The sequence below is a fragment of the Pedobacter jeongneungensis genome, from assembly GCF_000633455.1.
GTDB lineage: Bacteria > Bacteroidota > Bacteroidia > Sphingobacteriales > Sphingobacteriaceae > Pedobacter > Pedobacter jeongneungensis_A.
The window spans coordinates 1-115,343 of sequence record NZ_AYMG01000038.1; the positions used below are offsets into that span (position 1 = coordinate 1).

The following is a 115,343-nucleotide window of genomic DNA, read 5'->3' on the forward strand; positions in this document are numbered from 1 at the left end:
CAATGAAGAATCTGTAACCAATGAAACACAAACCGTTAAATTGCACCACTTCCCCTTCGCTGTCATTCTGAATGCAATGAAGAATCTGTAACCAATGAAACACAAACCGTTAAATTGCACCAATTCCCTTCGCTGTCATTCTGAATGCAATGAAGAATCTGTAACCAATGAAACACAAACCGTTAAATTGCACCACGTCACCTTCGCTGTCATTCTGAATGCAATGAAGAATCTGCAATTAATGAAACACAAACCGTTAAATTGCACCACGTCACCTTCGCTGTCATTCTGAATGCAATGAAGAATCTGTAACCAATGAAACACAATCCGTCAAATTGCACCACTTCCCTAATTGTGTTTATTAAGAAAACAGTGCTACCAGGTAACGGATTCTTCGTTACTATTGACAGATTCAAAGGAATTTCGTCATTGCGGGGCACGAAGCAATCTTAATGCACACGCTAATAGCGATCGTTGTAAGATTGCTTCGTCGGCTGAAAAAGCCTTCTCGCAATGACGATTCTTCGCAGCCTCTCAATTCGATAAATCTCGCTGTCATTCATATTGATTTTTATGATAATTTCCACTCAGAATGACAAACTTAAGTTATTAATCTATAACAATTTATTGACCTTTCACCGTAAACACATACTCACCAGAACCGACCTCAACTAACACCTTACCTTCTTTTAATTGTTTAGAAGGAATCGTTTTTCCATTTTGAGTAATTCGCGAGCCCGAAGTTACTGGCAGATAAATGGTTGCGCTTGCATTGGCAGGTATTTCAGTTTTTAACTCAAATATGCCATTAACCAGTTTCCACTCACTTTTAATAAGTCCATAAAGAGATACATACTCCGCTTTTGCTGCATTTACATCGCCTACCACTTCCGGCCGGATATCGATCTGGCGAAAGCCTACAGAATGCGCCGCCGGACGAATTCCGGCTAATCCGCTATAAAACCACTCCATTAAATGCCCAAGCATAAAATGATTGTTGGATGCATTTTCTGCTCCCTGCCACGATTCGGTAAGTGCAGTAGCGCCTTTGGCCAGCTGATAACCATAACCCGGAACATCGGAGCGGTTGTTCATATTATAAATCACATCCGAACGACCAGCATCATCAAGCACACGGAGCAGGTAACGGTAACCGATATCGCCCGCTGTTAAGGTATTGTTTCTACCTTTAAGCTCTTTTACCATATTTTCGATCACCGCAGCTTTATTTTCAGGTTCTACCAGTCCCATGTAAACCGACACCGCATTTGCGGTCTGACTCCCGCCTGCATATTGTTTGGTTTTATCATTAAAAAATGTAGCATTATAGGCTTTTTTCACTTTAATAGCCAGTTCCTGATAAGCGTCGGCTTCGAGGGGTTTGCCTAACAATATGGCTATTTTTGCCATCAGTGTCAGGTCGTAATAATAAGTGGCCGTTGCGGTTATACCATTTGGGGTAAGCTGCGAAGGACCAGGTTCTTTAGGCCCAATGTCGTACCAGTCGCCTAATCCGTGAGAAAGGATGTGATTCTTTGCTTTGGTTTCCAGATAAGCTAAATACCGTTTCATCATCGGGTAAGCTTCTTCCAGTACATCCTGATCTCCATACCACTCGTACATGTACCATGGCATAATGATAGCATTGCTTCCCCATTCTGGTGAATCACGAAAAGGGCCACCAAATCTTGCATATTCCGGAGCAATACTTGTTACGAGTCCTTCAGGGGTTTGTGCATTGATCATATCCCTCACCACTTTTCTGCAGAGGCTGGCAATATCATAATTGTACCGGATAGATGGACCTACCAGGTGTGCTTCTTCCAACCAGCCCAGCTTTTCGCGGTGCGGGCAATCGGTAAATACACTCGAAATATTGCTCCGGATGGCCCAATCGATCAGTTTGTAGGTTTTGTTAAAAAGTTCGTTAGAGCAGGAAAATGTGCCGATGGTGGCGGCTGAATTGCGCGTATGCAAGCCAAAAATTCCGGTTACTACCGGGAGATGATCTGGATTGGGTTGTCCTTCGGGTACTGCGCCTTCTACCTGTATGTAGCGGAAACCATAGTACATAAACTGTGGTTGCCAGCTTTCTGATCCATTACCTTTTAGGGTATATTTAAAGAAAACTGGGGTACCAATGGGTTGTGTAGTTATAGTTCCATCATTCGCCAATAGTTCTGCAGGTTTCATAATCACGCTATCACCTGCTTTCCCCTTTACAACCAGTTTTGGAATACCTGATGCATTTTGGCCTAAATCATATACCCATATGCCTTTTTGGGGTTGACTGATCTTTTTTGGCGAAAAGGTATCAAAAATCTTAAGTGGCGTTGCGGTTTGTGAAGTGAGTTGTTCAGGCCCATCAACCACTAGTGCATTTTTCCAGGTTGTATCATTAAAGCCGGGCATTTTCCAACCTGTATGTTCAAGCAAAGCATTGTAATCTTCTCCTCCATAAATACTGGAATAGGTTACCGGGCCAGGTGTGGTTTTCCATGAACTATCGCTGATGATGTTCTGTGTTGAGCCATCAGAATATTCCAGAACAGTACGTAAAATCATTTTTGGATAGCCGTAGGCTATTGTGAGTTTATGATAACGTTCACTAGGGATATAATAAAAACCATTTCCGAGCATCATCCCGAATACATTATTACCTTGTTTTAATGCTTTTGTGATATCAAAAGTGACATAAAGTGCGTGTTTTTCGTATTCTACCCATCCAGCATCCAGAAAGTGATCTCCAACCTTTTGCCCATTTAAACTCAGCTCAAAATGACCCAGGCCAGCCACATAAACTGTAGCCCTTTTTATTGTTTTTTTAACCGCAAATTCCTTTCTAAATATCGGAAGTACCTTATTCTTAACGGGATTGTTATCTCCCTGAGCGGGAAGAAAACGCTCCTTTTCAGCGAGGCGTTCATAAGCAATCCAGCTGGCACCGTTCCAGTTGCCTAAGACGCCCATTTGCCATTTAGCCGGTACAGACCAGGATGAGGTGTTTTTGTGGTTATCCCACACCATTACTTTCCAAAAATAAACCTTTGCAGGCTGAAGTTTAGCGCCAGTGTATTGGATCTGAATGGAAGCATCCGAAACCTTTTTTTTACTGTCCCACACGTTACCAATATTTTTTGCAAGCGATTCTGCATTATCAGCAACCAAAATACGGTAAGCTGACTGCATCACGTTTTGTTGTTGCGAACATAATTGCCAGCTCAGTCGTGGATTTAGCGTTTCAATTCCGGGCGGATTTTCACGGTACTCGCACTTTAATGCGGTTACCTTTACCTGCGAGTAAAGCTGGGTAAACATACAGGTTAATCCAAATGCGATCAGTAGTTTTTTAGTGGCAGCAGTTATACAGGTTTTGGTTTGTCTCATAGTACAAAATGCGGATAATGATTTCAACCACCTCTTAATAAGAAGGGTTCAATAATTTCCATCCGGCTAAGTTTCAGTTTGGTTAGCAAACGACCATTTGGCTGATCGCTGACGCTAAAATTAACCATAAAATATCATCAGAAAATATATGATCTGATAATTCAAATACACAATTTGATTTATGGTCATTCATCAAGAATGCGCAACATGTACCACGGCAATTTTCTGCTTCTCATCTCAGCATTTAAGGGTAGCTGAATAATTATGAATTAAGCCGATGCCAGCTTAATTACTGACCCCTTATTAGATAGCTGACTCTTTTTCTAATAACTTTTATGGTTTTCTGTACGTATCTTAGTAAAGGCCTATGACTTTATTTTAATCATATCATGCGCAATCACTATTTTTCTGTAATTCATCACAAAACTATAATCTACTTCGCTAGTACAATTATGCTGATGTTCGCCGTAACGATTTCTGCCTGTAAAAAGGAAAATAGTGGAGAGTCTAAAACAGATCTCGAGACAGCACTTTTGACCAGATTAAACCAGCTGAGGGAAAAAGGCTGTACCTGCGGAACAGACATTATGCCCCCTGCACGAAAAGTAACCTGGAATACTGTACTCGAAAAAACTGCAACCTTACATGCTGAAGATATGCTGAACCGGAATTATTTTAGCCACATTACACCCGAAGGCATCCCGGCGATACAGCGTTCCAGACAACAGGGATACACCGGAATTGAGGTTGGAGAGGTTATCGCGAAAAATTACACCAGTGCAGATGCGGTAATGGCGGGATGGTTAGCCAGCGAAAGCCACTGCAAAGCGATGATGGATACCACATATAACGAAGTAGGTGCCGGCAAAGCGGGCACCTACTGGGTAATGGATTTAGGTAGAAAAAATTAGTTCGCCTGTTTTAAATTGGTTAATTAAAAGATACGGTATAATTATTTACCTGGTGGTTTCTTCCACCTGCAGTGCTGGTTACCTCAAAACCGAACTGAACACGGTCTATTGTCTCATTACCGATCCAGGTCAGGTCGTTTTTGAGGTAATTCATGATATCTTTGATATTCACATCGCCCGAGGTTGAATTACTGGTGCGTAAAAAAGAAAAAACCTGTTTACCACTCGAACTTACAGGGCCTTTATATACATTCCAGGTATGCCCGCCAACGGTTTTATTAGAAACATTTACCTGGGCCACGCCGCCCGGGTATGAACTGGCTATAGGACCAACGTTGCCTCTATAGTTCATCCAAAGCATAATCTCGTATTTATCATTGCTTGTCCATACATCATAGTCAGCACCCCACGATCCGTCGGCAGGTACTGTAACATCATAATGAGAGGTAAGACTGTTCAAACTGCTCAGCACACGTTGTACTTTACGTTCAGAATTGGGATAAGATTTTATGCCTGAAGTATTTGGGTGGTTAGACCAAATCCCCCAGTTGTTACCGTTATTGGCCCAAATACTCTGGTAACCAGGGTTCGAACCCCACACATTATTAAATACGGTGTAAGGTGCATAAGCTTTACTGGTGTAATTGGATGTGCTGTTATCGGAGGTCCAATCGGCTTTTACCTGTCCAGGTTCAGTTGTTGCAACAGGCTGGTCTTTTTTGCAGGCAGTAAACAAAAGCATGGTTACTGCAACGCTTGTTAAAATTTTTCTCATAAAATGGGTTAGAATTTGGCTAGTAATTTTTCCTACCCAAATGTATTTACAAAACGACAGCAACATAGGTATGCTTTGTTTACATTTAGGGGTTTAATTGTTAAGTTAAACCCCATTAATTCTAATCTATAGTGGATAAATTGTTGTTTGTAAAAACGGCATCGTTTTGTCAACATTAATTTGCCGTAATGCTACCCCAATAAAAAAGCGGTCAGTCGAAAGAAATAAGTGACTTTATTAGTGATTGATTTCCTTCCTAAAGAAAAATTGCAGGTGACATCACAGATAAAAAAAACAGATCCCGATTACTGAATATATGGTTGCCATGCCTTGCCCATGATTGCTATGAGATTAATGTTTTTGAACCTATTTTTTAAATTCTATTTTGAAACCTGTTACTGCCCATGCAGGATAATCAGCTGGTTTCTTAATCACCAGGGCATCGTTTTCCTGCGTCCAGTTTATTTTCTCTTTACTACCAAGAAGTGTAACCGAGGCTATTCCTTTATCCAGATATTTCGATTTTGCCCCAAGCAGTGTCATTTTTATATCGCCCTTTGGAACATTTAAACAGAAAGCAAAAAGATTTTTATCCTTTTTTGTATACCTGATATCTGTTGATTGGTATTCACGGGTATCTGTTAAGCCCCCGAAATGACCCTTTTTCTGATTTGATTTAATGGTAGACGGCCCTTCTCCATATACTTTCCACGGCCTGGTGGCATAAATACCTTCTCCGTTCAGTTTGGTCCATTCCCCGATTTCAGTAACAATTTTAATTACATCAGGCTCAAGGTCACCCTCTGGAGTTTGCACCACATTGATGAGCAGATTGCCGTTTTTACTGACGATATCTATCAAAAGCTGGGCAATTTCATTCGCACTTTTGTACCGCTGCCCTGTTCTATAGTACCAGTCTCCTATCGAAGTATCAGTTTGCCAGGGAAAAGGGCTTATCGAATCAAGCACGCCGCGTTCCACATCCTGCGCCCATTTTCCTTCAGATGCTTCCTTGGGTGTATATACGGCTTCAAGTCTGCCTTTATTTTTTGCAATATCCTGGTTATAATAATGGGCCACCATTTCTCTTCCAATATTTCCAAAAGGTAGCATGCTGTCCGAATAAAGCAGATCTGGATGATAGTTATCGATCAGTTCATTCACATTCTTTAACCATTGATTGTGCCATACCGGATTATTGGTCAGCCAATTTTTAATATTAGCCGAATCAGCCGGTAAATGGTAAAGATCCGAATATTGAGGATCACGGCCATCGTAAGGAACACCAGCAAATTGCCCGGTTTTATCCGCACCATGACTAGTTTGAAACCAGTTAAAACTGGCTGCCAGATGCTCAGAAACACCAAAACGAAGGCCTTCTTTCTTTGCAGCTTTCTGCCATAAACCAACAACATCTTTATGTGGACCCATATTTACCGAATTCCACTTATGGATTTTGGAGTTCCACAGGAAGAAATTATCATGGTGCGAACCCATGGTTACAAAATACCTGGCACCGGCTTTCTTATATAATGCCATCAATTGTTCCGGATTCCATTTCTCTGCTTTCCAGAGCGGAATAAGATCCTTATAACCAAATTTAGAAGGCGTTCCATATTTTGCAACATGGTATTTATTCTGTTCGCTGCCCTGGATATACATATTTTTCGCATACCAATCGCCTTGCCTTGGAACAGCCTGAGGGCCCCAATGCGACCAGATACCAAATTTAGCATCACGGAACCATTCAGGATACTTATATTGTTTCAACGACTCATCTGTAGGCTTAAAAAATGCATTTTCAGCCTTTTTATTATGCTGTTGTGCCTTTACGTTAAGCATCAGGAAGGAAGTTATAAGACTTAATAATAATGTTTTTCTCATTTTATGATGCTTTAAATAATCTTAAAATACAAGATATCTCCAGGTACGGCCGACAGCATATGGGAGGTCGGAATTATTACCCGGCTATATATTTGGTTATTATGACCAAAAATAGAGATCTTAACCGATGTATTTTTGAATAAATTAGACTATTTGTTGTAAAAATCCGACATTTAAAAAATGATTAAAAGAGTATTACAGAACACTTTTTCTCTGCTGAATGTAGACTATGTAAAACTAACGTACAAATGGGATTACCGAAATGTAATCAGTCCTTATTACCGTATATACTATATAGATGATGGAGCAGGTGAAGTATCTGACCAGGTTAATTCTTTAAAGCTCGAGCCAGGTTACCTTTATATTATACCTAGTTTCACACTTTGCAGTTTACGCTGCAGTGGCCATTTAAGCCAATATTTTATTCAGTTTTTCGAAGAATCTGCAGATGGGGTTTCGCTTTTTGCCAGAAGCCGGATGGTTTCGAAAATCAAGGCAACACAGATGGACATTGATCTTTTCAAACGTCTGCTCGAAATCAATCCTGGCAGGGGTATCAATAGGTCTGATGACCCCAAAATATATGAAAAGAATATTTTTTATAAGGAATACCAGGAATTAAACAACAGGCAGAACTTAGCCACTTACATCGAAACCCAGGGTATATTGCTTCAGCTAATGGGTCGTTTCCTAAATTCTCAGCAGCATCTTGAACAGGGAATCCAGCATGCACCACTAAAAATCGCTGAAACGATAGGGCATATTTTGGTCAACCTGCATCAGGAATTATCTGTGAGCGCACTTGCTGCCCGTATCAATCAGCATCCCGATTATTTCTCACGTCAGTTTAAAATTTTTACCGGAGAGCGCCCGGTAAATTATATACTTGGCAAACGGATAGAGCGTGCCCAATATTTATTGGCCACAAGCCAGTTGGCTTATTCAGAAATTGCAGTCCAGACAGGATTTGATTCCCTTTCTTATTTTTCAAAATCTTTTAAGAAAATTACAGGCATGTCTCCACGTGTATATAAAAAACAGGTATATTTAGTTGGATTCGCGATGTAACGAAACGCTTACCCATTATGAATAGCTGACTGGCTATGTTTAAGGAAAAATTCAATTTTCATGATGTACAACATCGAACCGCTGAAATGACAGCGTATGATGAACCAGGAAGATGATGGCCAGCATATTACTACCCTCACCTAAATGGTAATCAAGCGCCAATATTTGATCAGCAGAGTCCCGACCAGCCCTATAACTTTCAGAATTTTGCGCCATACTGGTCTGTATAATTAATTTTCACCTTTTCACGTTCGATCTGAAAATCTGCATCAATCTCCTCAACCATAGTTTTGATATCCGAAAAACTTGCCCCATGCGATATCACCACGGTGATCTCATTCTCGCCTACTTCTAAAACTTCGGCAATGCGGTGTGCGAACACCTGACGCTTTAAGATCTCCTTTAGTTTTTTCATATCTAATACTTTAAGAATTACACAACCGCTTTTTTTACAGTTTGTTTTGGATTTACAAGAACCTGCCTGCGCGATTGCCAGGTTTATCGCCAGATTATTCAGCATTTGACGGGACTGGTGGTAGGTCGTAATGGATTGTTAAATATTAAAGCATCTCTAAAGATGCCAAGGGAGCAATAAATAGATTTTTCACCTATTAAGTTTATGAAGTTCACTATTAAGCGGTCATCATAGCAAACAGGAGTAAGATTTTATGCCATCTTCCTATGTCTGCTATATAAAAAGCGAAGCAATAACGAGGAGTAAGGGAACTGTCATTACGATGGCCCCTAGCTTTAAAAACGCCCAGGCACTTACCTTCAGGTTCTCCCGACGGAGGGCAACCAGCCAGAGTATGGAGGCGAGGGAGCCTGTGAGCGAAAGATTTGGTCCCAGGTCAATACCAATAAGGATGGCGCGCCTGATGATTTCAGGAGGAAGCGCGCTATGGATGATGTTGGCTGCGGTAAGTCCTGCGGGCAGGTTGTTCATCAGGTTACAGACCAGGGCGGTCAGGATGCCGCTTCCCCATGCCGTACCAGTAACATTACCCTTTGCATAATGTGTAAGTGATTCAGCAATAGACTGGGTAAGGCCTGTTTTTCCTAAGGCTTCCACAATGATGAACAGGCCTGCTACCAATGGCAATACGCTCCAGGATACCCCTTTTGCAATATGCAGCGGATTTCTACGCGCACCTAAACACACCAGCAGAACGGTAACCATACCTGCGATAAAAGTGGGCAGTCCTAATGAAATGCCCTGCGCAGAAGAAACCGTCAGAATTACCGCTGATAATAATATTCCTCCTATAGCGGCCTTTCCACCGCCCGATAAAACAGGGATGCGGATATCGGTGCTGACAGATTCCTTCAATTCCCTACGCTGAAGAACATAGAGCACAATAAAGGTTGCAATGATGGAAACAATGGACGGGATTAGAAAGCTTGACAGCCATCCTCCAAGATCAGGAAGATGGGTACCATAAATCACCAGATTCGCAGGGTTTGAGATTGGCAGCACAAAAGAGGCCGCGTTAGCAATAAAAGCACAGATAAAAAGATAAGGCAAGGGATTTTTAACTTTGCCCGCCCTCATTGCCGCAATTACCGCGGGGGTGAGCACAACGGCGGTTGCATCGTTGGATAGAAAAACCGTTACGAGGGTACCCACCAGGTAGATCAGAAAAAAAAGCCTGATGGAAGATCCCTTTGCCTGCTTTGCCGCGTGGGCCGCAAGCCAGTCGAACATCCCCTCCACCCTTGCCGTTTCTGCCAGCATCATCATTCCTGTCAGAAAAAGATATACATCTATCCCTTTGGTAAAACCAGAAATCCCTTCTGAAAACCCCAGTAGCCCCGAGATAATCAGTATCGCCGCACCGGCACAGGCAGAGATGTATTCCGGAATTCCGAATGGCCTGGCGATCACCCCTGCTATAGCGAGCAGCGAAATGAGCAGGATAAGGGCTGAAGTCATGATATGATAATATTTAAAGTAAGATAGATGATATTTTGATATGGTCAAATGTTTTAAAAACAGAAGTAAAGCAGTATATACCTTGAGCTTTATTTATCCTGCCGGCGCCAGACTGCGGGCAGTAACATTGACGGTTTCAGGCATCTTCCAGTAGAAAATAACAAAGGCCACAAATGCAATGGCCGCAAGGATAAACATCCCATAATCAAATCCTGCATGCGATACAATATACCCGCTGATTACATTGCTCAGCGAAGCACCGATCCCAACTGAGGTCGCCAGGATACCCTGTGCAAAATTTTCCTTGCCCGAACCCTTAAAAAGATCGGAAACCATCAATATGGATACCACGCTGAAAATCCCGCCCGCAATCCCATCGAGCACCTGGATGCTCACCAGGTATGGCGCACCTTTGTACAGGGTATAAAGTATTCCCCTTATGGGCAGCATCATAAAAGCAAAAATCATTAATTTCCTTCTTCCCCCTTTGGCCCATTTGCCACTCATAAAAGCTATGGGAACCATAACAGCTTGTGCAAGTACAATACAGGCCGACATGTAAAGCGAGGCATTACTTCCCTCATCTCTTCCCAGTTCCTGGCCAACCAGGGGGAGCATCGCCGCATTGGCAAAGTGAAATAATATAGCAGAAAATAACAGGATCAGATAGCCTTTGTTTTTCAGCATCGTAATGATTCCTATCTTTGCGCTTTTCTCTTCGTCAACTGGCGCGCCAGTCTGGTGGGAGATATCCTTTTCCCTTATCCCAAGGGTGAAGATAATGCTCATCACGCAAAATATGGCAAGTCCGTAAAATATACCCTCATTATTGGTAAACTTTCCGAGCAGTCCGATAATGACCGCCGAGGCTACATTGCCTGCATGGTTAAAAGTCTGGTTACGGCTGATGGTGTGGTCAAACCTGTCTACCCCGCCTATTCCCATGGCCAGAGAGATGAGTACAGGGCCAAAAAATGTTGCCGCCACTCCTATTGCTATCTGGCAACCGATTACCGCATAGAACGAAGGAAAAAAAAGCATACAGAACCCGGCTATGCAAATGGTAAGGGTAACGACCACTATGCCCAGCCTCTTTTTATCACTCACATCGCACAGCCAGCCAGCCGGAGACTGTGCCACCACGGTAGCAAGGCTCATCGCGCCGATGGCAATGCCTATTTTTGAGGGATCCCACTTTAAGTTTGAGGCAAGATAAACGGCCAGAAAAGGGCCAAGACCAGTGGCCACATCAGCTGCAGAAAAGTTAAGCCAGTTCAGACAGTTCAGGCTCCTGGCCTTGTTAGGTGTCGGGTTTATCATATAAAAGGCAGTTATTGCCCTGCCAGGGATTAAAACCATATAAGGGGAAAAATGTTTACCTGCAGGATCCGGTTTCCTGAACAACATATATTTTAATAAAACATCAGTTTCTCTGAACACCCAGATAAATGACAAAAAACAGTGTATTGCGTTTTAATTAAAACAAAATAAAAACTTTTTTCTTTTAAGATAGTTATCGCGCAATTAACAGATTTTGAAGAAGGCTTCGAACGAATAAAGTTTACACTAGGCTTTTAAGTTTTAATCTAACTGGATCAGAAAATTGCTGACAACAAAGAGTAAGTTTATTGCTTATTGATATCATATACTGAATTAATCCCTAATGATCAACCCGCGCCAATCTGAAAGTTTTACTGGAATCATCAGAAGACTTTTTATTATTTTCTTACTGTTTACTTTCATCGTAACAGCAGGATCATTCATACTGCGCCATACCATAACCGCTAAACTGGATCAGCTCAGCAGCCACCTGCGCCAACCCGGACAGCAACCGGCAATCAGCAGGTTGCTCGTTGATTTAAATCTGGCAGAAAACAGTTTCCAGCAGGCAAGTTCTAACGGTAAGGTGCGTGATCTGAATGCTTACAAGCAGCACCTTAAAACTATTTTTGCACAAATGACGGAAATCATTCAGCAATACCGGGCTGATGAGAAGAGTAATTTACCAAAAAGCAAACAGCAAATTGCACTTGCACTGCAACAAAAACTTGCTGTTTCGCAACAGCTCTTTGATCTTCAAAAAAGATTTACTTTCCTGCTGAACAGAACAACATTGGCCACCATTAGTGACGATCAATCTAAAAAACGCATTGTGAGTTCGAAAACTGATACCGCCATTTCTATCTATAAGGAACCAACCAAAAGAAGCCTGATCAAAAGGTTAAAGGATGCGGTTTATAATACTTCCAAGGTAAAAGTAGTCACCATCAGGCCAGGTAAAGGTCAGGTGGAAGCCATTACCAGAAAAACACAACAGGAATTATTAAAGCAATTAGGGCAACAGTACGACCGTCTGTCAGAATCTAACCAGGAATTGATTTTGGCCAATCTAAATTTGCTCACCGAACTTCGGCAGGTACTATTGGAATTGCAGAATATTGAGCAGCACGCTTACGAAAAAAGCCGCGAAGAGATCCTCGCACAATATCAGTCTACCTCGGGAGATTTAAATATGTATACTGCGATAGCATCTGCACTTGTATTGTTATTTACGGTATTGTTGATCATCTATATTCGCAAGGCTTCGTTCGCTGAACGGCGGTATATACGAGAGAACGCGAGGGCTGTAAGACTGGCAGGTCAGAAATCTGAAATACTCGCCATTATGAGCCACGAGATCCGCAATAAACTCATGGCCATCAATGGTGCTGTGTTTATGTTAAGAAGAACGCAGCTACAACCAGAACAGGAGAAAAAAGTATCATCGATCAACCTATCGTCTTCATTATTGCTCGAAACAGTAAATAACGTGCTCGATGTGAGCAAATTAGAGCAACAGCCGGCAGAATTAAATATACATCCTTTCTCTCCTGAGGAAGCCATTAGCGATTCGGTAGAAGCGATGCGCTTTATGGCTGAAAGGAAGGGAATCGGTTTAAATCTTAAATCTGAGGGCATGACTAACCAAAAGGTAAATGGAGATGCTTTGAGGCTAAAACAAGTGCTTATTAATTTATTGAGTAACGCGATTAAATATACCGATGAGGGTCATGTGGATTTATCCGCTGAACTCCGTCATGAAAAGGACAACACAATCTGGCTTAGCGTAACCGTTAAGGACACCGGTTCTGGTATACCCAAAAATAAGCAGGCGGATCTGTTTTCTCCCTATTATCAGGCCGGTGGCCGTAAACCGGGTACCGGATTGGGATTATATCTTTGCCGCCAGCTAATCACACTCCAAAATGGCAGCATTAACCTTGAAAGTGAAGAAAAGCAAGGCTGTATCGTCCGCTTTTCAATCCCTTACCAGGCAGTGAGTTTGGATAATGAAGCCACCGTCACTCATTAACAGTCTGCACAGCGCACAATAGTTTAAAAATACTTTATTTAACAGTAAATCCATCAATGCTGTTATTTGATTTACTACGGCCAATGTAAAATATTGGAGCGTTCATCTTTTCTATTCCGTCAGATAAAGTTACCTTTGGATTTAAATAAACCAGTGAATACCCCAGGGCAAATGTTCAAAACCCAAAAGACTATATCTAACCAATTGATTTCATGAGAACTAAGCTCAACTGCATTGTTATTGACGATGATCCGGAGGTAAGTGGTTATGTTTGTGATTTTATTCAGGAAACCTCTTTTCTTCATCTTGTGTCAGCACACAGCAGTCCTGCTGAAGCCATTGATGTATTGGGGCACTCAGCTATCGACCTGATTATACTAGATATTAATCTACCTGGGATCGACGGAATGAGCTTCGCAAAAACCCTTTTTGACCAATACGGAAAGGATATGCCCAGGATAATTTTTATCAGTGGCTCAGGCGATCATGCCTCAGAGGGTTATAAAGTTGATGCGATCGATTACCTGCTAAAGCCATTTACTTACGAAGATTTTTTCAGGGCCGCTTTTAAAGCCAAAAATCATATTGTACAAACCGTTCAAAAAAGTGATGAAGAAGATTTCGTTTTTCTTAAAGTAGAGCACGAATTAATCCGCGTGCCTTTTAACGAAATCCTATATGGTGAGAGTCAGAAAGACTACATCAAAGTTTTTACCAGGGATGGAAAAATGATCACCGCGCTGTCTACCATGAAAGCCATGGAAGCTCTCCTGCCCCAGGATCGTTTTATGCGGATACACCGGTCGTTTATCGTGGCCCTGAATAAGATCGAGTCTATCCAGCATTTCACCGTCAAAATCGGAAAAACAGTCATCCCTGTCACCGATCAATATCGCCAGCAGTTCAGGTCACACTTTAAAACCTGGCTTTAATTTCAACTTCCCCTATTAAATTTCGACGATCAGCTGCAACCTTCTATCGGATGGTTAAGGCATTATAGCGAACGTACTTTCTGGTAAAAATGCGAATACCTTTATTTGAACTGTTTTTAACTGAGCGGCTAACAAGCAGGCTCCAGATTTTAATACTACCATGAAAAGAATATTATTTTACCATTTTTTGCTTGCGCCTATCCCTTCGCATATACAGCAGTTCCAATTGACATTGGAAAATGGATATGGCAAAAATGAATATACTTATCCCTATACAGAAGGCAAAATCCATTGACCTTAAAATAAAACGCCATAAATTAAACGATCAGGGAGCTTCAACTTCAAGGTAAAGGCTATCGGCAGATCAGTTTTTAAGAAGGCATAGAGGTTGATCAATCCGGCACCTATACACCACTCATCAGTGGGTTTAAAAACCTAAATCAGCGATCATCACCTGGATTCAGGCCGCACGTAAATTTTTCATAACGCATTCCAATTGAATTGGAACCATTACCCAAAAACAAAAAAATAAAAACAGAAATGAACATCAAATTTACAAAATCAGCAATGTTATTCGCTTTGATAAGCTTATCAACTCAATTATTTGCGCAAGAAACGCCAACCACAACAAGCAGGTTTGGCAAACAATCATTAAGAACATGGAGCATTGGTGCACATGGAGGTATTTTAAGTCAGAACACCTTTTTAGGCGGTGGCAGCGTAAAAGCCGACGAATTTAAAAGTATTGGTTATGGCGCTTTTATCAAAAAGCAGATTTTACCCGCTTTAGGTTTACAGGCTGATTTCTTACGCGGAGAAATTAAAACGTTGAACAGCACCAGCACGATCGAACAAAAAAACAGCATTAAATGGTCTGGATCATTAACGGCGGTATTAAACATTGCAAATTTCAGCTTAAACACTGAAAATGCCGTGTTGATCCCTTATGTTAAAGCTGGTGCAGGTTACATGTCATCAGACTCTCAACTTGGAAATATAGATGCATTTACAAAAAGAGAAGGCTGGTTTATCCCAACGGGAGTTGGATTTAAATTCGGTGTGGCCAAAGGGATCAACATCGATTTAGGTTACGACATCAACTTTATCAAATCATCTCCAACTGTTAAAAATGCATACCATGAAAGCAGATTCTCTTACGCGCATGCAGGTTTAGAGTTTGCATTGGGAAATAAAGAAAATTCTCAGTTACAAAACTACAGTGCCGTTGCTGATCTGCGCAAACAAAGCGCTGAAGAAAGTGCCGAATTAAGAAAAGCGTTATCTACCGCCGAGCAAAATGCGGCAAGAGACAGAGAACAATATGCCAAAGATTTAGCTGATGATGACAATGATGGTGTAGCCAACAAATTTGACAAATGCCCGGGTACCGCAGCAGCAACGGTTGTTGATGGTTCAGGTTGTCCGCTGGCCGCTCCTAAAACTATTATCAGAGAAACTACCGTCATTACAGAGGCCGACCGTAAAGTGGTTAAAGATGCCATTTCGAACCTGGAATTTGATTTAGGAAAATCGACTATCCGTTCAAAATCATATACCACATTAAACAGAGTTGCCGCCCTTTTAATAGAGAAAAACTTTAGCTTAAAACTAGCCGGCCATACCGACAATACCGGAAGTAGAGAATTAAACCTGCGTTTATCGAAAGAAAGAGCAGAATCGGTAAAAACTTACCTGGTTTCTCAGGGCGTAAATGCATCAAGGGTTGAGGCAACCGGTTACGGGCCTGATCAACCCATTTCGACCAACAAAACTGCGGCAGGCCGTCAGGAAAACCGTCGCGTAGAATTTTCTTTATACTAATCTATTTAAATAAAAAATCATGAAAAACTTTTTAGCAACCGTAATTTTATCAGCAACTACAATACTAGCTGCAAATGCTCAAATCCAAAAAGGCAATGTTTTAGTAGGTGGAAACTTAACCAACATTAACCTTGGTTTAGATAATCCAAAAATATTCAGTGTAGATATTACACCTAAAGCCGCCTGGTTTATACAGGATAATGTAGCCTTGGGCGGTTATGTGAATTTTGGATTGGAAACAGCAAAAAATTCAAATACTACTACCAGTTATGGTGTAGGTGCACTGGGCCGTTATTATGGTGGTAAAGATACAGAAGTGCTTCGCCACGGACGTTTCTTTGCAGAAGCAACAGCGGGTATTGGTGGTGTTAATGTGAGTAAAGGCGGTGGTAACACCAATGGCTTAAACCTAAGTGTAGGTCCTGGTTTTGCTTATTTTATCACTCCAAACATCGGATTAGAGACTTTATTAAAATATAACGGCCTGGTGGGTTTTGGAAGTGCGACCACGCAAAACAACCTTAATCTTTCTTTCGGTTTTCAGATCTACTTACCCGGACAGAAAACAGCCAATAAAGTAAAAAGAGATATTACCAATTAGTAATCAAATTTAACATGCTGCTTTCTTTTGAAAGCAGCATTAATCTTAACCTGGCATTTTAAATTTTACAGATTTCTAATTGAATCTGTTGTTAAAATGCGCCTACAAATCATTTTCATTTTACCTATTAATCAGAAAAACATGGATCACAAAGTTCATACATTAAGAGATAAATCTGCTATTGGATTTATCAGTCGCTTATCCTGGAGCGCTATAATTGCGGGGGTATTTATCGCTATCGCAGTTCAACTTTTATTGAGTTTCCTTGGCCTTGGAATAGGTTTTGGAAGTATAAACCCGCTTGACGAAGCTAAACCTTTTAGCGGGCTTGGTACCGGTGCGCTAATCTGGTGGATTGTTACGATGTTAATCTCTGTATTTACAGGCGGATGGGTTGCCGGTTGGTTTTCTAACCATGTACAAAAAACAGATCTGATATTACATGGTTTATTAACCTGGTGTTTGCTTACTTTCCTGAACATGTACCTCATTACCTCATCAGTTGGGAAAATTGTTGGTGGAGTTGGCACCGTGATCACAAAAGGATTCTCGCTTGCAGGCGAAGGGATTAAAGCTGCTGCCCCGGAGGCGGGTGACCTGATTAAGGACCAATTGGGTGTTGATGGAAACACATTTGGAAAGATGAAAAAAGAGGCAGAATTATTGCTGAAACAGACCGAGAAAAAAGAATTACAGCCCAAGGTTTTAAATAAGAAACTTGATCAGGCATCTAATCAGGGTGAATCAACCGGGAAAGCTGTTCTGGAAAACCCACAGGAAGCACAACAAAAGATAGATGACCTGTTCTCAAAACTATTCTCTCAAAATGATTCTACTTTTAGTGCGGTAGATCAGGAGGCATTAGTGAATATTGTAAAAAACAGAACCGGAAAAAGTCAGGCAGAGTCTCAGCAAATCGTAGAAAACTGGTTAAGTACTTTAAAAACGGCCAAAGCAAAAATTAAAGAGGTTAAGGCAGAAGCAGAACAAAAAGCTCGGAAAATTGGTGATGAAATGGCTTCTGCACTTTCAAAATTCGCCATCTTATCGTTTATCGGTATGGTTTTAGGCGCTGTGATTGCCAGTTTTGGAGCTATTCTGGCCTCAAAAAAACGTGTGATGGTAGCGGAACATGTTATCAGAACTGAAGAAACCATATAACAAACTGGAGGTTCAATCATAAATATAGAATCGTTATTCCCGATCAATCCGATAGCTATTGGGTTGATTGGGAATCTTAACGCATAAGCTTTAAGATTTCCGCCTGCGCGGGAATGACGATCTTTATTTCTAGATGCCAGAAAAACGTTTCGCCTATTTGTCCCGATTTGGAAAATTGTTTAGGATGCAATTCCCTTAAGGAACAACCGTATAAAAAAGATACGAGGCAAAAATCACCAGCAGCACTATGCCCTGCTGAATATTGGTTTTACCGGTAGCGAGTGAAAACATCACCGTAACCATAGCGAGCAGCAACATAACCGTAGAGCCGGTATCTATACCGAGCACGAGCGGCATCTGCGTAATGATGGATACAATAGCTACCGCTGGGATGGTGAGCCCGATACTGGCCAGCGCAGAACCAAGGGCCAGGTTCAAACTTGTTTGCAAGCGGTCGGCTTTTACCGCATTATAAGCAGCCAAACCTTCTGGAAGCAACACAATTGCGGCAATAATTACACCGACAACTGATTTTGGCGCACCGAGATCAATCACAATTTTTTCAATATCCTTAGATAAATATTTCGCAAGCAATACAACAATAATTAGGCTCAGTATTAAAAAAACAAGGCTGGATATGGCCGTAGCATTATTGGGTGCTTCGGCATGGTCATCTTCTGAAACAGAGTTTTTTGGCAGAAAGAAATCCCTGTGCCTAACGGTCTGCATAAATATAAATCCACCGTATAAAACCACTGAAACCACCGATACGAAAATGAGCTGGCTTGTACTATATTCGCCCTTTGGTCCGCTTGTGGTATAATTTGGCAGAATAAGTGTCAACACAACAATTGCCATCAGTGTAACCAGCGCTGCATTTACGCCCTGTAATTTATAAAGCTGCTCCTTAAACTTGATCCCACCCTTTAAAAGGCAGATGCCGACAATAGCGGTTATAATAATCATCACGGCTGCGAACACGGTATCCCGTGCCAGCTCCTTTACCCCGTCACCACCGGCCAGCATCAGCGACACAATCAGACCTACTTCAATGGTCGTAATCGCAATAGCCAATATAATTGTTCCAAATGGCTCTCCAACCCGGTGGGCAATCACCTCTGCATGGTGTACGGATGCAATTACGCTTCCGATTAATAACATGGCAAGGATCAGTTTCAGGTAAATACTGGTATCAGCTCCTGTAAAAAAGTATAGTCCTATCCCGGCTACCGGAACAATCATTGTCCATATAGGTAAATTGATTTTTTTCATTTTTGCTTTAGCTATCCTCCGAATGCTAACAAAATAATACATGTGTAGTTTTGATTGTTCTAAAAAACATCAAAATCCTCACTTTGGTCCACTTCAGAAACCGCGCTATTAGCGGCCTTTGTGATTTCCTGTATTCCTTAAATAGTTGAGATAACAATGAACCAGCAGGTTTCAATGAAACTGGTTGTACAAACTGCAATTTAAATATCTTTGTAAGATGATATTTGAGGTTTTTAAAAATTATCTGCAGGAACGCATTTCACTCACCGGGGAAGAACTCAGGTTTATAAATTCTTTGACAAGTGAGAAAAGGATAAAAAAATCACATTTCTTACTTCAAGAAGGTGAATATTCAAAAGATCTTATTTTCGTAGCAAAAGGCATATTGATACTGGACAGGACCGATCAGGATGGAAAAAGGCGCATCCTTAAGTTTGCAACTGAAAATAACTGGCTCCGGGAAAAGGAAAGTTATTCAAAAGGCACGCCCTCAAGCTGCAACATCCAGGCAATAGAGGACAGTGAAATATTGATCTGGAAGAAAGAAGATTTCAGGCTTTTGTTAGATGGTCTTCCTCCGCTGAAACAATTGATGAAAGGACTGATCGAAAGCAGCCAGATCGCAAATCAAGACCGGATCTTCTCCTCCATTAGCAGTTCAGCTGAAGAAAAATACCTTCACTTTATTGCAAAACACCAAAATATTTTAAATCGTATTCCCCTATTTATGGTGGCCTCCTATCTGGGCCTTGCCAGGGAAACACTGAGCCGGATCCGTAAAAACCAATCAATCAAAAAAAATTAACAAGAATCAATTTAGTGACAAATATCCTTCTTATATGAGCAGATTTCCATGTTATTTGCACTAAAATAGTAAGCCATAAATCATGCAAATAAAATTAGATTCCATAATCCTTTTTGTTGGAGATGTAGAGCGGGAGAAAACCTTTTATAGAGAAATTTTCAAACTGGTGCTGCTGGAAGAGGTAAAAGATGAATGGGCAGTATTGAGTGCCGGAGGATGTAACATTAGCCTGCACAGGATCGGCAAACAGTATCTCCATAGCGAAAGAGTAAACCATGAAAGCAACACAAAACTTGTTTTTGAGACTAAGAATATCTTCAACCTTAGGGAAGAGCTGGTTCTAAAAAAGGTAGAAGTTGGAGAAATAAAAACTTTTGAAAACTATGGCTATTGGGTATGTGATGGAAAAGATCCTGAAGGCAATATATTCCAATTAAAACAAAACAAACAGCCCGCAAGTTAGCTGTTAGGGGATTGATTTCAGTGAAAACAGTTTCGGTAATTTAAGATTAATCCCGAAATTTTAAATATTTCTACAGAAATTATCTTGATTTGCAGAGATTTATCCAAAAAACCAACGCTTTTAACGGCTCAAGGTGAAAGTTTTTCTATCAGGTTAACGGCTCTCCCCCATTTCTTGTATATTTCAATCGGTTTGGGATAAGCGGGGATATCGAATTGCCAGGGGATAAGTGCCTCAATGTTGTTTGTGTCCGAAAGTTCAGGGATCCACTGGCGGATAAAATCCTGCGCCCGGTATTTATTCGATTGGTGAACGGGGTTGGTATACCAGATCTCAAATGCCTGCATGTGCCAGTTCATCCAGTTTGAGCTTACATCGTAATCAATTAATTTTGACTCAAAATAAGCCGCACCCCAGGTCCAGTCTATTTTTAGGTCGTGCACAAAGTAGCTGGCACAATTTACCCGGCCACGATTGCTCATAAATCCTGTTTCGTTCAGTTGCCTCATGTGCGCATCCACAAAGGGGATTCCCGTTTTTCCCTGACACCACTTTTCAAATTTAAGGGGATCATTCTCCCACTCCATCTCCTTGTTTTTATATCCTTTTGTCCTAAACACTGAACTTCCGAAACGCATTGCCTTGAAAGTAAAATAATCACGCCATACCAGTTCAAAAATTAGCCACCAGGTACTCTGGTTTTTTTTGACCTTTTCCTCGTAGTCTTTTACTTTTTCATAAATCACTCTTGCCGAAATACAGCCCAATGCCAGATAAGGCGAAAATTTAGAGCTGTAATCCAGTCCATCAGATTTATTCCGGCTCCATCTGTAGCCCGTCAATAACCTGGATTCAAAGGTATAATAGTCCAGTCTCTGCAACGCTGCATCCTCCCCACCCTCCACAAGCGGCGCGGAATTTTCATATTCGCTTTTTTTGAACCCGTAAAGTTTGTAGGAAGGGAAACCCTCATCTTTGATACCCGCAACGGCATTTAACTTGCCAGGTGCACTGAGAGCTTTACGGACTTCGGTTTTTTTTCCTACAGGTATTCTGTAAGCTTTGCTGGTGAGGGGAATTTTGGAAATCTCAAAAGGGATATCATCTTTATGGTATAATGTTTTACCCCAGAAAAAGTGAAATTTGGTTTTCGGCAGAAGATCCTGAACCTCTTTGGCCAAAGCCATTTCATAAGCAGCATATTCTTCTTCCGCATAGATATCGGTTATGCCATATTCCTCAACCAGTTTAGGCAAAGTTACCAGTGCCGAATCGTCTCCCACAATGAGATGGCCGCCCAGAGATTTCAGGTTCTTTTTTAAATTCAGCACGGATTGCTCCATAAACCTGAAGCGGATTACATCAGTTCTTCTAAAACCAAGTTCCAACTCACTGAAATCATTCTTTTCGATACAATAGCAAAAAAGCAGCTCACTGCATTCCTCATGCGCGGTAACCAAGGCCTGGTTATCATGGAGCCTCAGATCATTTTTAAACCAAACCAAGCCCCGCTTTTTCTTCATATATTCTTTAGATCAATTATCAGACAGACTTAGGCCTTCGATATTTCTTTACGGTAGGGAACCGTTATTTTTTGCTGGAATAACATCCCGTTCTCCAAAAAAGTTTTTAGATCTGATCAGTATTCTGTTGCAGGAATTTTAGTTTTATCTTAAAAACTGCGTTATTTTTTTGAAATATCATCAGCAGAAAGTTTAACTTTTACCATTAATATCCGCTGATGATCTGTAATCATTTGAACTTTTAGAAACTAATTATGAAGATTTTCAACCTTTAAATATTCGATAAGTTCCATGCCAAAAAGCTGCACATTCAGTCCTGTTGTTTCGCTCAAAGCATTTCTTTTCTCCCACAGGCGGATAAAACAGAGCTGAACAACTTCTGTAGCGATATAATCAGACTGCGTTTTTTTGAAGATAAATTGGTAGATCTGCTGATGATAGCGAAAATAAGCATCATTAAAAAATGAGGAATCCCCCACCTTTATCCCAGAAATAATATCCTCATACATTTAATGGGCAAAATTATTACCTTTTTACAGCTGTGGCTTAAACTTAATGTTATCAAAATATGAACTTATGCACCGAAGAACGGGATAGATCCGTTCTCATTACCGCTTGCGGACCTTGAAAATGCCGGAAGTAATTTAGCAGGAGTTTCAAAGAAAATAAGCGCATTTGGTAATCCTGAGCCCTATATTAAAAAGGTATCGGAATTATGACCTCTGGATCTGTAATGAGATTGTCCGGGTACACTTGGGCCAGATGAAACTTCAAAGCGAAAAACATCGTTTCTTTGTTACCATATCCATTCCCATATAGGTAGACATTTATCAAAGCGACCTAGTCATTCAGGAAGATATTTTTTAACTGGCCTTACAACGGCAATTAACTGCGAGTGGAAGATCGTAGACCAACACCACACACTGAAATGATCAAAAAAATAAACGTGGATTTTGACGCAAAGCACAAAAATGAATCTGAACCTTTAAACAGCCAGGTAAAGCATTAATTTTTAATCCCTTTCAATGCATCCGTATTCAGGATAATAATATTATGTCCGTCCTTCTCAATCAATTTTTCTTTGGCAAAATCGCTCAAAACCCTGCTGAGTGTTTCGCTGGCAACACCTACTATCCGGGCGAAATCATTCCTCGGAAGTAAAAGCTTCCCATTTGCCCCAACATTACAATCAACTTCAGCAAGATGCGTCAATGCCTTAGCCACCCTCTTTCTCACCGAATAGTAGGTAGTTTCCAGAAGACGTTGATCACGTTGATTTAAATTTCTCGCCATATCCTTTACAAACACGCGCAATAGTTGCGGATACGCCGAAAGCAGGCTATCTACATCAGTTGAAGGTATTGTAGTTATACATGAATCCTCAATTGCTTCCGCCGCTTCCATATTCTCATCTCTGAGCAATATACCCTGCAGACCAAAATAATCGCCCGTTCCGCAAATGCCTGTAATCATAATATTCCCGAAAGCATCTGTGATATAGGTTTTTATTTTGCCGGAGACCACATAATGGAGTCCGAATGATTGGCGCTCTCCCGGATAATAGAGTATTTGGCTCTTTGGATAGGGCCGTGATGGTCTTTCCTCAAAGTGTGTTCTAACCCAATGTTTCTCAAAAGTGCTGTGAGGAATACTTTCCGGTTGATTATGATGTTTTACAAAATTCTCATATTGAAATCTTTTCTTTCTCAGTCTCAGCTCAACTTGATGAAGTAACGCTGCGTCATCGAACGGACTGGCCAGGTAACCATCAGCTCCCATTTCCATGGCCCTGCAGGCAAGTCGATGATTTTGCTCCTTCAGGAGCATGATAAAGCTGACAGACGAAATTTCGGAGAATTTATTTACCACTGCCAATATCCCAAAACCGTCTATTTCAAGCACATTTATGCCACAGATAACAACATCAAAGCGATCACACCTCATCATGGCAATAGCCTGCCTCCCACTGTCTGTCGATTTCACATTATATTTTACGATTTTAAGGATCTCGCTTATTTTAGTCCGAAGATCAAAATCCTCCATTATAATCAGGATTTTAGATCCTTCCATTTATTTTTTGTTTTTGATCCTTAGGTTGTCAACGTTTAATATCAAATAAATAAACTGCCCGGTTCAGGTCAATGCAGCACAAGATCAAGCTGCTACAGCATAAAAAAAAATGCAGGCGACATCCATCAACCTGCATTGTCATCATTAACTATTAAGATTTTTCTATTTTGACTGCTTTTCTAAGATCTCTTTTATTTTGGCTTCCAGTACAGTGCCACGAAGATCTTTGGCTATAATTTTTCCGCTTGGATCAATCAGAAAATTCATTGGAATAGCCTTCACATCATACAGAGCTGCAGCTGCATTTTCCCAGCCTTTTAAATCCCCAACTTGTTTCCAGGTCAATTTATCATCAGCAATGGCTTTAAGCCATTTCGCTTTATCGGCAGCCTTATCAAGTGATACCCCTAAAACTTCAAATCCTTTTGATTTATATTGTTCGTAAACCTTCAACACGTTTGGATTTTCTCTTCTACATGGAGCACACCACGATGCCCAGAAGTCGATCAGCACATATTTTCCTCTGTAATCAGAAAGTTTAACGATTTTACCGTCTACATCAGGTTGGGTAAAATCCTGCGCCTCTACGCCTTCCTGCGTTTTTTTAAATGTAGCGATACGCTCAGCAACTTGCTTTCCGAAAAAAGAATTCTTTAATTCCGGAGAAATGCCTGCAAAAATTTTCTCCATTTCTATGGCATCGAAACCCGGCCCTAAGGTTGAATTAAGTGCCATTAAGGCCATGTATTTCGAGGGATTTTGCTTCACATAACTAATTTTCGCATCAAAAATTTCTTTCTCTATCACTTTCGCTCTATTTTCCAGTTCCAAAACATAAGTTTTGTCCTGCTTTTTTGCTTCAGGCTGCTCAGCATACTCCTTGTTCAGCGCCTGCAGTTTTCCATAAATAGGACCTAATAATGCATCAACCCTTTTACTTTCATCAGTTAAAGTAGAACCTTTAATTGTAGCTGTTTTAATGGAATCCTTTCCGGTAATGGTGATATTTTCGTTTCCTAAAATAATTGCCATGCCATCAATTTTAATCCTTCTTCCTGGCGTATCAATGGAATTGTCGTGTTTTAAACGAAGTGTAGCTTCCATTGGTGAAGGAACTGAACCTTTAAATGTGAAAGCCCCGTTGACCAGAACCGCTGAATCTAATTTTTCGGCACCTTCCAATTTGATCAGGAGAAAGGCTTTTGCTGGTTTGCCCAGCTTTCCGATCTGGCCTTTTATCACATATCCTGTTTGTGCAGAGGCGACAAGAGCACTAATTACTAATGTTGCTGCTAATAATATTTTTTTCATGATTTATCGATTATTTTTTGGTGATTTTAGAAGTAGATGAGTTATTCGCTGAAGATTTACCTTCCAGAAACTGGTTATAAACCTTTTGATTATTTAAAATATTAAGTGCTGTACCAAATGCGGTACTGGCTTCGTTTCGAACGCGAAGCGCATAGCCTTTACCCAGATAGAGCATATCGGCCATCTCGGCCTTTAATTCTACAGCAATGGTTTTTCTGGCTACCTGATCGGTTACTGGTGGGAGTTTAAGCCCCTGCTTTGTGGCGCTGGTTATGATCTGATCAGTCATTTGATCATCTACTTTAAAGGAATGATCAAAAGCATCAAAGTCAGTATATTTATCTGTTAAGCTTTTTCGATTTTGTTGTACATAACTGAAAGCTGCCTGAGTTACCCGTCCGCTGTTCATTAATTTATTTAACCATCCGCTGTACAGTGCTGTATCAATTGCTATGAATTTATCCGGCATAATCCCGCCCCCACCATAAACGGTTCTTTTATTGATAAGGGTAGTATGTTTTAAAGAATCCGGAAAGTTGACATGTCCCCCTTCTGTAAGTTCACCAGAGGCCATACGTCTGTTAAAATCTTCAAAATAATCGGTTTTACCCTTAGTATAGGGTTTTTGAATCGATCTGCCCGATGGCGTATAGTAGCGCGCTGCTGTCAATCTGATTACCGAACCATCGCTCAATCCGAGGCCTTTTTGCATTAAACCTTTACCAAAACTTCTTCTGCCGATTACCACTGCCCTGTCCCAATCTTGTAAAGCACCTGTTAATATTTCGCTTGATGATGCGGTTGATTCATCGATCAAAACCACCAGATCGCCTGTCATAAACTGGCCAAAACCACCAGTCAGGTAATTATCTTTTACGCCGGAGTTGGTTACTGAATAGAAAACCAGTTTATCCTTGGCCAGAAATTCATCTGCTACACCGATAGCAGCTTCAACAAGTCCGCCACCATTAGATTGTAAATCCAGGATTAATTTGGTCATGCCCAAAGCCTTTAACTTCTTTAATGCGGCATCCATTTCCCTTCTGGTCGACTGGCTAAAAATAGCCAGCGAAATATAACCTACATTTTTGCTTACCATATAACTGGTATTGATAGATAACTCGGCGATCTGTTCCCGCATCACATTAAATTCGAGCTGATCGGGTTGCGATTTGCGGATAACGCCTAACTTAACGGCTTTACCTTTTTCGCCCCGCAGCATCCGCATCACGTCCTGGTTTTTTAAACCTTTTCCAAAAATGGAGGCACCATCAACTATATTAATTTGGTCGCCAACCTGCAAACCTGCCCGTGCTGCCGGCCCGTCAGGATTGATACCCGTTATAAAGGTACTATCGGCTACCATTGCAAATGAAATACCGATACCGGCAAAACTGCCGGTCATCTGCTCATTCATGGCTTCGATTTCTTCGCGGCTAATGTAACTTGAATGCGGATCGAGGCTGCTTAACATGGCTTTGATGGCCGCATCTACAACCTGCTCATCATTTACCGGATCTACATAATTATCCTGAATGAGTTTAAGTGCATCCTGCAATTTTATTTTCGGATTCATTTGTGCATGGGCATTATAGCTAATCAATAGCACCAGTATGCTCCATAATATTTTCGCTCTCTTCATTTTATTATTTTTCTGCTCTTAATATTTCTATTGCCATGGATAATTCATCACGTAGCTGGCTTGGACTACCCGAGTAACCCTCCGAACTGTATCGGACCAGGCCATTTTTAATAATGATTTTGCGTGGAATTGCGGATGACTTGAACAATGGTGCCAGGCTTCTAAAAACCAGATCCTGCTCGCCCTTAGGCCCCACCGCATCATGTAAAAGATTGAAACGATAATTATTGTCTCGTACATACTTAACTGACTTTGTTTTATAATCTCCAAACTGCATGGTACCAATCATGTATACGGCAACCTTCGGGTCTTTTGCATACTGGTCTATCAGAAGCTGCATCCCCGGGAAAGCTTCAATGCATGGTCTGCACCATGTTGCCCAAAAATCGATCACTACAATCTGGTTTGCCCAGTCCTTAGAATTAACCATTTTGCCATCGGCATTTTCTAGACTAAATGGAATAAGCGGATAGTTGACCATGTTCGACATTACATGAGTCCTCATCTCATTTTTCTTGTCTGATGGCATTAAGCCAGCAAGATATTGTTCATAGCCTTCTTCCTTACCTCCATGCTCGCTTTTGTATAGCTCCTTAAGTTTGGTAAACATCGCCGGCGTTACTGCATTAGCGGCTACACTGGATTCCAACAATGGCTTAACTGCTTTGGTATCGTTCAATTTTTCCAAAACATTAACATGCATTGCGTTTAAGTCAGCATTTCCGAAAGTTCCTTTTACCGATAAATATTTGAAATACTGGTTTGCCCCAGCATAATCACCCCGGGCATTTGCAAGAGAGATGTGCGTAAAGAGGCGATCATCCATTTGATTATTTGCATTTTCCTGTGCTTTTTCCGCATCATTATCAAAATCGGCTAAATAGGATTGATCCTTTTGTCTTTCCAGCAAATAGGGAATCATTATGCGACTATCGTTATAAAGTAATTTCTGATCGCCTCTGCCCGACATTTGCCCCCGGGTGATATTCCAGCGGTAGATTTCGTTGGCAGTTTTAAAATCAATATCCTTAAATAGCCCTAAAAATTTTTCATTTTGCCCACTCTCAAAGTATTGTGTTGCCAAATTTCTGTATATAGTATAGTAAATAAATGCCTGGTTGTCTGGTGATTTCTTCCATTCCATATAAGGAAAAGCCTTAAGAAAATCTTCAGCACCTGTTTCGAAATCCTTTCCATATTTTCCCTCCGTATTTTTTCTGTAGGATAAAAACCTGGCTGTGCTGCTTTTAGGGTAATCTTTAAAAATAAGTGATTCCACTGCCGCTGAACCGCTTTCATTTTTCAACTTATCGTAATAGCGCTGTGCCTGTGCAAAAAACTGCTCGGTAAGATTTCCGTTTTTTAGCTCGCTCTTTAACAGGTTATCAGCCAGCATGCTGAACTCAGAAGCGGGCATGGTGAGTTGCTTCAGATCCAGATAATTGAACAAATGTGATCTTGGTATCCGCTTAGAAAGCTTTTCTTCCTTTTGCAGCAAAGAGTCAATCATCTTTTTATCCTTTGAAGGATTAACGAAGCCGTTCAGCGTCCAATCGCCGGTTGCGCCTGCTTTAAAACTGGCTTCTGCCAGGTAGGTACCCGGGACTATTTTCCCTTTAGTATCCACAACCTGATGGTAATAACCTCTGCCGTTTTGATTATCAAGTGCTTCAGGATGCTGAAGATCACCCTGATAAAATTTCAAAGCGGTTAATACGGCATGATCCGGAAGTTGATAACTTCCAGTCCAAATTTCGTTTTTTTTCTCTAACTGAACCGGAACAGTGCTCCATTTGCTACCATTGTATACTGCCGCGAGTGCTTTAGGCCCGTCACTAAATTCAAGATCGCCACCTTTCGGCTGGTAATTAAAGCTGATTTTCTGGTTCTGGTTTAGTGTTTCTGGCTGCCAGGTTATGGTTTGTGCAGCTAACTGCTGCCCAAAAAATGGGCAAAGCAGTAGCATACATTTTCTAAAAAAATGTTTTTTCATGGATTGATTTTCTATCTGGGGTTTTGTTGCAATTCGGGGTTCAAAAGAATGTATTTATCCCCGATAGGATATAAATAAAGGTTATTATTGGGTTGTAAAGTGTAGTTGGCACCTTTGAAACTGCGATTTTTGGTCAGTGCGAAATCGTTGTCCAGATTCAGACGTTTCTGGTCAAACCAGCGCATACCCGTTCCAAAAAACTCCCTCCTTTTTTCTTCAACAACTATACGAAGAGCATCGGTGGCATTTGTTGCAGTTAAGGGAACATAATTGGCAGTTGTAAAACGTTTGATCCTTAGATTGTTTACAATTTTCATGGCATCATCAGTTTTTCCGGCCCTGGATAAACATTCTGCTTTTATCAGCATCATCTCAGGCACCGTCGGACCGTTGTTAATTACAAATTCATTAATCAGGTATTTTGTCGATGCCCTTCCGGTAAAGGAGGTGCTAAACTGGTTACCGAACTTGCTTCTAACATCCGAAAATAACTTATAGCGCAAGTCTGTTGTTCCTAATGAAGTGAGTAAATCACTACTTAGGGAAGTAGCAGTATAAACCACGCCTGAAACTTTGGAAAACATGACCTCAGGATTTAACAATCTTACCGGAATGGTTCCAGGTGCATTTTCGTACGTTTTCAGGTCGAGTAAGCCACTTTGCAATGCCAGGGCGCTATCCGCATATAAGGCTGCATTGTCAAAATCGCGCATATTTAAATACGTTTTGGCAAATATGGCATAACCTGATACTTTCGCCGGGCGTACATTATACTCTGCAACCGCAGGCAAACGACTTATCGATGTTCTCAAATCATTTAATACCTGTTTATAAACATCGGCAACCGTGGCTCTGTTAAGTTTCGTATATAAATTTGGTGTGGTAAGCAGCGGAACCCCTAAATCAGTGGATGCAGTGGCTACGTTATATTGCTTGCCATACATATTCACTAATATCAAATAGGCATAAGCACGATGTACCAGGGCCTCTGCATAAATCCGCTGCTTCTCCGCTTCCGTTCCGTCCTGAGAGGTCAAAACGCCGTCTAAAACCTGGTTGCATACATAAATAGTTTTATACAGCTTATCCCAATCGGCATCGCTTTGGCTTTCAGAGGTATATTTTGGCGCCCAGGTGTATACATTGCCCAAAATGTCTCCGAGAGAATTTTGCCTTGTTGCATCCGTGATCTCTATATCGTCACCTGACAGAATCGGGTAAGAATAAGTCCCTTCCAGAACACCATTATTATTCATGGTATTTCTAAAATCGGAAGTATATTTTAGTGTCCTGATTGAAAGCTGATCAATCTCCACATATTTTCTGCAGCTTGCCAGCGTAATCGCTAAGGCAAACAATATAATTGAATATCTATTTTTCATGTTGATTACAGCGTTGCATTAATTCCAAAAACATAACCTGGCGTAGGTGTTACGCTACCAAAATTTCCTGTATTGATAAATTCAGGATCTATGCCATCCTTATTTGCGCGCCAAACAATTCCCACGTTTCGCACATTTGCAGATAGTGACAGAGATTTCACAAAGTTGCGGGGCAGGAAGCGTTGCGGAACGATGTAAGAAAGAGAAATTTGTTGTAAACGGATGTTATCCGCCTTGCGAACCAATGCATCTGAAAAACGGTAGCGGTTAATGCTGTTAAAGTTCACGCCTGTTATTCCCGGAACATCGGTAAAAGCTTCATCACCTGGTTTCCGCCAGCGATCAGCCAGTTCGCCCTGTCGACCCAAAACGCCGTTATAGGCAAAATCTGTAGTTGTCGGATAATTGGTTACGGCATTTTTTAAGAAAACGTGGCCGAAATAACCTACAAATCTTAACCCTAGCTCTAACTGACCATATTTGAAATTATGGTTAAAACCGGTGGTGTAAGGCGCGTACCTATTTCCAACGTAAACCAAATCTTCTTTTGTAAAGGCAGTGGTGAGGTTAGTAGTGTTATTGATGATGTTATTGTTGCGATCGTAAATTTGTGCCTGGCCTTTGTTATCTAATCCAGCCCAGCGGTAAACATAAAGCGAGCCTAATGGCATACCTTCTATGTTGGTCAATGTTCCGGCGATATTACTGGCATTGTTTACATAACGCTGATCTGTAACCGTATTGGTGGTATAACCAAAATTTAATACTGATTTCCAGCTGAATTTTCCTGCTCTTATCAATTCGCCATTTATGGAGAATTCGTAACCATGGCCACTCAAAGTTCCGCTGTTGAACGATAAGTTAGACCAGCCGTAGGTGGCATTATAAGGGAAGGATGCCAGAATGCCAACGGTTCTTTTCGTATACACATCAACACTTCCATTTAGCCGTCCTTTTAAAATGCCGAAGTCGATACCTAAGTTTGCCATTTTGGTGGTTTCCCAACCCAAATCCGAATTGGCCGGAGTTTCGATATTAGCCACAGGTTGGCCGGTTCTAATATCGGTACCAGAAACATTAATGATGGGCACATTTGTACCTGCCTGAGGTACCACTCCACTGGTTCCTAAAGTTGCACGGACACTAAATGCATCTAACCAATTTAAATCCTGGAAAAATTCTTCTTTATTAGCATTCCATCTTAAGCCAACTGACCAAAATGGCCTGGCTCTCTTACTCCTCTCTAAGCCCAATAAAGTATAATCATCAAAACGTACACTACCCGTAACAAAGTATTTATCCTGGTAACTGTATGATGCATTACTATAATACGATAAATATCTCTTACGGTAAGCAATCAAATTGCTTAAATTGGCACCCAACGATTGCGTATAGCCATACATGGTTGGGTACTGTTGTGTAGGGTTAACAGTTGCAATTGTACGCGTATCTGCATTGTAACCATATCTGGTTTCGGATGTACCATCAGAATTGGTTTCTCTAATTTCGGCACCAGCGATGGCATTGAACTGGTGTTTACCAGCGATCGTGAAATCTGAATTTAACTGTCCGCGCAATGACAGTTCTGATGAAGTAGTGCCATAAGTGATGTAACGCCCGCCATAGTTAAATGTATTTATGGCTTTACCATTAGGGGTATATGTATTGATCAGTATCCTTGCTGCATAGCTATTCAGGTCATCAAGCGTGTAAGAGTTACTGAACTGACGTTGATTAGATATCGAAACATCAGCATTTAGCCATTTAGCAATTTTACCATTTAAACCAGCACTCATTCTGAGTACATTGTTCTTGGCGATAGAATTTGAATAATTTAACTCATCTAATGTATTGTAGGTAAAGGGTAAATAACCTTGCCCCACCATTTTATTTGCTAAAACATCGGTAATGATAATATTTCTACCGATGCTGTTGCCATTTGCATCCTGCAATAAATCATAAGGGCGTAATGCCGTAGTGCTTACTGATAGTGCATTTACTGCGGCAGCATTGTATTGTGATTTAGAATATTGATAATTAAACAGCGCCCTTAAAGTTATTTTTTTGTTAAAAAAATCAGTGGAAGTATTGGCATTTACAAAGGCGTTGTCTCCATAATTGCTTTTAAATATGGGGTTATCTTTGGTATAATTTCCAGAAATATAATAGGTACTGCTTTCAGAACCGCCTGAATAAGAAAGGTTATATTGATGATTAGTAGCATTTTGAAGTAAATATTTTTCGATTTGTGCCATGCCATCTCTCGATGCAATTTCTGCTAATGCAGCATCACGCTGTGCTACAGTAGCTGTACCGCGTTTAACCCTAAACATCCATTCTGTAGCCTCACTATTATTTGGAGTATAAATTTCATTCCCCGGCAATGCTGCCAAAGGATCAACCAGCAGCCCTTTATCAACCATTTCCTGTTCCAGATCAATGTATTGCGCACTATTCATCCAGTGCAAATCGGCAATAGAAGGATTTTTTGATATACCAAAAAGATAGCTTACGTTTAATGAAGGCGCAATTTTTTTCCCTTTTTTAGTCTCAATAACGATTACCCCATTTGCTGCTCTCGAACCCCAGATAGAGGTAGCAGAGGCATCTTTTAAGAAAGTAATCTGCTCAATATCAGCCATATTTATACTACTGATCACAGAATTACCAAAAGTATTACCACTTACAGGTCTGGTAAGGGTAGCTAAATCGCTTGGATTCATCAGCGGAAATCCATCAAGAACAATTAAAGGAATTCCACTGCCTGCTCCATAATTATTTACACCGCGAATCTGAACGCTATTGCCTTTGATATCGAACTTTACGCCCGCTACCTGCCCTTCCAGGCGTTCCATGATGTTTACAGCGGGGTTAGCTGCCAGTTCCTTACCTGAGATAACTGAATAAGCTCCTGCGGCACGCTCCCTGCTTATTTTTTGATATCCGTTTGAGACCACCGATACTTCTTCCAGCGCAGCTGAAGACTGTCGGAGTGTGATATAATAAGTAATCGTCTTCCGGTCAACGAAAATTTCCTCGCCTTTAAAGCCCAGGTAATTAATTTGCAGAACATAACCATTGGCAGGCACATCATTAATCACCAAGTCTCCGTTTTTGTCGGTGGTGTACATCTTATTGATTGTTTTGTTGTAAACATTTGCGCCCGGGAGTGGCCTGCCTGAGGAATCCCGTACCGTAACCTTTACATCAACGGCCTTAATAATATCAACCAGTTTATCTGTCACACTTTTTTCTGTAATTACAATGGTTTTGCCATCCAGCGAAAAAGTAAGGGCCTGATTATTTAATGATTTTTGAATAGCCTCGAATACACTAACCTGATTTACATTGATGGAAACAGGTTTAGCATCCAGAATAATATTGAGGTCGTATATAATATCGTAACCGCTCTGTTTACGTATCTCTTTCAGTACGCGTTCTAATGGCACATTTTTCTCAACAATGGAAACTTTTTGTGCCTTTGTTGATGCACTTAATTGCATGAGCGCCAACAGAAGAATCGCAGCAGTTAGTCGCATAACGAGTAGCAGTTTACGGAGCTGCGTATTGCGCAGCCCTGGTGAAGTAAAATTTTTATACATTTGTTTGTTTGGTTATTGCATTTGGCCCGGGCTTCGAAATCAGGACCTTATGCGGTTATTAGTTGATTGATTATAGTCAGCTACCAAATTATCCAGGGGTGCCGCCAAGCACTTCTGGTTTTTTTTGGCATCCTTTTTCTTTATTTAGAAACGATTACCCTCCTTCCTTCAAGTTTAAAATGTACTTTTCCCGTAAGCTGGATGTGATTGAGTACCTCTGAAATGTTAGTAGCTCTCGACATCCATCCGCCAAGTATTAGATTCCCTGGTGCTGTGTCATCATAAACCACTTCTACATTATACCAACGGGCCACTTTGCGCATGGCGCTGCGTAAATCTTCCCTGAACACAAATTCACCTTTTTTCCAGGCAACTTCCATATCAGTATCTGCTGATTGTACCTGGATGTTCTGATTGTTTAGTTTTGCCTGCTGCCCTGGTTTCAACAGGCTGGTTTTGCCATTGTTGAGTACGATTTTCACGCTTCCTTCCAATAATGTACTTTTAACATAAGGTTCATCTGCATAAGCATTGATATTAAAATGCGTTCCCAGAACCTCCAATTTCTGCATTTGAGAATTGCCTTTAACCACTGAGACAGAGAAGGGCAACCTTCCTTTAATCCCATCTACATGTGCAACCTCAAAGTATCCTTCGCCCGTGAGAATTACGTTTCGTCCGTTTTTAGCGAAGGTTGTCGGATATTTTAAGGATGATCCTGCGTTTAGCCATACCTTTGATCCGTCAGGTAAAACAACAGCGTACTGTCCTCCCGCGGGTGTACTGATTGTATTGAAGCCTGCGCTTTTAGGTTTAGCGTCAATTGTCGTGTAAACCAATGTCCCATCTTTTGCTTTAGTAATTTCCAGTCCGGCTTCGGTAGCAACTTTTCCTACAATGTCTTTGTTTAGGTCAATTACGCTACCGTCCGACAAGGTAAGGATAGCCTTATTTGTACCAGCAGGCAGGTCATACTGTTTGGCGACTACAAACTGATTGTTAGTTTTACTTTTGAAAAGCAAATATCCAACTCCGGAGATCAATAAAATGCTGGCAGCAATGCCAATCGTTATTAGTTTTCTATAGGGATTGTTTAGTTTTTTAACGTTAAGTACGTCAGGTAATGGTTCAGAAACTTCATCAATAATTTTAGACCAGATTTTAGCTTCCAGACCGACATAGTCTATCTGTGGTTCGGGCGTGCTGCTTTCCTCAGTTTTTAACAAATACCAGGTTTCCAACCGGGCACTTTGTTTAGCAGTAAGTTTATCATCCAGGTAGTCTCGTATAAATTGTCTCACGTTTAGTTTGCTCATGCTTATTACAGGTAGTATAATAGTAAGACAGGTAGCTCAGGGCAATGTTGTATTCCACATTAAAAATAAATTAACTTTTTATTAATTTATCGCAAAATGAGTTATAATGATATGAGAAACAATGGTAAATGGTTGCCAAACTTATTGCGTAAAGTGGTTATTGCCTTATTCATCTGTGTTTTAACAGTAAGTTCAGAAATATTCATCACGCCAGCGATTTCCTTATAGGATAAGTTTTTGTTGCGCTTCAACTCAAACACTTCCCGCATTCGCGGTGGTAATTTTTCAATTTCGGCTTCAATCAGTTTGGAGAGTATGCGCTCCCGGATACGGTGATCGGTAATTTCCTGCGCCTGTTCAAGAAAGTGACCAAGATCTTCCAGATAAGCATGATGAACCTTATTTTTGCTAAAAAAATTTAGGATGGCATTTCTTGTAGAAATATAAAGATAAGCGCCGATTGAAATATCAGCCTGAAGAGACGGAGCTTTATGCCAAAGTTTTGTGAATACTTCCTGCACAACATCCTCACTTTCATGTTCTTCTTTGAGCATCCTGAAAGCATGTTTATACAATATAGGCCAGTACCTACTGTAGATCTCAGAAAAAGCTCTGTTATCCCGTTCTATCAATAGCGAAGTTAATTTACTATCATCATATATGGAATAATCTGAAATCATCAATGAGTAAAAATAGAACATATTACCCACATTTAAAAATATACGATTCAGGCTTTCGTAACAATAGAATCAGATTTCATTGCCATAAATCGCCTCCATATCTTGAAGAGTGCCTTTTTCAGCTTCCAATAGAGAGTGGCACAAGACTGGGGCAGCTTTTTTCTGATCATATCTGCTGAATAAATAAGGATGTCTGAAGCCATGCTTTTTCAGATGTTAACACCGGGCCACCCTTAAAAATCCTGAATATTAGTTCAAAACAGTTCTTTAACCTAAGGCCAGAACTGTTTTTAGAAAAATTGTCACAGCCTAAATAGCTTATGAGGAGTTCACAATAAAATCGCTGGTTAGTTTTCGGACAACGAATTTTATCGAGAATTTCGTCAGAATCCATATCAAAAAACCAGGCAGTTTTTGCTTTTTTAATGGCAATAGGTTATAAATCCCGCAGAAGTATTAACGAGAACATATATGGTTTGCTGATTTTAAACTAAATTAGGTCACCTTTAAATTTGCCTGAACAATAATATTGTAAATGCTAAATAAGGCCAGGGCGAAATTTGCCTTTGAGTATAAAAATACGGAAACAACGAATCATTACCATGAAAATATTTAAGATAACACTTGCCATACTACTGATCAGCATACGATTATCCGCCCAGGTACAGACCAACCATTACCAGTACAATATTGACCTGTTGAATATCAAACACGATCAGGTTAGCGTATCGTTTACGCCCCCCAAGAATAAAGTTAAAACAGGCACATTCGTTATGCCCAAGCTCGTTCCAGGATATTATGATGCTATGAATTTCGGCCAGTATGTATCAGATCTTAAAGCCTTTGACAAAAATGGAAAGGCCATTAACGTGACTAAAGTTGATACTAATACCTGGAAGGTGTCTGACCTGGAACATGCAGTAAAGATCAGTTACCAGGTTGCCGATGGCTGGGAACATATCCTTCAGAACACTGGCGGCGCTAAGTCTCCGGCAAGCATGTTCCGAAAAGACAGCGTAGCCATCATCAATTATAATTCGTTATCAGGATACTTTAAGGAGCTCACAAATGCCGGTTTCAAAGTAACGGTTAAAAAGAATGCCAAATTTTATGCATCCTCAGCCTTAAAATATCAGGTTATCAATGATACGACCGATGTGGTTTCAGCCTCAGATTACCGCCATCTTGTTGACGCACCGGTATTATATTGCGCACCGGATACGACCTGGTTAAAAGTTGGCAACACGAGGGTACTTATCTCATTTTATTCTGCCGAACATCAAAACCATTCAAAAATACTGGCAGAAAAGTTAAAGTCTATATTGGAAAACCAAATGGCATATCTCGGGGGGAAACTTCCAGTAAAGGAATATGCCTTTTTAATTTATCATGAATCCATCCCAAAAAATGGATTGCTGGGTGATGGTTTGGAACATAGCCATTCCACAGTATGTCTTTATGGCTCAAAAACGCTGGATAGGTTACCCAAAGCACTGATGGGTGTTGCATCACATGAGTTTTTTCATATTCTGACACCATTGAACATCCATTCTGAACAGATACAGAACTTCGACTTCTTAAATCCTAAACTATCCAGACACCTCTGGCTATATGAAGGAATGACGGAATATGCCACTATACACATGCCTGTCAAACAGCATATGATAAGCCTGGATGAGTTTGTTAAAACCATTAATGACAAAATTAAAGGTATGGCAGGATTTGACAACAATCTCTCCATGACCGAGATGAGCACCCAGGCTATCCAAAGGCAAGACCAGTACATGAACTTTTATCAAAAGGGAGCTTTAGTTGGCCTTTGCCTCGACATCCGTTTACGTGAACTTTCAAACGGAAAATCTGGCACGCAGGAGCTGATGCAGGCGTTAATGAAAAAATACGGACCCGAAAAACCATTTAAAGATGAGGAACTGTTCGATGTCATCTCCACTTTGTCATTTCCACACATCCGCCAGTTTTTTCAGGATTACGTTGAAAACGGGCACCCCCTCCCCTTAGGAGCATACCTGCAAAAGGTCGGAATTAGTTATGATGAAAAAACGGGAACGGTTGGAATAATGAGTTCAGCATCCCCTGGCCAGCTATCTCTCAGGAAAGCATGGATTGGTATATAGCCTTTACGGAAAGCAGTAGGCTTCCTATAAATACCCATATGAAAAAGGCATCCAGCTGATGTGGTTCGCAAAAGATATTTCACGGACGGATCACAGTAGTGCTTCCATTTTCATTTTAAATAATTTAGCTAGTTTTAGGGAGGGATTATCATATCATAATTAGGTGCCTGCATTATGAATATAATCTGGCAGAAAGCAGATTTAAATTTCAGCTTATCTAAAATCCCTCTTTAATAAAGGTAGAATACAACATGAAATCGAAACCAGCAATACCGGTCTATAAAATATCTGACAGATCTTCCAAAGGAATACTGATTCGGCACTTTGGTGCAGATAGTTTAGATCGTGCTTATCTGGAAACCGCCCATCGGGACGATCACTACGTCCTGGTTTTTCAACGGGGTGGAGAATCTTCCCTAATAGTAGATTTCAAAAGAATCAACCTGATTGGTACAACGATTTTTATCATCCTGCCCGGACAGGTACACTACGGTTTGGCAGCAGGTAATGCAAGCGTATATTTGCTGGCAATTGATCAGTATTTTGTAGATCAGGTTTTTCATCCTGTTTTTCACGACATCCATGGTAACCCGGAACCCATTTCTATCACTGAAGATAAGGGAAAGCTAATGGAAAATACCATTTTGTTACTGGATAATATATTAAGAAATGCCGACAGGGATCAGTTTTATGAGGGCAACTTACAAGGTATTGCAAAAAGCTACCTAAGTTTTTTTGCTTCCAGTTATCATAATCATAAAAAATCAGTTTTTACTGATGACTCCCGGCCTACGATAATAACCAGAGCATTTTTTGATCAGCTGCACGCAAATTTCAAGACTGTTAAAAGTCCATCTCAATATGCATCATTGTTGAGTATCACACCAGCATACCTTAATGAGGCAGTAAAAAATACGACGGGCAAAACAGTTTCCTTATGGATAAAAGAACGTGTCATCACAGAAGCCAAAAGGATACTTTCACACACCCGGTTATCCGTAAAAGAAGTATCTCTGGAACTGGGATATTCAGACTGGACCTATTTTATCAGGATCTTCGGTAAATCTACAGGCAAAACACCAGGCCAGTTCCGCAAGGAAAATACCTTTCCTACCTCCCCTTAAGATAATTACCAAATAAATCCCCATAAAAGTCCATCTATTGCCGCATATCGTCTATCGGATTGCCTTCCTGTTAGCCTTTACTTTGTAGAAAAATAAACAATATGAAAGATTACAAAGAATTGGTTAAACAGGCATTTGCAGAAGTATTAGCCAACCCAACTTTTGACCGTAAAAAAATCGCTCAATATTTCTCTACAGATTATAAACAGTATGTTGACGGCCATGTACTGAATTACGAACAGTTTGTTGCCCATGTAGAATTGGTTAAAAAAAGAACCTCTAATTTGATTTTTGATTATGCAACTATAGTTCAGGAAGGAAACATTGTTTTTACCAACCATAAGGTAAGTGCAACAATGGAGAATGGTGAGGTTTCGATAACCCACTTAATCGCGGAATTTCACATTGAAGAGGATAGAATTGTATATTGTAGCGAAATGTCGAGATTGGTTACTGGCAGAAAAGAAGATGGCGACCTGGGCTCTGCGCATTAAGCCTATCTTGAATGATGCGATTTTTACATTAACTCAATTATTCCCAATTTTCACTAAATCTGCGATTAATGATAAGAGAAGGCTGATTGTTCGATGCTCCCCGAAAAATTCGATTTTGAAAGCTTACAACATCGAACCGCTTTAGTGAGCGAAACGTTTGAGCGTATCTACCTGATAAACAAGAAATCTAATTAAAGGATTGTCTGAATTCCAAAGGTGAGACATTTGTCTTGGTTTTGAAAAGTTTGCTAAACGATTGTGAGTGCTCAAAGCCCAATTCATAAGCAATTTCCGAAACTGAAAGATTTGTGGTTGATAATCTTTCTTTAGCTTTTTCTATGATTGCGTGCTGAATGTGCTGTTGCGTGTTTAGGCCAGTCAATGAGCTCAACATGTCACTCAAATAGCGCTGCGATAATTTTAATTCCGTACTGATATATTTTACGGTAGGTAAGCCGTTTTTCAGACTGTTTTCTTCTTCGAAATAGTTGTCTAAAAGTTTGTCCAAGGAAGTGATGATGTCGTGATTAACTGCTTTTCTTGTAATAAATTGCCTGTTGTAAAAACGATTACTGTAATTCAATAATAATTCTATCTGCGATACCAACACATCCTGACTGAAATGGTCAATATTGTTGCCTAATTCATTGGCTATTGTAGCAAATAAATTGGCTATAATTTCTTTTTCCTTTGCTGATAAAAACAAGGCTTCTGAAACATCGTAAGAAAAAAAGCCATACTGATTTATTGTTTTTCCCAATGGGTAATTTCGGATGAAGTCCGGATGAAAATACAAAGCGATTCCTTCGTAGCTTTCTGTTTCTTCGGGCGAAAATACGATTTGTTTTGGCTTTAAAAACGCTAATCCACCTTCTTCAAAATCGTAATGGCCCTGTCCGTATTTTATTTGCCCTGTGAATGTTAGTTTAAAGGAAATTTTGTAAAAATCAAGACTTATTTTTTCTCCTTTTGGAAACATTTCAATCGAAACATTATGATAATCAACTAGTGTAATCAACGGGTGCAACGGCGCCGGAAGTCCCAGCACACGCACCAATTGCGATATACTATTGATGTTATTGATTTTGGATTGTTGCTGCATTTTTCTTTTACGAATTTAATCAATTTTGTTTTGACGGGCGAATAACAATATCCCCAATTTCAACATCCTTTGGTTGACTTATCGCATAAATTACAGCATTAGCAATTGCTATGGGATTTATGGCAATCTGTTCCATTCCTTGTTGAACAGCTGTTTTCATTTCTTGGTTTTTGATATTATTCGCAAAATCTGTTTTCACAAATCCGGGCGAGATACCTGTAATGCGTATGTTTCCGTCTGACTCCTGACGGAATGCTTCTGCAATGGTACGGATGGCATTTTTAGTTCCCGCATAAACGCCCTGCATTGGAACAATCTTTATTCCTGAAGTTGAAATGATATTAACAATATGTCCCGCCTGTTGTTGTTTGAAAACAGGAATCGCAGCCGCCATCCCGTACAGAACGCCTTTGAGGTTAACATCGATCATTTCTTCCCAACCTTTAATATCCAACTCGTCAATGCGGGCTAATTGGCTGACACCTGCATTGTTTACAATGACATCCAATTTTCCATACTGCTCAAATGCTGTATTGACCAATCTAACCAAATCAGCGCTATTCTTTACATCAATTTGAGCACAGGTGGCTTCACCACCTGTGCTTTTAATTTCGTCAACGATTTGTTGTAACTTATCTATCCGCCTTGCACCCAAGATAACCTTTGCACCATTTTTTGCTAATTCTATTGCAATGGCTTTACCCATTCCGCTGCTAGCCCCTGTAACAGCGACTACTTTTCCTTTAATATTTTGCATTGCTATTAGTTTTTATTTGTCTATCTGTTTTTCTAAAAATTCGGGATAGCGTTCGCCCACAATTGTAATCCCATCCACTGTGGTGTCAATTTTCGCAAGTTCATCAGCAGTCAATACAACATTTGTACTGCCAATGTTTTCCACTAAGCGATGCAATTTCGTAGTCCCGGGGATTGGCGCTATCCAGGGCTTTTGAGCTAAAAGCCAGGCCAATGCCAATTGTCCGGTCGTCACATTTTTTTGTTGGGCAATCTCAGAGAGTGCGTCAACCAAAACCATATTAGCCTTTATATTTTCTTCAGTGAAGCGGGGAATAATATTTCTGCGGTCGATATCTTCCAATTTTTTGTTTATGATGCCTGTGAGAAAGCCTTTGCCTAAAGGACTGAAGGGAACGAAACCTATTCCTAATTCTTCTAATGTTGGTATAATTTCATCTTCTGGTTCTCGCCAAAACAAAGAATATTCACTTTGTAATGCTGATACAGGCTGAATCGAATGTGCTTTTCGGATCGTTTTGGCACTTGCTTCCGATAAACCGAAATATTTTACCTTGCCCTCCTGGATTAGGTCTTTAACTGTTCCGGCAACATCTTCTATCGGAACATTAGGGTCAACTCTGTGCTGATAAAGCAGATCAATGTAATCTGTTTTTAATCTTTTTAAAGATGCTTCGGTTACTGCTCTAATCGTTTCCGGTCTGCTGTCCAGACCTACTGCCGGCCTGGCATCTTTACAACCAAATTTCGTAGCAATCACTACATCTTTTCTGTAAGGCTGTAATGCCTCACCAACAAGTTCTTCGTTGGTATAAGGTCCGTATGCCTCGGCGGTATCAAAAAATGTAATGCCTCTTTCAACTGCATTGTGTAGTAACTTAATGGCCTCTTTGTTATCAAGCCCCTTGCCATCCAAAAAGTTTAAACCCATACAACCAAAGCCTAATGCGGAGACTTCCAATCCACTATTTCCTAATTTTCTTTTTTGCATAATTCCTTTTTTTGATTGTCTCTAAGACTGAATAAATTTCAAGAACAAAATTCCTGATTGTCGTTCTGTAAAAAGTAGCCCAATTGGTATTTGTTGTAGTCAGATTTCCAAATGTCGTATAGAGGATAAAATCTACGGAAAATAATTTTTGGCATAATACCCCTCTAATATAGTCGATTTCACACATCACTTAACGTTATACTAATTTCGACCTTTGTGTATAGATGAACTTAATTGAGCGGATCTTTAAATAAAAAAAAATAACTAGAAACATCATTATCAACTTATCATCCAATGAAAAACAATATCAATCCGGCATTACAAGAGTTAAAGCAATTTATTGGCACATGGGAAATGGAAATATCAAATGCGTCTTTCTTACCGGATGCCAGTGCAGTTATTAAAGCAAGCGCATCCTTTGAATGGTTTGAAGAAGGTGAATTTTTAATTTTTCGGCAGGGCACAAAAAATAAGGAAACACCGTGGGCGATATGGTTTATTGGTCATGATAAAGATCTTTTGTTTGATCCTCGTCGCCAACAAGGTATATCACTACCGAGTAAAGCCGTTTCCAATACGAATCGAAAACATATTTAAATGCCCCCTCATCCCCAGACCGGATTGCCTGTAAAAGTTCAATATCAGGTTTGTTACTTCTTACCAAGCAGGTAATCCCCTGATTAACTAAGGAAAACTTTATACATTATGTGTTTTATAAAAATTCTTTCCTAAAAATAATGAAATGTCCAAACTATTAGAAAATATTAGCCAAGTTATAAACCTCGGTGCTGAGGAGAAAAAAAAGATAGAAAGTGTGTTTGTTCCTACATCTCTGGGAAAAGGGGACAAGTGGATTATAGAGGGCAAAGTATGTTAGCACGTTGCGTTTTTAAACTAGCGGAAAACTTCGACTTTATTGCAATAATATTCCTGTGATACAACAACCTGCCATTTTTTTATGCCCGATATCGTTGTATCCTCGTTTACCAGCTTTTTAACCAACACCCCTTCAGCCAAGAATATTATTGCAATAGAAGATAATGAGCTACTTATCATTGCTAAAGAAGAACTAGAGGCACATTCAATTGAGATCCCGAAACTTCAAATTTGGCGGATTCTTTACCCCCACACGAATGCGGTTTTTACGAATTGCCCTTGCTGACGCTATTGGGATCGCAAAAATTTTAAAGCCCTAAACACAAACTGAACGGGCTGCTGAAATTTAGCTCAACAAGATGATACAAAAATCAAAAAGGGCATGTGAAAGGCGCAAGCATCGACTTTCAGGTGAGCATTTATTGCTGATATTTCAAAGAAGGAGGTTAAAAATCCCTCCTCCTTCAGATACCATAGGCTTCCGACAGCTTGGTAAGCACTAAAAAGTTGAAATGACGAATTTAAAATTAAACCATTATTTCAATCGTAAAATCTTGAATTATTAAAATTCATGCAACATTTTTATGTGAACGACCATTTTTTTATGTGAACTACCTGTACCGCTATGCGAAAGACTTCTAAAACAGCTAAGAATTGCTAATTAAAAATACAATTATTATTTTAGCCATGTACTCAGCCGAAACTATTTCACTATGGAACTAAAATGCGTAATCATCGATAATGAAAACTACATACTAAGACAAATAGAGGAACTTATCTTATGACGCCAGGAGTCATCCACGAAAAAAGTTTTGATAATGCTTATGATGCCTTAACCTATTTATATGATCAGAAGCATGTTGATATCGTTTTTTTAAATATTGAAATGCCGCAGATCAGTGGCATTGAAGCCGCAAAACTACTTAGGCCTTACTGCGATTTTTTGGTATTCGTTACAGGAAAAGTGGAATACGGAGCGGAAAGTTTTGAAATCGGAGTAGATGGTTATTTACTTAAACCGGTAAGCGACGTCAAATTTATTCAGCAGGTTCAGCGCCTCCTGGAAACAAAGTCAAATGAAGCATCCACTAAAAATCCAGATAACTTCTTACTGGTGAAGGGAGGTTCAAAGCATAAATATGTCAGCATACCACTCGACAAGATCCTATACATCAAATCAATGTCTAATTATATACAGGTTTTCTTAACTGATGAAGAACACATAAGCTACCATACCCTAAAGCATATAGAGGAAGCTATCGGGGATCGGACTGAATTCCTGAGAATCAACAGGTCTGAAATTATATCCTTTAACCATGTCAAGCAGGTTGATGGATACCAAATCTTAATGAATAACGGAAAAAAATTTACGGTAAGCAGAAGTTATAAAGATAAATTTGATGAATTTTTGCGCGGCCGCTTACCGGGGCCAGGAATCAGATAAACGGCAATCCAGCCTCTGGGTGGGTTGACTACAGGGCCCCAGGTAGATCCATACGATCTAGAGTATCATTTAACCCAATGACAATTATCTATCAGACAAACCACTATTCGGAAAAAAATTTATCCTAATTGCAACCATATGAGAAATAATTTCGTCTAACCTGGATACAATACTCTTAATGGTATGAATAATCTAAACAAACCTGCTTTTAAAGATTTTGAAATCAATCCGAAAATTAAGCTTTCAGCACTTTGGACTGCCGTAACACTCTGTTATCTATATGGTGACTATTTCGAACTATATGTGCCACACAAAGCCGAAGGACTTATTAATGGTGACAATCTACTAAACAGTCCTGTTAAACTTTTTTCTGCTGCGGTATTGCTGGCCATTCCGGCATTAATGGTTTTAATTTCTATTTTATTAAAACCACAGCTCAACAGGTTACTGAACATTTTTTTCGGAGTAGTTTACAGCACCATCATGATCCTGATTGCTTTCACTTCATTAACTGAGTGGCGGACATTTTATGTTTTTCTAGCGGTAGTAGAGAGTTTCATCACTACCCTTATTATCTATTACGCCTGGACCTGGCCAAAGAAAGACGCATCAATTCAAACAGATTTACACTAAAAAAAGAATGATAATGGGTGCAAATAAAAAAACCGCCAGAATAGCTGGTGCGATCTATCTTATTGTAGTATTAACAGGTATGTTCAGTCTGGCTTATGTTCCATCTAAACTCATTGCCTGGAATAACCCGGCTCAAACCTATCATAATATCAAAACTTCCGATTTGCTTTTCCGGTTGAGCATTTTAAGCAACTTTATCTGTTATACAGCTTTTTTGGCCTTACCGCTTGTTTTATATAAATTACTAAACGAGGTGAATAACAACCATGCGAAATTGATGGTCATACTGGTTATGGTGAGTGTATCCATATCCTTTATCAACATACAAAATAAATTGGCGGTACTAAGCCTCATTGGAGAAGCCGAATACCTGAAAGTATTTAGCCTTAGTCAACTTCAATCGCAGGTTATGTTTTATATCGATAACTATTATAATGGCATGATCATTAACCAAATATTCTGGGGGCTTTGGCTTTTTCCTTTTGGATATTTGGTTTACCGTTCGGGCTTTTTGCCCAAAATCCTGGGTATTTTCCTTATTCTTGGTTGCTTCGGTTATTTGTTAAATGTTATTGGCGAAACCGCGATTCCTAATTATGATAAATCAGTAATTTCAAATTATATCACTTTACCCGCAAGCATTGGTGAAATAGGCACCTGCCTTTGGCTTTTGATAATCGGCATAAAGGAGAAACCGGATTCAAATAAATCATAGCATGAGCAATCCTTACACCAAAGCCATAGCACTATGATTTGTGGCAGGGAGCAATTATGGGAAGTTTGTATAAGCTAATAGAGATGGGCAAAATGCAGTAGTACGCCAGAGGGATCATGAACGAAACATACTTCTCCCCAAATCTCTTTTTTAACGGGTGAGACCTTTACATTTTTATATTTGGACTCCAGTCCAGCCGATTGCAAATTGCTGAAAACCCTGTTCGCATCATCAATGGTGAGAAAAAGCATCGTATTCTCCAACCACTCTTTATTGTAGTAGTCCTGAAGATAAAAGCCAAGATCTTCTTTTTGAAATAGCGATAGCCATTTCTCTATCAACGTTTCTTTGAAACCGAGATCGGTGTAAAACGATCTTGAAATATTGTAGTCACTTGCGCCTATAAAAGTTCTCAGGGATTTAATTGATATATCCATATGCTTGTTGTTGTATTGCTATAAATCTAAAATATCGAACAGAAATATTTATTCAAAAAAAATAAATATTTATTGTTTATCAATAAATATTTATCTTTATTTGCATAATATTTAGATTAATCCAAAAATGATATGAAAAATAAAGCAAGTATAAATAACATCATTTCAATCATGAAATTGTTAACCTGGATTGTATTTATTGGTCTTTGTATCAAGACCGGATCGCTTATCGTTTCTTTTATTGTCAGTCTTACTGAAAGCCGGATCGCTGCCAAAGATCTTTATATGGGATTGGATCTTAGCCAGCTCCTGGAGCATAGCCCATCGCAGTATGTAACATTGATGCTATTGCTGATCTTCTGCTGGGCGGCAAAAGCTTTCTTATTTTTTATCGCCATAAAGATCTTCCTGAAAATCAATCTCGATCATCCCTTTAGCGATAGGATGGCGACTTTGATAATCAATATCAGTTTCGTCTCCCTGGTTATCGGAATATTGGCGATAGTGGCCAGCGCTTACAGCGACGAGTTAATCAGGGAGGGGTTAATGCTTCCAACTTTACAGCCATATCTTGCCGGCGGAGCAGAATTTCTTTTTCTTGCGGGAATTTTATTTATTATTTCATTAGTCTTTAAAAAAGGAATCCAAATCCAGACTGAAAACGATTTAACTGTATAACCTCATGCCGATTATTATAAACCTCGATGTGATGATGGCCAAACGAAAAATGTCGCTTAATGAGCTTGCGCAAAAGGTGGATTTAACACTTGCCAACCTTTCCATATTTAAAACAGGCAAAGCGAAGGCTGTACGCTTTAGCACCCTGGAATCTATCTGTGAGGCCCTGGACTGCCAGCCGGGGGACTTGCTGGAGTTTAGGAAAGGGCACTAATTATTTGCTGAATATATTCCCCTGAAAATTCATATATATAAAATATTTTTACTGGTTCATTCATAAGCGACTACGATTGGCTTCATTATATTTTATGATTCGTCGCGAATTTACTTATCGTTATTCAGTTTTAATGACTAGTTATTTCAGAACAAAACAGCTGAGAGTATCATATTTGTCCAAACGAATTCCGGCTTGATTCAAGTCTATCTACAGTGATCAGCTATTTTTGAACAGCCATCAAATCCCTAGTCTGCTCTACCAATAAATCACCGATTGCCAGAGATGATTTTATTTAAACCTATGATGTGGGTAGCTATCCCATCCGCATCATACATTGGCTTACCATATGCCCGGATCCTGTGAGCTGATCCATCACGCCATTTCACTTCATACTCTGCCTGATATATCCCATTGCACATAATTGCGTCACTTACAGCGTTTTTAATAATCTGTCTGTAATCAGATAACATGGCTTTAAACAGATCCGGATAACTAAAGGGTTCCCCGGAGGAGTAGCCATAGTTTGCCTTGAATTGGTTATTAGACGTCATTTTTCCGGTAGCCAATTCTACGATAGTGTATCCCATTCCAGTATCCTCGATCGCATTCATCAATACGGTATTGGCTTCCAGAGTGATCTGGTTGAGCACAACCTGATTCGTAACATCTGCAAGGATAAACATAATATTCTGGGACTCATCACCCATCCTGCCAACAAATTGAAGGGAAAGATCAACATATATATTTTTTGTCCCACCTGAGTGTTGAATTTTAATCTTCGCTCCTTTTTTATGATAGGAATCTGAATCTGCATGCAGGAAGCCAATTACATCCGATGCCGCCTGGCCATCAATATGGCTGATCAGTTTATCAAGTGGTATACCAATGGGTGTACTAACCTCTACAAACACATTTGTTAATGCATCATTTGCCTGCCAAATAACCCTATCATGATAAGAGCATATGCCTATAGCGACCGGGGCATGCTTAAAAAGCAATTCGTAACTATCTAATACCCCCTCCAAGGTACTGTTGGCCTGCGCGATGTGATCATTATAATTGCCGAGTAATTTATAATCGTCGTTAAGGATTTTGTATGCGGCATTGATTTGCCTAGTATCGTTTGTTAAAGACTCAAATTCATAGTTGATCAGCCGTGATTCAAGCAGTCCAATAACAGTTTCAGCAAGTCGTTTCAGCATCAAACGTTCCCTTTCCTTAAATCTGATGGCTCGGTTCCCCATTACAGCAATATTACCAAAATTTGAACCGTCCGCCACAATTAAGGGTGCCAATGCGATAAAGTTTATATCGTGTAAATTATAAAAGAAATCAGCATGCTCACCTAAATTATCAATGACCTTCACCTCACCTTTCGGTATAAACTGACCAATTATGCTGCTACTACGGGGCTCCGAATTTCTTCCAGGAAGTCCCACGGTAGCTTTATAAAATACTTCGTCTTTACCCGTAAAAGAAATTACAGATATTGGCAGTTCAAAAATTTCAGCGGCCAAGGCTGCCAGATTATTAAAAGCTATCTCCGCGGGTGTATCCAGAATTTTGTAGCGATTTATCGTCGAGAGTCTGTTATGCTCATTATGTGTAGACAAGTTTTCAATCATTTTTGTCATTGGTTTGATTAAATGTTTGGCTTGTCTAAGCTACCAATAAGTTAGAAATTTAGTAACAGAAAAATCATTTTCCCTAAAAAAATCTTGGTATTCAAATGTCATGATCAACCAATCTAAACTTAAAATTCCTATCATAATAAAGAAATGTTTAGCGGAATGCTAAATTCAAATATTTTTTGGTAATCCAAATTATATTTAAGCTTAAAAAATCTGATAAATGCTGGGGCAACTAAAAAATAAACGGTGATGAAATGGATAAACTGTAGCCATTTGACCCTATATCACCAGAGATTAGCTTTGTTTTAAATTTTTAATTATCTACCTATTAAGAAGTTCGCGGAACATGGACAACGAGTTGCTTTTTAACAATATCGCCCAGCACAAATTTTAATTTATTTAATTATTCATTACAGGCCGGTCTGCAACGGAATTTTGAACCAGAAAATAGATCCTGGGCCAAACTCACTTTTCACTCCTATTTGCCCGCCATGTTTTTTTATGATATCTGCGCAAATATATAAGCCAAGGCCAAGGCCTTTGGTATCGTCTTCTTTTTTTTCCTCCTGCCAATACCGGTCAAACACCTTGTGGAGATTTCCATCTGCAATTCCCTTTCCAAAATCACAGACAGATACTTTAACCTGATTATCTATAATTTCGGTATTGACAATGATCTCTTTACTTTCCGGAGCGTATTTTACCGCATTATTGATCAGATTGATAACGACCTGCTCAATCCTTAGTTTGTCTGCCTGGACCTGTATCGGTTCAGAATTGATCCTGATAGAATCTTTTTTTTCCGGAGACAGGTGCTGGATTGAATTATATAGTATTTCCCTGATATCAAACTTTGTAATATTTAAGGTAATCTTGCCATCTGAATATCTTCCGATATCCAAAAGATCATTCAGCATCACGTTTATTTTTTCCATGGTCCTATTACACGAATCCAGAAGCTTAACTATTCTGCTATCACCAATCTTTGATTTCAACTTATCAATTAGTTGCAGGTTTGCTTTTAACACCGTTATCGGCGTTTTAAGCTCATGGCTAGCAACTGAGAGAAACTCATCCTTTCTAGCCTGGTATTTTTTTTTATCTGTGATAAGCTGCGTGACCCCAATGATTCTCATTGGCGTTCCCTCCTGGTCATAATAAGGCGTTCCGTTCGCCTGTATCCATTGGATGGATTCATCAGGCCATTTGACCTGGTACTCTGCATTATAATTAATGTTCAGTATTGTTGAACAACTGTATACGCTACAAAGTGTTCGTCGATAGCAAGCATTTGCCACACAAAGTTAGATAGAAAAGTTCTTTTTAGCAATCAGAGGTTTTCTCATACAACTTGAGGTTTTAAGCAATTCATTTTAACTAATGATGCACCGGGTACATCCATGCAATCTAGAATATTATTTACCCATTGACACTTATCTATCAGACAAACCGCTATGAAAGGACAAAATTTATTTTATAAAATTTAATATATTTTTACAGGCCTATCTTGAAAACCACTTGATTCGTTTTGTAAATCATTTAGCGACAAAAGAAGTTAATTAAATAAATGAGTGTGTTAAAAAGAAATAATGTGAGTGTGCAGGGAAGTGGCACATCGCCCATGATGTTTGCCCACGGTTTCGGTTGTGACCAAAACATGTGGCGCCTGGTTGCACCTTCATTTGAAGAAACCCACAAGGTAATTTTGTTTGACCATGTAGGCGCTGGGCGATCGGATTTGAACGCATATGATACAGAAAAATATAAGGAACTTGATGGATATGCAATTGATATTCTGGAAATTATCGGGACCTTAGATTTGAAGGATGTCGTTTTTATAGGGCATTCAGTAAGTGCTATCATGGGCATTCTTGCAGCAACTAAATCACCAGAATTATTTAAGGCATTGATATTAGTAGCTCCGTCGCCATCATATATTAACGATGATGACTACATTGGAGGTTTCAGCAGCATAGAAATTGATGAGCTACTGACCTCCCTGGACATGAACCACATGGGCTGGTCAATGACAATGGCACCGCTCATTATGGCCAACCCGGACCGCGCGGAATTAAGTGAGGAGCTGGCTGATAGTTTTTGCCGGACCGACCCCGCGATTGCAAGACAATTCGCTAGGGCAACATTTCTAACAGATAGCCGGAGCAATCTGGAAACCTGTCCAACGCAATCACTTATTCTCCAATGCTCCAATGATATTATCGCTCCCATTGAAGTTGGTCAGTTTATGCATAAAAAAATGATTGACAGCCAACTGGTAATCCTTGAGGCAGACGGCCACTGTCCTCATTTAAGTGCCCCAATCGCAACAACTGCTGCGATAAAAGATTTTTTAGAATTCTTATAGCTTACCCAAATGAAAGATTTCACTAGCGCGCATGATCTGGAGGATTTTTTAGCGTCTTCAATTTCCGGTTATATTTCAACTAACCCTCGTGGAAAAATTACCAGTGCAAACAATAAAATAAAAGAATGGCTTAACAAGAGCAATGAAGCACTTATTGGTGAGCATATCACTTCAATACTAACTGTAGGAAGCAGGATATTTTATGAAACACACCTTTCGCCAATGCTTACGCTAAAGGGTTCATTCGAGGAAGTAGCGGTAGAACTAATGCAGGATGGTGGTGGTAAGATGCAAGCTTTAATGAATGGTTACGCCAAACAAGATGAAAATGGCCTTCCCTATGTAATATGGTTAACTTTTTATCGAGCAAAAGAGCGTATAGTTTACGAAGATAATTTGCGGAATGCCATCTTAAGCACGGAAAACACATTGAAAACTGAAAGGGAAATGGCGATACTAAGAGAACAGTTTATCGCCGTTTTAGGTCACGACCTACGAAATCCTTTGGGAGCAATAAAGACCGGCGCAGCTTTATTAGGACGGTCAGTACTTTCTGATCGGGATAAATCCATTGTGGGTACAATCGCTAAAAGTACCCAGAGAATGGAGGAACTAATAGCCAACGTGATGGACTTTGCAAGGGTGAGAATGGGGAGCGGGATCGCCTTATCTAAAGAAAAAGTTTCACTTGACCCCATCATGGAACATATCGTAAATGAGTTGACCATTTCCTTTCCAGATCGGGGGGTGATTACAGATTTTAATGTTAATGAACCGGTAAATTGTGATCCTAACCGGATGGCACAGATGCTATCTAATCTCCTGGCAAACGCAATTACCCATGGGGCAGCAAACCAGCCCATACTGATTAGCTCAAAAATCAATAAAGAAATTTTAGAAGTTAGGTTCAGCAATGGAGGCTCCCCCATTTCAAATGAAACACTTAGCACTTTATTTGAACCTTTTACAAGGGAAGCAAAAACACCTAGCCAGCAAGGTTTAGGTTTAGGGTTATATATTGCATCTCAAATTGCCAAAGCACATGGAGGCGAATTAACGGCAACTTCCGACCTGGAGCAGACTTCCTTTACTTTCCGTATGCCTGTAATGTTTCCTTCTAATGGATAAAGCGGAGTGTCAATGTTCCAACCATTACGAATGCTCTTTGAAAATGACTAAGTCAGATTGGACTGGAATGGATTTATTTGGGTCAGTCTTTGAGATACCATCAAGATCAGATGTTAAAAAACGTGTGTAGAGTTTGGAATGAGAATCAGTGCACACTTTTCTCAAATTCCCACTTTGGCCGATTAATGATTATAATGATGACGTAGCCTGAAAAGGTTATTGATGTGTAAAATTCATTTTTCACTTACTTTTCCAGACAAATTTTGTCTTGGATAAAAATTGAAGGATTAGTATTATCAGTACTTTTCTTTAAGATAATTAAGAACATGCTAGCAACCACAGGTTTAATCCCACATTTTCAGGATGATTGATGAAATAGTGAGATGATCAGGCACAAGAGTTTACAGGAAAATATGAATCTCGCTTTAATAGAAAAACTCCTGTGCCTGCAGATCATTAAATACCGTAAATAGTTTTCACCCAACTGGCATCTTTTGTGGACGGTGATTTTGTTCCACTCCAGGAATTATCGATCCAGGTGGAACCATCCAGGCGTGTCGTGGTTGGAAGACTACTATTTATCGCGCCATATCCATTGTATGATCCATAAAGCATAATAGAACTGATGTCAAAAGTCGTCCCGCCATAATTCATTCCTGTGAGTTCATTATATCCTGATTGCGCTGATGTAGTTATATTATCCCATTTTACAGCGATGTAAGAATCGCGATCTGCACGAAGCTGCTCATGGTGTAAGCCGATGGCATGCCCCAGTTCATGAACGACAATGCCTTTTGCTTCTGGATTTGAAAGATTCATAGTGGCCCCGCTTACGTAGCCTACAGTGCAATTGTTCGCGCTTCCCGGCTGTATAGTCAGATAATAGCCCGAAGTTACAGCCTCAAAGATAATTCCGGATTTTGCGGTCCAATCTGCCATGGCGGTTAAGATGGTGTTTGTCTGAGCAGTGGTGAATCCAGAGGCAAATCTATATGAGACTTTGTGGTTTGGCCACTTGTATGCTCCTGCCGGGCCGTGTCCCTCGGTTGTAACTTCCGGGAGTTTTGTGGTAATCTGTTCATCCGGAATAACCATATCGCCATTAAAAATATTTCTACCGTCAATCCGCTCGTAACTGATTAACGAACCCATGTAATAGCCCTGTCTCAATTCCACATTTTTTCCAGCAGGGTTTTGTTGCGCTGAAACTGATTGCGCATCGTTGTCTGTTTTCTTGCAACCCTGTGAGAACAATAGCAATCCCATAAAAGTTAGCATAATTAAATTTGTCTTTTTCATAATAATTATTTTGTAGTTTAAATACTAATTTAATGTATTTTTTAATAATTAAAAATGGATTTTTTTTATCTTCAGCTAACTACTGTTTGCAACTGCTGTTTGATTGAAAAAATTTAGCACAGATGCTAATCTGAAAGAAGATTTGTAATTGTGCTGGTATGATACTTTAGCACATCGGTGAATTAGCCACCTCCCATTTTCTTGCTCTATGAGCAGTCGTATTTATTTTGAGAGTATTGAATAAACTTTGCGAGGAAACCTTTCAGTATTAAACTCAGCAGATTAGTAAAATTTTATAGAACGAAGCTTTGATCCTAAGTTAATATGTAATATCGCGAGGGAGAGCACCCCGAGAGAGAGCATGTACAGCCCTACTATTTTAAAAGAAACTGAAAAAATTTCAGTCCGTGAACTGAAAAAAATTCAGAAAAAATGAAAAATTTTCAGAAAAATATATTCGGTAAGCCCATAAAACTGGATGGCACAGCACTTGATATATATTAGGCGGGACAGGTAAATAAAAAAGTCCCAGAGAAAAAATTAATTGATTTATAGTCCATTTTATTTAAACATTAAAAGGAGAACACACTATGACATTGGTTAAATTCAATCCAGAAAAGAAAAACAGCGCATTATTGCCAGGCTTTAATGACATTTTCGAATCCGTGCTAGGCGACACTTTTTTCTCGGAACGCCGCATCGCCAGCGTTCCCGCGGTGAACATTTCAGAGTCAGCAGAAGCCTACCAGATTGAGCTGGCCGCTCCGGGCCTTAAAAAAGACGACTTCAAAGTTTCTGTAGAAAGAGATATGCTGAGCATCTCAACCCAGAGTGCAGATGAGAGTAGCTCGGAAGGAAAGATATACAACAGGCGCGAATACAGCTTTTCAGCTTTCTCCAGATCCTTCGCTTTGCCCGAAAGCGCAGATATCGAGCGGATCCAGGCCAGCTATACCGACGGGGTGCTAAAACTAACCCTTCCAAAAAAGGAAGAAGCCAAAGCAGTATCCAGACAAATCGAGATCAGCTAAACGCTCAAAGATAAAAAATGCCGCGAGAGCGGCATTTTTTACATCAGGCCCAAATGAAAACATATGGCCATAATGCAAAAAATAAGTCACATGGAAACCAAATTTGCTATCACGACCACGCTGAATCTGAAGAAAAAAAGCTTGCCTACGGAAAGTTCAGTCTCGGCAGGGACAAAACTTCCTCAATGGAAATATTTGGCCTGCTAAAAGGAAAAAGTGAGCCAGTACATCCCTGCTTTATCCAGATGGAGCTCTCCCAAGATATTGCTGGTCTTCCTGTTCCTATTGGGATGATCTATTGTAGCCTGGAAGAGCTAAAAGAAAATATTGCGGTCATCTCCAGAGAGATCTTCCGCATAGCCCAGCTGGAAGATGGCGACATCATCCCCTTGCAATGATAACAGAGAAAAATAAATTGGCTGCCCTCAAATGGGGATAATTTACCCTCGCAAAGGAAATGCTATCTGGTCTAGCTGGCCGTCAGCACTATCTGAAAAACGAAATGATCAACATTCATTATGGCTCCATTTAAAAAACCAGGTATTGGGTATAAAGCAGTATATGCATATAAAAGTTCGCATTCCGAGCTGACCTTAGTCAACAGGAAATTTAATACAAGTTTATAAATAAACCAATATTAAATAATTCTTCCATTTGAAACAGCTGCTGGACATTACATAATTAGAGCTAAATAACTTGATCACATGCATTTGGATGATCGATGAGTTATAGATATAATCGAGATATTCAATTGCTCCAAATGATATTGGTTAAAGTAATATACCAAGGTGGAGTTCATATTTATTTATAGCCGTAGTCTGATGAAATTTAGAATAAGGGGTAAAAGTAGTACAGATAAAATGTACCACTGAATTTTATTCACACTTTTTGATCCGAATTTCCGCATACATATCCGATCGACAACTAATATCAACACTAGTAATGGCAACCAAAGCAGGTTTACAAAGCCCTGTAACCGCTGATTCATTCCATTCTGATTGATCATCACGATAGAAGAAATTATGAGGGCAGATACAGCAGCCAGGCTCAGTATATAAAATACCGTAATTTTTGATTGTCCAGATGTTGACATAAATGTTCTTAACCGGCTAGGGCCTTTTCAGTTAATAACTTCCAAACTCCTGCGCTTTAGATGCAACAGCATCCTGAAACTGTTGCTGTTGTTCATGTGTAGTGGTAATGCCATACAGTTTAAAGCGGTAACTTATCTTTTGATCAGCGCTGGACCATCTACCTAAAATCTGGTTCCCGGATAATGACCCAAAAAAAACACCAGAAAAGTTTGGTGTCGCCTGTTCCACCAGAATAATATCGCCCTTTTCGTTCCGATAGCCGTTCAATAACAGATATCCCTTTTGATCATTGTATTTGTAGGCGCCAACTACCCGATCGGCATTTGTGCCTTCCTCCAAACCCTGTAGATAAAGGGTTATTTTTACGGAATTGTTAAGGGTTCCCTTAAAAAGTTTTCCTGTTTGTGCAAATGTCGGGACTGAAAGTCCCAGAAAGAACATGATAATTAAAGTGCGCATTTTAAATTTGGAATGATGTTGTTTTTAAATATTAGACCTACTTGTTTTATAAAAAAAACAGTATATGGGCTCGCAATAGTAACAATGTTCCGGCTTTTTAGTTTCACCATCAATAAGGTAAATGACAGATATAAAAGCGGACAGCTTTCCCATCAGGAACCAGTAGTAGTTATGATCTTTCCGTTTCAATGTCGACGTTTCGGCAAACTGACCGTTCTGATCTTTCGATCAGCTATTTTTTGAGGCTTGCTTTCGGGAATGATTTTTCAATTCTGCATAAGATAAAGGCTCCCGGGAGCATATTTGCGGTTCGGGATGGACACAGCCGCTTCACTATTTTGGAGGGATTATGGCATTATTTTAGGTGCTGATACCTGCAAATGGATTTTGATCTTTAGAAAGGTCCGAATTGAAGAGAAATCCGGCAGTAGGATTGACTAAACTGAGAAATCCTGATGAAAATGGATTTGGATCCGAAGTGTATATTTGTTCAGAGGGAAAGGAGCTTAGATGTGCATCATCCGGTAATCAAATTGGTGGCCAGTTCGGCCCGAACAAAGGGGTCACTTTCAACTAAATACAATCAATGCTCTACTTACCTATACGTTCTAACATTCTTTCCATCTTTTATGAATTAAAAAACGGAACCTTTGGCATTCCTTTGAAATATCCACTGTATTTATTTAATTATATATTTATGTGGTGACAATTTTACGATATACCTAACAGATAAAAAATGCAAGAAGAATATATCAAACGGATAAATAAGATCTTAACATTCATAGATGAAAATTTAGACGCTGATCTCTCATTACAGACTATTTCAAATATGGCCTTTTATTCTCCCTTTCACCTACATAGAATTTTTAAGGCAATTACAAATGAAACGCTGAGCTCATATGTTACCCGAAAACGTATTGAGCGGACAGCAATGATGCTAATGCATGATAAAGAATGTAGCATAGCTGAAATTTCCGTTAAATATGGCTTTAAAAATGATTCTACATTTTCCAGGACATTTAAAAAAATATATGGGCAAAGTCCAACGGAATTTCGTAGGTCAAACCTGGACAGTTTTAGCAAGATCAGTAAAGTGAATAGCAATAACGGTAAAGCTAATTACATAACCGAAGAATACCTTTGTAATATTGATAGTCTTAAAAATTGGCTGAAAATAAATGCGAAAGTTAAAATTACAGAAATGCCAAAAATGAATTTTGCGTATGTTACCCAAATTGGGACAAATGGAATTGAGGGTTCTTTTCAGCGGATTATAAAATGGGCGACACCTAGGGAGTTACTTACAAAAAGTAATAGTAATATATGCAGGGTATTTCATGACAGTTTTAAAATAACGGATGGAGACAAAGTAAGAATGAGTATAGGCATCCTTACAGGTCATGAAATAAAGGCAGATGGACATGTTGAACTAACAACGATCGAAAAGGGGAAAAGTATTGTCGGACATTTCGTTATTGAACCAAAAGAATTCGAAAAATCTTGGAACAGCTTATTTATTTGGATGAACGAAAATGGTTACAAAAAAGCAGAGCGATATCCATATGAAATTTTTCACAACAATTTTAACGAACATCCTGAGAATAAATGCATCGTAGATTTTCATATTCCAATTGCATAATATAATATCACATGTAGCCACTAGCGTTAGTTTTGAGCAAGAGGCCGAATGTACAAACCCAACATCACTAATTTATATTGTGTTTGGTGACTAAGCTAATTTAATGCGTTCTAATGTTCGAACATCATCACCATATTTCGAACTTTCTCTCAGTAGTATGGCCACCTACAAGAAAGACAATAAAACCAATGTTTAAAATATGAAAGATTTTTTTGTAGGTAGCAGGCAATTGACTGTTAGAGATGAAATGAAAAACATTTCATTTCCGGTTTTAGTACAATACCCGACTGATGAGGTATCACGACCCATCGCGTTTGGGCCTTATGCAATAAATGTGAGCCCTGATGCGGAACTTATAGGGGAGCAATTTCCACTTGTAATTATTTCACACGGTAACGGGGGTTCACATCTCTTATACAGGACAATCAGCACACATTTAGCAAAGAATGGTTACATCGTAGCAATGCCCGAACATTACGGCAATAACCGTAATAATAACACATTAGAGCACACAACCGAAAACCTTTTAAGCCGGCCCAGACACGTGAGTTTGACAATTGACTTTTTACTATCCGACAATTCGTTTAGCAGAAACATTGCAAGGAGAAGAATTGCGGTTATCGGACATTCAATGGGTGGATATACTGCTCTGGCGTTGGCAGGCGGAGTTCCACGAACAAAGGACGGGCTGGTGCTTAAAGTTGCATCAGATTCCAGGGTCAAGGCCATAGTATTGCTTGCACCGGGAACGGGATGGTTTATGAACTCATTAAGCGGAGTAGCAATTCCAATTCTTATGCTCACCGCTGAACACGATCCCGTTACGCCGAAATGGAACGGCGAGATTGTGCTAAACTATATAACAGAAAAATCAAAATTGACATTCAAAGAGATTGAAAATGCAGGGCACTATTCATTTTTGAGTCCCTTTCCAGCTACAATGAAAAATCCAAATTTTCTTCCTTCAACTGATCCAACAGGATTTGACAGAGAAAAATTCCATGAACAACTTCCAGTAGATATACTTGACTTCTTAAACGAGAATCTTAATGAAAAATTCCAAGGTTTTTCAAATGTGGAAGTTAAGTAAACAAGTAGTGAGACTGATCAAAACTTAATTTCAGATTTGCCCGTCAAAATCCCTTATAATGCAGGTGCATATCTGCCAAAATTTGACCAGCATTCAGCCGATGACTCTTTTAAAATAGTAAAATCCTATTTTTCCGAAGAAGAATAAATACATCTTTCTGCATTAATTTCTGATGATGCTGCACCTACAAATCAATTGATCTTTAAGGGGTACGGAGACCAGCTTGCAGATGTCTTGCCATTAATTGAATAATTACAAGTTGTCTGAAAATTGATCTTAAAAAATGGGTTGCAAAGAATTTTCTTTGTGGCATGAGATATTCCAAAGCAATATACGGAGGGGTGGGTCCGTGCCATTATTTCTGAAAATATCAAACCTATGCAAAATCAAAGTTTAGCAAGAGGAAAAAAGTCTTTTCCGGGAACTGAAATGATAAAACCTGTTTATTAAAAAGAAACAGTGTTGCCTGCACTTTCCTTATTTTTAGGACCTTTTCTCGTCGGTTTTTTATCTTTTAAAATTTTCTTGTGAGTATTGTAAGATGCATTTTCATTCTGTTTAGCCTCAGTTCCACCCAATTCTGCTTTGAGCAAATCCGCAACCTGGGCCTTAATACTTTCATAATTCTCCTTAATCTCTTCAGGAGAAACCGTTTTCACTATCGGTATCGGCTTATATGACATTTCCTCCTTTGCGATTGCATCGTGATCATTCTGGATTTCGCAGTGAAACATTTTTAATGCAATCTTCTCCTCAGGATTATCTGCCACCATGCCCACAAATTCACCGGATGAAAGGGATGCTATTTTGGAAGCAGGGATAGCATAATCCAGTTGCATACTTTTTGAAATCGAGATATCGCTGCTATTGATGCTCTTACTCTGTCGGTCCTGCATAATTTTCCCAAAAGTCTCGCTTAAAGTTTTTGCGGTATTTCCCGTCACCTGGCCGGAAATAATGTTGCCCACAATCCCGGTAATCACCTCAGACTGTTCTGCGCCATAATCTTTTTTTAGCTGGCTAAAATCCTGTACGGCAAGAGCTGTGGCAACTTTGTTACTCCTTGCAGTGGCTATAAGACTATCCATATTATTAAAAAATATGGTAGGAAATTCATCAAAGATCAATGCACTTTTCAACTTCCCCTTCTGATTGACCAGCTTGATCATTCTGGAAATATACAGGGAAAGAACCGCTCCATAAACCTGGAGTTTTTGGGGATTGTTACCTACGCAGATAATTTTTGGCTCATCCGGGTTATTGACATCCAGCGTGAAATCATTTCCGCTTAAAACATAATATAACTGCGGCGAGGATAGCCTCGCCAAGCCGATTTTTGCCGAGGCTATCTGGCCCTCCAGCTGCGCCATTGCTTCATTTTGATATGCGCTGATGAAAGGATTAATCAGCACCTTAATTTCTTCTTCCTTCCCGAGCACATTAAAAAGCTGCTCGTAGTCCGCCTGCATAAGTTCAATTACATGCGGAAGAGTACAGTATTTACCGTCTTTATATTTCTTTAAGTACCATATGATAGCCGTGAGGAAATTGATAGGGCTTTTGACGAAGAAGTCCCCCTGCTTTTTGATCCAGTCACGGTTTAGTCCCATCATGATGGTTCTGCTTGCTTTAAAACAGCCAGAAGCATCGCTGGTTAAGTGGGTATTCGACCAGTTGGCCGAGGGTACTTATTCCGGTGAGCAGATATTATCTTCTGCCAGAGAAAAAGGGTTAAATTGCAGCAAAAACAACTTCTACACACTTATTAGAAATCCAATATATTGTGGAAAGGTGATTGTTCCGAAATACAAAAATGAGGAGGCTTTCCTAGCTCAGGGCTTACATGAACCATTAATAAGCGAAACGATGTTCTTTAACATTCAAGATATTCTCAATGGGAGAAAAAGAGAGCTTGGTCAGCCCATCTCTACGCCAGAAGCCCTGGTTCTTCGGGGATTCTTAAAATGCCCTAAATGTCACAGATCACTAAGCGGCAGTTCATCGAAAGGAAAACAAAGACACTTCACCTATTACCATTGCACATCAGCATGTGGTATCCGTTTTCGTTCAGAAAAGGTAAACGAAGCCTTTGCCCTTGAGTTATTGAGTTATTTACCTAGAAAAGGATACGAGGAGATATTTGTCGAGACTATTGCGGATGCTTACCAAAATCAAGTTGGGTCCATCCTGGATGAACGAAAATCCTATTCTAAGCAAATACAAGACCTGAATAAAAAAATTGAGAAAGCAAGGGATTTGCTATTAGATAATGACATAGATGCTGTAGATTTTAGAGCAATCAAAAACGAGTGCAGTGAGAAAATCACTATAGTAGAATCTAAATTATCAGAGCTCACCACAAAAAACAAAGCAGCATTGAACATCAGACCAATTGCAGAGCGAGCTATTAAAAATTTAACGGATCTTGATCTGTTTTATGAAAATTCCAGCGTTGAAGGTAAAAGATACCTAGTTAGCTGCCTTTTTCCTGAAAAAATGGAATACGATGGAGAGCGATATCGAACACTTTTAGTCAACGAAATCGCCGAGCATATCTACCTGAAAAACAAAGAGTTAGGAGCAAAAAAAATGGAGCAAAAATCTTCGAAAAAATCTTTGCCCCACTGGGGGTCACCAACGGTTCTGATAAGCAATAAATTTATTGCTGATTTAAAGCGAATGGCAGAACTAGACACTAAAATGACAGAGTATGATGAACTCGGTCGGTTGATGAAATTACGAAAAGAAAGAGAAAAGTTAATTCCAAAAGTCATTGACAAAAAGAAAAAAATTAAAGTTAAACGGAAAGCGAGGAAAGTGACACTGAAGAAATGGGTAATCAATATTTCTGATGATTAAATGGTATGATGGATAAACCAATATGGTTGATTGGATATTTCAGTGATAGTGGGTCTTCGTCACTTTTGGTGAAGAATTGCCTAAATGGGTATTTACGTTTAGCTATTATGGCCCAAGACTAGAATATATAAATGGTTTTCCCATTATGCATTTTCTTTTTTTAAAGCTTTTACCTAAAAGTAACAAAGAATCTTTCGATCTGCTGCTTGAAGGGCTTGCTGAGGGAGAATTAGAGTAATAAACTGAGAACATATTAATTTTCCAAAAAAGCCTTGACAAGGTTTTTCCATTATGGATAATATAATCCTAATTTTGCGGCTAAACCAACCGCAAAATACCTTCTTTTGTTGAATTATTTCGTTGGTTCTGTAGTAGCTAGGTCATTACGTCCATGCTCTTCAGCATATAATTCTAAACCATTTTTTTTTGCAGAAAATAAGGATAGAGTTAGAGTGAGCTGATTATGTAAAAAACAGTTCATTCTTTAAACTCTTTTTCGATAATCTTATTTATTGAAGAGACAACATTAAGCCAGAGTTTATCACTACCACCATTCCTTACTTTAATTTCTGTGTTGTAAGTTCTAATTACTACCTCAGTGTCGATCCCGTCAAATGGCTGCCTGCTTTTACCACTTATTATTTTAGAGAAACCAGTTAACTGATTTGTGGAAATCAATTCTTCTAATTGATATTGGGTATTTATTTTTTTTATAGATTTACGATGAGATGTGTCAACACGCAAGCCCTGTTCGAAGTAAAGTGTGTCAGGCATAATTAAAAGCCTTCGATAGTAACCAAGTTGCCCCCCATTTGTCGAAATTGAAATTGATTTTATTCTATCCACTGTATGAGATGAATTAGCGTTCGTACAAGACATGATGAAAGCATGACATAGCAATAGATATTTTAAGCTGGCAACCAAATTCACACTTTTTTTCTTCATAACTTTTGTTTAATCTGCGATCTTTAGTACAAAAAATTCTTAAGAAACATTATGAATAACTCAATTCCTATCCTTGGTTCTCTAGCGGTGTGTTATCAAATATGTTTTGTTTATTCTTCCTTTATCCGTACCAAGTTATTCCTTTTTTTATAAACTGACTTTTTATATGCTCTTAGCCACGTTTTATCATATTACTAGCCTTTTGTAATATCAGTTTTACCTTTGTTTCTGTTTTGTAGCAACACGCTACTTTAGATAAACGGCGTTCATCTATAAATACCTACCGTTGCCTCCCCTCAAATGTAAAAGTTTTTTTTCTAAATATCTTCGCGGGCTTGAGGTGATAACCGTATCAGGGCAGTTTGGCCCCTTAAAAGAAACTTTTTTGGGGCAATGGTTTTTCTTATTTGCTTTACCTTTACCATAATATTATTGCTTTCCGTGAGCTGGGCAACACTCGCCAAATTTTTACAAGTTTCTTTTGAGCAAAAGTTCCAAAAGAGATCGAAATATCAATTAATAAATCTGGAAATCATAAGATTTGGAATTTAATCGATTTTCATCCTGAATTGTTTGATAAGGGCATTGGCATGATTTGAAGAAACAAATGTTCAGACTAACCGCTTTTTATTTAGCCAACTATAGTAACCCATCAAAGCGTATCTAAAAAAGGCAACCTGAACACTATGTTCGCTAAAGAATTATGATTTATCTTCATAATGAAATAATTGTTACAAAACATTTATCTTTACAATTGAGGCAAAAATACCTGTCCAGAAATGTTAATTGAAGAAAAAAGGTAAACAGACATAGCCAATAGAATTTTTTTTATCCGGAGCTATTAAAGTTATTGAATAAAATATTAAAAGAATAATTAAACAAAACACAGATAACGATGAGCTAAGGTTTTTCGATGCGTTTGATTTATGTAAAAAACCGCGAAGGAATTTGATTTGATCATTACACTATTCTCTTTCTTGAATTGAAAGGATAATTGACAGAAAGCAACTAAAAAATGTATAATCTGGAAAACTTCCGGAAAGAAGCATTTAATGATTGAAAGTTTAAAGTAATCCATAAAATGAAAATGAATCTACTTGTACATATTATTGTAAGAGCTGTTTTGGGTGTCATTCCAGTTCTTCTATTTGCACTTATTATAGCAAGTGATAAACAGAGTGGAAACTCTTTTCTGGGATCAAATTTTTTAAAAATGATTTTAGGCTTTGGAAGTTCGATACTTTGGTGTGGTTGGATAACAACTGAGATAGTTATATTTTATTTAGACAAACAAAAAAACTTTGCAAGTGCGAATCTATATCTACTTTTATCTTTAGCTGCAATATATATATTAGAACTGTACATAAATCACAGGTTGAATTAGATTGTTAAAACCGTCGGTAAGAAAGATTTTTTGAAGATGAAGGTCATGCTTATTGACAAAAAAAATATGTTTAGATGTTTATTTGGGTAGGGAGAAACTTGTAAAAAACTATTATAAAAGATGAGCTGGAAAGAGGCTTTAGGCATTACTAAAAGTATTTAGAATACGCTGATGAATGGAGCTGGGAAGGTGACTTATTTTTGTAAAAAAGAGGAATTTGTAAAGATTACCTGCTGGCTAGATAACACATTTAACGATCTGCCTGGCGAGAAAGGATGTTTCTTCCGGTAACTTACGGAATTACTTGTGAGCCATTCAAACCACCCTAAATTAGAAACATGTATCCATATTCATCAGCCTTGCTTTCTAATTCTTTTATTGTAGGTGGCATCATCCGCACTGCCCCTACCGTAAACATTTTTGACATGTTATTTCTTGTCGACAATTTCAATAAAAGGTAAAAAACAATGAGTGAACATTTATGTTATTATCAACAACTGAATAGATAACTTTTAATACGTACGGATGAAATTTAATCGAATCAATCAAAATAAAATGAAACACTTATTGGTTATTTTAGCGTGCTTTATCGCATTGGGTTGCAGTACCAATCCACAAAATGACAAACAGCTTATAGGAAAATGGGTTGGCACGCTTAAGGATCAGCAAACAGGAGGTTCAATAGAAAAAATTGTTCTGGAATTTACAAAAGATGGCAATTTTATGCAACACCTGGGTGAAGGCGACATGCAAAATACAATTGAATCAATCTATGAGATACAAAACGACAAATTAATTTGCATAGATAAACAATCAAAGGAAAAAACGGAAGCTAAATATGAAGTTAAAAACGATACATTAACGATCGTACTTGAGGGAGTGGAAAATAGCTACACAAAAGTGAAGTGATTACTGTAGGAATTTTTATAGTTATCCAGTTGCCAGTGTATTTGCATACCATCTCCTCTCTATGGATGAGGTAATCGGAGAAGATTAAAGGCTAATATCTATTTTAAATGGCGCTTACCTGGATTACCATTATCATCAGAATATAATGTTGAACTTCCTGGCTTAGATACGCTATTTGAAAAAGTAAAGAACCTGCATACAGGCGCAGAAGAAATTTTCCTCGACTGGCTGGCAAAATAGGAACTATTAATCAATGCTGCTTAAAGATGGTTATTCACGCTGAGTTCCAAAATAATTGCTACACGAATTTCGAAGTTACTTATTGCAAAGACAAAACACAGGAAATCATTTTATTTAGCTGTGCTTAGCCTTTTCTAAATTAAATCACGAACATATTCTTCTAATGTAATAAGGTTGCCGTAAGCATCGCCCATGGTATTATTAAAATATACAAAAACCTGTTTATTATCTGATAACCATTCTGCAATGTAACTAGCATATTCAGCAAGTACATCATCGGTATAACTGCCACGATAATTGCCACCCGGACCATGAAACCTCAAGTAGATAAAATTGTTATCAACAACATCAAATGGACTCACAACCGAACTTTTATCGTGTATAACCATACCTAGACGATGCTCTTGTAAAAGTTCATAAACTTCTTCTACATATAATGATGAATGCCTGAATTCCAAAGCAATCTTCCATCCATTTTCTAAGTTACCTTCTTGTAAACTTTGCATAAACTTAGCCAGCTGAGGAAAGTTTGCAATTCTAATACTCGGTGGAAATTGACCTAAAAGACATCCCTTTTTATCTCCTGCCTGATTGATAACCTCAAAAAACTTTGTTACATCATCAACATCAAACCCTAATTTGGGAGCGTGAGAAATACCTTTAAATAGCTTAAAGCTAAAGCGAAAATCATTTGGCACATCTTCACTCCATTTTTTCACAGTTGAAGCCAGCGGAATTTTATAAAATGAGCTATTTATTTCAATGCTATCCATTAAAGAACTAAAGTAACATAACCTTGATTTTTCTTTATACGCCTCAGGATAATGCAGCTTATTAGGAACCGGCAAAATTAATCCGCTGGTACCCGAAAAATAATTTTTGACAATGTGTTTCATTATTGTGGCAACAATGTAAAGTTAAAAATTGTTGTAAAATGATTAATTTAGTTATCGCTCTATAGGCAGAGAAAAACAGCTTGAATAATTCGATAGGTAAAAATACGGTTGCTGGAAATTCGAGCGTAGGAAAAATAGCCCATATGCTGGTTAATTCGACGGTATAGGTGAAAAAACAATCCACTTGACTCCTGTTAACCAAAACATTAACACAATACCATTCAACAATTTACAATAAATCTATTTCTGGTGGAGCGGGAGTCGATTTATTCTGGTTTATCCCAGTAAGGTCTAATACTGAAATTCCGATGTTTTGGCGACTCAAGCTTGTTTAAAGCTAAAAGCTGTCTTTCAAGATCCTTATTCTTTTTAATGAGATTTATGATCTCGGCTATAATCGCAGGAAAGCCTGAAAGAGTTCCGACCACCACTATCCAATCGGTAATGCTAGGTTAATTTATAGTCTTTATTGTTGACTTAATATTTTTAATTAATCTGATTCCGCTGCTGCATCAACATCTCATACAAACGTACTTTTGCTTTTGGTTTGACTGTGGACTCACAAATCTATCTGTCCCCCGAGATGGAACTGATGAATGGCAAACTTTCTTCTTATTTCTCCGATTGCAGCAGCTCCCTGATCTGATGAACAATCAAATCGGGTTCTGACGCCTGTACAATGTGACCGCTTTGTTTTGCCACTACCAATTTACTTCTTGAGGATAAATTCAAAAAATCTCGATGAAGTACTTTAACCAGGCTCATATACTCGCCTTTCAACTGATCATTTTTTAGCGTTTTGGTTCTGATTTCAGAAGAGCCTGATATTATGGTAAGCGGGATATTTTCAAAATCACCGTACCTGGTTGCCTCATCAAAATTAACTTCGTCACTTTTGATTTCTGAAAAAAGTGTCTCAACAGACCGGTAAAAGAAGTCTCTTTCGTTTTGATGAATCGGATGAGTCACTGGAATCTCAGGATTTAGCTGCTTAAAGAAAAATAGTGTTCTGTAAATTCCTGTAGCTGTTAACAGCCTCACAAACCAAAGTGGAGGAGGTTTAAGCGCTTCGAGAAAAGCTTTCGATGATTTTTTCAGTTGCAAAGGGTGAGCAGATTCCATAAAAATTATTCCAGCAATATCCTTTTTATGACGAGCAATAAATAGCCTTACATAAATTCCAGCCATCGAATGTACCACCAGCAGATAAGGTTTTGGGCATTTTGTTTTTTCCAGCAGTTCTTCAAGTTCACTGGAAACTGATTCATTTGTAATTACCTCTTTTCTTCGCCCACTTAAAAATAAGCCACTTCTGTCGTAGGAAATGGTAACCGCCTGAGCAGAAATTTTATCCTGGACTTCTGCCCAGATGGTACTGTTGCTACCCATTCCTGAAACCAATACGACCGTTTTGTTCCCATTTCCCTTTTTCTGATAATGAATACTGGCTCCGTTAATTTCAGCAAAGGTTTTGTTTTTAAATACTTTTGCTTCCAGATTCCAACGGCAGTATTGTTCATAAACTATTCCAATTAATATTAAAACCACCAAAAAGAACCCTAGATATTTCAGCGTCCTTAAAGCCAGGAATACAAATTCTTTCATAATTTTAATTAACTTTTAAAGATTTTCTACAACTTCTTTAATTGGTTGAGTGGATGGTTTCAACTTGTCGTGCTGCTTCATTTTGATCAGCACGACAATGGAGAGCATTGCTAGAATCAAAAACAGCAAATCGATAAACAGAATATCATATCTACCTTCAGCAAATGTGGTCCACAACCAATTGTTTCGCTTAAATCCATCAGCGAGCGGTAGTAAAAAGCAGAGTACAGCAGAAAGGATCAGGGTTTGATGGTTGGTGATGGTTAAGTTTTTCCGGGCAATAAAATAGACAGACAGTATTAACCAGGAGTAAAAATACACGTGGTAAATATCTGATTGATTGGGTTTCTCAATAAAGAGTAAGCTTATCATGGTTAGAGCAGTTACAGGCAACATACTTAAAGATGAGGCCATAAAAATATTTGCCGTCCAGAAATTAAACACACGTTTATGCTTGGGTACATTCTTCTTATCTCTTGCAACAAGCCAGATCAGTATACCGGAAATGATTACCAGACACCCCATTATACCGAGTATAAAGAATATAATCCTTAAAGGCCGGCCTCCAAAATCGCCAAAGTGCAGGTGGTAAATCAAACTTTTGACTTTATCGACGTAGGAAGAGCTTCCGCTTGGAGCGAGCTCACTCAAGACCTTATGGTCCCGAACACGGTAAACCATTTTACCGGTTCCCGAAAAGCTTTCGTTGGAAAGCGGTTTGGCGGTCAGGATCACATGCATATTGGAATCACCGTAATTCTTGATCGCAACAGCGGTAATTTTGCTTTGCGGCCACTTACGTCCTTCCTTGTCCATAAAATCATTTACGCTAAACGAGCTTTTTAAAGGCTGATAAGTGTAGGCATATTTTGTGGTATCGCTATATTCCAAATCCTGATACAGGGCCACACTATCTCCCCTGTATAAATATTTAGAAAAGGGTGCTATTAAAATTATGTTGGCAATAAGCACTACACCTGTAACAGCGAAAATAAGCTGAAAGGGAAAACCAATTACCCCTATAGCGGTATGCAAGTCTGTCCATAGCGTTTTCCACTTAGCCCAGGGCCTGAATGTAAAAAAGTTGGAAACAATTTTATCCCAGTGGAGCATGAGACCGGTAAGGAGTGCAAAAAGAAAAATAAACGACACCACCCCAGCCAACAAATAACCAAATGGTGCCCCCAACCTTATGGGAACAACATTTAATTGGGCAAGAAAATGTAACCTGTAGAGAAATTCGCCCATGTCGTATCCCTGCTGATAATCAGCTGTTTTGTGTTGGGCAAAATCATAGTTAAAATACATGGAGTCATCATCACCACCTCTTCCTCTTCCACCCCGTTTTTTTGAGCCTTCCTTGGTTTTTGGCTTAATTTTCTTTTTCAAGGTAGTATCATTCGAGGCCGTTACCGACACATAAGCTCCAATTTCATTACGTTGGATAAAGAAGTCAAAGTCACGTCCCTTGAGATTATTCTTTTTTGAGAGCGAATCAATCACATGATCAAAATCTCTGGTTACTGTTTTTCGGCTTTTAACATAGGAAGTATTTTTTTGCCAGGCAGTGATTTCCTCTTTAAAAAAAGAAAAAGACCCTGCAAAAAATATGACGTACAAAAGCGCACATATTATAATTCCACTAATGGTGTGTGTGTGAAAGTATATATTGTATTTTCTATTATCCATTTCTTAAAAAAAAGTATATATAGCGGAGAAAATTAATGTCAGCAGAAGATATAATGTAAATACCTTCCAGACATTTTTAGCCAGAAAAGCCATCAGTAATAGTATGGCCCATAGGATATATCCTGTAATAAAAGTGGTTACAATTACATCTTTCTGCGGAAAAATCTTGCACATCAGCAGATGAAAAGTGAACATAACGGTATATCCACCAATTGTTCCGACAAGAATTTTTACAAGCCTTAACCAGGGAGATTTAGTGAGGTGTTTTTTATTTGCTGGCATAAAAATTATATAAAAAATTCCAGGAGGAGAATAGTGAAGTAAAGCATGGCGACTGTTGTAATCCGCAAATACTGAAAGGGTTGAATAACCACAACCAGACTACCCGCTGCCATTGTTGCGAAAACAATTGCGGTAAGTCCGCTGGTTACGCCCAAAAAAAATATAAACAGGTAGCAGGCTACAATAAATAATATTGCAGCAACTATGCGATACAGTTTAGCATTTGCGATAATTTTCACCAGATAATCAGGTAGCTTATGCTCTTTGAACTGCTTTGATGTTAGATACCAGAGCTCAAAAGATATAAGCAGCAGCAAAAAAGTTGTAGTAATCATAGCGTTTATAAGGAGTCGTACATGCACCAATTACAAATTCACTTTAAACAAAAAGAGCAAATGGCTTATGGCTATAAGAAATGATCTGATTTGAGATAAAGGGATTTTTGCAGGTACTTTAATTTGCGAGCTGAAACAAACAGAGCAATGGTTTATACCCCATTGCCCGGTTTGATTGGTTTCAATAAAATTATTTAACGTTCTGGATCGCCGTTATTAAGCCGCCTTCTACTTTAAGGCCTTTTATAGCTGTGCTGGTTGCAGCGTCAATCTTATAAACCCAGGTATTACCATCAGTTAAGTTAACCCCGACATAGCCTACTCCATTTTTTGCGGAATAATTCGTAGTGGTTATGCTGGAGATAGTTGCCACCTCAGGAAAACCAGTTACCGGAGTTACCGTTTTGTTCAACACGTCTACGATTGCTAATTTGCGGCCTGTTGTGTATGCTCCTCTGGTTGCTTTTGGCTCTATATTGGCAACAAATTTGTTCGAGCCAACATATAACCAATTGGTTATTACATACCCGTTTGATGCTGCTTCAAAATCCATTAAGTAAGATTGATCAAACTCTTCAGTTCCTGATTTAATTCTGGTAATTGATGAGGGTTTGCTTGAAGTTAAAACGCCACCTTTCATAGCTACTGAAGAAGAAAAAGCATAAGTATCGCCATTTTCAACTACTTCGAGTGCATCGGTAAAATATCTACCTATAAAACTTGTTCTGGTATCTTTAATCGTCTTTTCATATTGCATAGATGGATAAGAATAAACAGCAATACCTGCATAATTTGGATAATCTGTTTCGAAAGTACGACCTGTGATGGAGAAGAATGGCGCGTAAACTTTATTTCCAACCTGTTTTAGCCAGCTGAAATGCGCAATTTCACCATTACCGCTTGGAGCAACAGCATCTAAAGTTCCCTCAGTGGTTTGAAGATTCGTAGTGGAACTGACAATATACCAGTTTGCTAAAGTTGCACCTGTTGCAGCATAGGTTCTGGGCACTTTAACCATTAGAATGTCCTTATTCACTGGTGCAAAAGCCTGGACCGTAGCAGCAGTGAAATCAGTCAACTTATTCAGTTTACCTTCTTTGATATTATAAACCGTTACTGCACCAGGATTACCCTGTCCGTATAGCATACTGAAGAATTTATCTCCTAGGGTTACATAGTAACGATAAGTACCGTCTTGCTCGGTACCATTACCTTTAATTGATACTGTCCCGGATTCCAAACTACCGGCGGTAACCAGGTAGTCCGCCACTCCGGTAGATGCAACCGGGGTTACTGCTAATACGAAATTGCCTGGGTTTTCAGCAACAGGTTCCGAATTGTTTTTTTTACAAGAGCTAAATACTGCGGTGAATGCCAGCGCAACAAGCGCTTTAGTAATTGTTGATTTCATATTGATTTTTATTTATGATTAAGATTTGTTAAGAAAATATCTAAGGTTTAGATAGAAGCCACGACCGGGTTTCTGTAAGCTGAAGTTATCATACAAAGGCTTGTCTGTAATGTTTTTGGCTTCCAGGGAAACATTATATCTGCCATTTTTCATACTGTAAACAAAATTTAAATCATGTGCCAGTTGGGTCGGAATGCCTTTTTTATCAGAAGCCTGGTCCCGCCCTCCTAAACTCGGCCAGTATAGATAGAAAGAATTAACGTATAGTAAGTTGTAGCCTAAGGTTAAATTGTTACCCTTTTTGCCAATATCTCTAAATGAAGCGCTGATATCCATGTTACCGAACAAATAGGGAATATTTGGCATCTGATCTAAGTAAACGGGACTTACCCCATTGTAATTAGGTTCATATTGTTGAAGATTCTGCAAATACTGATAAGTAACCGTTGCGCCGGCAGTTAACCAGTTTTTATAGGAATATCTGACCTCTGCATCGGTACCCAAAGTTCTGACGCCTGCTCGGTTATCAGCTGTTGTTTTAGTTTGATTGTTATTTAACCGGTTGTAAATAAAGTCTGCCGAGTACCGATAAACACCATTTGCGGTGACAGAGAAACGGTTAATTTCATTGATTTTGAAATTGTAAATCACACCGACATTAATGTTATCGCTCTTTTCGGGCTTAAGTGCCGGGTTCGCTTCCTGATTTTCCAGGTCACCGAATATTTCTGTTGCCTCGGGCATTCTATTGGTTAACTCGTAAGAGGTTCTCAGTTGCAGGTTTCTGCTTAAAAAGTAAGCAAGCGCCAGTCCATATCCCATTTTATCAGTTGAAGAAGAAACATTTCTGGATCCGATTATATTCTTCTGATTAATATATTTACCGAAAAAATTGGTGCTCCATTTGTTATCTACATCATAACTATATCCGAAACCAAGAACATTTTTATTCATTTTTTTGGCTGGGTCGAGCGCATTGTTGGCAGGAAATAAAATGTTGTCTGTTTTTCTGTTGAAGGTGGAAAATACATTGTTAACCGCGAGGGAATGATGTTCCGCAATTTTGTAGCTAACCATAGTGGTTAGCAAACCATTATTATTTTCGAATTTAGAGAGCTGCCCGCCATCTCTTTCGCCCATTGTTGCCTTTGGATCACGAATGCCATCCCAATCGTATTTCGCATAAGCGGTGTCGATGGTTTTTTCGTATCCTAGATTATAATTCGCATTTAATGTTACATCCAAGCCCTTAACCAAATTTGTTTTCTGGTATTTAAGGGTCGGCATTATGATGGTACCACGCCTGTGCAATTGACCAAAAACCGCATCAGGTCTCGCGCCAGTCTGTATTTCTTTATAGTTTTTGCCCAGGGTAATTCCCAGCAATAAATTATCGGCAAAAGACTTGCCCACAAAGCCTACATTGGCAATTAGGGTTTCGTTATGATAGGTGTCGTTAAATCTCCTCTGCGAACTTTCGGTGGTACCTTGAAGAACCCTTACCAGCCGTTCAGGTAAATCTGTTTTATAATTATTATCTGAATAGTTCTGAAAAGCATTAAGCTGAACTGTGAAACCACTTTTTGATGTAAGTGCAGCATTTACAACAGAGCGATGGGTGTTAAAACTTCCGAAAGAATAAGATGCATCTATGTAATTTCGATGCTTGTTTCCTGTAACAATATTAACCGCACCGCCGAGGGCATCAGAACCCAACCATAGCGGCACAACACCTTTGTAAACCTCAACACGCTCGGCTAGATTTATAGGTATGTTGTTAATCTGAAAAGAAGAACCGAAGTTGTCCATAGGTATACCGTCTATAAAATAGCGAATGTGATTACCCGAAAAACCATTAAGCGATACATTAAAACTGGAGCCGACACCACCGGTTTCCCGTACGCGCACACCTGCTACTCTATCCAAAGCACCTGAAATATCCAGCGTGGTATTGTAGAGTTTGGTTGCATCGATCGCCGTCACATTAAATGCCTGCCTGTTAACTTCCTGAGCTTTTGTTCTGCCCAGAACATTCACAGTTTCCATCTGCTCGGCGTTTTCAGTAACAGAAAAATTAATTTTCATTTCCTGGCCGGCAGATAGGCTAATGTCTTTTTTTTGTGTTTTGAATCCTACTGCAGAAACATGGATACTATAGTTTCCAGGAGCTAGATTATAAATTTTGAATAATCCATTATCATCTGATACAGAACCAAAATTTATTTTTTGAACTTTAACTGTGGCGCCTGGAAGAGGGTCGCCAGCGCTGGTTTTTACATAGCCCGATATGCTTGAGGTCTGTTTTTGGGCGTAGCTGAAAATTACATTGGCACATAGCATTGCCGTTAGCAAAATTTTCTTAATTTGCATGACTTTTAACTGAGATTAAAGGTGAGCCGGTTTTCCGGTTTTTGCCACACGGGTCCGAACCGTGTGGCTTTTTTTATGGCGCAAATATAAATTTTATTTAGACTAATTACAAATAGATTCTTGCCACGATAGATCTCCGCTATCAGGATGCCCCCTCGTCTCGGCATAGATTTTTATTAATTATGAGACACAAAGCAATCTGCCAGGCTTTATTTCGCCTGGCTTTTAGATAAAAAAAAATTAAAATCATTTAATTAATTTTGGTTTGATTTTTCTGAATTCAAACTGCTGTTTTTTGATGGAGCTAGAAAAGTATGGTTTTTTCTATCTTTAGTTTTGATATTACCCCTTAAAGCTGATGCATAATAAGCAGAAAAAAATACCAGTCAATACCATGGATGATTTCTTTAGACAGGGTATTGCACTGGATCGGAATCCGATCAGCAAGTCGGATTTTACTGCGGCTTTTCAAAAACAGGAAGCAACCCAGTCCCACCGGGATGAAGGCTATACTTTTCATATTCTGGAAAAGGGAAGTGTGAAAATAGAAATTGATTTTAAATTTTATGAGGTATCTTCCCCAGCTGTGGTTTACCTACATCCTGACCAGGTACACCGGATGCGGGATATTGAGGATATCGTCGTTTGCTCGCTGTCAATGAGTGGTGAAAAGCTGAATACTGCCTACCTGGACATCCTGGAAGAGTTATCAACTGCAATTCCCCTAGCCTTAGGTGCCGAAGCTTTCACTGCGATTTCTGATTGTTTTGCGCTTTGCCTGAAATTCTACCATAATAAAGCAGCCAGGCTGCATCCACTCCTGGTGCGGGATAGCTGTAATGTGCTGATCGGTCTGTTGCTGTCTGAATTCATGAATCAGAAAAAACCGCAGGATGTTTTTTCGCGCTACGATAAAGTAGCCAAATCTTTCCGCCGACTGGTGGAAGAAAACTATCGTTGCTTAAAGCGTGCTGGTGAATACGCTGAATTATTACATATCTCAACGCCTTATCTGAATGAATGCATTAAAAACGTTACCGGATTTACCGCTTCTCAGGCGATCCAGGAACGGATAATGCTCGAGGCTAAAAGACTGCTCTACCATACCGGCAAATCCGTAAAAGAAATTGCATTTGATTTAGGTTATACCGATTATCCTTATTTCTCCAGGTTGTTTTCCAAGACAACTGGTCTATCGGCAAAAGCGTTCCGATCCAAAAACCTCGATTAGTCCAACGATTACCGCGTTTGGTTCTTTTACTGACAGGAGCATTTAGGGAATTTTGTGCTGTATAAATTGATATTTAAAATGGAACAAAATAAAAAAGTGCTAATCTCCGGAGCCAGTTTTGCCGGTTTGACTTTGGCCTACTGGATGAATCAACTAGGTTATCAGGTGACGATTGTTGAAGTTGGCGGCAGCTTAAAAAAAGGTGGAACGCCCGTAGATATTAAAGACCGTACAATTGAAATTGTCAAAAGAATGGGTATTTATGAGCAGATTAAAGCCCAACGGGTGGGCCCTGAAAAATGGGAATTTAAGAATTCTGCAGATGAGACCGGTTATAGCTTAGTGATGAAGCAGCCTGCTGAAGCATTTTCGGCTGATGAGTTTGAAATCGAAAGGGATACTTTGCTGGAAATGCTTTATAAACTCATTGAAGGCGAGGTTGAGCTGATTTTTAATAACAGTGTTGCTGAACTTCTGGAAACCGATGAGCACGTGGAGGTTACTTTTAAGGACGGCAAAAAAGAAAATTACCTCCATATATTCGCTTGCGATGGGATACACTCTAATGTTCGCAAGATCTGGTTTGGCAAGGAAGCGGAGTATGTGCATTTTCTGGGGCAGTATTTCTCGATTGCGGTAGTGGATAAGTTATTGGTGGATAATGGAACCTACCAGATGTATTCTATAGCAAATAAAGGCTTGGCTTTGTATGCGCATAACAAAAAGACCGATGTAATCTTTACTTTCAGACCTGATCGGGAAATTATTTATGATTTCCGCAATCAGGAAGAGCTGAAGACTATTCTATCAGATCAGATGAGAGGTATGGGCTGGCGCGCGCAGGAGCTGGAAAGGGAATTATTGGATTCATCCGCCTTTTACTTTGACGCTTTCGCTCAGGTTAAGATGTCTTCTTGGAGTAAAGGAAAAGTGGCACTGGTGGGTGATGCGGGCTATTGCGCCTCTCCCGCTGCCGGAATGGGCGGCTCGCTGGCGATCATCGGGGCTACTGCGCTTGCGGATGCGCTGTCAAATGCTGATGGCGATTATCTTAAAGCTTTTGAACTTTATGATAAGAACTTAAGACCGTTTATTGACGAAATCCAGGCAATGGCTTTACAGACGCTTGATCAATTATTACCGGCAACCGATCAGCAGGCCATGGACATGTGGCAGAACGGACTCTCTTTTTTATCCTAAAAACTGTTCACCCAGTTAAATTAAAGTTTAACCTCAGATGAGCGGGCGGAACGCCAATCAAAAATTGAGGCTGGATGAATAAAGCTGCCTGGAAACTTCCCGGTTCGTTAGGTGATCGCTGAAGACCACTTTGGCGGATTTTAAGGCATAGGCCGTCAGGATTTCCTGACTCACACCCTCCTCGAGTAGCACATAATCTGAAAGCCAGTTTTTCTAGGTAAGCTTCTAGATTTTCTCTCTTCATAAAATTCCCCTATTCTATGCTGTATGATGGTTTTGAGGTAGCGGATGAAACGGCAGGCAATGAGCTGATAAGAAAAGGTCTCTGCTTTTTCTGAAAGCATCTGCCAGGCGTAACGGTCAAAATGAGCCGAGATAGCTTGTGCAATCTGGAATGCCGGATTTTAACAACTGCTGGCTTCAATTTTGGGTTCAAAATGAATTAAAGAACTGATTGGAAAAACCAATCCACTTGACCCCTCTTAGCCAAAACACCATCACATTAACATTCAACAATCTACAATAATTTTATTTCTGGTTGAGCGGAGTCAATTTATTCTGGTTTATCCAATGAAATCTCAAAATTTGATAGTATGATCGAAAAAGCCCTCGAACTTTTAACCCAGAAAAAGATTGAGCTTACGGAATTCCTTACATTAAAGACAAGGATTTTCACAGGCAAAGAGAGCTATTAGTAGTTAAGCAGTCCAAGCTAAGCGAGAATAAAAATTATATTCAAAAAGAATTAATTCTTGCAAAATGCCTAGAGAGCTTCGGAAATTTAGGAGAAATCTATGAGCAAACAAACATCGAAAGAATACGTACACTTTTAGGATTAATATTGGATGCTAAGCTTATTTACAGCAATAACAGTTTTTTACAATTACAGATCATCAAATCTGCTAATCTAATCCAGTATAGATAATGGAGATTAAAGAACAAGAAACATTGCTAAACGAAATAGCACGAATATTAAAAACTGAAGAAACAATCACAGACTTAGAAGAACTTGATAGAATACATAATTTAATATACACAATCTGTGTTGTTGCTATGGAGAATCAGTTAAATATAATCGAGAAGGAATCTCAAGTTTTTTCAAAAAAGTTCTTTTAGGAATACATCAATTATTATTAGAATAACTGTCGAACTTTCACAAAAACATAAACATCTAAATATTAGATATTTGAAAATAACTGAGCCTAAAAAAGTCAAATCCCCAATGGTACATCGAACATCAAAAATCAGCCTTAAAACATGGATTGAGCGGGATTATCAAAATAATATAAATTTTAACAAAAAAAAGAAAGTGCCATAGGATTCCTAAGGCACTTTTCTTAAAACGGGTCGACAAAGGTTCTAATAAGCAATAAATTTGTTGCTGATTTGAAGCGAATCGCAGAACTAGACACTAAGATGACAGAGTATAATGAACTCGGCAGATTGATGAAATTGCGAAAAGAAAGTGAAAAATTAATCCCAAAGGTAGTTGACAAAAAGAAAAAAATTAGGGCTAAAAGGAAAGCGAGAAAGGTTACACTAAAAAAATGGATACTCAATATTTCTGATGACTAATTAGTCTCTTGAGGATTTCAGAAATTATAAAAACCGGATTCAGATCACAAGTGTCCAAAGCTGTCAAAGCCTTACCGAAGGGTTCAACCAAATTTACAATAAAACCCTCCCTATCTTCTCTAAAAACATCAAGAAATCCGTTCTGTACCCCACATTTTCTCAAAGTCAACGACCATAACTTTAAGCTTGTCTACCACATCCGCACCCAAACCGACGTCGTTATATTTCCCATTGGCATCAGAAGCCGAAAAACTGACCTCCGAACTATTCATTACTCCCAACCATCTGGCAACCTGGAAGTCTCAATCAGCGCAATATCTACCATCCGCCCGACTTCCTTATTCTTTCCAATGACTTCCTAACCATCCATTTCTTATCCAAACCACCAACCGCGACACCAAGTGCTCCATTGCCCTCAGAATGAGAAGAAAGATGGTAAGCCTAGAGCCTGGTGATTGATAATCCATTTATGAATATATATTGAAGGTTTCATTTCAAAAAATTTTGCCCGTATGTGGTCAGCTTTTTTTTTATAACCACACATTCTCGTATATTGGGACAGCTAAAGTTATCGCTCATGAACACCAAGGAAGTAGGAAATTCAGTCCTAAAGACACTTTTTGCCTCAATACCCTACGCCGGGCAGCTTTTCAGCGAGGTCTTCATTGAATACCGGAGCAGGATTAAACAAAATCGAATAAACGCATTCTCCGAACTATTGGAGGAACATTTTTCTGGTGGAAGTCAAATAGATTTCAGCAAGCTCAATAAGGTAGAGTTTAGTGACCTTTTTGAGGCCGTGATCCAGAGGGTTGCCCGTACTGATTCCAGCCAGAAACACATAAGGTTTCGTGACATTCTCACAAATTATATGGAGAGCACCGTCCAATCCATTGACCATGCGGAAACATTTTTGGATCTCATCTCATCCCTTGACGAACCGTCCATACAAATTTTAAAATATCACAATCAGTATGATAAGGAATTTGCTAAGTACGATCAGAAGGAAGATTCCCTCCGAGATGCGATCAAAGATGAAAATCTTCGGCTTGAGAAAGAAAGAGATGAACAGAAGCGTGTAATGACCTTACTTCCAAGGTCTAAGTCGGACATCAGTTCGCTTACCAGAGAGTTACAAAATGTGCAGGAGCAGATCAAGCAACTTTCCAAATACCGACAAGCTTCATTCTACAGCTTGTCGGAAGACGATTTCCTTTATCTCAAACAAATACTGCTAAGCAAGGCCTTGTTAAGGGAATCGGGGGTCGGAACTCGTGGACACGTTCCCTATATGATGATGAGGATCACCATGTTTGGGAAACAATTTATCAACTATATCAGTGACGGCGACATTGGGTGATTTGACCCCATTGTTACGATTCAGAAAAAACTAACGCTTGATATTAAGAACATCTCAAAATATCCAATGTAGATTATGGCATATGCACTTAACAAACTTGTGTACATTTATATAAATAAGTTTTCAAGATTTGGCCCGATATCAATAAATCTAAGCAATCAATTAGATATCGATTATTCAAACGGTGTAGTGAGCATTAAAAGAAAAGCCGACCATTTTGATTATTTATTAGGAGAAAGTATTTCCAGCTTGAATATTATAGCAGGAGAAAACGGTGTCGGAAAGACAACTTTGCTAAAAACCATCGCAGAATTGGTTGCTGACAGTTCAAGTGGTGAAAATAATTATGATTTCGAATATCTTTTGGTTTTTCAGATTGACGAAGAAACGTTTTACCTCAGAAATGAACATGGAGATACAGGGCCCTATCCAATCGAAATACGCGAAAGGGGTTGGTTTGCTCCGAAACATGGACCCGTTTCTGACGATTATCGCCGGTCGGTCATCTATTTTTCTCCGTACTTAGACTTCAATGTACTGGAAATCTTCCACACAAAGGATATTTCACCGATTATAGACCTATCCGCTACGAATATGGTTAATGAAGATATAAGGACTAGCAATGCGTGTGAAGATAATCAGGATGAAAGATATGAAAATCCACTTATCTTACATCGGATTAATAACATCAAGAGACAACTTAAGTTCTTCAATGAAGCCAGACAGTGTTTTGAGTTTCCATTTAGTATACCCAGCGATATCAACATTTGTTTCCATAGGCTTACCTACGATCGGGATGACGTTTCCAGCGATTACAAAAAGGTGTATGATTTATTCCACTCGCTATGTTCAAATTTCTTCGGAGATGATCATGTTATATCTGAAGATAACATCGCTAAACTGGTTTTTCTACGCAACCTCCTGAGCTTATACTTCAGATCGATCACTAGTATCAAAAACCGGTCAATACTGAACAAATACGTAAGCGAAAAATTGCAGAGTGCAATAAACAAGGTTGCAAAATCCGATGTCCAAGCTGTAATCGCTCTTTTTGAATCCTTTTTTGCGGAAAAAGATATTTTTGATTCGAATATCTTTTCTGAACTAATCTCCTCGTTTTATAAAAAGCTTATAAAAAATAAGTTTCATGTCAGCGATAACTATAACCAGGTATATATTTCTACACCTACGGACGACCCACTAATCAGCCTTTATTTCAGGATGATGGATACAAAGATCAATAGCAAGATGAGAGACAGGTTTATACTTCCACACGTCAGTAGCTTTATCACTTTTGACTGGCCCAACTTCAGCAGTGGAGAAAAGATGTTTGCCGATCTTTTTTCAAGAATATATGGAGTTATGGACAAGTTAAAAAATACCGATAGGCCAATACTGCTTCTTATTGACGAAGGAGAAATGGGCTTCCATCCGAAATGGCAGCTCAAGTATGTAACCACGCTCTGTGGTTTTGTCAACCAAATTTTAGGAAAATACAAAATTGAGATATTGCTCGCGTCACATTCCCCGCTTGTACTTTCGGATTTTCCAAAAGAAAGGGTGCACCTTTTTAAAAAAAGCAACAGAAACAAAATTGTTAAAGGAGCAACGATGGGTACCCTTGCTCAGAATACCAGCGAACTACTCGCTCATGAGTTTTTTATAGATAGTACCCTAATAGGTGACTTGGCAAAAAAGTATGTCAATGATATCATTACCGAAATCCGAAACCTCACCACTAGCTCCCTTAATCCAATCATGGAGGACGAACTAATCGAAAAAATAGAGCTTATAGACGAACCCGTAGTAAAGAAGATCCTGCTTGAGGAAATGGGAAGGATTTTCAATGCTTAGTATGCCACTTTTACACCGGAAGATCAGAAGTCTAGCTGCATACCACGCGGATCAGTTACTACCACTTGTCAAATCCCAGATGATTGGCAGCGCTGGGATACTGCTCAGAAAATATTTTGTTAGCGATGAAAAACTCAAGTAAAATTTTGAAATAAGCGGTTTTTGCCTTTTCGTTGATTTTCAAGGCTTTCAAAAAGCTTTTGGCAAAATGTCCAGGAAATTTCTCAGTTATGAACCTAATTAAAAATTCTTTATCGACGGAAGAGTCATCAAGTTTAAGCTGATTTCCTGTTTTTCGGAAAATTTCTGCGAGGTATGCTTTTAAGTCTAACTGCTTGTTTGCCTTTATCAAACTTTCCAAGGCGGTATCGCTGGTGAGGTAATTGTACAGCGTCTCGAAAAAATAGGTATGAAGCTGAGCTGACAGGTATTGCTCTTCCGATATTTCTACTTTGATAGCGTCGCGGACTTTCTTAAAAAAACCGAACTTGATAGACAATTCTTTAAAAAGTTCAGTTTCCAGATTGGATAATCCGTCTTCATAAGCGAATTTTAGCACCTTTTCGAGATCATGGTTGATATCAGAACGTACCGTTTCACCACCTTGTTTAACACAGTCATGAAGAATGTTAGAGGACATACCATTTAGCTGCTTCATAGCTTCAATCAGCATTGTGCCACCTATCCCCAATTCCAGAGCCATCTGCGAGGCCATTTCTGGTTTGTTGAGAAAATAACTAAGCAGGCTGCTGACAACAACGGTCCCGGAAAACTGAGCAGCAGAGCCTTTTAGTGAGGAAAGTTTTTTTAGCATGCCAGATAAGACGTAAGAAATTTAGATAACCAAAATACTCCATTTAACGGAGCAAGAGAAAACTAAATTAAGTATTTAACTTTACCTCTCAAAATGAGTATAAGGTGATTTTTTTCCACGTGGATAATAGGATATCTTGCAAGCTTCGTTCAGTGAATCCCGATGATGAACCACGAGTTCCAATAAAAATGCAATTTGATATACTAAATTCTTTCAAAATGCACAAAATTGGGAAAAGTACAATCAATTTTCTCCTCAACAATCTCTTGCTCAATCTGCATAAGCAACAGGAGGTGATATTCAATAATGATTTTCATTTTTACAATATGTTTTCCCAGGTCACGTTTGCTTGTCAGCAAAGAAAGGTCGGTATGCTCCTTATCTACTTCATGCACAAGATAATGACGAAGATCCAATATCCTCTGAACGAAGTTTGGCGGATCATCAACAAGTTTGACCAGTTTTGGGCTATGGTTGATTACTCTAATCAACTTGTCCCTGAGATGAAAGTCCCTGTATGATTTGGCCAGCTTTGCATTGGTCAAAAATTGTCTGTGTTTTGGTGATAGTTGGTATTTGCTCAGGATTTCTTTCAGAGTTGGGTTAAGGGCTTTACTCTGGAGATCGGCGTCCTTAAAAGATTTATTGTAAATAATCTCCATGGCAGATACAAAAGGCTGGATGTAATTAATATAATCGCGGCGATCACTGTTAAGGTAGGACATCAGGTGTGACATTGGAAGCCTAAATTGGTCATACAATTGAAAAAAATTTCCAAGGTATTCTGAGTAGGAGAGTTTTTCCAGGCTGACAATCCTCTTGCCCGAACGAATTGAGGAATAGTGACTGTTTAAAATATTTTTGTCATAGGTGTAGGTAAAGGCCTGATTACTGGAATCCATGAATTCAATGTTGCAAAGACCAAGGTTCACGCCATTAACGAGCGAGTAAAATTCTCTGAAACGCTGCAGAAAAATGTATACTGCCTCAATGTCCATATCAATTTTAAATTGAAAGAAAAAACAGGTTTGCTGCTGAATGTTTAGGTTGTTTACATCAAAACGATGGTTTCTTTTAATGTAATCGTGGAACGTGCATATCCCATAGGGAAAAGGAATGTTGAGGGGTTCAACCTCGTAAAGGTCATATCCTAAAGCGGGATTTATTCCGCCTTTACGATTCGGATGCGGCATTTTTTGGCGGATGGAGTCAGATTTTGTCCAGCCGTTTAAAAACTGTGCAGACACAGAAAGTGTGTTGATTTTATCTGCCGGGTTAAACAATCTACTACCGGAGATAAATTGCCTAAAAGACAGGACATGTTCGGATCGGAAAGCTGAGTGCTCATGGGTCGTTGTTGCGCCAACTATATTTTCAAGTCTGAGCCCTATTATGGTTATGTAGTTCTGTTCTTTAGTAAATCCATAAATGCAGAGAATATCATCGTGAAAGTTTATATCCGAATAGGGTTTTTCAAATATGGGGAAAGACCCGTAAATTTTAATTTCATATTGATTAGCTTTAGCCGAAATGGTAATTTCACCATAATGCTTCAAAAGTTCATCATCTGCAGTCCAAAAATATCCCTTCAGCGTATCTTCCATAGCTTTGTAATTCTAATCGGCATGTTCTTTATTTTCCGGAACCTTCATCAGGTTACCATATTTAGCCAGCTTAATATAAGCTAATAGGAGGATATTGGATAATGTTATCGTGTAATCTTTCGGCCGGTAGAAAGCGTGAGCAACATTATTGCGGATGTTGTAACCGCTTCCTGTGAAAGTAAACTGCCATAGCCGAAGGTCTTCTTCCAAAAACGTGGTATTGAGCTCGTCACTCTGAAGAAGCTCATTTATATCTTTTGCCACTGTGCGATCGTCGTAAACTTTTGTTGTCGTCAGATTTGCACAGCTGCAGAGATCCCGTAACAGCCCCTCAAATTTTACGGCAAGCTGGTCAAAAGCCATCTGCTGCTGATAATCCAAATGAGCATTCCGAGCGGTTATGTTAGCTTGGATGAGGATTTCCAAGGACGGCCTTAGCATAGCGATCCAGGAATAAATCTGCGGATTATCCGCATAACCGTTTTGTATCTGGCTGGCGAACCAGGTATGCTCAAAATAATGTAAACCTTCAGCTAAAAAATCACGTTCTTGTTTTTCCATCTTTTTAATTAATTCTCTAAAATAAATCGGAAGGCTTGACTCTAATGCGATCTGAAAACCCTGAAACAAATCCCGCCGACGAAGTTCAAACGGGCTTAGCCTATGACTGTTTAAATTAATATCATAATAAGATGTGGTCACAAATTGCAAAAAAGCATTTTCCCCGGCAAAGGGGTGCTCCGCTTTAGGCACAAACTTCCTGTCAAGTGCTATAGGGAAAAAGATCGTTCGGATATCTTGTGCTAAATGATATGCTGCTATATTCTGGGTAGATTCTATGATGACCGCTATTTGGTTGATATCCATTCTGCTGGATATCACATCGAAGTGAAGGTCCCTTTTTTGAATATGCAATTCCCTTAAAAGTTCATCTGCTCTGGCACTGTCGCCAGCTTTTTTATAAAATTTGGATGCATTTGCTAACCTATCTGCTTTGATAAAACCCGATGTATCGTGGATACTTTCTGCAATCAGATTAATCTGCTCATTACCCATCATCCGGAAAATCGGTTTTAAATCTACACCTTCCTTTTTTGCGATAAGCAGGCATACGGAAAGATATGTTTCACTATGTGAACTCTGGTAATAACGCTGAAAAAAAGAAACTGCTTTTTCTGTATAACCAATAATGTCGGTACGATTAAAAATCCGGCTATTGGCGGTTAACTCCAGAAGCCGCTGATAGTAGTAAAGATGATGCCCGGGAGCATCCAGCCAACCGGCAACAAGCTCCTTACAGCTATGGATATTATATTTTGTATCTCTACAAAGGGTGAGGTAAGCCTCTAACAATTCCATTAGGCCGTTAATATGCCGGTCTTCCGAATCTAAGCCTGACAGATATTCTTGTGCAAGTTGCAGGTATGCATCTGCTGCTTTTTTCCCATACAAGTTGTTTTTACCCACCAAATAAAGGATGTGTGCATATCGAGCAGATAGATAAGCATTCTGTTCTTCGACAATGCGTATTTTCAGGTAATCGATTTCCCTGGAAGTCAATCGTTTTATGTCCGTAGTTTTATGTGTTCCGAACTCCATTATTGGCGCAAGGCTACCATCTTTCAACATGAAGCCAAAGCATCTGACCTCTGTCTGGAAGCATTCGGCTGATGAAGCTGATTCCGGTAAATTATGTTTAATGAGCTCGAAATATGCATACTCTGGTTTAAGCATTGCACTGTAGATAATTTTCAAATAACCTCTATCTGATGCTTTTAAAAATTCCATTTAAATTCATGGTTTGTTTGGCATTATTAATTGAACAAGAGAAACTCTTTAAGGATATCATTTTTTAATTTACTAAATGGCCTTTTATGGTAATGCTGTTCTTCACTTTCAGCCCCAAAAACCATGCGATGTACCTCTTCCCTGCTGACATCGATGGAGTTGAAAGTGTCATTAAACAAGGTTTGGATATAATTATCCGGGTATTTGTATTTCAAATCCAAAAGGTCACGTAATTCCATATTGGAGTGGGCATCATACACCTCCTTGATTTTGAAAGCGGTTAAATGATTGAAGATTTTTGAGTCCTCCTCTACCTCTATCTTAATATTATATTCATTCAAGTCCTGATGCACAAAACTAAAGCTAAACGCATCCTGTTCTTCTTTAATGTATGGATGGATGTGAGTTTGCAAAGTGAATATATCATCAGCTTTTACCGAGCTGTTGCACACCGAGCAGCTTGGTATGAGGTTGAAAAACGAAATCCCCAGCAAAGGATATACACTTCGGGCGAACCAATGGTCAAACTGAGCTCTGGTTATGCGGTGATCGTTGTTTTCACGCTGGCGCGCTTCAACTTTGGAAATCACGGTGTTGGTATAAAGCCTGTTGCAATAGGTGCAGGTATTACGGTTTAACACCTTTGCAAGGTTATAAGATTTTGCTTTTGATTCACTAATCTGGCGCTCATAATCAAAGATTTCCAGGAGTTGCCTGGTGGGTTCATAAACAGAAATCAACGTATCATGGGCCATGTTACGAAGTTTTTTTTGCAAACTTCGTGCTTTGAGATAGGCTAGATATTGATTCTCATTAAAATTTTTAATGAGAAGGGGCATAAATTCATTGTGATGAACGATCAGTTTTTCAGGTGTGTCGGTCAGTATGCTGACGATACGCTCTTCATCCAAAAAATCTTTTGCCTCTTGGGGAATGTTGGATGAATCTACTGCTGAGCGTACGCTTTTTTTGAGTGATTTTGCATAAGCATCCAGTTGTGTTTGTTCAGGTTTTTCTAAATAGAGCATTACTTTCCTTTTCTAATTCTGCTGGCCTCTTCAGTTAATAATTTTATTTTTTCTTCGATAATATCCAATTGCAGGTCAGTTTGATGGTATTCATCGAACATCTGGGATAACTTCTGCTTAAGTATTGGCTCATCAATGATCTTAATGAGGCTTTTGTGTTCTGCTATATTTGTGGACCTAACCAACTTTCTCTGCAACTCTAGTTCATTTCTTTTGGCTGTAAGCAAATCTGCATCTGACGATGCCGGTCTCTTTTCAATCTCAATGATCTCTTGCTCTATCCTTTTTAAATTTAAATAGTTGATCGTAGCCTGTATTTTGTTCTTGGCAAATTCGCCCATGGTACCTTTTTCAAGAAAAAAACTTTGTTTCATTAAATCATGGATATTGGCACCAAAGGTTTTAAATGATTCCTTTTTGTCTGCAACTCTACCTTGCTCATTCAAAAACATAATGTTTGTGTGCGGAATATCTGAAAGTATGAAAGGTGAGTGGGTAACGAAACAAAAATTAATTCCTGCGATATCCGCGAGCTTTATTCTTGATATGCTTTGCAATATATAACTGATATACTGGCGCTGTAGTTCCGGATGAAAATAAAGCTCAATTTCTTCAAGGATGATATTTATATATCGGTATTTGACCCTTCCTCCGCCTTCTGGCACAGAGTTTATATTGACAAGATGATATAAGAGCGAACTGACCGAAAAAATTAATTGTTTTTCTCCAGAACTTATTTTTTTGAGCGGGATGTCCTTTATATTTCCTGATTTAGGTCTGAGTACTATCTCGATAGAAAAAATTGGAGGGGGTACAATTTCAATCAGCTGAAGTGATCTTTCCGGATATTTTCCGTCCATTCTGACCATTTCCTGCTGAAGGTGATCTAACGTCAGCTCCTGATCTTCGAGTGGAAGATTTTGAAAAAGTAAAAAGTTCAGTGCCTGGCGAAGCTTAAAGGTGATATGACTGTGGTCCCCCATCAGCTTATGAATAAACTCTGACAAGAGATCTGTATCGAATTTTCGACTTTCCTTTGAAAAAAATCTGTTATAATCCCGGTACTGCAAGCATATCCTTGCAAGCTTGTATAAAATATAGTCAATGACCAGAATGTAATCTTCATTTTCCGCACCTAAGTATTCCCATTTAAACGGATAGTTAACGTTGAGCTTATCCAGTATTTCAATCCATTGATCTTCAAAATCACTGATAGTTGCCGGACCTTTTTTTTCATCAATTTCTGATCCACCGTACCAAAGCGCCTTGTTTCTTTTTCCCTTATTTAAAGTCAGCTTTAACTTGTAGGCCACCAGATTATTCGAAACATCTCTAAAGCTGAATAGGTCATCAGTTTGTGGCAGTAAAAAATTTGCGATTAATCGAGAAACTACCAAGTGGTTTTCAACATTGATATCGATGTTTCCATCAGTTCTCATAGGATTAATAACCAAAGGCGTCTGATAGCCATCATTTTTATGGAACAGTGGGTCGAACCAATTGGGCTCATCAAAATCTTTATGATTGTAGGCGTAGTGGGAATAGTTCACAGCAATGCTGTAAAAAAAGTCGGGTATAATCTGATCTATCAATGGCTCTCCGGGCAAAAGGGTAAAATCATCATAAGTAAACAGACTTACCTGCGTTTCCCTCACTTCCAGTTTGTAAAAGTGATCAGTACGGTAGTAGAGTGCCACGTTGAATTCAGCTAAAGGCTGAAAATAAGTATCCGGAAAGCCCTGCCCGTTTGTTAAGTTATAAATAGTCCTGAAAAACAATTCCACTATGGTACTTTTTCCTGAGCCATTTTTACCAACTATTGCGGAAACATTGATATTAACATTATTTACTTTAAAAAAATCATTCGGCAGGGCATCATTATGGGTAATTTTATCGGTTAAGGGATCGATATCATAATTATTGTAAAAGAAATACGCGGTTTCCGGAGAAAGTACTTTATAATAGTCGCTGTTGCAGCCAGGGAGTGTTTTTATTGCGATTAGTTTGAAATCAGTAGTATCAGCGATACGGTTTCGTTGGGAATTATCCATGCGTTAGTTTTAGATTGCGTTGCCCAATATTAAGGAATTCAGAAAAATATTACTGATTTTTTTTCGATATATCCATATTTTGCCATCATATGCATTCCGTGCATGACAATCCATACACCAAAGTCGGAGAAGCAGATCATTGATCTTACAGGTTAATGTTCCTATTGAAACCCGCCTGGGTTTTCTACCGTAGCTTAACCACCTGAGCTGGTCGTACTAAACCATTGTATCAGCAGAGCCATGCTAAAAATTTACCGGACCTGCTTCAAAGACAATAAATCCGGGGGCCAAAGGTCTAACCGGCGGAAATCGATAAAACATCAAGGTTTTCATTCTTAAACCCTTCTATTTTGATTTGAACCTGAGCATTAGCAATTGATTGTGCTCCATTTTAGACCACGAAGCCGCCTTCGCAAAACCAAACGTCTTTAGCCAAAGCGGTATACATTGCAGTTTGCCACGAATTAACATGAGCACTCCTGCGGCTGTTTCGCATTTCTTTTAAAATATCCATCACAGCAGACCTCCCCACGGTACTTAGCAGGTTGGAAAGTAGATAGTTGAGGTTCGTTAATTCATTTGCTGCTTCTGCACTGTAAAGCGAGTTAAGTGCCAGGCAGTCGAAATGATGCTTCACCCTATCCTTTAACAGACCATCCCAATGATTTGGACAGGAAACGTAAAAACTGACAGATACAGGAGTCGTTCTTTCAACTTTGGCCTTTAACCAGAGTTCATTTTCCACATTATCAAAATAAGGATGGAGAAGCTCATCTTCAGCTTGTTTTGGATATTTACTACCCAAAGTAAAATTACAATCCTTGCAGCAGGGGATCAGATTGACCGGTGCTACACAAAGTAACGGATAATAGGCTTTACTCAGATAGTGGTCAATTGTGGAAACCTGGCGATGAAAACAGTACGGGCATTTACTGTTTTTGGGTTGGGCCAGTATTTTATCATAGAGAACTCTGCCTTTGGTCCCTCTTAATGCGAAGCAGTTGGTATAAACAGCTTTCATTTCGCTGATGGTAACCAATCCAAGCACCCGGATATCTTTATTTGCTTTCGTGGATTTATTACGGGGGAGAGTGTAAAGCTTATTCGAGGCTACTTTAGCCTCATAGCGGACTGCCGCGTCGGCAACATCATGTGCTGAATGCTCAAGCCTTTTTTTTAAAGCCTTATCTTGAATTATAGAGATGCAGTCAAGAAAAACAGTTTTTGCATCATCTGTCGGTTTTGGTAATACCCACATTACAATTGATTCCTTTGATTAGCAAACAATACCCTGGCGATTGATCTGGCTTCCATTCCAAGTTCTCCATCAAAGTATTCCAATAACTCCTCATAATTTTTAACCTCACTGACGGCCTTTTTCAATAATTGGTAGAATCCGGAATCTGTTACTTCAAGACCGAATATTTCTCTGGTAAGTATGCCAACATTCTCACCAAAGGTTTGTATTTCGGGCCGCGTTGCGGAAGCATTGGCGCCAAACCTCTGAAGTTTATATACACAATTCTGCGGAACTTCCTGTAGAATTACTGGTGAATGGGTGGCAATTATACATACTCCATTAAGGTCTATGAGTAATTCTGAGAGGGATCGGGTAAAGGCAGACAATAATGGCGGATGAAGGTGTGCTTCTGGTTCATCAATGAATACGAGGGTTTTCTCCTGCACTGTCTCGATGAGCCTGGTAATCGACAGCAGAATAATCATATGTCCAGAACTGAGTTTATCAAAAAGTTCCTTTGCTTTCTTTTCGAACTCCATACCACTCAAGTCAAGTAATTGCAAGATATCAGCTTCTTTGAAATTCGGATCTGATTCCAAAGCCCTGATTCCCTTTATGAGATTGTCGGTTTTAAAAGTTTCCAAGCATTCAGTGAAAGATTCCCGAAATTCAGCGGAAAGATCCGGCCCGCTTTTGATGCTAAATCCCAGTGCAGAATTACTGGCTTCACGTTTAAGCCCGATATATTTAAATTCAATATTTGTTTCTGGGCTTTCTCTATCAAAAAAAGGAACCATCATATCAAAAGCACTGAAAGAAATCTGGACAACATTCACAAAGCGGTCATCAGCTTCTTTAAAATACAGGCCAGTTTTCATTTCTTCTTCGCCATGGTACAAACTAGAAATCATATTGTTAATAAGACTGGTTTTGCCTACTCCATTTCTTCCTATAATAACATGGATATTTGTTGGCGGGTTGGATTCAGGCACCACTTTGAATGATAATTTCATTTCAGGACTTTCGGGTCTGATTTTAGGACTGTTAAACCAAAACCGGAAGTTTGTTAGTTTAGCTCCTCCCAATGCCATTCTGTGATATTGCCCTTTGACAGTAGCAATGTCAAGCCCCCTGAACAAGGAAGATTTCGTTACTTCCTCGTGCTGTGCCAGTTCGAGTATACTTGGATTGTAAGCAATATCCCGAAGTGCATGCAGAATCGATTCCCGTTGATCCTTTTTAAGTCGTTTTAAATTTTCATAATATTCCGTCCCGGCACCTAATGAAAAAAATTCATCAGATAAGAATTCTAATTCATCTTCTTTGGATAAGCGACGATCACCATCCTTTTGTCCGTAATATCCGATTCTCACATTACCGATATTATGGCGATTCATTTCCTGATCAAAATAAATTATACCGAAAACTGTTAGAAAACCATAATCATTCCAGGAATTCCATGTTAGAAGAATCATGTCTGCTTCGACTATAGAGCGATTGAGGTATCGCTGTACGATTTTGATTTTCATTAATTTGGGCGTTCTGGTTAAATGAAATAGATGGCCTAAAATACAACTATCAATACAGATAAAAATACCTTGTCTGCAAAAAAATATTTTTCATAAAGTAAGTGGAAATGTTTGGATGCAAACTAAAACAACCCGAAAAGAAGCGATGATATGTTATGCATATTTGAAGTTTTTGCCAGTAGGCGTGAAAAATAGTTTCAAGCATAAATCCCTGGACTTTTACTGTTTAAAATTAAAGTTATAGGCAGAAGAATTAATAGTTGGAAGTAACCGCTGGAATAGTATTAATAGGAGATTCTCAACGTCCAGGGATAAATTCAGAAGAGCTTATTTATTTCTACCGTCTATTTCTTCCATGGATAAAATTAATTATAACCTGGAAAGTTCAGACCCTAAAATCATTCTGTTAATAACTCATCGATCCACGACCCGTAAAAACAATGTACTACGTTTCTAGCGGACATTCTTCGCAATCCAGTCTTTGATTACAGTCAGGGCTGTCTCCGAGAAACCAGTTTTAATTTTTACACTTTCTGCATTATCACAAGTCGTGCAGGCTAAGAACAAATGGTTTAAACCAGGTAGTTTGATGGTCATTACTTTTCTGTTACCTCCTGCCAAAGCGAATTTTTTCCAGTTCAATAAATTTTCATCAGCGGCTACCATTAAATCCTTATCGCCGTTTAATGCCAAAATCGGAACTTTAATTTTTGAAATTGTTTGTTCGGCATTATATTTTATAAAATACCGATACCAGGGACTGGTTGCATTTTTTGAGTAGCTGTATATTGGGAACCGAAAATGATCGAATTTAATATTTAATGTTTTAAAGTAAGCGTCGTCTTTAATTTTCCAAGCCTTGTATGCATCATTCAGCTTCACTTCCATGCTATCAGAATCCGCAAATTTCAGGGCAGTTTCAAACATAATACGATTAATTTCATTTGACCGTCTTTTATCGTAATCAGGCAGGGCAGAATGATTGACCAAATCTTCATTTTGTTTGATCTGCGCATCAAAGCCACTCATCGCCAATCCGGCCAAACTAATTAAAAACCTGACCGCTTTACTTTTTTCAGCTGCCAGTGCGATTACCGCCCCACCTTCGCTGTGCCCGAGTAAACCTATCTTCTTCCGATCAATATCTTTTCTCCCATTCAGATAAGTTATGGCATCCAATGCGTCATTGGCGAAATCTTCTGTGGTGGCTGTTTCATATACCCCTGTCGTTTTGCCCAGTCCGCGATCATCCGTTCTCAGAACTGCAACCCCATGCGCATTTAAATAACTGGCTATCTCCAGAAAAATTTTATGCCCCGCCATTGTGCCATCGCGGTCCTGTTTTCCCGTTCCTGAAATGATAATCACGGTTGGAAAAGACTTCAAGCCTAAGGGCTTACTAAATGTGCCTCCGAAAGTTATTCTCCCATCTGCACTTTTAAAAGTAACACTGTCGCTAACCATTTGCGTTTGCTGCGCAAAAGAATTGAAACCGCAAAGCAGGGTTAAAAGGAAAATCAGCTTTTTCATTATTTAATCGTTTTGGTGATGTCCACCATGGTTGAAATCTCATCTGCCAATTCAGTAGCACTCCCGTTAAAACCAATCGATCTGAATCTTGCTATACCATTTTGATCCACTATGATTTTCTGCGGGATGCCCGAAATCTTGAATGTTTTACAAACCCGGTCAAAAACTTCTCCGGTAGCTTTACCACCTGTTGCCTTATTATCAAACAAAACATTAAAAGGGTAATTATTGGCCTTGATGTAGGCTGCAATCTCCTTTTTATAATTTTCACCACGTTCCTCGGTATCTACAAAATAGAAAACCACATTTGGGTCTTTAGCGTATTTCTCGACGGCAAGTTTCATTCCTGGAAATGAGGCTTTACAAGGAACGCACCAAGTAGCCCAAAAATCAAACACCACCGTTTTGCCTTTCAAATCCTCCAGCTTAATAGTGTTTCCATTTAAATCCAGCATGGCAAAATCAACCATAGGAATTTCCACCTGTTCCTTCAAAATATCTGCTTTCATTTTTTTACTATCGGTAGCGTTTTTAAGGCTTGCCAAATAAGTATCAAATCCTACTTCGTTACCTTTTTCTTTCACATATGTACTTTTTAACATGGTTAGCATTTCAGCGCTCGCTTGATTTTCATACACACTTTTTGCCAATACTGTTGACAAGCGTTCTTTATCTTTAAGCTTTGCTAAAGTGATGGAAAGTTCATTATTAAATGAAGCATTTTTGTATCCTGAAATCGGTTGCGCGGCATCGGCATAAATTAATGCCGTTTTGTATTTACCCGCATTGTTTAACAGGTGGATATGATCGGTAACGATTTGTTTTGCCATCGTGTTATTAACCATTTGAACCCACTCCTGCTGAGATAAATAACTAAATTCTTCCGGTCTGTTTGCCCTGATGAATTCCAATCTCTTTACGAGTTTCTCCGAAACAGACATCAATACTTTTTCCGCTACTTCCTTCCTTTTTAAGGGAATATCAACGATTTTATAGTACAGGTTATTAATCATTCCAAAAGATAGCGCACTTAAATACTGATCTAAAGCAGCATGATTTTTCTCTGTGTAACTACTGAAAACGATAATGTTCTGCTTGATGATATCATAGTTTATCCTATTTTCCTCATTAAATGTTTTATCCGTTGCATTCTCGGGGAAATCTGCTAAAAACTTTCTGTATCCAGCCAAAGTTAATGTGATATCATTGCTGGTAGGTATAGCCTTAAATGCAGCTAAGCGTGCCAGACTACCTTTGGGGAATCTTTGCATTAATACCTTTTCAACGGAATCTGCTATTATTTTGTCCGGCAGTAATCTTAACAAGATCTTCCTTGCATTTAACAGATCTCCTTCTGTTGCCTCAGCCCTTTTTAAGTAGGCAAGAATGCGTTGCAATCTTGGCGGCGCATCTGTTTTGAAAGTTGCATTTGTGGCTACAGCATATGGATAGACCAGGACTGATTTTGAATCCTGATTAAAGCTGATTTCCTGATTTAACCAGTGATACGTAGCTGAATCACTAATTCCCTCGAATTTGATATAGTTTGGAATATCTTTACCATACTTGGGTGAGCGTGAAAACGCCCAGCCCGCGTATGCGCCTTTGGCCATTAAACCAGCTCTTTTTTTATCCCGCATCATCAGAAAGTAGCCTTGATCATGGTTATTATCTACAAGCGTATCGGCTTTAAATTTAAAAGCAAGCAAACCGCAATCTTTTGGAACAATTACCGAAACACTCCAGTTATTTTCAACCCCGTTGAAGGTGACATCACTGGCATACCATTTGTAATTTTGATAGCTGTACATCACTGCTTCTACTTTTTTCTGATTTTTTAATACAGTGCTGCTTGCGTCATATTCAACTTTGATCGTGTCGCCATTATGTACGATTTCCGGAAACGACCTAAAATTGGGTTTAGTTTGTGACGAGGCGACGGTAACAAAAAGTGAGAACGAAATTGAGGACAGTAGGAATTTGATTTGTTTTTTCATCTGCGTTTCATTAACTGCCAGACTTTCGCCTGGCAGTAATTTTATATTTGTGTGTTGTGTTTAAGGATTTTTTTCCAGTTCTGGATTTAAATTAGTCAGGTATTCTGCAATTGGAAACACATAACGGTCACTATTTGGGGCTAAAGTGTATGTTGATGCACCATAATTCCTGGTATAAGTACGCTGAAAAGGAACCTCATTTTTCAATCGCCTCATATCCCACCAGCGGAGCATCCTGCCAAAGAACTCCCTCCGGCGCTCTTCAATGACTTTTACTAACGCATCAGCACCATTACTGGCCGTCAGAGCAACATAATCAGCAGATTTGAAACGTTTGATGCGCAGGTTATTCACCCATAGCATTGCATTAGCGGCATCTCCGTTTCGGGCGAATGCTTCCGCCTTTATTAATATCATTTCAGGAACAGAGGGACCAACGTTTCTGGTTTCACCAATTGCTCTTTCCCTGTAAAAATATCTTCCGGTATAGGTTGCAGAAATAGTGGAGGCGGGAACGGTAAATAATGTATAGCGTTGATCAGTGGTACCTAAAATACTTAACAGCTCATCGCCTAGGCGAAAAGCCGTGGGCGTGTATGCAAGTGTTCCATCAAGAGTTGTTTTAGAAAGCAAAATCTCAGGATCTGTGATCCTTTTGGGATAATTCGTGCTCGTAATTGTTGTTATTGCACTCAGATCATTCAGTGTACTTCTCAGGCTCAGCGCTAAGTCAGCATACCTCGCTGCATTTGTATAATCGTTCATATAAAGGTAGCAGCGCGCGAGCTCACCATAAGCAGAGGCTTTGCTGGGTAAAGTATTGTATGCCTGCGTAGTCGGTAAAGCAGGGATAGCTGAGGTGAGGTCTGCAATAATTTGCTCGTAAACTGTTTTAACTGAAGCTCTGTTTAATTTCTGGGAAACAGTTTGTGCAGTTAAAAGCGGGACACCTAAATCCGTTGCAGCTGTTGCGGCATTATAGGGTTTAGCATAATTATTAACTAAAACCAGGTATGCATCTGCCCGATGAACCAGTGCCTCAGCTGAAAGCTCCGCTTTGTCCGCTTCTGTTCCGTTGCTTGCCGGTAGTTCATTGATGATCGTATTACAATATAGAATTCTTGAGTACATAAAGTTCCAGTTCCGGTCTTGCTCGTAACTCGCATTACCAACCGGATAGATAACAGGCTGCCACGTGTAAGTATTAACATAGTAACCGTAAGCTAAGCTATTCAAGGAGTTAATCTGAGCGGCATCAATGATATTAAGGTCATCGGAGGCAAAATCTGACAGGTTGGAACTTGTTTCGAAATTACTGGTAGCGTTTAACAGATAACGGTAATTTATGGTTTGATTGGGAACCAAATTACCCTGTGTTTTAATATCCACGTATTTTTTACAGCTGCAAAAAACAGACATTCCAATCAGAAGAGAGAAGTACTTATATTTTGAGTTCATTTTGACAGGGTTAAAAGTTGACATTTAAAGAAAAATTATATGACACGGTAGCTGGTAATCCGAGCGTTGTTGTACTTAGCGATCCTGCAAAGTCGGGATCATAGCCTTCTTTATTGGCAGTCCAGAGTAATCCAAGGTTACGCACTGCAAAACCGAAGTTTGCAGCCTTGACAGCTTTGGTGATCTTACTGACTGGTATTTTATAAGAGAGCGAAAGTTCACGTAAACGAATATAATCCCCTTTCAATACATTGATATCGGACTGCTGGTACCTCAATAAACTCTGTGCTGCGTAAACGCCTGCAGCACCGGGAACGTTTGTAGTAAGCTCATCGCCTGCTTTTCTCCATCGCTTATCAATATCTTCACTTAAATCATATTTTGTTCCCAGCCTTGTAGATGGATAACCACTAATTGTTGGTCTCAAAAACACATTTCCAAATTGATAAGTAGCTACAGCCATTAGTGTAAAATCCTTATAGCGCACTGAGGTATTTAAACTTCCAAAATGTGGCGCGACACTTCTGCCTGCATATGCCAAAGCACCAAGCGCTGTTACGTTCTGTGCAGCTGTGACTTTATTGTTATTTTCGTCGTACACCTGCGTCATTCCTGTAGCATCCAGGCCCGCATTTCGATAAACAAAGACTTTATCGCTTGCATAGCCACTGATTAATGGCCCGTAAACTGGATTTGCGAAGAAACTGGAATTGGCAACGAGCCTACTATCTGTGACTTCATTTGTGTTATATGCATAATTTAGCCTGCTGGTCACTTCCCAATCATTATTGTTGTAAATAAGGCCTGTTAATGAAACATCGATACCTTTTCCTTTTAATTCAGTTGAGTTTCTGGTCAATGAGGTAACACCATAAGTTCCATTCACCGGAAAAGTGAAAAACAGATCCTCACCATGCTTGCGATAAACATCAATACTTCCATATAACCTGTTTTTGAACAAGCCATAATCCAGGCCAATATTGGTCACATAGGTTTTCTCCCATCGAAGTTCGGGATTAGCGGGCGAAATGATTGTGGCACTAGGCAAACCTGTAGTTCCATCTGTCGGAATTATACCGATATAGGTGAAGGGAAAAAGTGTTGTTGATATATTTCCATTCACACCATAAGTTGCTCTGATATTTAAGTTTGACAGCCAAGACTGGTTATTAAGAAATGATTCTTTATAAGCGTCCCATTTCACACCTGCAGACCATAATGGCGTTGCCCTGAACTTGCGATCAACCCCAAAATTATTGTAGTCATCATACCGCACACTTCCCGTTAGCGCGTACTTACCTTTATAGGTATAGGCAGCATTACTATAATAAGACAGGTAGCGGCGGGTTTTATCGCCTTGCGATGCTGCTCCCGGCAAGCTTTGACTGAAACCTGCAATGGTGGTATAAGGTGTAAAATAATTTACACTTCGGGAAATGCCTGTTCCCGTATTATAGCCATACAGGCTAGAAAGCCCCTGCCCCAATTGCGTCTGGCGGATTTCCGCACCTGCAATGGCAGTAAGCTGATGATTTTCCCCAATTTTATCATCGTAACCTAACTGACCCCTCAAATTATAATTATTGTTGGTGGTATTAGTCAAAGATAATATACCAGCTCCAGGCGTCAAGCCAACTGAATTAACGGTGTTACCGGTGGTCGGAAGTGGCGTAAAGGTATTTACCAAATCACGGTAATAATAGGTATTCTCATTATAATAACGTCTAGTTGCACTAAATGTACGTTCAGTGCTGAAGAATGCAGTTGCGGAAAGACCTTTTATAAGAGGTACATTTAGATTTAAGTTAACCGAATAGTTATTGTCTTTTTGGCTCAGATCATTATTGTCCAGTTCATCCAAAGCATTGTAATTCCAATTCAGATAACCTTTGGCAGAAAGTGTGTTCTGCCAGCCTGAATAATATTTCATCGAACGCTGAACACGGTTACCATTGTCATCAACAATTTGATTGTATGGCATAAAAGTGACAGCAGATGGATTATAGAAGCTATTCAAACTTATTCCATTATTTTTGAACGTTAAAAATGAACCCTTAACATTTGTAGACAGTGTGGCCTTTTTAAAAAGTTTAAATGTATTATTTAAGGTAATGGTCAGGCGTTGCCCTTCATTCCCGATGGCATAGGGTTGCTCCTTACTGTAAGAAGCGGAATAAAAATAACTCGTTGCATTCCCACCACCATTGATTGAAAAGTTATATTGCTGTGTAGTTGCGGGGCGAAGGAAATATTCTGATATCTGACTGCGGCTATCTCTTGCAGTGTACTGCGCAATCTGGCTGTCATAAGCTGACTGTGTAATTGTACCGGCTTTGAGCTTAAATAGAAGATCCGTTACCTCACTAACCGGAGCTCCTAATGCCGTTGCTGCATTTGGTGTGGCAATAAGTCCTTTTGTTACCAATTCTTTTTCATAATCAATTGTTTGTGCAGCATTCATCATGCGTAGGTAATCCAGATTCGGTGCATTTGACACAGAACCGGTCGCGGAAAAACTAATTGATGGCGCTTGGTTCATTCCACCTTTTTTCGTCGTGATAACAATAACACCGTTTGCAGCACGTGTTCCCCATATTGAGGCTGCTGCCGCATCTTTCAGAAAAGTAATATTCTCAATATCATTTGGATTGATCGTTGACAAATCAAGCTCTGAAATCGCTCCATCTACAACCACCAGTGGAAATGTTTCCCCCTGAAAGGTACTGTTACCACGAATAGCAACATTGTAATCTGACTTCCCCACAGTACGGGTTCCACCATTTAATGCAATCTGGCTATTGCTGTAAACAAAACTGTTATCACCGGAAGTCAGGGTTACCTTTACCCCGGGAATCTGTGATTCCAGGATTTGTGCAATGTTGGCAATTTTAAATTTCTCGATATCTTTTGAGGATATAGAGAAAGCTGCACCAGTTGAACGTTCTTTAGGCAAGGTTTGATATCCATTAGAAACAATATTCACATCCTGAAGCTGGGCTGCGTTGGACAGCTTTAAATTTATGATTAAGTTCTTTATGTTCCCTGACATGCTAACCATTTTCGGCTCATAGCCAACATAAGAAGCGCTGATCTCCATGGTATTTTCTGGAAAAAAAGCAGAAAACCGGCCATTAACATCCGTTGTAATTGATTTGTTGGATGAATTGCTCTTGATGTTTGCGCCGGGAAGCGCATTACCTAATTCATCGATAACCTGGCCGGTAATAAATTTATCTTTTATTTCCGCTGCACCTCCGTTCATATTCTGGGCGGGCGATTTAGGAGAAAAAAGACGCTCATCACGCGTTACGATGGTATAGTTTCCGTCACTTACGTATAAAAACAGCAAGTTATTGGGATACAAAACCTGCTTCAGGGCTTCATCTAAATTCTTGGCTTTTAAGCTTTCTGCAGATGTTGTTTTGCCCTGAACAATATCATGTTCATAGGCAAACTTGGTATTATATTTCTTTGAAATGGCATTCAGCGCTGTCTCTACGGTTATTCTGTTCGCATTCTGTTGTGCTTTTACAGGCAGTACAAATACGATAATCAAAAACATAGAGATACAGCCGAATGATCGGGTAAATCTTTTTTTCATTTTAGTTTGGTTTGGTTGTTGATTTTACTTTAACAGTTATCTTCTGTTCTTCAGGTAGATTGTTTTTCCTTCTTTTTGTATGTCTACATTTAAAATGTTTTTAAGGGTAAAGAGTAAACTTTCTTCGCTTTTTATAGATATGGCGCCATCTATTTTTTTATTTCCAAGTGCAGGGCTATCCAGCATTACTTTATAGCCATACAAATCTTCAAATTCTCTTAAAATTTCATTTACTGTAGTTTGGTTGACGACGATTTTCCCGCTCAGCCAGGCGGTTTGATTGGCAAAATCATTCACATTTTCAACACTGTTTCCGTTGCCATCAAGATCGATGAAATCCCCGGGATGCATCACATAGCTTTTGCCCGTACTGTTCGAACTGACCTGAATCTTACCCTTGATCAGGGCCACGCTGGTTTTACGGTGACGATCCTTTAGGTTAAATTCTGTTCCAAGGACTTGAACGCTCGCTCCATCAGTGATGGCTATGAACAATTCTCCCTTTTTAACCTGATCTGAATTAATATTAATGTGTTTTACCTTAAAGTAAGCCTCGCCTGCCAAATGTACTTCCCGACGGACTTTCCAGTTAAAAGCGCGGGCGTAGGTTAAGCTTGAATTTGCATTCAGTTTGACTTCCGAGCCGTCTGGCAGGTGTACCAAACGGTTTTCTGCAAAATCAGATTTTATGGTGATCTCAGAGAGGAAGAACCAGGAAATCAGCGTGACCATCAGAAAGCTGGCAGCAATCCCGGAAGTCCATACTAATCGGATTAATTTCCTCTTTTTGCTTTTTTGAATCGCATCTACAGACAGGTTGATATCCTGCAGAAGCAGCTCACGAAAATTAATGGTTTCAGCTTTTGGCTGATCACTTAAAATAAGTTGTAATTGTAATTTCGCTTCTTTAAACGATTTTAAATTTTCAGGCTTAACAGCTTGCCAGTTATTCCAAAAAGAAACATCACTAGGATTATTGTATTTTACATAACGCAAAAAATCTGCATCATCTAAAAAATTCTCGGCATTATATGAATTATATGTTTTGTTTGGCATAATTACGAATGATTTTAACGACCATTCAATTATACAAACAGGAAATATTTAAAAACTACCCCATAGAATTCAAATTATTTTGTTTTTTTTTCCAGATTCACAAAAAAGCTAAGCTTTTACGGCCAATAAAACCGCCAAAAGCATTGCTTTATCTACATTTAGTATTTCCCTCAGTGCCTCCAAAGCTCTTGCACTAAGTTTGTAGGCCCCTTTTTTACTTAGATCCATTATTTCAGCGATTTCATCGTAATCAATCTCCTCAAAATACCTCAAGTAAATGATTTCCTTCTGTCTGGGGGTCAATTTATTCATGGCTTCACTTAGCTGCAGTATCTTCTTGTTTTGTTCTTCCTTTTTAATGTATTCAGCTTCAACGGTAAACTTCAAATCGAAAACCTCATTATCTCTAATATCGACTTTTTGAAATTTACTTTCCTGGGTTTTATAATTAATAATCGTGTTTCGAAAAGCCGATATCAGGTAATATTTAATGTTATCTGTTGGTTTGAGGGTTTTGTGGTTAACCCATATTTTCACGAAAAGATTATGCAAACAGTCTCTCACGGCATCCTCATCTTGAAGCATACGCATTCCATACTGATACAGTGGTGATAAATTCCTTTCGTAAATTATATTTAACGCAAGTCTATCTCCCGATAACAGTTTCTGCCAAAGATTATAGTCAATAATTTCTTTTTCCAACAAGACTGATAAGTAAACTCAAAGTAATATAAAAATTAACAAAATTTCTCCTTTAGGAATTCTTTTTTTAATAACCTATTGAGCAACACGACTGAAGTCGGGCCTCAGCTAAAATCAACTTTTTTCTTTAAGGCGGTTGCATCTTACTTGACCGAAGTTGCGTTATCGGTATTACCAGGAGTAAAAATCCTCAAAGTATCTTTGTGGTTATCTGTTGCGGCAAATACAATTGGCTCTGGAATAAACTTTAACCTTACTTGGATTTTTTTACACTTAAACATCATCAGTGTTGTTGAAAGGTGGCGGACTTTTCATTTAATACTGTTAGGTTATGGTAAAAATGCACCTTGAAATAATCAAAACTAATTTCATATTCTATCCTTCTATAGCTCAAATTTAAACTTTTAAAAGATGATTGTTCGCCAAGTTCACCAAAATCGCATACTGCTTATAGTTGACTTAACTCCTGCAATAAACACTTTATCAGAACATTGAATTGCTCACGAATAACTGTATCCTTCGCTTGTAATAAGGAATAGAAATATTTTCAAAACATTAAACCTCGTGAAGTCTGGGTTTAGCAAAGAAGAGAAATTATTGATAATTGGAGATTTCGATAAGGTTTCCATCAGGATCGCGGATATAAATGGATAATATCCCGCCCAAAGCGCCTGTTCGTTCTACGATACCCTCTAAAATATCTATATCCATAGACTCCAGCTCCTGTTTTATTTCCTGCAGGTCCTGGGATGCGAGCAGGCAAATATCTGCCGAACCCGGAGTTGGCAAAAGGGCTTTTGGATCAATTTCATTCCCTGCACGATGCAGGTTTATTTTTTGGTTTCCAAACCTGAGCGCAACCCTGTTGTCCCCAAAAGTTATTTTTTCAAAGCCAAGAATCTGTGTGTAGAAAGATACTGTTTTTTCAATATCCGCTACGGTCAAAACGATGTGGTCAATTGCTGTAATTTTCAATTTTTCAGATTTTAAAGAAAATCAATTACAATAACTATGCCTGTTAAGTGATAGTTATAAACTAAAGTGAAACCTGTTAATTGCAAAAAAAAGCCGGGATAAAAGCTCTAAACCTTGCATGTTTAAAGTTTATTGGTGTTCTTTTTGGTCGGGACATGCGAAGTGAGTAGAACCGTTTGGTTTTCGTATAATATTTTCATCATTTTGAGATAAATTCCGTGTAGTTTATCTCTTTTTATTTATCTACTTTTTGCCCATGAATAAAATTAAACTTTTAGCATTCCTATTACTACTGGGAGGCGCTGCCCGGGCTTCCATCTCCCTTCCTTCCCTATTGTCCAGCAATATGGTACTTCAACGAGAAAAGCCGATCAAAGTTTGGGGTTACGGTCATCCAGGGGAAGGGGTTACAATTGAGCTGAACGGCAAAAAAGTTAGGACCACAGCCGGTACGGATGGTAAATGGTACACTACGCTACCAAAAATGTCTGCTGGCGGACCATTTGAAATGGTTTTTACCGGCGAAAACAAGGTCATTCTGAGCAACATTTTAGTCGGTGATGTATGGGTTTGTTCCGGGCAGTCAAATATGGAATTCAATCTTCAGGATGTAAACAAAGCCGACCTTGAGATTAAAAATGCGGATTATTCCCAAATCAGATTGTACAGTGTGGGAAAGGAAATTTCGCTGAAAGAAAAAGCAGAAAGCAGGGGAAGCTGGACAAACTGTACCCCGGAGCAGGCCAGATATTTCTCCGCAGTGGGCTATTTTTTTGGAAGAAGACTGCATCAGGACCTTAAGGTACCGATAGGCTTAATCAATGCCAGCTGGGGAGGAACGGTAATCGAAAGCTGGATCAGCAGTGAGGGATTAATAAATGAGGAAACTTTCGGACTTAAGGCCCAACAGGTTGCCCGGTTCGACAGTACAAGTTATAACCGTAAGCAGCGAAAGCTTAACTCGGAATGGATTACCACTTTCAACAGCAGGGATAGTGGTTACAAAAATCAGGATTATCTGTGGGGCAAGGTTTCAACTGCAGACTGGAAAAATATCCAGTTACCGAGTGCCTGGGAATTCACGGAGAAACCGGATTTATTGGAACTTGATGGGGTGGTCTGGCTAAGCAGAAAGATTTCACTCAAGGAGAACGACCTCATGAGCGATGCTACGCTCAGCCTTGGGGTGATCCTCAATGCCGACCAGACATTTGTCAACGGCATCCTGGTGGGCTCAACTGCGGACTCCTGGGGAAAGCTTAGAAACTACACGGTTCCGCGGTCTGTACTAAAGACAGGCACAAATACGATCACCGTCCGTGTCGAAAACTATGGAGGCGATGGCGGAATGATGAGCAAACCGGAACTGGTGAAACTAAAAACCTCCGCCGGACCGATGGCTCTTGCAGGTCTGTGGCAGTACAGGATTGGCTATAAAATGACAACTTATGACCGCCCGGAGAAAGAACTGAGTCCAAATACTTTGCCGACCTTGATGTATAATAATATGATTAGTCCGTTAACAGGTTTGAGTATCAAGGGTTTCATCTGGTATCAGGGTGAAAGCAACTGGGATAGGGGCTACCAGTATAGAAATCTTCTTCCGATGCTTATTGCTGACTGGAGAAAAAAATTCGGGGATGCGCATCTGCCTTTCCTGTATGTACAACTCGCCAACTTTCACAAAGCGCCGGCAAATCCTGAAGACTCCTACTGGGCTGAGGTCCGTGAAGCACAGGATTTGGCTCAGAAAACACCTTATACGGGTATGATTACGGCGATTGATTTGGGTGATCCGAGCAACATCCACCCCAAAAACAAGCAGGAGGTTGGGCGCCGTCTGGCAATGCTTGCAGAGCAATCCGTCTACAGGCTACCAGTTGATTCGGTAAGCGCACAGTTTAGGAGCTTTAAAATAAGCGGAACTGAAATTATCCTAACAGCATCGGAAACGTACAAAGGACTGAAAACCAAATCTGGTGAAGTCAAGGGGTTTCAAATTGCAGGTAAAGACCGTAAATGGTATTGGGCACAGGCAAAGATAATTGGCAAAAGTACGATTTCGGTATCTAGTAAAGAGGTAAAAGATCCGGTAGCGATAAGGTACGCATGGGCGGACAACCCGGAGAGCGCTAACGTAGTCAATTCCGAAAATCTTCCACTGATGCCTTTCCGCACTGATGACTGGCCGGGTATCACCTATGGAAAGAAATAAGATGGTTTAAACTTTTCGCCGACAAATGAATAAGGCATAAATAAAAATAGGTACAATCCAATTAAGGATTGCACCTATTTTCGTTGCTTTTCGGTCATCAGCTATTGGTTCTGGCCAACTAAGTAAATGCACCAAATCTTCAATTTTACATCTCTTATCTGCATACGGGCTTGAGGTTTAGGCCTTGTTTATCCTTTTTATGATTTCCATGCAGGCTCTGCTGTTATGGTATGGACATTTCCATAGACCCATTTTATCTTCCCCTTTCATCAGTTGTCCATCTGCTCCAATCCCCCAAAACCATTCACCGTTCACACGGTCGACCAGGTGATTTTGGACGTAATGCCAGTTTCCCAGACTAAGTTGCAGGAATTTATTCTCTCCGCTTAGCTGCCAGGCATTAAAGAAACCGACCATGCCCTCAGCCTGAACCCACCAGTGTTTTTCCTTTATCAGGTGATTTTTCTCAGGGTCATATTCATAATAAAGGGCACCATCTTCGGCAATTCCTGAGATAGATGCCTCGGCCATTTTTAGCGAAAGGTCTTTCACACGTTCAATCAGAACATCCTCCTGGATGACCTCTGCTGCTTCGAGCAAAAGCCAGGCGGCCTCGATGTCATGACCGTAGGAGACCAATCTTGATTTCGGTTCCCAGTACTCGTCAAAAAACAGTAGAAGGTTGCCTTGTGCTGGCTGGACGATATGCTGCAGAAAATTTTCGATCAGCGCAATTATCTTTACCTTAAGACCTTGGTCAGGCCAGATGCGGTAGAGCGTAGTAAATGCCTCCAGTACATGCAGGTGGGTATTCATGGTTTTCTTTTCATTGGCATCTTTATCACTCAGCCTCAAGTCTTCCAGTGGTGCCCAGTTCCGGGTGAAGGCCTCAAAGTAACCACCTCTTTCCCAGTCATAACTGTGTTCAAGCAGCTTATGGTAAAGGGCTATGGCTTGTCTGCGGGCTTGAGGATCCTGACTGGCAGAATGGTACTCACTGAATGCATAGATGGTAAAGGCAATGGCATAAACCTGCTTCTTACTATCCAAAGGCTGCCCACTGGCGTCCAGGAGCCAGTATACGCCACCGTAGTCCTGATCAATAAAATTATCATTGATGTAACGGAAAGCCCTTTGGGCGATGTGCAGATCCTGAGGATCAGCTTTGAAATTGTAAGCAGCCGAAAAGGTCCACAAGATCCTTGCATTAAGCACGCTACCTTTGGCCGCCAGGGCATCCACACGTTCAAATTCATCTATTCTGCCCACGAAACCGCCATGAAGCTCATCAAGACTATATTTCTTCCAATAGGATAAAATGCTATCCAGCTCTGTCTGCAGTTCGGACTGATATTTTATAAGTTCTTTTTCCAAAGTATTTAGTTAATGAACACTCACCATTCGATTTTTTTCAACCATTTCCAGAATTGTTTCTACACTTGCTGCTGAGCGCAACCCGTCAGATGGGGTGTTCATTACGTAATCCAGTAAAATCGGGAGGCTCGAAGTGGCTACGTGCATCCTGGTATCGGATGAAGCGTAATAAATAAAAACCGTTCCATCCTCATCCAGTATCCACCCATTGCTGAATACCACATTTGACACATCTCCTATTCGTTCTGTTTGCTCAGGTGCAATGAAATAACCTGCAGGTTTATAAATCACTTTGGTCAGATCATCAAGATCAGTCATAAAAAGATAAAGCACATAACGAAGCCCAGCAGCAGTATTCCGAACGCCATGAGCGAGAAAAAGCCAACCGTGTTCAGTTTTAAGGGGCTCCGGTCCCATTCCGTTCTTCGCCTCATAAACAGTATGGTACTGCTTGTTATCTACGATGACTTCTTTATCTATCACTGCGTTTTCTATGGACTTACTCAGGCCAAAACCAATTCCGCCGCCAGTTCCGCTTTCGATAAAACCATCCTGAGGACGGGTATAAAAGGCATACTGACCATTTACAAATTCCGGATGCAACACTACATTTCGCTGCTGGGGAGAAGGGGTTTTCAGGTCTGGCAGGCGTTCCCATTGCAAAAGGTCTTTGGTGCGCACGATACCGCATTGCGCCACAGCCATGGACTGATCGTGTGCCGGGGCATGAGGATCTTTTCTTTCGGTACAGAAAAGTCCGTATATCCAGCCATCCTGGTGACTCACCAGGCGCATGTCGTAGACATTAGTGTCCGGTTCACTGGTTTCAGGCAGCACCACTGGGCTATCCCAAAAGGTAAAACCATCGATTCCATTATCACTTTGGGCAACAGCAAAAAAAGATTTACGGTCGGCTCCCTCTACCCTGACAAGCAGAATATACTTGCCCTCGAACTTAATCGCCCCGGCGTTGAATGTAGCATTGATGCCAATGCGTTCCAGCAAATAAGGGTTGGTCTGGGGATCAAAGTCGTAGCGCCAATTCAGTGGAGCATGTGCAGCGGTAAGCACAGGATTTTGATAACGGCTATATATACCATTGCCAAGTGGCTCTTTTATGTTACCTAAGCAAGTCAATTTGTTGAATTCAGCTTGCAGCTGCTTTTTTCTTTTTTCAAAATCTATCATAAATTATATCGTTTAGCATTAATTGAAAGTTTAATCTTCTAGTTTGTCCCACCAGGTTTTCTTCAAAATGAATGAAATGATTGTTAGGATGATAATTGCCACCGCAAGGGGGAGGTTCATGCCCAGAATCAGGTACATGGGCAATATCGTCAGGCAGAGCTGTGCGATTATTCCCAGAACCACGTTGAACATATCCAGGCGGAATCTTTCATTTGCCCTGAACCCGGGATCCTCCTGTACGACCAGCTGGTGAATGGGTTCCCAAAAGCCCCAAGGACGAACCGTCCGGTAGAAAACCTTCAGGGTATGCTCTTCAGTGGGCGGAGCTGCATAGGTACCTGCGATCGAACCTGCCAAAGAAAGCAGGAAAAGCAGTGGCCACCAGTAAAGTGGCAGACCAATAGTGAAGTATGGCATTGTCAGGGCAGCAATTATGCCTACAGCCATTCCCCAGAAAAACCCGTTTGCATTGAAACGCCACCAATACCACTTAAGGCAGTTGGCTGCCACATACCCCCCATAAAGTCCCCCGACAATCCACTGAAGGATATCATTGACATTTTTAGCGAAAAACCCCAGTACAACGCCGATAACAACCACGCAGATACCCACCAGATAGTTTGCTGTGATTATTTTTTTTGTGCTCGCTTTTGGGTTGAAATATTTAAGGTAAATATCGTTCACAATATAAGCCTGAGCAGCATTTAAGGTTCCGCTAAAAGTTCCCATAAAGGCACCCAGAAGTCCGGTGAGGACAATTCCCAAAACGCCGACAGGTAGAAAATTATTGATGGTCGCTGGAAGTATGCGTTCAAAATCAGTGACCCCATCAGGACCTTTGAGATAAAGCTGGTTATAATAAAGCAATGCGAGAACGGTGAGGCCGATTACCATGGAGTAGCGGATGGGCAACAGTATGATGCTTACGAAACCCGTCATCTTACTGGCATCTTTGGGACTTCTTGTGCTGAGGATTTTTTGCATATCATAATTCGGTGCCGGTCCTGCCAGAGACGCAAAAACACCTTTTAGCAGCATCATTCCAAAAAATATACTGAAAAGGCTGAATCCGTCATCGGCAATCTTTTTATTAGCTTCTGCGGCGATCCCGGACCAGTCAAGATTCAGTTGCCATCCAAAAAAGGGATTATCCCATCCTTGCGGAACATTGAGACGTTGCCCACCAAGATGTCCCATTGCAATAATTGCGATGGCAATACAACCAACAGTCATAAAGGCATATTTAATCATATCACCAAGAACGATACTATGCATGCCTCCCAAAATAGAGTAGAACATGGCGAACAGGGTGAACACGATTCCGTAAAAATGCGGAACATACTTTGTCGGTATATCGAATGGAATGAACGATTTAACTTCGTTCCATGGGATAAAAATCTCCATAAATTTGCCCAACCCGATAAACCCATAGGCAAGAAAACCGAAACAGCTAATCAGGGCAAATGCGATGACTACAATGTGCGAACCTTTTATGCCATATCCGGACGTACCAAAACGGGTCTGAAGCCATTCCGCCCCGGTATTGGCATTGCTTCTTCTAAGCCATTTGCTCAGGAACATCATCATAAAAACCTGATTAAATACCGGCCAAAGCCAGGGAATCCAGATGCTTTTGAGTCCATAAACAAAGCAGAGCGATACCATCCACATCGTCCCGCTAATATCGAACATGTCTGAGGCGTCGCTCAAACCCAGTTTATACCAAGGCAGGGATTTTCCACCCATGAGATAGCTTTCCTTATTTTGCCTTGCTTTTTTTCTGTACCAGAAGCCAATAAAAATCATACCACCCAAGTAGGTCAGTATGATGAGAAAATCAACGAGTTGTAGTTTCATCTATGTATTTAATAAAAATCGATGGTATAAATTTAAATAGCTATTCGTATAGTCTTTTTGACTGTGCCTGCGGCTGCATAATGATCATTTTATGGTTTAAAAACCTGATAAAATCCTGTGCAGACTGCTGTCCTGGATATGGTGCGTAATAGTGGTTGTCTTTTTCTATCGGCCGGTAGCCTGCGTTTCGCCAGAACAATACATAGGCGGGAATATCCGACTGAACTGCAGGGGCAAATGTGTCTGTCCACCAGTTTGGATCTGGAATCTCCACAAAACCTGTTTCAGCGAGTGCAGCGGGTTTATTCCTGCTTTCGGCTATACGGGCCTGAATGGCCAGCTTTTTCGACAGATCGGCCTTAAAAAAATCATTTTTTCCAATTCCCCCGTACTGATAGGCATCAAAGCTGAGCACATCAACAAAATCATCCCCTGGATAGCGCTCTAAATACTGCTCCTGATTGTCAAAGTCGCAGGGGTTGAACACGTAAATCAGGTTATGCAGCTTCCTGGTTTTTCGCAGATAGTTTACTGTAAACATCCACAGCGTTTTATACTCCTGTGGTGAGCAGGATTTGGCACCCCACCAGAACCATCCTCCGGAATGCTCATGAAGTGGTCTGAACAAAATCGGTATCGCCTGACCATCTGTACCACGCAGGGAGCTGCTGAAAGCGGCAAAACGGTCCAACCAGCGCCTGTATAATTTATGGTTCTTATTTCCAGGCAGTAATGAACTTAAAGCCCCTGAAGTGGTATCCCATGCATTTTTTCCGCTCACCGGATTAGGCATATGCCAGCTAAGGGTGTTGACCGCGCCCATATCGTAGGCCTTTACTATAAAAGCCTTCATCTTTTCAAAAGGTATGCCATCAAGGTTAAGCTTGTCCTGGTTTTCTATTCCGGCTACATCCCATCCAAACACTGACGGGTAATTACCCGTCAGGTCTTTTATATCGCTCCTGTCCTTTTCGTATTTCCAGCCAACCCCGTATGCCAGGTCATCCTGATGACCGATCATCATTTCTTTTTTATTCATTGAAAGCAGATGACGGTAAAGGTTCCGGGTTTGTCTGGTTGCCAGGGGATCAACAAGCTGGCTGTATGCATATGAATTGAGCATAAAAAAGACTGCAACAAGGAGAGATATTTTGTATAAATTCATTTATCTGGTTAGTCGTTAAGTTTATTCAAATTACCGATAAAATTTACTTAATGAGTAATACTATTTTATCAAAAAGGAATATAAAATCAAGGTATACCCCCGTCATTTAGCGGCTAAGGCTACCGAATAACCAAAATGAATAAACAATTAAGATAATGTTATTTTATCTTAGTATATTGCTTTTTTAAATTAGTTATGAGCAATATTATTAAAGAGATAACGCCTCTTACGCCCAATGATTGTTTCACCATTTTTTCCAGGGTCAAAAGCAAGTTTGATTTCCCGCTTCACTTTCACGAGGAATACGAACTTAATCTGATTTTGAATGCACCGGGAGCGAAACGGATTGTCGGGGATAATATTGAGGAGATAGAAGACATCGAGCTGGTTCTTGTCGGACCGAACCTTTCGCATGTCTGGTTGACCCACAATTGCAAAAGTCAGGAGATTAACGAGGTAACCATCCAGTGGCACAGTGATCTTTTTGATGAAAAACTGCTCAGGCGTAACCAGTTGAGCTTTGTTCGCAAAATGTTCGAAAGATCTTCCAGGGGCATACTTTTCCCCAGAGAAACCGCTATCAGGTTAAGCGAACGAATTCTGGCCATTAAACAGCTTCAGGGATTTGATTCGGTACTTGAACTGATGAGCATCCTTCACGACCTTTCCACCTCGAAAAGCATGCGTGTATTATCTGATGTCGCTTTCGACAATGATCAGATCCTGAACTATAACAGCCGCAGGATTGATAAGGCTTATGAATTCATGAACGCAAATTTTTTCAAACCCATTACACTCAAGGAGGTGTCCAAACTGGTGAGCATGACTGACGTTTCCTTCAGCAGGTTCATTAAAAAACGTACCGGAAATACTTTTATCGACAGTCTCAATGAGATCCGCCTGGGTCATGCCACCCGGATGCTGATTGAAACCACCCATTCCATTTCAGAGATTTCCTATAACTGCGGCTTTAACAATATTTCAAATTTCAACCGGGTATTCAAAAAGAAGAAGCATTGCACCCCGAAAGAGTTTCGCCAAAACTTTTCAGGGACCCGAATATTTATCTAACTGCATATTGAGTTGCCGGAGACACCGGCCACTTAAACAGTCCGTATGGCCTTGCAGATTTATTTTATCTGATACAGGGCTGGGGTCTTATCTGAAAAAAGTACAAAACCATCGTCTTTAAAAGCTACAAAGTCAGGGTTAGCAGGATGTCCGGGATAAGGTGTCCAATAAGCATCACGGGTATTTGCCCATAACATGGCGTACGCAAATTCAATGTTTTGATTTTTCAGCGACTTCAATAACTGTTGGGTGAACCAGTCTTTTCGGCTCAGGTTCTGCAAGCCGGTTTCTGTCAATGCAGCCAGCTTGTTATTTGCTTTGGCATAATCCGAAACGATCTTAAACTTTGCCGTAGCTGTCTCAGGCGAGACATTGGCTTTGAAATCCTCATAATCATCAATGCCAACTAAATCGACAAAATCGTTTCCGGGATAATAAGTAAGGTATTCATTCGTGGTAGTAAAGCTCCGGTCGGGTGACCAGGCGTACAAAAAGTTGCGCACTTTAAGTTCATCACGCAAATACTGAACGGTATACCTATAGAGGGCTATATATTCGGCCGGGGTGCAGTGGCCTTTTCCCCACCAGAACCAGTCCCCGTCCATTTCATGGAAAGGGCGGAAAACAACGGGAATGAGCTTTCCGTCTGCCCCGATGAGGCTTTGCGCGTACTCCGCGATAATTTTCAGCGAACCCTGGAAGGTGGCATTGGCCGAACCGCCTGGCAGAACTTCTTTTACAGCAGGTACAGGGGCGTCCGACCAGTAAAAGCTCCCCTTGGACACCGGGTTGGCGTAGTGCCAGCAATAGGTATTCACCCCACCCCTGTTATATGCCTCTATGGTCAGCTTTTGGGCGATACTTTTCTCATAGTCAAACCACGGTCCTGAAGAGAAGTTTGCTATCTGAAGGAAATCATGACCATAGACAATTGGATAGGCGCCGGTTGCCGACCGGACATCACTCTGGAGTGTAGAGATGCCGGTAAACTGTGCCTCATTAGCCCACTGGGTTGCACCGTCTATCAGCCCTCTTTTGGTATCATCCTGATGTCCAAAGAGCAGGTTTGTTTTTGCAAGGCGCCTGAGGTTATAGAATAACGCTGCAGTCTCATCCGTTGCATTTTTATCTACAAGTGAGGTCCTCACCACTGCGGTGGTGGTCACGCCTGTTGCTGGTTCAGGAAACGTTGGGGCCTGATCAGCACCCTTTTTACACCCGGCATATGTTGCTGCCAATAGCATAAGAAGCACTGCTTTATGATATTGTTTCATAATTGAATTATTTGCTTAACTGAAAAATGTATACGGTTAATTGGGGACTAATCCGAATGCGCCCCAAAACGCGTTATAGAACTACGATATTTACAAGGGATTAATGGTGTGAAATTTAACGATCAAGGAAACTGCTGACCACCTTCCAGGTAGAGCGGTCTGAAGTAAATACCGAATTGAGCCCCTGCTCTTCCTGTGGCGGGTCACCTGAGAAATCATCGCCAACCATCCAGAATATCCTTTTATCGGGAAGTTGGGCAAGGCCACCATAAGACCAGAAATTACAGCCGGCCAGCATGTTTCCGCTTTTGCGGCTTTGCGCCCATTGCGCAAAGATGGTTTCAAAATACTGGTCCCGCAGCGCGGTTGTAGCAGTGCGTCCGAAGGCATGTCCGTCCCGGGGCAGCCCAAACTCTTCGATCACCAGTGGTTTGACCAGACGTCGGGCGACTTTTAGATGTTTTCCGATATAGGTTTTTGTGTGTTCGATTACCACTTTCAGGTTTTCCTCTGAAGGCACACCTTTAAACCAGCTCCAGTTTTTTGGCCAGATGTGAATCGTGAGGTAATCGACATTAGGATCACTGTGAATCCTTTCGTAAAGGGCCATCTGGTTTTCACTCCCCATTGAGCCTTCCGATCCAATGGTGATCAGGTGATTGGCATCAAGGCGCCGGATATCACTGGCGGTTTTAGAAAGCCAGCGCTCATAGTCAGGTATAGCCTCCGCACGCATCGGCCTGGGTTCATTGGCGATCTCCCATGCCATTATGGTTGGATCTGATGCATACCTTTTGCCATTTATGGTATTTTTGTGCCCAATTATAAACGCGAGTTGTTCGGCATAAGCAGACGTGCAGTCCTGACAGCTATAAAATCTGCTGGTGTATTCGCTCTGTTCGGCCCAGCTCAGCTTGCGCTCCATGGTCCTCCTTTCCAATCCACCGTACCAGTTCAGGTATTGAAGGAATCCACCGCTCCACTCCCAGTTATTACTGAGGTACAGTACAGCATACATTTTGCGTTTAGCCATTTCTACCAAAAGGATGTCAAGTCCCTTTAATACGGCAGGATCGAATCGTCCCTTTTCTGGCTGAAGTGCCGGGCTAACCCTTTCCACGCCATTGATTTTCCCTGTTCCTTCAGAACCGACAAGCACACGGAGGTTATTGACGCCTTGCCCCTGTAGAAAATTAAGTTCACTGATCAAACGTTGCTTACCTTTTTCAGGCTCGCTTCCTAAAGCCAGCAGACCGCCATACCAGTAATTGGTGCCAATAAAATAATAGGGCTGATTTCCAATGCTGAACTGACCACCTTTAGCCTGAACATAGTGTACCTGAGCATAACCGGCAGAACTCAGGATGCAGAAAATCGATATAAAATTAAACAGTTTTTTCATGGCGACAGCTAAAAAAAGCTACACCTAAAATTAGGGTGTAGCTCTGAAACTTTATTATATCAATCCTAGGTCATCAACATACACCAGGGTTGTTGCGCCGTTACTGAATTCCTGTAACCAGATCTCGTTGATTGCCGTTGGGTTTCCAAGGGTGCTTAGCGGAATATTATAGTCGGTCCACTTGCCCTCGGTCAGTATCAGTTCCTGTCCACTGGACGCCGAACCGTTAAGGATAAGTTTCACCTTGTTGTTGTTGCTTCCTGAACCACCATAGATGGAAATTTTTATAGCGGTGTATCCTGCGGTAGCAAGGTTGCCGCCTCCGATCTGTATTGGAGAACCCCATCCGCCAACATAGTTGACCCTGATCGAGCGCAAGCCCCTTTTAACAACCTCGGTACTGGCATAATTTGTTGTTCCTCCCCATCCTCCGGACCACCATGAGGTGTTCAGTGCATCATCATAGATTATATATTTAAAGCCAAATATGTTTGCTGAGCGGGAAGTTCCGCCACTGGTCGTGACGAAGATGTACGACTGGTCTCCGCCTGCTGGCACCCTGACTTTGATTTCTGTTTTTGAGCTTGAAACCACAGTGGCTGCAACCGTGCCAAACTTAACTGATTCCAGGTTGGTAAACCAGTCACCCGTAATGGTCACCACATCGCCTACGCTCCCTGAAACAGGACTAAATTGCCCAATAACAGGAGCAGGCTGAAGGATATTGAAGGCCAGCGTTGCCTGTCCATATGCGGTGGTTACGGTAATGGGGTTGCTGGTCGCACCCGCCAGTGGCCCCGGCACCTGAACGGTGATGGAGGTGTCATTGGCAAATATCATATCCCTGGAAATCAGCGTACCGTTGAAATCAACTTGATTTGCTGAAGCAAGATGTCGGCCCCTGATGAGTATCCATTGCGAATAAGTGGCGTTGCTGAGTCCGGTATTGCGATCAGTCAGGGTGGTAACACTGGTCAGTACCGGACTGGCTGAATCTGTGTTTTCTTTTTTACAGGCGCTAAAAAATGCTGCTAAGAATAAGATAGAAAAAACAGGC

General features: G+C 39.9%; 88 protein-coding genes and 1 pseudogene (1 of these 89 running past the window's edge). 35 read left to right on the forward strand and 54 right to left on the reverse strand.

Annotated features, from left to right (window positions below; genetic code table 11):
- Positions 1 to 624 precede the first annotated feature (624 nt).
- Entirely contained in the window at positions 625 to 3,387 is a 2,763-nt protein-coding gene (locus U859_RS0127295) for an alpha-L-rhamnosidase (RefSeq protein WP_025146402.1), read from the reverse strand.
- 458 nt (positions 3,388 to 3,845) lie between these two features.
- Here U859_RS0127295 and U859_RS31760 point away from each other — a divergent pair, with 458 nt between their 5' ends.
- Entirely contained in the window at positions 3,846 to 4,298 is a 453-nt protein-coding gene (locus U859_RS31760; protein WP_162800063.1) for a CAP domain-containing protein, read from the forward strand.
- A 19-nt stretch (positions 4,299 to 4,317) separates the two neighbouring features.
- Here U859_RS31760 and U859_RS0127305 read toward each other — a convergent pair whose 3' ends face one another.
- Positions 4,318 to 5,073, reverse strand: a complete 756-nt coding sequence (locus U859_RS0127305) for a GH12 family glycosyl hydrolase domain-containing protein (RefSeq protein WP_025146404.1) — start codon at positions 5,071 to 5,073, stop codon at positions 4,318 to 4,320.
- Positions 5,074 to 5,439: 366 nt separating this feature from the next.
- A complete protein-coding gene (locus U859_RS0127310) occupies positions 5,440 to 6,957 on the reverse strand; it encodes an alpha-L-fucosidase (protein ID WP_025146405.1) in 1,518 nt (505 codons plus the stop codon).
- 180 nt (positions 6,958 to 7,137) lie between these two features.
- Between U859_RS0127310 and U859_RS0127315 the strand changes: the two genes are divergently transcribed.
- Positions 7,138 to 8,025, forward strand: coding sequence for a helix-turn-helix domain-containing protein (locus U859_RS0127315; RefSeq protein WP_025146406.1), 888 nt, complete (start codon positions 7,138 to 7,140; stop codon positions 8,023 to 8,025).
- A 199-nt stretch (positions 8,026 to 8,224) separates the two neighbouring features.
- Here the strand turns inward: U859_RS0127315 and U859_RS0127320 are convergent, their stop codons facing one another.
- The 3 genes from U859_RS0127320 to U859_RS0127330 form a co-directional block, all read right to left on the reverse strand.
- On the reverse strand, positions 8,225 to 8,440 hold the full coding sequence (locus U859_RS0127320; protein ID WP_162800064.1) for a hypothetical protein: 216 nt from the start codon (positions 8,438 to 8,440) through the stop codon (positions 8,225 to 8,227).
- 273 nt (positions 8,441 to 8,713) lie between these two features.
- The gene (locus tag U859_RS0127325) at positions 8,714 to 9,958 is read right to left on the reverse strand and encodes an arsenic transporter (protein WP_025146408.1); all 1,245 of its coding nucleotides are present in this window, start codon (positions 9,956 to 9,958) and stop codon (positions 8,714 to 8,716) included.
- Positions 9,959 to 10,051: 93 nt separating this feature from the next.
- Complete coding sequence (locus tag U859_RS0127330; protein WP_025146409.1) at positions 10,052 to 11,278, reverse strand: MFS transporter; 1,227 nt, start codon at positions 11,276 to 11,278, stop codon at positions 10,052 to 10,054.
- Positions 11,279 to 11,621: 343 nt separating this feature from the next.
- On the opposite strand from U859_RS0127330, the gene U859_RS0127335 reads away from it, so the two are divergent.
- From U859_RS0127335 to U859_RS0127365, 6 genes are all read left to right on the forward strand, one after another.
- On the forward strand, positions 11,622 to 13,310 hold the full coding sequence (locus U859_RS0127335) for a sensor histidine kinase (protein WP_025146410.1): 1,689 nt from the start codon (positions 11,622 to 11,624) through the stop codon (positions 13,308 to 13,310).
- Between the two features lie 212 nt (positions 13,311 to 13,522).
- Positions 13,523 to 14,242, forward strand: a complete 720-nt coding sequence (locus U859_RS0127340) for a LytR/AlgR family response regulator transcription factor (RefSeq protein ID WP_025146411.1) — start codon at positions 13,523 to 13,525, stop codon at positions 14,240 to 14,242.
- Between the two features lie 160 nt (positions 14,243 to 14,402).
- Positions 14,403 to 14,537 (forward strand): hypothetical protein, encoded by a 135-nt coding sequence (locus U859_RS32560; protein WP_262496826.1) that lies wholly within the window; start codon positions 14,403 to 14,405, stop codon positions 14,535 to 14,537.
- Positions 14,538 to 14,782: 245 nt separating this feature from the next.
- Positions 14,783 to 16,063 (forward strand): OmpA family protein, encoded by a 1,281-nt coding sequence (locus tag U859_RS0127355; protein WP_025146412.1) that lies wholly within the window; start codon positions 14,783 to 14,785, stop codon positions 16,061 to 16,063.
- Between the two features lie 19 nt (positions 16,064 to 16,082).
- Positions 16,083 to 16,664: a hypothetical protein gene (locus U859_RS0127360; protein WP_025146413.1), complete on the forward strand. Its 582-nt coding sequence runs from the start codon at positions 16,083 to 16,085 to the stop codon at positions 16,662 to 16,664.
- Between the two features lie 141 nt (positions 16,665 to 16,805).
- Positions 16,806 to 17,825: a hypothetical protein gene (locus U859_RS0127365; RefSeq protein ID WP_064774745.1), complete on the forward strand. Its 1,020-nt coding sequence runs from the start codon at positions 16,806 to 16,808 to the stop codon at positions 17,823 to 17,825.
- A gap of 195 nt (positions 17,826 to 18,020) precedes the next feature.
- Here the strand turns inward: U859_RS0127365 and U859_RS0127370 are convergent, their stop codons facing one another.
- On the reverse strand, positions 18,021 to 19,097 hold the full coding sequence (locus tag U859_RS0127370; protein ID WP_025146415.1) for a calcium:proton antiporter: 1,077 nt from the start codon (positions 19,095 to 19,097) through the stop codon (positions 18,021 to 18,023).
- A 217-nt stretch (positions 19,098 to 19,314) separates the two neighbouring features.
- On the opposite strand from U859_RS0127370, the gene U859_RS0127375 reads away from it, so the two are divergent.
- Both U859_RS0127375 and U859_RS0127380 read left to right on the forward strand, forming a co-directional pair.
- The gene (locus U859_RS0127375) at positions 19,315 to 19,902 is read left to right on the forward strand and encodes a Crp/Fnr family transcriptional regulator (protein ID WP_051584792.1); all 588 of its coding nucleotides are present in this window, start codon (positions 19,315 to 19,317) and stop codon (positions 19,900 to 19,902) included.
- A gap of 82 nt (positions 19,903 to 19,984) precedes the next feature.
- The gene (locus U859_RS0127380; RefSeq protein WP_025146417.1) at positions 19,985 to 20,365 is read left to right on the forward strand and encodes a VOC family protein; all 381 of its coding nucleotides are present in this window, start codon (positions 19,985 to 19,987) and stop codon (positions 20,363 to 20,365) included.
- 128 nt (positions 20,366 to 20,493) lie between these two features.
- Here the strand turns inward: U859_RS0127380 and U859_RS0127385 are convergent, their stop codons facing one another.
- From U859_RS0127385 to U859_RS0127430, 10 genes are all read right to left on the reverse strand, one after another.
- On the reverse strand, positions 20,494 to 21,888 hold the full coding sequence (locus tag U859_RS0127385; protein ID WP_025146418.1) for a DASH family cryptochrome: 1,395 nt from the start codon (positions 21,886 to 21,888) through the stop codon (positions 20,494 to 20,496).
- A 248-nt stretch (positions 21,889 to 22,136) separates the two neighbouring features.
- Positions 22,137 to 22,397 (reverse strand): RNA polymerase sigma factor, encoded by a 261-nt coding sequence (locus U859_RS0127390; RefSeq protein ID WP_025146419.1) that lies wholly within the window; start codon positions 22,395 to 22,397, stop codon positions 22,137 to 22,139.
- A 496-nt stretch (positions 22,398 to 22,893) separates the two neighbouring features.
- On the reverse strand, positions 22,894 to 23,958 hold the full coding sequence (locus tag U859_RS0127395; RefSeq protein WP_025146420.1) for a response regulator: 1,065 nt from the start codon (positions 23,956 to 23,958) through the stop codon (positions 22,894 to 22,896).
- A gap of 162 nt (positions 23,959 to 24,120) precedes the next feature.
- Entirely contained in the window at positions 24,121 to 25,269 is a 1,149-nt protein-coding gene (locus U859_RS0127400; protein WP_025146421.1) for an AhpC/TSA family protein, read from the reverse strand.
- 10 nt (positions 25,270 to 25,279) lie between these two features.
- Positions 25,280 to 26,911 (reverse strand): S41 family peptidase, encoded by a 1,632-nt coding sequence (locus U859_RS0127405; protein ID WP_025146422.1) that lies wholly within the window; start codon positions 26,909 to 26,911, stop codon positions 25,280 to 25,282.
- A gap of 4 nt (positions 26,912 to 26,915) precedes the next feature.
- Positions 26,916 to 28,904 (reverse strand): TlpA family protein disulfide reductase, encoded by a 1,989-nt coding sequence (locus tag U859_RS0127410; protein WP_025146423.1) that lies wholly within the window; start codon positions 28,902 to 28,904, stop codon positions 26,916 to 26,918.
- Between the two features lie 11 nt (positions 28,905 to 28,915).
- On the reverse strand, positions 28,916 to 30,286 hold the full coding sequence (locus tag U859_RS0127415) for a RagB/SusD family nutrient uptake outer membrane protein (protein ID WP_025146424.1): 1,371 nt from the start codon (positions 30,284 to 30,286) through the stop codon (positions 28,916 to 28,918).
- Positions 30,287 to 30,291: 5 nt separating this feature from the next.
- A complete protein-coding gene (locus tag U859_RS0127420; protein WP_025146425.1) occupies positions 30,292 to 33,888 on the reverse strand; it encodes a SusC/RagA family TonB-linked outer membrane protein in 3,597 nt (1,198 codons plus the stop codon).
- Between the two features lie 140 nt (positions 33,889 to 34,028).
- Positions 34,029 to 35,204, reverse strand: a complete 1,176-nt coding sequence (locus U859_RS0127425; protein WP_025146426.1) for a FecR family protein — start codon at positions 35,202 to 35,204, stop codon at positions 34,029 to 34,031.
- Between the two features lie 101 nt (positions 35,205 to 35,305).
- On the reverse strand, positions 35,306 to 35,905 hold the full coding sequence (locus U859_RS0127430; protein ID WP_051584794.1) for an RNA polymerase sigma factor: 600 nt from the start codon (positions 35,903 to 35,905) through the stop codon (positions 35,306 to 35,308).
- 581 nt (positions 35,906 to 36,486) lie between these two features.
- Here U859_RS0127430 and U859_RS0127445 point away from each other — a divergent pair.
- From U859_RS0127445 to U859_RS0127455, 3 genes are all read left to right on the forward strand, one after another.
- Entirely contained in the window at positions 36,487 to 38,019 is a 1,533-nt protein-coding gene (locus U859_RS0127445; RefSeq protein WP_025146428.1) for a hypothetical protein, read from the forward strand.
- A 251-nt stretch (positions 38,020 to 38,270) separates the two neighbouring features.
- The gene (locus U859_RS0127450; protein ID WP_025146429.1) at positions 38,271 to 39,143 is read left to right on the forward strand and encodes a helix-turn-helix domain-containing protein; all 873 of its coding nucleotides are present in this window, start codon (positions 38,271 to 38,273) and stop codon (positions 39,141 to 39,143) included.
- 101 nt (positions 39,144 to 39,244) lie between these two features.
- The gene (locus U859_RS0127455; RefSeq protein WP_025146430.1) at positions 39,245 to 39,637 is read left to right on the forward strand and encodes a nuclear transport factor 2 family protein; all 393 of its coding nucleotides are present in this window, start codon (positions 39,245 to 39,247) and stop codon (positions 39,635 to 39,637) included.
- 187 nt (positions 39,638 to 39,824) lie between these two features.
- Here the strand turns inward: U859_RS0127455 and U859_RS0127460 are convergent, their stop codons facing one another.
- From U859_RS0127460 to U859_RS0127470, 3 genes are read right to left on the reverse strand one after another with little or no spacing between them, the layout of a single operon-like run.
- Positions 39,825 to 40,739: a helix-turn-helix domain-containing protein gene (locus tag U859_RS0127460; protein WP_025146431.1), complete on the reverse strand. Its 915-nt coding sequence runs from the start codon at positions 40,737 to 40,739 to the stop codon at positions 39,825 to 39,827.
- A gap of 19 nt (positions 40,740 to 40,758) precedes the next feature.
- The gene (locus U859_RS0127465) at positions 40,759 to 41,496 is read right to left on the reverse strand and encodes an SDR family oxidoreductase (protein WP_025146432.1); all 738 of its coding nucleotides are present in this window, start codon (positions 41,494 to 41,496) and stop codon (positions 40,759 to 40,761) included.
- A 12-nt stretch (positions 41,497 to 41,508) separates the two neighbouring features.
- Positions 41,509 to 42,486, reverse strand: coding sequence for an aldo/keto reductase (locus U859_RS0127470; RefSeq protein WP_025146433.1), 978 nt, complete (start codon positions 42,484 to 42,486; stop codon positions 41,509 to 41,511).
- A 294-nt stretch (positions 42,487 to 42,780) separates the two neighbouring features.
- Between U859_RS0127470 and U859_RS0127475 the strand changes: the two genes are divergently transcribed.
- The 4 genes from U859_RS0127475 to U859_RS0127500 all read left to right on the forward strand — a co-directional run bounded on the left by U859_RS0127475 (position 42,781) and on the right by U859_RS0127500 (position 46,154).
- A complete protein-coding gene (locus U859_RS0127475; RefSeq protein WP_025146434.1) occupies positions 42,781 to 43,083 on the forward strand; it encodes a hypothetical protein in 303 nt (100 codons plus the stop codon).
- Positions 43,084 to 44,143: 1,060 nt separating this feature from the next.
- The gene (locus U859_RS0127490) at positions 44,144 to 44,806 is read left to right on the forward strand and encodes a LytR/AlgR family response regulator transcription factor (RefSeq protein WP_025146435.1); all 663 of its coding nucleotides are present in this window, start codon (positions 44,144 to 44,146) and stop codon (positions 44,804 to 44,806) included.
- A gap of 183 nt (positions 44,807 to 44,989) precedes the next feature.
- Positions 44,990 to 45,439 (forward strand): DUF6326 family protein, encoded by a 450-nt coding sequence (locus U859_RS0127495; protein WP_025146436.1) that lies wholly within the window; start codon positions 44,990 to 44,992, stop codon positions 45,437 to 45,439.
- Positions 45,440 to 45,452: 13 nt separating this feature from the next.
- Entirely contained in the window at positions 45,453 to 46,154 is a 702-nt protein-coding gene (locus U859_RS0127500) for a DUF4386 domain-containing protein (protein ID WP_025146437.1), read from the forward strand.
- Between the two features lie 74 nt (positions 46,155 to 46,228).
- On the opposite strand, the gene U859_RS0127505 is transcribed toward U859_RS0127500, so the two are convergent.
- Positions 46,229 to 46,591: a glyoxalase gene (locus tag U859_RS0127505; RefSeq protein WP_025146438.1), complete on the reverse strand. Its 363-nt coding sequence runs from the start codon at positions 46,589 to 46,591 to the stop codon at positions 46,229 to 46,231.
- A 132-nt stretch (positions 46,592 to 46,723) separates the two neighbouring features.
- Between U859_RS0127505 and U859_RS0127510 the strand changes: the two genes are divergently transcribed.
- Both U859_RS0127510 and U859_RS0127515 read left to right on the forward strand, forming a co-directional pair.
- Positions 46,724 to 47,269, forward strand: a complete 546-nt coding sequence (locus U859_RS0127510) for a DUF2975 domain-containing protein (protein WP_025146439.1) — start codon at positions 46,724 to 46,726, stop codon at positions 47,267 to 47,269.
- 4 nt (positions 47,270 to 47,273) lie between these two features.
- Positions 47,274 to 47,483 (forward strand): helix-turn-helix domain-containing protein, encoded by a 210-nt coding sequence (locus U859_RS0127515; RefSeq protein WP_025146440.1) that lies wholly within the window; start codon positions 47,274 to 47,276, stop codon positions 47,481 to 47,483.
- Positions 47,484 to 47,752: 269 nt separating this feature from the next.
- Here the strand turns inward: U859_RS0127515 and U859_RS0127520 are convergent, their stop codons facing one another.
- Positions 47,753 to 49,120: a PAS domain-containing protein gene (locus U859_RS0127520; protein WP_025146441.1), complete on the reverse strand. Its 1,368-nt coding sequence runs from the start codon at positions 49,118 to 49,120 to the stop codon at positions 47,753 to 47,755.
- Between the two features lie 407 nt (positions 49,121 to 49,527).
- Positions 49,528 to 50,415, reverse strand: coding sequence for a PAS domain-containing sensor histidine kinase (locus U859_RS0127525; protein ID WP_025146442.1), 888 nt, complete (start codon positions 50,413 to 50,415; stop codon positions 49,528 to 49,530).
- 269 nt (positions 50,416 to 50,684) lie between these two features.
- Here U859_RS0127525 and U859_RS0127530 point away from each other — a divergent pair, with 269 nt between their 5' ends.
- Positions 50,685 to 51,482, forward strand: a complete 798-nt coding sequence (locus U859_RS0127530; RefSeq protein ID WP_025146443.1) for an alpha/beta fold hydrolase — start codon at positions 50,685 to 50,687, stop codon at positions 51,480 to 51,482.
- A gap of 9 nt (positions 51,483 to 51,491) precedes the next feature.
- Positions 51,492 to 52,610 (forward strand): PAS domain-containing sensor histidine kinase, encoded by a 1,119-nt coding sequence (locus U859_RS0127535; RefSeq protein WP_025146444.1) that lies wholly within the window; start codon positions 51,492 to 51,494, stop codon positions 52,608 to 52,610.
- A gap of 456 nt (positions 52,611 to 53,066) precedes the next feature.
- Here the strand turns inward: U859_RS0127535 and U859_RS0127540 are convergent, their stop codons facing one another.
- Positions 53,067 to 53,909, reverse strand: a complete 843-nt coding sequence (locus U859_RS0127540; RefSeq protein ID WP_025146445.1) for a M12 family metallopeptidase — start codon at positions 53,907 to 53,909, stop codon at positions 53,067 to 53,069.
- A 590-nt stretch (positions 53,910 to 54,499) separates the two neighbouring features.
- Between U859_RS0127540 and U859_RS0127545 the strand changes: the two genes are divergently transcribed.
- Both U859_RS0127545 and U859_RS0127550 read left to right on the forward strand, forming a co-directional pair.
- Positions 54,500 to 54,940, forward strand: coding sequence for an Hsp20/alpha crystallin family protein (locus U859_RS0127545; RefSeq protein ID WP_025146446.1), 441 nt, complete (start codon positions 54,500 to 54,502; stop codon positions 54,938 to 54,940).
- A 53-nt stretch (positions 54,941 to 54,993) separates the two neighbouring features.
- Complete coding sequence (locus tag U859_RS0127550; protein ID WP_025146447.1) at positions 54,994 to 55,338, forward strand: hypothetical protein; 345 nt, start codon at positions 54,994 to 54,996, stop codon at positions 55,336 to 55,338.
- 726 nt (positions 55,339 to 56,064) lie between these two features.
- Here U859_RS0127550 and U859_RS0127555 read toward each other — a convergent pair.
- Positions 56,065 to 56,493: a hypothetical protein gene (locus U859_RS0127555; RefSeq protein WP_025146448.1), complete on the reverse strand. Its 429-nt coding sequence runs from the start codon at positions 56,491 to 56,493 to the stop codon at positions 56,065 to 56,067.
- 736 nt (positions 56,494 to 57,229) lie between these two features.
- Between U859_RS0127555 and U859_RS0127560 the strand changes: the two genes are divergently transcribed.
- A complete protein-coding gene (locus U859_RS0127560; protein WP_025146449.1) occupies positions 57,230 to 58,132 on the forward strand; it encodes a GyrI-like domain-containing protein in 903 nt (300 codons plus the stop codon).
- Positions 58,133 to 58,331: 199 nt separating this feature from the next.
- On the forward strand, positions 58,332 to 59,222 hold the full coding sequence (locus tag U859_RS0127565) for an alpha/beta hydrolase family protein (RefSeq protein ID WP_025146450.1): 891 nt from the start codon (positions 58,332 to 58,334) through the stop codon (positions 59,220 to 59,222).
- Between the two features lie 446 nt (positions 59,223 to 59,668).
- On the opposite strand, the pseudogene U859_RS0127570 reads toward U859_RS0127565, so the two are convergent.
- A pseudogene (locus U859_RS0127570) lies at positions 59,669 to 60,853 on the reverse strand (type IV secretory system conjugative DNA transfer family protein); the annotation flags it as partial.
- Here U859_RS0127570 and U859_RS0127575 point away from each other — a divergent pair.
- Positions 60,837 to 62,081: a recombinase family protein gene (locus U859_RS0127575; protein ID WP_240183112.1), complete on the forward strand. Its 1,245-nt coding sequence runs from the start codon at positions 60,837 to 60,839 to the stop codon at positions 62,079 to 62,081. The pseudogene U859_RS0127570 and the gene U859_RS0127575 sit on opposite strands and share 17 nt — an antisense overlap.
- A 477-nt stretch (positions 62,082 to 62,558) precedes the next feature.
- On the opposite strand, the gene U859_RS0127585 is transcribed toward U859_RS0127575, so the two are convergent.
- Positions 62,559 to 63,026: a hypothetical protein gene (locus U859_RS0127585; protein WP_025146453.1), complete on the reverse strand. Its 468-nt coding sequence runs from the start codon at positions 63,024 to 63,026 to the stop codon at positions 62,559 to 62,561.
- A 1,087-nt stretch (positions 63,027 to 64,113) separates the two neighbouring features.
- Here U859_RS0127585 and U859_RS0127595 point away from each other — a divergent pair.
- Both U859_RS0127595 and U859_RS0127605 read left to right on the forward strand, forming a co-directional pair.
- Positions 64,114 to 64,410, forward strand: a complete 297-nt coding sequence (locus U859_RS0127595; protein ID WP_162800065.1) for a hypothetical protein — start codon at positions 64,114 to 64,116, stop codon at positions 64,408 to 64,410.
- Positions 64,411 to 64,935: 525 nt separating this feature from the next.
- Positions 64,936 to 65,319, forward strand: coding sequence for a hypothetical protein (locus U859_RS0127605; RefSeq protein WP_025146455.1), 384 nt, complete (start codon positions 64,936 to 64,938; stop codon positions 65,317 to 65,319).
- A gap of 374 nt (positions 65,320 to 65,693) precedes the next feature.
- Here U859_RS0127605 and U859_RS0127610 read toward each other — a convergent pair whose 3' ends face one another.
- The 6 genes from U859_RS0127610 to U859_RS0127640 all read right to left on the reverse strand — a co-directional run bounded on the left by U859_RS0127610 (position 65,694) and on the right by U859_RS0127640 (position 74,147).
- Positions 65,694 to 66,455, reverse strand: coding sequence for a DUF72 domain-containing protein (locus U859_RS0127610; RefSeq protein WP_025146456.1), 762 nt, complete (start codon positions 66,453 to 66,455; stop codon positions 65,694 to 65,696).
- 612 nt (positions 66,456 to 67,067) lie between these two features.
- A complete protein-coding gene (locus U859_RS0127615; RefSeq protein WP_025146457.1) occupies positions 67,068 to 68,060 on the reverse strand; it encodes an alpha/beta fold hydrolase in 993 nt (330 codons plus the stop codon).
- Between the two features lie 15 nt (positions 68,061 to 68,075).
- Positions 68,076 to 69,749, reverse strand: a complete 1,674-nt coding sequence (locus tag U859_RS0127620; protein ID WP_025146458.1) for a PepSY-associated TM helix domain-containing protein — start codon at positions 69,747 to 69,749, stop codon at positions 68,076 to 68,078.
- Between the two features lie 287 nt (positions 69,750 to 70,036).
- Complete coding sequence (locus U859_RS0127630; RefSeq protein ID WP_025146460.1) at positions 70,037 to 70,366, reverse strand: hypothetical protein; 330 nt, start codon at positions 70,364 to 70,366, stop codon at positions 70,037 to 70,039.
- Positions 70,367 to 70,556: 190 nt separating this feature from the next.
- Complete coding sequence (locus tag U859_RS0127635) at positions 70,557 to 71,777, reverse strand: DUF4374 domain-containing protein (protein WP_025146461.1); 1,221 nt, start codon at positions 71,775 to 71,777, stop codon at positions 70,557 to 70,559.
- Positions 71,778 to 71,795: 18 nt separating this feature from the next.
- Entirely contained in the window at positions 71,796 to 74,147 is a 2,352-nt protein-coding gene (locus U859_RS0127640) for a TonB-dependent receptor (RefSeq protein WP_025146462.1), read from the reverse strand.
- A 358-nt stretch (positions 74,148 to 74,505) separates the two neighbouring features.
- On the opposite strand from U859_RS0127640, the gene U859_RS0127645 reads away from it, so the two are divergent.
- The 5 genes from U859_RS0127645 (at position 74,506) to U859_RS0127680 (ending at position 81,367) form a co-directional block, all read left to right on the forward strand.
- Complete coding sequence (locus U859_RS0127645) at positions 74,506 to 75,378, forward strand: helix-turn-helix domain-containing protein (RefSeq protein ID WP_025146463.1); 873 nt, start codon at positions 74,506 to 74,508, stop codon at positions 75,376 to 75,378.
- Between the two features lie 78 nt (positions 75,379 to 75,456).
- Positions 75,457 to 76,578 (forward strand): FAD-dependent monooxygenase, encoded by a 1,122-nt coding sequence (locus U859_RS30730; protein WP_025146464.1) that lies wholly within the window; start codon positions 75,457 to 75,459, stop codon positions 76,576 to 76,578.
- 924 nt (positions 76,579 to 77,502) lie between these two features.
- Positions 77,503 to 77,694, forward strand: coding sequence for a hypothetical protein (locus U859_RS0127660; protein WP_025146465.1), 192 nt, complete (start codon positions 77,503 to 77,505; stop codon positions 77,692 to 77,694).
- Positions 77,695 to 78,730: 1,036 nt separating this feature from the next.
- Positions 78,731 to 79,513: a coiled-coil domain-containing protein 22 gene (locus U859_RS0127675; RefSeq protein ID WP_162800066.1), complete on the forward strand. Its 783-nt coding sequence runs from the start codon at positions 78,731 to 78,733 to the stop codon at positions 79,511 to 79,513.
- 75 nt (positions 79,514 to 79,588) lie between these two features.
- Complete coding sequence (locus U859_RS0127680) at positions 79,589 to 81,367, forward strand: AAA family ATPase (protein ID WP_025146467.1); 1,779 nt, start codon at positions 79,589 to 79,591, stop codon at positions 81,365 to 81,367.
- Positions 81,368 to 81,425: 58 nt separating this feature from the next.
- Here the strand turns inward: U859_RS0127680 and U859_RS0127685 are convergent, their stop codons facing one another.
- The 14 genes from U859_RS0127685 to U859_RS0127755 all read right to left on the reverse strand — a co-directional run bounded on the left by U859_RS0127685 (position 81,426) and on the right by U859_RS0127755 (position 102,740).
- A complete protein-coding gene (locus U859_RS0127685) occupies positions 81,426 to 82,181 on the reverse strand; it encodes a hypothetical protein (RefSeq protein ID WP_025146468.1) in 756 nt (251 codons plus the stop codon).
- A gap of 203 nt (positions 82,182 to 82,384) precedes the next feature.
- On the reverse strand, positions 82,385 to 83,785 hold the full coding sequence (locus U859_RS0127690; protein WP_025146469.1) for a HEPN domain-containing protein: 1,401 nt from the start codon (positions 83,783 to 83,785) through the stop codon (positions 82,385 to 82,387).
- Positions 83,786 to 83,797: 12 nt separating this feature from the next.
- Positions 83,798 to 85,573: a DUF4209 domain-containing protein gene (locus tag U859_RS0127695; RefSeq protein WP_025146470.1), complete on the reverse strand. Its 1,776-nt coding sequence runs from the start codon at positions 85,571 to 85,573 to the stop codon at positions 83,798 to 83,800.
- Positions 85,574 to 85,599: 26 nt separating this feature from the next.
- A complete protein-coding gene (locus U859_RS0127700) occupies positions 85,600 to 86,601 on the reverse strand; it encodes a hypothetical protein (protein WP_025146471.1) in 1,002 nt (333 codons plus the stop codon).
- Complete coding sequence (locus tag U859_RS0127705) at positions 86,601 to 88,652, reverse strand: AAA family ATPase (protein ID WP_025146472.1); 2,052 nt, start codon at positions 88,650 to 88,652, stop codon at positions 86,601 to 86,603. The genes U859_RS0127700 and U859_RS0127705 overlap by 1 nt, the downstream gene beginning before the upstream one ends.
- A 391-nt stretch (positions 88,653 to 89,043) precedes the next feature.
- Positions 89,044 to 89,910, reverse strand: a complete 867-nt coding sequence (locus U859_RS0127710; protein ID WP_025146473.1) for a hypothetical protein — start codon at positions 89,908 to 89,910, stop codon at positions 89,044 to 89,046.
- The gene (locus tag U859_RS0127715) at positions 89,910 to 91,421 is read right to left on the reverse strand and encodes an AAA family ATPase (RefSeq protein ID WP_025146474.1); all 1,512 of its coding nucleotides are present in this window, start codon (positions 91,419 to 91,421) and stop codon (positions 89,910 to 89,912) included. The genes U859_RS0127710 and U859_RS0127715 overlap by 1 nt, the downstream gene beginning before the upstream one ends.
- 453 nt (positions 91,422 to 91,874) lie before the next feature.
- Positions 91,875 to 92,951 carry an alpha/beta hydrolase family protein gene (locus U859_RS0127720; RefSeq protein WP_025146475.1) on the reverse strand — a complete coding sequence of 359 codons (1,077 nt, stop codon included), beginning with the start codon at positions 92,949 to 92,951 and terminating at the stop codon, positions 91,875 to 91,877.
- Positions 92,951 to 94,948 carry a TlpA family protein disulfide reductase gene (locus U859_RS0127725; protein WP_025146476.1) on the reverse strand — a complete coding sequence of 666 codons (1,998 nt, stop codon included), beginning with the start codon at positions 94,946 to 94,948 and terminating at the stop codon, positions 92,951 to 92,953. The genes U859_RS0127720 and U859_RS0127725 overlap by 1 nt, the downstream gene beginning before the upstream one ends.
- Before the next feature lie 60 nt (positions 94,949 to 95,008).
- Positions 95,009 to 96,406 carry a RagB/SusD family nutrient uptake outer membrane protein gene (locus tag U859_RS0127730; protein WP_025146477.1) on the reverse strand — a complete coding sequence of 466 codons (1,398 nt, stop codon included), beginning with the start codon at positions 96,404 to 96,406 and terminating at the stop codon, positions 95,009 to 95,011.
- Positions 96,407 to 96,416: 10 nt separating this feature from the next.
- Positions 96,417 to 100,007, reverse strand: coding sequence for a SusC/RagA family TonB-linked outer membrane protein (locus U859_RS0127735; protein ID WP_084153166.1), 3,591 nt, complete (start codon positions 100,005 to 100,007; stop codon positions 96,417 to 96,419).
- 36 nt (positions 100,008 to 100,043) lie between these two features.
- Positions 100,044 to 101,063 carry a FecR family protein gene (locus tag U859_RS0127740; RefSeq protein ID WP_025146479.1) on the reverse strand — a complete coding sequence of 340 codons (1,020 nt, stop codon included), beginning with the start codon at positions 101,061 to 101,063 and terminating at the stop codon, positions 100,044 to 100,046.
- Positions 101,064 to 101,171: 108 nt separating this feature from the next.
- Positions 101,172 to 101,765: an RNA polymerase sigma factor gene (locus tag U859_RS0127745; RefSeq protein WP_162800067.1), complete on the reverse strand. Its 594-nt coding sequence runs from the start codon at positions 101,763 to 101,765 to the stop codon at positions 101,172 to 101,174.
- 594 nt (positions 101,766 to 102,359) lie between these two features.
- Positions 102,360 to 102,740, reverse strand: coding sequence for a VOC family protein (locus U859_RS0127755; protein ID WP_025146482.1), 381 nt, complete (start codon positions 102,738 to 102,740; stop codon positions 102,360 to 102,362).
- Positions 102,741 to 102,996: 256 nt separating this feature from the next.
- On the opposite strand from U859_RS0127755, the gene U859_RS0127760 reads away from it, so the two are divergent.
- The gene (locus U859_RS0127760; protein ID WP_025146483.1) at positions 102,997 to 104,955 is read left to right on the forward strand and encodes a sialate O-acetylesterase; all 1,959 of its coding nucleotides are present in this window, start codon (positions 102,997 to 102,999) and stop codon (positions 104,953 to 104,955) included.
- A gap of 177 nt (positions 104,956 to 105,132) precedes the next feature.
- Here the strand turns inward: U859_RS0127760 and U859_RS0127765 are convergent, their stop codons facing one another.
- The 4 genes from U859_RS0127765 to U859_RS0127780 are packed head-to-tail and all read right to left on the reverse strand — an operon-like array spanning position 105,133 to position 110,539.
- Positions 105,133 to 106,329 (reverse strand): AGE family epimerase/isomerase, encoded by a 1,197-nt coding sequence (locus U859_RS0127765; protein ID WP_025146484.1) that lies wholly within the window; start codon positions 106,327 to 106,329, stop codon positions 105,133 to 105,135.
- Positions 106,330 to 106,338: 9 nt separating this feature from the next.
- Positions 106,339 to 107,517 (reverse strand): glycosidase, encoded by a 1,179-nt coding sequence (locus U859_RS0127770; protein ID WP_025146485.1) that lies wholly within the window; start codon positions 107,515 to 107,517, stop codon positions 106,339 to 106,341.
- Positions 107,518 to 107,547: 30 nt separating this feature from the next.
- On the reverse strand, positions 107,548 to 109,374 hold the full coding sequence (locus U859_RS0127775; RefSeq protein ID WP_025146486.1) for a sodium:solute symporter family protein: 1,827 nt from the start codon (positions 109,372 to 109,374) through the stop codon (positions 107,548 to 107,550).
- Between the two features lie 40 nt (positions 109,375 to 109,414).
- Positions 109,415 to 110,539, reverse strand: coding sequence for a glycoside hydrolase family 26 protein (locus U859_RS0127780; RefSeq protein WP_025146487.1), 1,125 nt, complete (start codon positions 110,537 to 110,539; stop codon positions 109,415 to 109,417).
- Between the two features lie 195 nt (positions 110,540 to 110,734).
- Here U859_RS0127780 and U859_RS0127785 point away from each other — a divergent pair, with 195 nt between their 5' ends.
- On the forward strand, positions 110,735 to 111,610 hold the full coding sequence (locus tag U859_RS0127785) for an AraC family transcriptional regulator (RefSeq protein WP_025146488.1): 876 nt from the start codon (positions 110,735 to 110,737) through the stop codon (positions 111,608 to 111,610).
- A 59-nt stretch (positions 111,611 to 111,669) separates the two neighbouring features.
- Here U859_RS0127785 and U859_RS0127790 read toward each other — a convergent pair whose 3' ends face one another.
- The 3 genes from U859_RS0127790 to U859_RS0127800 form a co-directional block, all read right to left on the reverse strand.
- Complete coding sequence (locus U859_RS0127790) at positions 111,670 to 112,884, reverse strand: glycoside hydrolase family 26 protein (protein ID WP_025146489.1); 1,215 nt, start codon at positions 112,882 to 112,884, stop codon at positions 111,670 to 111,672.
- A 115-nt stretch (positions 112,885 to 112,999) separates the two neighbouring features.
- A complete protein-coding gene (locus tag U859_RS0127795; protein ID WP_029986233.1) occupies positions 113,000 to 114,286 on the reverse strand; it encodes a glycoside hydrolase 5 family protein in 1,287 nt (428 codons plus the stop codon).
- A 54-nt stretch (positions 114,287 to 114,340) separates the two neighbouring features.
- Positions 114,341 to 115,343, reverse strand: partial view of an IPT/TIG domain-containing protein gene (locus U859_RS0127800; protein WP_025146490.1) — the 3' portion only. Its footprint extends 38 nt past the window's final position; the window shows 1,003 of its 1,041 coding nt (coding positions 39-1,041); its start codon lies beyond the right edge, outside the window; the stop codon is at positions 114,341 to 114,343.

Excerpts from the sequence above, each read along its gene's own strand:
- U859_RS0127295 (WP_025146402.1), bottom strand. The coding sequence starts at position 3,387 with ATGAGACAAACCAAAACCTGTATAACTGCTGCCACTAAAAAACTACTG.
- U859_RS31760 (WP_162800063.1), top strand. The coding sequence starts at position 3,846 with ATGTTCGCCGTAACGATTTCTGCCTGTAAAAAGGAAAATAGTGGAGAG.
- U859_RS0127305 (WP_025146404.1), bottom strand. The coding sequence starts at position 5,073 with ATGAGAAAAATTTTAACAAGCGTTGCAGTAACCATGCTTTTGTTTACT.
- U859_RS0127310 (WP_025146405.1), bottom strand. The coding sequence starts at position 6,957 with ATGAGAAAAACATTATTATTAAGTCTTATAACTTCCTTCCTGATGCTT.
- U859_RS0127315 (WP_025146406.1), top strand. The coding sequence starts at position 7,138 with ATGATTAAAAGAGTATTACAGAACACTTTTTCTCTGCTGAATGTAGAC.
- U859_RS0127320 (WP_162800064.1), bottom strand. The coding sequence starts at position 8,440 with ATGAAAAAACTAAAGGAGATCTTAAAGCGTCAGGTGTTCGCACACCGC.
- U859_RS0127325 (WP_025146408.1), bottom strand. The coding sequence starts at position 9,958 with ATGACTTCAGCCCTTATCCTGCTCATTTCGCTGCTCGCTATAGCAGGG.
- U859_RS0127330 (WP_025146409.1), bottom strand. The coding sequence starts at position 11,278 with ATGATAAACCCGACACCTAACAAGGCCAGGAGCCTGAACTGTCTGAAC.
- U859_RS0127335 (WP_025146410.1), top strand. The coding sequence starts at position 11,622 with ATGATCAACCCGCGCCAATCTGAAAGTTTTACTGGAATCATCAGAAGA.
- U859_RS0127340 (WP_025146411.1), top strand. The coding sequence starts at position 13,523 with ATGAGAACTAAGCTCAACTGCATTGTTATTGACGATGATCCGGAGGTA.
- U859_RS32560 (WP_262496826.1), top strand. The coding sequence starts at position 14,403 with ATGAAAAGAATATTATTTTACCATTTTTTGCTTGCGCCTATCCCTTCG.
- U859_RS0127355 (WP_025146412.1), top strand. The coding sequence starts at position 14,783 with ATGAACATCAAATTTACAAAATCAGCAATGTTATTCGCTTTGATAAGC.
- U859_RS0127360 (WP_025146413.1), top strand. The coding sequence starts at position 16,083 with ATGAAAAACTTTTTAGCAACCGTAATTTTATCAGCAACTACAATACTA.
- U859_RS0127365 (WP_064774745.1), top strand. The coding sequence starts at position 16,806 with ATGGATCACAAAGTTCATACATTAAGAGATAAATCTGCTATTGGATTT.
- U859_RS0127370 (WP_025146415.1), bottom strand. The coding sequence starts at position 19,097 with ATGAAAAAAATCAATTTACCTATATGGACAATGATTGTTCCGGTAGCC.
- U859_RS0127375 (WP_051584792.1), top strand. The coding sequence starts at position 19,315 with ATGATATTTGAGGTTTTTAAAAATTATCTGCAGGAACGCATTTCACTC.
- U859_RS0127380 (WP_025146417.1), top strand. The coding sequence starts at position 19,985 with ATGCAAATAAAATTAGATTCCATAATCCTTTTTGTTGGAGATGTAGAG.
- U859_RS0127385 (WP_025146418.1), bottom strand. The coding sequence starts at position 21,888 with ATGAAGAAAAAGCGGGGCTTGGTTTGGTTTAAAAATGATCTGAGGCTC.
- U859_RS0127390 (WP_025146419.1), bottom strand. The coding sequence starts at position 22,397 with ATGTATGAGGATATTATTTCTGGGATAAAGGTGGGGGATTCCTCATTT.
- U859_RS0127395 (WP_025146420.1), bottom strand. The coding sequence starts at position 23,958 with ATGGAAGGATCTAAAATCCTGATTATAATGGAGGATTTTGATCTTCGG.
- U859_RS0127400 (WP_025146421.1), bottom strand. The coding sequence starts at position 25,269 with ATGAAAAAAATATTATTAGCAGCAACATTAGTAATTAGTGCTCTTGTC.
- U859_RS0127405 (WP_025146422.1), bottom strand. The coding sequence starts at position 26,911 with ATGAAGAGAGCGAAAATATTATGGAGCATACTGGTGCTATTGATTAGC.
- U859_RS0127410 (WP_025146423.1), bottom strand. The coding sequence starts at position 28,904 with ATGAAAAAACATTTTTTTAGAAAATGTATGCTACTGCTTTGCCCATTT.
- U859_RS0127415 (WP_025146424.1), bottom strand. The coding sequence starts at position 30,286 with ATGAAAAATAGATATTCAATTATATTGTTTGCCTTAGCGATTACGCTG.
- U859_RS0127420 (WP_025146425.1), bottom strand. The coding sequence starts at position 33,888 with ATGTATAAAAATTTTACTTCACCAGGGCTGCGCAATACGCAGCTCCGT.
- U859_RS0127425 (WP_025146426.1), bottom strand. The coding sequence starts at position 35,204 with ATGAGCAAACTAAACGTGAGACAATTTATACGAGACTACCTGGATGAT.
- U859_RS0127430 (WP_051584794.1), bottom strand. The coding sequence starts at position 35,905 with ATGTTCTATTTTTACTCATTGATGATTTCAGATTATTCCATATATGAT.
- U859_RS0127445 (WP_025146428.1), top strand. The coding sequence starts at position 36,487 with ATGAAAATATTTAAGATAACACTTGCCATACTACTGATCAGCATACGA.
- U859_RS0127450 (WP_025146429.1), top strand. The coding sequence starts at position 38,271 with ATGAAATCGAAACCAGCAATACCGGTCTATAAAATATCTGACAGATCT.
- U859_RS0127455 (WP_025146430.1), top strand. The coding sequence starts at position 39,245 with ATGAAAGATTACAAAGAATTGGTTAAACAGGCATTTGCAGAAGTATTA.
- U859_RS0127460 (WP_025146431.1), bottom strand. The coding sequence starts at position 40,739 with ATGCAGCAACAATCCAAAATCAATAACATCAATAGTATATCGCAATTG.
- U859_RS0127465 (WP_025146432.1), bottom strand. The coding sequence starts at position 41,496 with ATGCAAAATATTAAAGGAAAAGTAGTCGCTGTTACAGGGGCTAGCAGC.
- U859_RS0127470 (WP_025146433.1), bottom strand. The coding sequence starts at position 42,486 with ATGCAAAAAAGAAAATTAGGAAATAGTGGATTGGAAGTCTCCGCATTA.
- U859_RS0127475 (WP_025146434.1), top strand. The coding sequence starts at position 42,781 with ATGAAAAACAATATCAATCCGGCATTACAAGAGTTAAAGCAATTTATT.
- U859_RS0127490 (WP_025146435.1), top strand. The coding sequence starts at position 44,144 with ATGACGCCAGGAGTCATCCACGAAAAAAGTTTTGATAATGCTTATGAT.
- U859_RS0127495 (WP_025146436.1), top strand. The coding sequence starts at position 44,990 with ATGAATAATCTAAACAAACCTGCTTTTAAAGATTTTGAAATCAATCCG.
- U859_RS0127500 (WP_025146437.1), top strand. The coding sequence starts at position 45,453 with ATGGGTGCAAATAAAAAAACCGCCAGAATAGCTGGTGCGATCTATCTT.
- U859_RS0127505 (WP_025146438.1), bottom strand. The coding sequence starts at position 46,591 with ATGGATATATCAATTAAATCCCTGAGAACTTTTATAGGCGCAAGTGAC.
- U859_RS0127510 (WP_025146439.1), top strand. The coding sequence starts at position 46,724 with ATGAAAAATAAAGCAAGTATAAATAACATCATTTCAATCATGAAATTG.
- U859_RS0127515 (WP_025146440.1), top strand. The coding sequence starts at position 47,274 with ATGCCGATTATTATAAACCTCGATGTGATGATGGCCAAACGAAAAATG.
- U859_RS0127520 (WP_025146441.1), bottom strand. The coding sequence starts at position 49,120 with ATGACAAAAATGATTGAAAACTTGTCTACACATAATGAGCATAACAGA.
- U859_RS0127530 (WP_025146443.1), top strand. The coding sequence starts at position 50,685 with ATGAGTGTGTTAAAAAGAAATAATGTGAGTGTGCAGGGAAGTGGCACA.
- U859_RS0127535 (WP_025146444.1), top strand. The coding sequence starts at position 51,492 with ATGAAAGATTTCACTAGCGCGCATGATCTGGAGGATTTTTTAGCGTCT.
- U859_RS0127540 (WP_025146445.1), bottom strand. The coding sequence starts at position 53,909 with ATGAAAAAGACAAATTTAATTATGCTAACTTTTATGGGATTGCTATTG.
- U859_RS0127545 (WP_025146446.1), top strand. The coding sequence starts at position 54,500 with ATGACATTGGTTAAATTCAATCCAGAAAAGAAAAACAGCGCATTATTG.
- U859_RS0127550 (WP_025146447.1), top strand. The coding sequence starts at position 54,994 with ATGAAAACATATGGCCATAATGCAAAAAATAAGTCACATGGAAACCAA.
- U859_RS0127555 (WP_025146448.1), bottom strand. The coding sequence starts at position 56,493 with ATGCGCACTTTAATTATCATGTTCTTTCTGGGACTTTCAGTCCCGACA.
- U859_RS0127560 (WP_025146449.1), top strand. The coding sequence starts at position 57,230 with ATGCAAGAAGAATATATCAAACGGATAAATAAGATCTTAACATTCATA.
- U859_RS0127565 (WP_025146450.1), top strand. The coding sequence starts at position 58,332 with ATGAAAGATTTTTTTGTAGGTAGCAGGCAATTGACTGTTAGAGATGAA.
- U859_RS0127575 (WP_240183112.1), top strand. The coding sequence starts at position 60,837 with ATGGTTCTGCTTGCTTTAAAACAGCCAGAAGCATCGCTGGTTAAGTGG.
- U859_RS0127585 (WP_025146453.1), bottom strand. The coding sequence starts at position 63,026 with ATGAAGAAAAAAAGTGTGAATTTGGTTGCCAGCTTAAAATATCTATTG.
- U859_RS0127595 (WP_162800065.1), top strand. The coding sequence starts at position 64,114 with ATGAATCTACTTGTACATATTATTGTAAGAGCTGTTTTGGGTGTCATT.
- U859_RS0127605 (WP_025146455.1), top strand. The coding sequence starts at position 64,936 with ATGAAATTTAATCGAATCAATCAAAATAAAATGAAACACTTATTGGTT.
- U859_RS0127610 (WP_025146456.1), bottom strand. The coding sequence starts at position 66,455 with ATGAAACACATTGTCAAAAATTATTTTTCGGGTACCAGCGGATTAATT.
- U859_RS0127615 (WP_025146457.1), bottom strand. The coding sequence starts at position 68,060 with ATGAAAGAATTTGTATTCCTGGCTTTAAGGACGCTGAAATATCTAGGG.
- U859_RS0127620 (WP_025146458.1), bottom strand. The coding sequence starts at position 69,749 with ATGGATAATAGAAAATACAATATATACTTTCACACACACACCATTAGT.
- U859_RS0127630 (WP_025146460.1), bottom strand. The coding sequence starts at position 70,366 with ATGATTACTACAACTTTTTTGCTGCTGCTTATATCTTTTGAGCTCTGG.
- U859_RS0127635 (WP_025146461.1), bottom strand. The coding sequence starts at position 71,777 with ATGAAATCAACAATTACTAAAGCGCTTGTTGCGCTGGCATTCACCGCA.
- U859_RS0127640 (WP_025146462.1), bottom strand. The coding sequence starts at position 74,147 with ATGCAAATTAAGAAAATTTTGCTAACGGCAATGCTATGTGCCAATGTA.
- U859_RS0127645 (WP_025146463.1), top strand. The coding sequence starts at position 74,506 with ATGCATAATAAGCAGAAAAAAATACCAGTCAATACCATGGATGATTTC.
- U859_RS30730 (WP_025146464.1), top strand. The coding sequence starts at position 75,457 with ATGGAACAAAATAAAAAAGTGCTAATCTCCGGAGCCAGTTTTGCCGGT.
- U859_RS0127660 (WP_025146465.1), top strand. The coding sequence starts at position 77,503 with ATGGAGATTAAAGAACAAGAAACATTGCTAAACGAAATAGCACGAATA.
- U859_RS0127675 (WP_162800066.1), top strand. The coding sequence starts at position 78,731 with ATGAACACCAAGGAAGTAGGAAATTCAGTCCTAAAGACACTTTTTGCC.
- U859_RS0127680 (WP_025146467.1), top strand. The coding sequence starts at position 79,589 with ATGGCATATGCACTTAACAAACTTGTGTACATTTATATAAATAAGTTT.
- U859_RS0127685 (WP_025146468.1), bottom strand. The coding sequence starts at position 82,181 with ATGCTAAAAAAACTTTCCTCACTAAAAGGCTCTGCTGCTCAGTTTTCC.
- U859_RS0127690 (WP_025146469.1), bottom strand. The coding sequence starts at position 83,785 with ATGGAAGATACGCTGAAGGGATATTTTTGGACTGCAGATGATGAACTT.
- U859_RS0127695 (WP_025146470.1), bottom strand. The coding sequence starts at position 85,573 with ATGGAATTTTTAAAAGCATCAGATAGAGGTTATTTGAAAATTATCTAC.
- U859_RS0127700 (WP_025146471.1), bottom strand. The coding sequence starts at position 86,601 with ATGCTCTATTTAGAAAAACCTGAACAAACACAACTGGATGCTTATGCA.
- U859_RS0127705 (WP_025146472.1), bottom strand. The coding sequence starts at position 88,652 with ATGGATAATTCCCAACGAAACCGTATCGCTGATACTACTGATTTCAAA.
- U859_RS0127710 (WP_025146473.1), bottom strand. The coding sequence starts at position 89,910 with ATGTGGGTATTACCAAAACCGACAGATGATGCAAAAACTGTTTTTCTT.
- U859_RS0127715 (WP_025146474.1), bottom strand. The coding sequence starts at position 91,421 with ATGAAAATCAAAATCGTACAGCGATACCTCAATCGCTCTATAGTCGAA.
- U859_RS0127720 (WP_025146475.1), bottom strand. The coding sequence starts at position 92,951 with ATGAAAAAGCTGATTTTCCTTTTAACCCTGCTTTGCGGTTTCAATTCT.
- U859_RS0127725 (WP_025146476.1), bottom strand. The coding sequence starts at position 94,948 with ATGAAAAAACAAATCAAATTCCTACTGTCCTCAATTTCGTTCTCACTT.
- U859_RS0127730 (WP_025146477.1), bottom strand. The coding sequence starts at position 96,406 with ATGAACTCAAAATATAAGTACTTCTCTCTTCTGATTGGAATGTCTGTT.
- U859_RS0127735 (WP_084153166.1), bottom strand. The coding sequence starts at position 100,007 with ATGAAAAAAAGATTTACCCGATCATTCGGCTGTATCTCTATGTTTTTG.
- U859_RS0127740 (WP_025146479.1), bottom strand. The coding sequence starts at position 101,063 with ATGCCAAACAAAACATATAATTCATATAATGCCGAGAATTTTTTAGAT.
- U859_RS0127760 (WP_025146483.1), top strand. The coding sequence starts at position 102,997 with ATGAATAAAATTAAACTTTTAGCATTCCTATTACTACTGGGAGGCGCT.
- U859_RS0127770 (WP_025146485.1), bottom strand. The coding sequence starts at position 107,517 with ATGATAGATTTTGAAAAAAGAAAAAAGCAGCTGCAAGCTGAATTCAAC.
- U859_RS0127775 (WP_025146486.1), bottom strand. The coding sequence starts at position 109,374 with ATGAAACTACAACTCGTTGATTTTCTCATCATACTGACCTACTTGGGT.
- U859_RS0127780 (WP_025146487.1), bottom strand. The coding sequence starts at position 110,539 with ATGAATTTATACAAAATATCTCTCCTTGTTGCAGTCTTTTTTATGCTC.
- U859_RS0127785 (WP_025146488.1), top strand. The coding sequence starts at position 110,735 with ATGAGCAATATTATTAAAGAGATAACGCCTCTTACGCCCAATGATTGT.
- U859_RS0127790 (WP_025146489.1), bottom strand. The coding sequence starts at position 112,884 with ATGAAACAATATCATAAAGCAGTGCTTCTTATGCTATTGGCAGCAACA.
- U859_RS0127795 (WP_029986233.1), bottom strand. The coding sequence starts at position 114,286 with ATGAAAAAACTGTTTAATTTTATATCGATTTTCTGCATCCTGAGTTCT.